General features: G+C 39.7%; 113 protein-coding genes, 6 tRNA genes and 3 pseudogenes (2 of these 122 running past the window's edge). 57 read left to right on the top strand and 65 right to left on the bottom strand.

Annotated elements, in window-relative coordinates; translation table 11 throughout:
• The 5 genes from OXIME_RS02985 to tes form a co-directional block, all read right to left on the bottom strand.
• Nucleotides 1–151: the 5' end (the start) of a bifunctional aldolase/short-chain dehydrogenase gene (locus tag OXIME_RS02985; RefSeq protein WP_393971993.1), read on the bottom strand. Its footprint begins 1,823 nt before the window's first position; 151 of the gene's 1,974 nt are visible here — the first part of the coding sequence; it begins with the start codon at nt 149–151; the stop codon falls past the left edge of the window.
• A 40-nt stretch (nt 152–191) separates the two neighbouring features.
• Nucleotides 192–2,924 (bottom strand): leucine--tRNA ligase, encoded by a 2,733-nt coding sequence (leuS, locus tag OXIME_RS02980; protein WP_393971992.1) that lies wholly within the window; start codon nt 2,922–2,924, stop codon nt 192–194.
• Nucleotides 2,925–2,934: 10 nt separating this feature from the next.
• A complete protein-coding gene (locus OXIME_RS02975) occupies nt 2,935–3,480 on the bottom strand; it encodes a pyruvoyl-dependent arginine decarboxylase (protein ID WP_393971991.1) in 546 nt (181 codons plus the stop codon).
• An 835-nt stretch (nt 3,481–4,315) separates the two neighbouring features.
• On the bottom strand, nt 4,316–4,738 hold the full coding sequence (locus OXIME_RS02970; protein WP_393971990.1) for an archease: 423 nt from the start codon (nt 4,736–4,738) through the stop codon (nt 4,316–4,318).
• Nucleotides 4,739–5,482: 744 nt separating this feature from the next.
• On the bottom strand, nt 5,483–7,303 hold the full coding sequence (gene tes, locus OXIME_RS02965) for a tetraether lipid synthase Tes (protein WP_393971666.1): 1,821 nt from the start codon (nt 7,301–7,303) through the stop codon (nt 5,483–5,485).
• Nucleotides 7,304–7,776: 473 nt separating this feature from the next.
• On the opposite strand from tes, the gene OXIME_RS02960 reads away from it, so the two are divergent.
• Nucleotides 7,777–7,849: transfer RNA gene (locus tag OXIME_RS02960), tRNA-Gly, on the top strand.
• 5 nt (nt 7,850–7,854) lie between these two features.
• Here the strand turns inward: OXIME_RS02960 and OXIME_RS02955 are convergent.
• On the bottom strand, nt 7,855–8,136 hold the full coding sequence (locus tag OXIME_RS02955; RefSeq protein ID WP_393971989.1) for a hypothetical protein: 282 nt from the start codon (nt 8,134–8,136) through the stop codon (nt 7,855–7,857).
• Between the two features lie 104 nt (nt 8,137–8,240).
• Here OXIME_RS02955 and OXIME_RS02950 point away from each other — a divergent pair, with 104 nt between their 5' ends.
• Entirely contained in the window at nt 8,241–8,963 is a 723-nt protein-coding gene (locus OXIME_RS02950) for a stage II sporulation protein M (RefSeq protein ID WP_393971988.1), read from the top strand.
• A 96-nt stretch (nt 8,964–9,059) separates the two neighbouring features.
• Nucleotides 9,060–9,647: a hypothetical protein gene (locus OXIME_RS02945; RefSeq protein WP_393971987.1), complete on the top strand. Its 588-nt coding sequence runs from the start codon at nt 9,060–9,062 to the stop codon at nt 9,645–9,647.
• Nucleotides 9,648–9,662: 15 nt separating this feature from the next.
• Here the strand turns inward: OXIME_RS02945 and OXIME_RS02940 are convergent, their stop codons facing one another.
• From OXIME_RS02940 to OXIME_RS02925, 4 genes are all read right to left on the bottom strand, one after another.
• Nucleotides 9,663–12,803: a S41 family peptidase gene (locus OXIME_RS02940; protein ID WP_393971986.1), complete on the bottom strand. Its 3,141-nt coding sequence runs from the start codon at nt 12,801–12,803 to the stop codon at nt 9,663–9,665.
• A gap of 139 nt (nt 12,804–12,942) precedes the next feature.
• Entirely contained in the window at nt 12,943–14,484 is a 1,542-nt protein-coding gene (locus OXIME_RS02935) for a sodium:solute symporter (RefSeq protein WP_393971985.1), read from the bottom strand.
• Nucleotides 14,485–14,486: 2 nt separating this feature from the next.
• On the bottom strand, nt 14,487–14,696 hold the full coding sequence (locus OXIME_RS02930; protein ID WP_393971984.1) for a DUF3311 domain-containing protein: 210 nt from the start codon (nt 14,694–14,696) through the stop codon (nt 14,487–14,489).
• Nucleotides 14,697–14,832: 136 nt separating this feature from the next.
• Nucleotides 14,833–16,107 carry an MFS transporter gene (locus OXIME_RS02925; protein ID WP_393972238.1) on the bottom strand — a complete coding sequence of 425 codons (1,275 nt, stop codon included), beginning with the start codon at nt 16,105–16,107 and terminating at the stop codon, nt 14,833–14,835.
• 402 nt (nt 16,108–16,509) lie between these two features.
• On the opposite strand from OXIME_RS02925, the gene OXIME_RS02920 reads away from it, so the two are divergent.
• Both OXIME_RS02920 and OXIME_RS02915 read left to right on the top strand, forming a co-directional pair.
• Complete coding sequence (locus OXIME_RS02920; protein ID WP_393971983.1) at nt 16,510–17,355, top strand: VWA domain-containing protein; 846 nt, start codon at nt 16,510–16,512, stop codon at nt 17,353–17,355.
• 8 nt (nt 17,356–17,363) lie between these two features.
• Nucleotides 17,364–18,098 (top strand): hypothetical protein, encoded by a 735-nt coding sequence (locus OXIME_RS02915; RefSeq protein WP_393971982.1) that lies wholly within the window; start codon nt 17,364–17,366, stop codon nt 18,096–18,098.
• Here the strand turns inward: OXIME_RS02915 and OXIME_RS02910 are convergent.
• The 4 genes from OXIME_RS02910 to OXIME_RS02895 form a co-directional block, all read right to left on the bottom strand.
• Nucleotides 18,088–19,512, bottom strand: a complete 1,425-nt coding sequence (locus tag OXIME_RS02910) for a protein kinase domain-containing protein (RefSeq protein ID WP_393971981.1) — start codon at nt 19,510–19,512, stop codon at nt 18,088–18,090. The two genes, OXIME_RS02915 and OXIME_RS02910, sit on opposite strands and share 11 nt — an antisense overlap.
• A gap of 173 nt (nt 19,513–19,685) precedes the next feature.
• Complete coding sequence (locus OXIME_RS02905) at nt 19,686–20,570, bottom strand: ABC transporter ATP-binding protein (RefSeq protein WP_393971980.1); 885 nt, start codon at nt 20,568–20,570, stop codon at nt 19,686–19,688.
• Nucleotides 20,571–21,401: an ABC transporter permease gene (locus OXIME_RS02900; protein WP_393971979.1), complete on the bottom strand. Its 831-nt coding sequence runs from the start codon at nt 21,399–21,401 to the stop codon at nt 20,571–20,573.
• Nucleotides 21,402–21,445: 44 nt separating this feature from the next.
• Entirely contained in the window at nt 21,446–22,330 is an 885-nt protein-coding gene (locus OXIME_RS02895) for a hypothetical protein (protein WP_393971978.1), read from the bottom strand.
• A gap of 163 nt (nt 22,331–22,493) precedes the next feature.
• On the opposite strand from OXIME_RS02895, the pseudogene OXIME_RS02890 reads away from it, so the two are divergent.
• Nucleotides 22,494–23,090, top strand: a pseudogene (locus tag OXIME_RS02890) (aldo/keto reductase).
• 135 nt (nt 23,091–23,225) lie between these two features.
• On the opposite strand, the gene OXIME_RS02885 reads toward OXIME_RS02890, so the two are convergent.
• The 5 genes from OXIME_RS02885 to OXIME_RS02865 all read right to left on the bottom strand — a co-directional run bounded on the left by OXIME_RS02885 (nt 23,226) and on the right by OXIME_RS02865 (nt 30,172).
• Nucleotides 23,226–24,182, bottom strand: a complete 957-nt coding sequence (locus OXIME_RS02885; protein WP_393971977.1) for an MBL fold metallo-hydrolase — start codon at nt 24,180–24,182, stop codon at nt 23,226–23,228.
• A 118-nt stretch (nt 24,183–24,300) separates the two neighbouring features.
• The gene (locus tag OXIME_RS02880; protein ID WP_393971976.1) at nt 24,301–25,299 is read right to left on the bottom strand and encodes a homoserine dehydrogenase; all 999 of its coding nucleotides are present in this window, start codon (nt 25,297–25,299) and stop codon (nt 24,301–24,303) included.
• Between the two features lie 2 nt (nt 25,300–25,301).
• Nucleotides 25,302–27,719: a DNA gyrase subunit A gene (gene gyrA, locus OXIME_RS02875; RefSeq protein ID WP_393971975.1), complete on the bottom strand. Its 2,418-nt coding sequence runs from the start codon at nt 27,717–27,719 to the stop codon at nt 25,302–25,304.
• Nucleotides 27,720–27,728: 9 nt separating this feature from the next.
• Nucleotides 27,729–29,669, bottom strand: coding sequence for a DNA topoisomerase (ATP-hydrolyzing) subunit B (gene gyrB, locus OXIME_RS02870; RefSeq protein ID WP_393971974.1), 1,941 nt, complete (start codon nt 29,667–29,669; stop codon nt 27,729–27,731).
• A gap of 257 nt (nt 29,670–29,926) precedes the next feature.
• Nucleotides 29,927–30,172, bottom strand: coding sequence for a hypothetical protein (locus OXIME_RS02865; RefSeq protein WP_393971973.1), 246 nt, complete (start codon nt 30,170–30,172; stop codon nt 29,927–29,929).
• A 129-nt stretch (nt 30,173–30,301) separates the two neighbouring features.
• Between OXIME_RS02865 and OXIME_RS02860 the strand changes: the two genes are divergently transcribed.
• The 3 genes from OXIME_RS02860 to OXIME_RS02850 are packed head-to-tail and all read left to right on the top strand — an operon-like array spanning nt 30,302 to nt 33,119.
• Nucleotides 30,302–30,481 carry a DUF1059 domain-containing protein gene (locus tag OXIME_RS02860; RefSeq protein ID WP_393971972.1) on the top strand — a complete coding sequence of 60 codons (180 nt, stop codon included), beginning with the start codon at nt 30,302–30,304 and terminating at the stop codon, nt 30,479–30,481.
• Between the two features lie 24 nt (nt 30,482–30,505).
• Entirely contained in the window at nt 30,506–31,471 is a 966-nt protein-coding gene (locus OXIME_RS02855; RefSeq protein WP_393971971.1) for an NOG1 family protein, read from the top strand.
• The gene (locus OXIME_RS02850; protein ID WP_393971970.1) at nt 31,461–33,119 is read left to right on the top strand and encodes a glutamate--tRNA ligase; all 1,659 of its coding nucleotides are present in this window, start codon (nt 31,461–31,463) and stop codon (nt 33,117–33,119) included. The genes OXIME_RS02855 and OXIME_RS02850 overlap by 11 nt, the downstream gene beginning before the upstream one ends.
• Before the next feature lie 118 nt (nt 33,120–33,237).
• On the opposite strand, the gene OXIME_RS02845 is transcribed toward OXIME_RS02850, so the two are convergent.
• Genes OXIME_RS02845 through OXIME_RS02835 form a run of 3 tightly spaced genes read right to left on the bottom strand, consistent with a single transcriptional unit; the run spans nt 33,238 to nt 35,057 of the window.
• Nucleotides 33,238–33,510, bottom strand: a complete 273-nt coding sequence (locus OXIME_RS02845; protein WP_393971969.1) for a PRC-barrel domain-containing protein — start codon at nt 33,508–33,510, stop codon at nt 33,238–33,240.
• Nucleotides 33,511–33,558: 48 nt separating this feature from the next.
• Entirely contained in the window at nt 33,559–34,125 is a 567-nt protein-coding gene (locus OXIME_RS02840) for a GMP synthase subunit A (RefSeq protein ID WP_393971968.1), read from the bottom strand.
• Nucleotides 34,126–34,127: 2 nt separating this feature from the next.
• On the bottom strand, nt 34,128–35,057 hold the full coding sequence (locus tag OXIME_RS02835; RefSeq protein ID WP_393971967.1) for a transcription initiation factor IIB: 930 nt from the start codon (nt 35,055–35,057) through the stop codon (nt 34,128–34,130).
• A gap of 260 nt (nt 35,058–35,317) precedes the next feature.
• On the opposite strand from OXIME_RS02835, the gene OXIME_RS02830 reads away from it, so the two are divergent.
• Entirely contained in the window at nt 35,318–35,530 is a 213-nt protein-coding gene (locus tag OXIME_RS02830; protein WP_393971966.1) for a hypothetical protein, read from the top strand.
• Between the two features lie 12 nt (nt 35,531–35,542).
• A complete protein-coding gene (locus tag OXIME_RS02825) occupies nt 35,543–36,493 on the top strand; it encodes a transcription initiation factor IIB (protein WP_393971965.1) in 951 nt (316 codons plus the stop codon).
• Between the two features lie 83 nt (nt 36,494–36,576).
• On the opposite strand, the pseudogene OXIME_RS02820 reads toward OXIME_RS02825, so the two are convergent.
• Nucleotides 36,577–37,059 (bottom strand): annotated as a pseudogene (locus tag OXIME_RS02820) (transposase).
• Nucleotides 37,060–37,478: 419 nt separating this feature from the next.
• Here OXIME_RS02820 and OXIME_RS02815 point away from each other — a divergent pair.
• From OXIME_RS02815 to OXIME_RS02790, 6 genes are all read left to right on the top strand, one after another.
• Nucleotides 37,479–37,563, top strand: a tRNA-Leu gene (locus OXIME_RS02815).
• 887 nt (nt 37,564–38,450) lie between these two features.
• Nucleotides 38,451–38,975 (top strand): hypothetical protein, encoded by a 525-nt coding sequence (locus OXIME_RS02810; protein ID WP_393971964.1) that lies wholly within the window; start codon nt 38,451–38,453, stop codon nt 38,973–38,975.
• A gap of 340 nt (nt 38,976–39,315) precedes the next feature.
• The gene (locus OXIME_RS02805) at nt 39,316–39,450 is read left to right on the top strand and encodes a hypothetical protein (RefSeq protein WP_393971963.1); all 135 of its coding nucleotides are present in this window, start codon (nt 39,316–39,318) and stop codon (nt 39,448–39,450) included.
• Nucleotides 39,451–39,538: 88 nt separating this feature from the next.
• Nucleotides 39,539–39,913: a hypothetical protein gene (locus tag OXIME_RS02800; protein ID WP_393971962.1), complete on the top strand. Its 375-nt coding sequence runs from the start codon at nt 39,539–39,541 to the stop codon at nt 39,911–39,913.
• A 17-nt stretch (nt 39,914–39,930) separates the two neighbouring features.
• Nucleotides 39,931–40,077 (top strand): hypothetical protein, encoded by a 147-nt coding sequence (locus tag OXIME_RS02795; protein ID WP_393971961.1) that lies wholly within the window; start codon nt 39,931–39,933, stop codon nt 40,075–40,077.
• An 873-nt stretch (nt 40,078–40,950) separates the two neighbouring features.
• Nucleotides 40,951–41,556: an FMN-binding negative transcriptional regulator gene (locus OXIME_RS02790; RefSeq protein ID WP_393971960.1), complete on the top strand. Its 606-nt coding sequence runs from the start codon at nt 40,951–40,953 to the stop codon at nt 41,554–41,556.
• Between the two features lie 6 nt (nt 41,557–41,562).
• Here OXIME_RS02790 and OXIME_RS02785 read toward each other — a convergent pair whose 3' ends face one another.
• The 3 genes from OXIME_RS02785 to OXIME_RS02775 are packed head-to-tail and all read right to left on the bottom strand — an operon-like array spanning nt 41,563 to nt 45,664.
• The gene (locus tag OXIME_RS02785) at nt 41,563–42,933 is read right to left on the bottom strand and encodes an aspartate aminotransferase family protein (protein WP_393971959.1); all 1,371 of its coding nucleotides are present in this window, start codon (nt 42,931–42,933) and stop codon (nt 41,563–41,565) included.
• The gene (hisD, locus tag OXIME_RS02780) at nt 42,933–44,240 is read right to left on the bottom strand and encodes a histidinol dehydrogenase (RefSeq protein WP_393971958.1); all 1,308 of its coding nucleotides are present in this window, start codon (nt 44,238–44,240) and stop codon (nt 42,933–42,935) included. Before hisD ends, OXIME_RS02785 begins: the two co-directional genes overlap by 1 nt.
• Nucleotides 44,240–45,664 (bottom strand): APC family permease, encoded by a 1,425-nt coding sequence (locus OXIME_RS02775; RefSeq protein WP_393971957.1) that lies wholly within the window; start codon nt 45,662–45,664, stop codon nt 44,240–44,242. Before OXIME_RS02775 ends, hisD begins: the two co-directional genes overlap by 1 nt.
• Before the next feature lie 158 nt (nt 45,665–45,822).
• Here OXIME_RS02775 and OXIME_RS02770 point away from each other — a divergent pair, with 158 nt between their 5' ends.
• Together OXIME_RS02770 and OXIME_RS02765 are read left to right on the top strand one after the other, a co-directional pair.
• Complete coding sequence (locus OXIME_RS02770; RefSeq protein ID WP_393971956.1) at nt 45,823–46,311, top strand: Lrp/AsnC family transcriptional regulator; 489 nt, start codon at nt 45,823–45,825, stop codon at nt 46,309–46,311.
• A gap of 272 nt (nt 46,312–46,583) precedes the next feature.
• On the top strand, nt 46,584–46,973 hold the full coding sequence (locus OXIME_RS02765; protein ID WP_393971955.1) for a helix-turn-helix domain-containing protein: 390 nt from the start codon (nt 46,584–46,586) through the stop codon (nt 46,971–46,973).
• Nucleotides 46,974–47,315: 342 nt separating this feature from the next.
• Here OXIME_RS02765 and OXIME_RS02760 read toward each other — a convergent pair whose 3' ends face one another.
• From OXIME_RS02760 to OXIME_RS02725, 8 genes are all read right to left on the bottom strand, one after another.
• Nucleotides 47,316–47,774: a hypothetical protein gene (locus OXIME_RS02760; protein WP_393971954.1), complete on the bottom strand. Its 459-nt coding sequence runs from the start codon at nt 47,772–47,774 to the stop codon at nt 47,316–47,318.
• On the bottom strand, nt 47,771–48,070 hold the full coding sequence (locus OXIME_RS02755; protein ID WP_393971953.1) for a hypothetical protein: 300 nt from the start codon (nt 48,068–48,070) through the stop codon (nt 47,771–47,773). Before OXIME_RS02755 ends, OXIME_RS02760 begins: the two co-directional genes overlap by 4 nt.
• Nucleotides 48,027–48,314, bottom strand: a complete 288-nt coding sequence (locus OXIME_RS02750; RefSeq protein WP_393971952.1) for a hypothetical protein — start codon at nt 48,312–48,314, stop codon at nt 48,027–48,029. Before OXIME_RS02750 ends, OXIME_RS02755 begins: the two co-directional genes overlap by 44 nt.
• Nucleotides 48,308–48,478: a hypothetical protein gene (locus OXIME_RS02745; protein WP_393971951.1), complete on the bottom strand. Its 171-nt coding sequence runs from the start codon at nt 48,476–48,478 to the stop codon at nt 48,308–48,310. The genes OXIME_RS02750 and OXIME_RS02745 overlap by 7 nt, the downstream gene beginning before the upstream one ends.
• A gap of 216 nt (nt 48,479–48,694) precedes the next feature.
• Nucleotides 48,695–49,120, bottom strand: coding sequence for a hypothetical protein (locus tag OXIME_RS02740; RefSeq protein ID WP_393971950.1), 426 nt, complete (start codon nt 49,118–49,120; stop codon nt 48,695–48,697).
• A gap of 658 nt (nt 49,121–49,778) precedes the next feature.
• Complete coding sequence (locus OXIME_RS02735; protein ID WP_393972237.1) at nt 49,779–50,042, bottom strand: UbiD family decarboxylase domain-containing protein; 264 nt, start codon at nt 50,040–50,042, stop codon at nt 49,779–49,781.
• A gap of 42 nt (nt 50,043–50,084) precedes the next feature.
• Nucleotides 50,085–50,267 carry a hypothetical protein gene (locus OXIME_RS02730; protein ID WP_393972236.1) on the bottom strand — a complete coding sequence of 61 codons (183 nt, stop codon included), beginning with the start codon at nt 50,265–50,267 and terminating at the stop codon, nt 50,085–50,087.
• A 358-nt stretch (nt 50,268–50,625) separates the two neighbouring features.
• Entirely contained in the window at nt 50,626–51,693 is a 1,068-nt protein-coding gene (locus OXIME_RS02725; protein ID WP_393971949.1) for an SIS domain-containing protein, read from the bottom strand.
• A gap of 158 nt (nt 51,694–51,851) precedes the next feature.
• On the opposite strand from OXIME_RS02725, the gene OXIME_RS02720 reads away from it, so the two are divergent.
• Nucleotides 51,852–52,823, top strand: coding sequence for a Gfo/Idh/MocA family protein (locus OXIME_RS02720; RefSeq protein WP_393971948.1), 972 nt, complete (start codon nt 51,852–51,854; stop codon nt 52,821–52,823).
• Nucleotide 52,824: 1 nt separating this feature from the next.
• Here the strand turns inward: OXIME_RS02720 and OXIME_RS02715 are convergent, their stop codons facing one another.
• Complete coding sequence (locus OXIME_RS02715) at nt 52,825–53,520, bottom strand: aspartate/glutamate racemase family protein (protein ID WP_393971947.1); 696 nt, start codon at nt 53,518–53,520, stop codon at nt 52,825–52,827.
• A 295-nt stretch (nt 53,521–53,815) separates the two neighbouring features.
• Here OXIME_RS02715 and OXIME_RS02710 point away from each other — a divergent pair, with 295 nt between their 5' ends.
• Nucleotides 53,816–55,246, top strand: coding sequence for a pyridoxal phosphate-dependent decarboxylase family protein (locus tag OXIME_RS02710; RefSeq protein WP_393971946.1), 1,431 nt, complete (start codon nt 53,816–53,818; stop codon nt 55,244–55,246).
• Between the two features lie 860 nt (nt 55,247–56,106).
• On the opposite strand, the gene OXIME_RS02705 is transcribed toward OXIME_RS02710, so the two are convergent.
• The 12 genes from OXIME_RS02705 to OXIME_RS02650 all read right to left on the bottom strand — a co-directional run bounded on the left by OXIME_RS02705 (nt 56,107) and on the right by OXIME_RS02650 (nt 66,812).
• Nucleotides 56,107–56,178, bottom strand: a tRNA-His gene (locus OXIME_RS02705).
• Between the two features lie 34 nt (nt 56,179–56,212).
• Entirely contained in the window at nt 56,213–56,839 is a 627-nt protein-coding gene (locus OXIME_RS02700) for an METTL5 family protein (RefSeq protein ID WP_393971945.1), read from the bottom strand.
• Nucleotide 56,840: 1 nt separating this feature from the next.
• On the bottom strand, nt 56,841–57,161 hold the full coding sequence (locus tag OXIME_RS02695; protein ID WP_393971944.1) for a hypothetical protein: 321 nt from the start codon (nt 57,159–57,161) through the stop codon (nt 56,841–56,843).
• Nucleotides 57,162–57,245: 84 nt separating this feature from the next.
• Nucleotides 57,246–58,154: an ornithine carbamoyltransferase gene (argF, locus tag OXIME_RS02690; RefSeq protein ID WP_393971943.1), complete on the bottom strand. Its 909-nt coding sequence runs from the start codon at nt 58,152–58,154 to the stop codon at nt 57,246–57,248.
• Between the two features lie 6 nt (nt 58,155–58,160).
• Nucleotides 58,161–59,018 (bottom strand): succinate--CoA ligase subunit alpha, encoded by an 858-nt coding sequence (sucD, locus tag OXIME_RS02685; RefSeq protein ID WP_393971942.1) that lies wholly within the window; start codon nt 59,016–59,018, stop codon nt 58,161–58,163.
• Nucleotides 59,019–60,125, bottom strand: a complete 1,107-nt coding sequence (gene sucC / locus OXIME_RS02680) for an ADP-forming succinate--CoA ligase subunit beta (RefSeq protein ID WP_393971941.1) — start codon at nt 60,123–60,125, stop codon at nt 59,019–59,021.
• Nucleotides 60,126–60,667: 542 nt separating this feature from the next.
• Complete coding sequence (thsB, locus tag OXIME_RS02675; RefSeq protein WP_393971940.1) at nt 60,668–62,320, bottom strand: thermosome subunit beta; 1,653 nt, start codon at nt 62,318–62,320, stop codon at nt 60,668–60,670.
• Between the two features lie 191 nt (nt 62,321–62,511).
• Entirely contained in the window at nt 62,512–64,101 is a 1,590-nt protein-coding gene (locus OXIME_RS02670; RefSeq protein ID WP_393971939.1) for an FAD-dependent thymidylate synthase, read from the bottom strand.
• A gap of 515 nt (nt 64,102–64,616) precedes the next feature.
• Nucleotides 64,617–64,689, bottom strand: a tRNA-Asn gene (locus tag OXIME_RS02665).
• Between the two features lie 30 nt (nt 64,690–64,719).
• Nucleotides 64,720–65,778: a tRNA (cytidine(56)-2'-O)-methyltransferase gene (locus OXIME_RS02660; protein ID WP_393971938.1), complete on the bottom strand. Its 1,059-nt coding sequence runs from the start codon at nt 65,776–65,778 to the stop codon at nt 64,720–64,722.
• 7 nt (nt 65,779–65,785) lie between these two features.
• On the bottom strand, nt 65,786–66,295 hold the full coding sequence (locus OXIME_RS02655; protein WP_393971937.1) for an ArsR family transcriptional regulator: 510 nt from the start codon (nt 66,293–66,295) through the stop codon (nt 65,786–65,788).
• Between the two features lie 130 nt (nt 66,296–66,425).
• Nucleotides 66,426–66,812 (bottom strand): hypothetical protein, encoded by a 387-nt coding sequence (locus OXIME_RS02650; RefSeq protein WP_393971936.1) that lies wholly within the window; start codon nt 66,810–66,812, stop codon nt 66,426–66,428.
• A 117-nt stretch (nt 66,813–66,929) separates the two neighbouring features.
• Here OXIME_RS02650 and OXIME_RS02645 point away from each other — a divergent pair.
• Nucleotides 66,930–67,002, top strand: a tRNA-Gln gene (locus OXIME_RS02645).
• Between the two features lie 95 nt (nt 67,003–67,097).
• On the top strand, nt 67,098–67,577 hold the full coding sequence (locus OXIME_RS02640; protein ID WP_393971935.1) for a DUF1940 domain-containing protein: 480 nt from the start codon (nt 67,098–67,100) through the stop codon (nt 67,575–67,577).
• Nucleotides 67,578–67,590: 13 nt separating this feature from the next.
• Here OXIME_RS02640 and OXIME_RS02635 read toward each other — a convergent pair whose 3' ends face one another.
• Nucleotides 67,591–68,433, bottom strand: a complete 843-nt coding sequence (locus tag OXIME_RS02635; RefSeq protein WP_393971934.1) for an NAD-dependent epimerase/dehydratase family protein — start codon at nt 68,431–68,433, stop codon at nt 67,591–67,593.
• Between the two features lie 102 nt (nt 68,434–68,535).
• On the opposite strand from OXIME_RS02635, the gene OXIME_RS02630 reads away from it, so the two are divergent.
• The 4 genes from OXIME_RS02630 (at nt 68,536) to OXIME_RS02615 (ending at nt 71,602) form a co-directional block, all read left to right on the top strand.
• Nucleotides 68,536–69,798 carry a thiolase domain-containing protein gene (locus OXIME_RS02630; protein WP_393971933.1) on the top strand — a complete coding sequence of 421 codons (1,263 nt, stop codon included), beginning with the start codon at nt 68,536–68,538 and terminating at the stop codon, nt 69,796–69,798.
• On the top strand, nt 69,795–70,295 hold the full coding sequence (locus OXIME_RS02625) for a Zn-ribbon domain-containing OB-fold protein (protein ID WP_393971932.1): 501 nt from the start codon (nt 69,795–69,797) through the stop codon (nt 70,293–70,295). The genes OXIME_RS02630 and OXIME_RS02625 overlap by 4 nt, the downstream gene beginning before the upstream one ends.
• Nucleotides 70,296–70,448: 153 nt before the next feature.
• Entirely contained in the window at nt 70,449–71,387 is a 939-nt protein-coding gene (locus OXIME_RS02620; protein WP_393971931.1) for a membrane dipeptidase, read from the top strand.
• Between the two features lie 141 nt (nt 71,388–71,528).
• A tRNA-Met gene (locus tag OXIME_RS02615) sits at nt 71,529–71,602 on the top strand.
• 112 nt (nt 71,603–71,714) lie between these two features.
• On the opposite strand, the gene OXIME_RS02610 is transcribed toward OXIME_RS02615, so the two are convergent.
• On the bottom strand, nt 71,715–72,146 hold the full coding sequence (locus tag OXIME_RS02610; protein WP_393971930.1) for an Lrp/AsnC family transcriptional regulator: 432 nt from the start codon (nt 72,144–72,146) through the stop codon (nt 71,715–71,717).
• 131 nt (nt 72,147–72,277) lie between these two features.
• Between OXIME_RS02610 and OXIME_RS02605 the strand changes: the two genes are divergently transcribed.
• The 4 genes from OXIME_RS02605 (at nt 72,278) to OXIME_RS02590 (ending at nt 78,397) form a co-directional block, all read left to right on the top strand.
• Complete coding sequence (locus OXIME_RS02605) at nt 72,278–73,213, top strand: asparagine synthetase A (protein ID WP_393971929.1); 936 nt, start codon at nt 72,278–72,280, stop codon at nt 73,211–73,213.
• 85 nt (nt 73,214–73,298) lie between these two features.
• Nucleotides 73,299–75,494, top strand: a complete 2,196-nt coding sequence (gene katG, locus OXIME_RS02600) for a catalase/peroxidase HPI (protein ID WP_393971928.1) — start codon at nt 73,299–73,301, stop codon at nt 75,492–75,494.
• A 556-nt stretch (nt 75,495–76,050) separates the two neighbouring features.
• On the top strand, nt 76,051–76,776 hold the full coding sequence (locus tag OXIME_RS02595) for an SDR family NAD(P)-dependent oxidoreductase (protein ID WP_393971927.1): 726 nt from the start codon (nt 76,051–76,053) through the stop codon (nt 76,774–76,776).
• A gap of 70 nt (nt 76,777–76,846) precedes the next feature.
• Nucleotides 76,847–78,397, top strand: coding sequence for an aldehyde dehydrogenase family protein (locus OXIME_RS02590; RefSeq protein ID WP_393971926.1), 1,551 nt, complete (start codon nt 76,847–76,849; stop codon nt 78,395–78,397).
• On the opposite strand, the gene lipB is transcribed toward OXIME_RS02590, so the two are convergent.
• A complete protein-coding gene (gene lipB, locus OXIME_RS02585) occupies nt 78,366–79,034 on the bottom strand; it encodes a lipoyl(octanoyl) transferase LipB (protein WP_393971925.1) in 669 nt (222 codons plus the stop codon). The two genes, OXIME_RS02590 and lipB, sit on opposite strands and share 32 nt — an antisense overlap.
• A gap of 207 nt (nt 79,035–79,241) precedes the next feature.
• Between lipB and OXIME_RS02580 the strand changes: the two genes are divergently transcribed.
• Complete coding sequence (locus tag OXIME_RS02580; protein WP_393971924.1) at nt 79,242–79,979, top strand: hypothetical protein; 738 nt, start codon at nt 79,242–79,244, stop codon at nt 79,977–79,979.
• A 186-nt stretch (nt 79,980–80,165) separates the two neighbouring features.
• Nucleotides 80,166–80,564: an adenosylmethionine decarboxylase gene (gene speD / locus OXIME_RS02575; RefSeq protein WP_393971923.1), complete on the top strand. Its 399-nt coding sequence runs from the start codon at nt 80,166–80,168 to the stop codon at nt 80,562–80,564.
• Nucleotides 80,565–80,614: 50 nt separating this feature from the next.
• Here the strand turns inward: speD and OXIME_RS02570 are convergent, their stop codons facing one another.
• On the bottom strand, nt 80,615–81,838 hold the full coding sequence (locus OXIME_RS02570) for a DNA recombination protein RmuC (RefSeq protein WP_393971922.1): 1,224 nt from the start codon (nt 81,836–81,838) through the stop codon (nt 80,615–80,617).
• Between the two features lie 278 nt (nt 81,839–82,116).
• Between OXIME_RS02570 and OXIME_RS02565 the strand changes: the two genes are divergently transcribed.
• The 3 genes from OXIME_RS02565 to OXIME_RS02555 all read left to right on the top strand — a co-directional run bounded on the left by OXIME_RS02565 (nt 82,117) and on the right by OXIME_RS02555 (nt 84,215).
• Nucleotides 82,117–82,464, top strand: a complete 348-nt coding sequence (locus OXIME_RS02565) for a cobalamin-dependent protein (RefSeq protein ID WP_393971921.1) — start codon at nt 82,117–82,119, stop codon at nt 82,462–82,464.
• Nucleotides 82,422–83,720 (top strand): B12-binding domain-containing radical SAM protein, encoded by a 1,299-nt coding sequence (locus OXIME_RS02560; protein WP_393971920.1) that lies wholly within the window; start codon nt 82,422–82,424, stop codon nt 83,718–83,720. Before OXIME_RS02565 ends, OXIME_RS02560 begins: the two co-directional genes overlap by 43 nt.
• A gap of 126 nt (nt 83,721–83,846) precedes the next feature.
• Nucleotides 83,847–84,215, top strand: coding sequence for a thiol-disulfide oxidoreductase DCC family protein (locus tag OXIME_RS02555; protein WP_393971919.1), 369 nt, complete (start codon nt 83,847–83,849; stop codon nt 84,213–84,215).
• Here the strand turns inward: OXIME_RS02555 and infB are convergent, their stop codons facing one another.
• The 7 genes from infB to OXIME_RS02520 all read right to left on the bottom strand — a co-directional run bounded on the left by infB (nt 84,216) and on the right by OXIME_RS02520 (nt 88,896).
• Complete coding sequence (gene infB / locus OXIME_RS02550; RefSeq protein WP_393971918.1) at nt 84,216–85,955, bottom strand: translation initiation factor IF-2; 1,740 nt, start codon at nt 85,953–85,955, stop codon at nt 84,216–84,218. It abuts the gene before it with no gap.
• 7 nt (nt 85,956–85,962) lie between these two features.
• A complete protein-coding gene (gene ndk, locus OXIME_RS02545; protein ID WP_393971917.1) occupies nt 85,963–86,409 on the bottom strand; it encodes a nucleoside-diphosphate kinase in 447 nt (148 codons plus the stop codon).
• Nucleotides 86,410–86,418: 9 nt separating this feature from the next.
• Nucleotides 86,419–86,628, bottom strand: a complete 210-nt coding sequence (locus OXIME_RS02540; protein ID WP_393971916.1) for a 50S ribosomal protein L24e — start codon at nt 86,626–86,628, stop codon at nt 86,419–86,421.
• A 5-nt stretch (nt 86,629–86,633) separates the two neighbouring features.
• On the bottom strand, nt 86,634–86,843 hold the full coding sequence (locus OXIME_RS02535; RefSeq protein ID WP_393971915.1) for a 30S ribosomal protein S28e: 210 nt from the start codon (nt 86,841–86,843) through the stop codon (nt 86,634–86,636).
• 9 nt (nt 86,844–86,852) lie between these two features.
• Nucleotides 86,853–87,221, bottom strand: coding sequence for a 50S ribosomal protein L7Ae (gene rpl7ae, locus OXIME_RS02530; protein WP_393971914.1), 369 nt, complete (start codon nt 87,219–87,221; stop codon nt 86,853–86,855).
• A 113-nt stretch (nt 87,222–87,334) separates the two neighbouring features.
• The gene (locus OXIME_RS02525) at nt 87,335–88,210 is read right to left on the bottom strand and encodes a dihydrodipicolinate synthase family protein (RefSeq protein ID WP_393971913.1); all 876 of its coding nucleotides are present in this window, start codon (nt 88,208–88,210) and stop codon (nt 87,335–87,337) included.
• Between the two features lie 83 nt (nt 88,211–88,293).
• On the bottom strand, nt 88,294–88,896 hold the full coding sequence (locus OXIME_RS02520; RefSeq protein ID WP_393971912.1) for a hypothetical protein: 603 nt from the start codon (nt 88,894–88,896) through the stop codon (nt 88,294–88,296).
• Between the two features lie 194 nt (nt 88,897–89,090).
• Between OXIME_RS02520 and OXIME_RS02515 the strand changes: the two genes are divergently transcribed.
• The 3 genes from OXIME_RS02515 (at nt 89,091) to OXIME_RS02505 (ending at nt 92,842) form a co-directional block, all read left to right on the top strand.
• Nucleotides 89,091–90,062 (top strand): hypothetical protein, encoded by a 972-nt coding sequence (locus OXIME_RS02515; RefSeq protein WP_393971911.1) that lies wholly within the window; start codon nt 89,091–89,093, stop codon nt 90,060–90,062.
• Nucleotides 90,063–90,166: 104 nt separating this feature from the next.
• Nucleotides 90,167–91,588, top strand: a complete 1,422-nt coding sequence (locus OXIME_RS02510) for an MFS transporter (RefSeq protein ID WP_393971910.1) — start codon at nt 90,167–90,169, stop codon at nt 91,586–91,588.
• Between the two features lie 24 nt (nt 91,589–91,612).
• Nucleotides 91,613–92,842: an MDR family MFS transporter gene (locus OXIME_RS02505; RefSeq protein WP_393972235.1), complete on the top strand. Its 1,230-nt coding sequence runs from the start codon at nt 91,613–91,615 to the stop codon at nt 92,840–92,842.
• On the opposite strand, the gene OXIME_RS02500 is transcribed toward OXIME_RS02505, so the two are convergent.
• Nucleotides 92,837–93,763, bottom strand: coding sequence for a hypothetical protein (locus tag OXIME_RS02500; protein WP_393971909.1), 927 nt, complete (start codon nt 93,761–93,763; stop codon nt 92,837–92,839). The genes OXIME_RS02505 and OXIME_RS02500 overlap by 6 nt on opposite strands.
• An 874-nt stretch (nt 93,764–94,637) precedes the next feature.
• Nucleotides 94,638–95,297, bottom strand: a complete 660-nt coding sequence (locus OXIME_RS02495; RefSeq protein WP_393971908.1) for a DUF998 domain-containing protein — start codon at nt 95,295–95,297, stop codon at nt 94,638–94,640.
• Nucleotides 95,298–95,484: 187 nt separating this feature from the next.
• Between OXIME_RS02495 and OXIME_RS02490 the strand changes: the two genes are divergently transcribed.
• From OXIME_RS02490 to OXIME_RS02440, 11 genes are all read left to right on the top strand, one after another.
• Nucleotides 95,485–95,790: a DNA-directed RNA polymerase subunit L gene (locus OXIME_RS02490; protein WP_393971907.1), complete on the top strand. Its 306-nt coding sequence runs from the start codon at nt 95,485–95,487 to the stop codon at nt 95,788–95,790.
• Complete coding sequence (locus OXIME_RS02485) at nt 95,791–96,765, top strand: methyltransferase (RefSeq protein WP_393971906.1); 975 nt, start codon at nt 95,791–95,793, stop codon at nt 96,763–96,765.
• A gap of 43 nt (nt 96,766–96,808) precedes the next feature.
• Complete coding sequence (locus tag OXIME_RS02480) at nt 96,809–97,345, top strand: nucleotide exchange factor GrpE (protein ID WP_393971905.1); 537 nt, start codon at nt 96,809–96,811, stop codon at nt 97,343–97,345.
• A 5-nt stretch (nt 97,346–97,350) separates the two neighbouring features.
• Entirely contained in the window at nt 97,351–99,213 is a 1,863-nt protein-coding gene (gene dnaK, locus OXIME_RS02475) for a molecular chaperone DnaK (protein ID WP_393971904.1), read from the top strand.
• 23 nt (nt 99,214–99,236) lie between these two features.
• On the top strand, nt 99,237–100,349 hold the full coding sequence (gene dnaJ / locus OXIME_RS02470) for a molecular chaperone DnaJ (RefSeq protein ID WP_393971903.1): 1,113 nt from the start codon (nt 99,237–99,239) through the stop codon (nt 100,347–100,349).
• A gap of 58 nt (nt 100,350–100,407) precedes the next feature.
• Nucleotides 100,408–100,929, top strand: a complete 522-nt coding sequence (locus tag OXIME_RS02465) for a hypothetical protein (protein WP_393971902.1) — start codon at nt 100,408–100,410, stop codon at nt 100,927–100,929.
• 234 nt (nt 100,930–101,163) lie between these two features.
• Nucleotides 101,164–101,601 carry a universal stress protein gene (locus OXIME_RS02460; RefSeq protein WP_393971901.1) on the top strand — a complete coding sequence of 146 codons (438 nt, stop codon included), beginning with the start codon at nt 101,164–101,166 and terminating at the stop codon, nt 101,599–101,601.
• A 273-nt stretch (nt 101,602–101,874) separates the two neighbouring features.
• Nucleotides 101,875–102,105, top strand: a complete 231-nt coding sequence (locus OXIME_RS02455; RefSeq protein ID WP_393971900.1) for a 30S ribosomal protein S17e — start codon at nt 101,875–101,877, stop codon at nt 102,103–102,105.
• Nucleotides 102,106–102,322: 217 nt separating this feature from the next.
• Nucleotides 102,323–103,489 carry an acetyl-CoA C-acetyltransferase gene (locus tag OXIME_RS02450; protein ID WP_393971899.1) on the top strand — a complete coding sequence of 389 codons (1,167 nt, stop codon included), beginning with the start codon at nt 102,323–102,325 and terminating at the stop codon, nt 103,487–103,489.
• Entirely contained in the window at nt 103,486–104,322 is an 837-nt protein-coding gene (locus OXIME_RS02445) for a 3-hydroxyacyl-CoA dehydrogenase family protein (protein ID WP_393971898.1), read from the top strand. Before OXIME_RS02450 ends, OXIME_RS02445 begins: the two co-directional genes overlap by 4 nt.
• Nucleotides 104,273–105,082 (top strand): enoyl-CoA hydratase/isomerase family protein, encoded by an 810-nt coding sequence (locus OXIME_RS02440; RefSeq protein WP_393971897.1) that lies wholly within the window; start codon nt 104,273–104,275, stop codon nt 105,080–105,082. The genes OXIME_RS02445 and OXIME_RS02440 overlap by 50 nt, the downstream gene beginning before the upstream one ends.
• A 130-nt stretch (nt 105,083–105,212) precedes the next feature.
• On the opposite strand, the gene OXIME_RS02435 is transcribed toward OXIME_RS02440, so the two are convergent.
• The 4 genes and pseudogenes from OXIME_RS02435 to OXIME_RS02420 all read right to left on the bottom strand — a co-directional run bounded on the left by OXIME_RS02435 (nt 105,213) and on the right by OXIME_RS02420 (nt 106,586).
• Nucleotides 105,213–105,422, bottom strand: coding sequence for a hypothetical protein (locus tag OXIME_RS02435; protein WP_393971896.1), 210 nt, complete (start codon nt 105,420–105,422; stop codon nt 105,213–105,215).
• A gap of 132 nt (nt 105,423–105,554) precedes the next feature.
• Nucleotides 105,555–105,746, bottom strand: a pseudogene (locus tag OXIME_RS02430) (transposase); the annotation flags it as partial.
• A 239-nt stretch (nt 105,747–105,985) separates the two neighbouring features.
• Entirely contained in the window at nt 105,986–106,093 is a 108-nt protein-coding gene (locus OXIME_RS02425) for a transposase (RefSeq protein WP_393971895.1), read from the bottom strand.
• A 112-nt stretch (nt 106,094–106,205) separates the two neighbouring features.
• Nucleotides 106,206–106,586: a transposase gene (locus tag OXIME_RS02420; RefSeq protein WP_393971894.1), complete on the bottom strand. Its 381-nt coding sequence runs from the start codon at nt 106,584–106,586 to the stop codon at nt 106,206–106,208.
• 431 nt (nt 106,587–107,017) lie between these two features.
• Between OXIME_RS02420 and OXIME_RS02415 the strand changes: the two genes are divergently transcribed.
• The 7 genes from OXIME_RS02415 (at nt 107,018) to OXIME_RS02385 (ending at nt 114,974) form a co-directional block, all read left to right on the top strand.
• Nucleotides 107,018–107,446: a glycosyltransferase family 2 protein gene (locus OXIME_RS02415; RefSeq protein ID WP_393971893.1), complete on the top strand. Its 429-nt coding sequence runs from the start codon at nt 107,018–107,020 to the stop codon at nt 107,444–107,446.
• A gap of 99 nt (nt 107,447–107,545) precedes the next feature.
• Entirely contained in the window at nt 107,546–107,797 is a 252-nt protein-coding gene (locus OXIME_RS02410) for a hypothetical protein (protein WP_393971892.1), read from the top strand.
• Nucleotides 107,798–107,906: 109 nt separating this feature from the next.
• The gene (locus tag OXIME_RS02405; RefSeq protein WP_393971891.1) at nt 107,907–109,082 is read left to right on the top strand and encodes a M20 family metallopeptidase; all 1,176 of its coding nucleotides are present in this window, start codon (nt 107,907–107,909) and stop codon (nt 109,080–109,082) included.
• A gap of 134 nt (nt 109,083–109,216) precedes the next feature.
• The gene (smc, locus tag OXIME_RS02400) at nt 109,217–112,756 is read left to right on the top strand and encodes a chromosome segregation protein SMC (protein WP_393971890.1); all 3,540 of its coding nucleotides are present in this window, start codon (nt 109,217–109,219) and stop codon (nt 112,754–112,756) included.
• A complete protein-coding gene (locus OXIME_RS02395; protein WP_393971889.1) occupies nt 112,756–113,583 on the top strand; it encodes a hypothetical protein in 828 nt (275 codons plus the stop codon). The genes smc and OXIME_RS02395 overlap by 1 nt, the downstream gene beginning before the upstream one ends.
• Nucleotides 113,570–113,812, top strand: a complete 243-nt coding sequence (locus tag OXIME_RS02390) for a hypothetical protein (RefSeq protein ID WP_393971888.1) — start codon at nt 113,570–113,572, stop codon at nt 113,810–113,812. Before OXIME_RS02395 ends, OXIME_RS02390 begins: the two co-directional genes overlap by 14 nt.
• 130 nt (nt 113,813–113,942) lie before the next feature.
• A complete protein-coding gene (locus tag OXIME_RS02385; RefSeq protein WP_393971887.1) occupies nt 113,943–114,974 on the top strand; it encodes a tyrosine--tRNA ligase in 1,032 nt (343 codons plus the stop codon).
• A 108-nt stretch (nt 114,975–115,082) separates the two neighbouring features.
• On the opposite strand, the gene OXIME_RS02380 is transcribed toward OXIME_RS02385, so the two are convergent.
• Nucleotides 115,083–115,343: the 3' portion of a hypothetical protein gene (locus tag OXIME_RS02380; protein ID WP_393971886.1), read on the bottom strand. The gene runs 30 nt beyond the window's last position; only the last 261 of its 291 coding nucleotides appear in the window; its start codon lies beyond the right edge, outside the window — the gene reads right to left on this strand; it ends in the stop codon at nt 115,083–115,085.

Raw genomic sequence — 115,343 nt, 5'->3', positions numbered from 1 at the left:
TTTTACCTGTATGCAGAATCTCCTCTCTCTTAATCGATGTGTTTCCTCCCCCATGAAGTACCAGATCAGGAACTGAACCCAGCAAATGTGATGAATACACCCTCTCATCAAGATCATCTTTGAAGGTTTGGTTTTCCCATTTAGATTGCATGATCCCCCTATTGGGGGGATTTATAAATTATTTCTCAGGGTCACTGCAGTACTATTGAAGGCCTTCCTGGCCAGGCAGTCTTTTTTGATTTTCCTGGTTCATCAAAAATAATTTCAACATTGCATCCCAGTGTGGCTGAAATATACTGCCTGCTTTCCTGAAGAAGAGAGAATTCGTCCCTGACCCTCTGGGAAATACGCTTCCTGTTTTTCATGAATTCCGGAACAAACTGTTTTTCCCAGGAATTCAGGTTTTTTGTGCCCTCCTTATTTATCTTACTTACCATTTCCATAATTTTTTTTCCGGCAACACTTATGATTACACTGGATGGATCTATGCCTGTTGCTTTTCCAATCTCCCTTATGTCTCCTATTATCTCCTGCAAGTATTCCTCCTCGGAAATTATTTCATCCTCCCATCCCTGGAACCAAGGCCTTTCCAGGCTGGCAATGCTTACAAAACTATCCTGGATATATCTGTGCCAATATTCTTCCGAAGTATGTGGAATAAAAATTGACATTGAAATGATCCATTCCTTAATGATTATACTGAGGAGGGAACTTCTGCTGGCGCCTCTTGACTCTGCATACTTCAAATCATTCATGACGTCATAGAATATTGTTATGGCAGCATTGCGAATGTTGTAGCTTTCCATACTGTCCATGAAAGTCGAGAGATTTTTTTTGAAACGTGCTTCAAACCATTTTTCAGGCCTCGTTCCTGTTGGTTTTACAGGTTTGAAATTCTCCATCATCTCCACGAAATTCTCATATTTCCTTATTACAGATGAGAGATCGTTTTCATTCCAGTCCATTGTGGAACCAATATCGGCTGAAACTGCCACATAAAGCCTGTAAATATCTGCCGAATACTTTCTTGTAATGCTCAGAAGCGAGATCACATTTCCCTTGCTCTTTGATATTTTCGAGCCGTTTGAAACAACCAGGCTGGAAACTACAAGACCTCCAGGCAGATCCTTTCCCTTGAAAAGTGCTGCGTGGTTCATTACATAGAATGCAAGATGATTACTCATATGAGGATATGCAGTAAGCCTCAGGTCCACGCCATACCAGTAATTTCTTGATTCCCTTGCCTCTTGTATTGTTTCCTGGATATTTTCTGGAATGCTTTCAGGGATGCTGTCGGAATAACCATAGATATATTCCATGACAGATGTATCCAGATTCCCCAGTTCTTCTTTTATCTTCTTCAGCTGCATTATATTGGTGTAAACCTCTGGATATATGGTGGAATCCGACAGGGACTCTATCACCCACTTTGGATCCATTGGAAGCTTTGTTCCGAGCCCTCTCCGTCTTGCACATGGCCTTTCCCTCAGCCAGTCTATGGCATCAAGCATGTTTTTCCTGTAGAATTCAGGATAGAACATCATGTTTTCTACAAGTTTTCGTGAAGATTCTTTCCACCACCCAACCCCATAGTCAATAAACCACTGATCACGAAGAACAGCAACTATAACCTTTGATCCAGACCTTGTCTCTGCTTTCCTGGAGGTTTCGTAAAAGATGAATGCGTTTTTTTCTGCAATGAGATCATTTTTAATCAATTCTCTTGCTTCTTTTACACTCTTTCCTGAATATTTTCCGTTATTTCCGGACATCTTGCCCTTGTAAAACTCTTCTCTGTACAGAAACTGTGTTGCATCCTTTATCTTCTCGTTATCCTTAAGGTCTTGAATCCTGTATGACGAAATAATAGCCTTCATGTCAGTTTTCTTTGAATCTATTTCAATGATGACAGGTACATTCAGATCTTCCCCCATGTCCATTCTTGCAACGTAGTCCCAGACTGAATGACCCGGCACTGAATATACCACTCCAGTTCCATTGTCTGGATCAACAAATGATGTTTCAAAGACTGGGATATTTAATTCACTGAGAGGAGACTGGAATTTCTGTGAGGTGATCTCCTTATGTTGAAGATTTCTAATAAATTTTATATTTTCTGCCTGGAAACTCATCTTCTTATAAGCTTCCTCAGTAACTGCTATCTTTTCACCATTGAGGCTGCAGAGCACATAGTTTCCATCTTTCGCAATCCAGAGGTTAGTTATGCCGAATACTGTCTCCGGTCTCAATGAAGCAGCTACAAGTGCGAACTCTTTTCCTCTGAAGAATATTGCAGTAAATTCTTCCCATGAAACTTTATCTAAATCCCCATCTTTGATATCGTCCTCCCCCACTGCATTATCATCATCCATACTGTAGAGGACTGGATAGGATCCCTGCCTGATGAGTCCAAGTGAATCGAGTTTCAGAAACTGCCACCTGACAAATTCCTGATACTCAGGGTCGGCAGAGGTGAATACCCTTGTCCAGTCAATGCTATAGCCAAGATCCCTGAAATCTTCTATAATCTTGCTGGAGAAATAGGATGCTATTGCCTTAGGGTCCTTGAATTCAGCTATCTTGAGCGGGATATCTTCAGCTTTTTCATATTCGCTCAGATAATCCTGGTACTGCTTTATTGTCACAGGATCCCCCCTGCTGATCCTTTCGGAAAATGCAAGTATTGGAGTTCCACTCTGATGGAATGCCATTGGAAATAGAACATTGAAACCCTGTGTTCTTTTGAATCTGGCGATTATGTCTGCCAGTGTGTATGTTCTTCCATGTCCAACGTGAAGTGATCCGTTGGTATAGGGCCATGGCACAGTAATCAGAAATTTTGGTTTTTTACTGTCGATTTTTGGAACAAACACGCCATATCTGTCCCAATTTTCCTGCCATTTTTTTTCAATATTTTCAGACATAATTAATCATTTAAACGATGAGCACCGCGGCTGCTATGGTAGTTGTCCATTCTCCCGATTTCATAACAACCGCGCTTGAGCATATGTTTTTTGTTGTCAGTATTTTATCATTAAGGACGTATTCTTCACGTTCCCTGTCCCATACCAGATCCCTGGTCTGCCCCATTGTACTTGCAAGCATTTCTGCAGCAAGTTTTTCAGCATAATAACCCGCAGTTTTCTCAGTTTCTCCGAAACTGTGATGTTCACTGAGATACCCCCATTTGCTCCTGTCTGTAGGAAGAGCGTAACCTATTGCAGCAGAAATCATCCTGTTCAGCTCCTCAGATGAATTTCTAGCAAGAACTGTAAACAGTATCTGACCGGGGGTAAGAAGTTTCATGCCTTCCTCCCTTGAAACAACTTCTGCATATGGTGGAAAAATTGAGCTTATGCTTACCAGGTTAAAAGGTGCTATTCCTCCGTCTCTCAGAGCCTCTTCAAAAGATTGAAGCATGCTTTCACCTCTACCTACTCCTCTGGTGAAGAAGAGTTTTGATGCCATTAAGGAAGACATTGATGCTGATCTCAACTCATCTTAAAATTTTTTGTACTTCACCATTGATTCTTTATGGTGCATTACTACCCTTTAGGTTAATTAATTTTGAATATTGTGTTTTATATATAGTAACATGCAAATGCTTTGTTGTAGTATTGATGTGAGGGAAGAGAGGGAGAAGATGTGAATATACTCTCCTGTCACAGAGGCTGGAGATCTTTACTTCATGATTGTGAATGTCATGAATTATGATTGCATCATAAAGTTCCTTGGCCAGATCCTATCTGAGATCCATGGTAACAAGAGGTATTCCAGCACACTCCCCAGAACTTAATCATAATGATGATCATGATGAATAAGCATGGAATGCCCTGAAGTATCAGGAACTTTTAAATTTCTGCCCTATGATCTATGAGGATCTCTAAGACAGAGCAGAGGAGACATTACTGAAGATGAAAAATAATCTGGAAAGGATAAAGAAAATAATAAGAAGAAAAAACTTCCAATGCCTTAAGAGGTGAGAATTCATTAAGGCAAAGTAGAATAGATTAGAAAAATGAAATTTAATCTTAATTATCCATAATTTATTAACTTGCCCTGAGTCATATTAAAACTGCTATCACTGCTGTGGAGATTATAAGTACCAAGACTGATAAATAAATAATCTGACCTCTTGCGCTTAATAAATGATTCCTTAGCATGATTTTCTTTTAACTGATTGATTTATTGATCAATGGTCAGCTTGAATGTTCTTTACCATGTGCATTATAAAAAATATGAATTTATGATATAAAATTTCAAAATAATCTCTAGCCAATCTCTAAGGAAAAATCTTATCTGATTTTGCCAATAATCAAACATCGAATACTACAATTGCATATCCATTTTCTACATCATATGTGAGATTATGGTATGTTACCCCTTTAATTACATTCAAATATTTGTGAGGTTCTTTTACCTCAATATAATTTAATCGTACGAATATTGAATTATTACCTATGGATATTTCATTAATACTTGTATGAATTATCTCATTAACATCAAGTTCGAATATAAACCGTGATAGGAAATCGACAAATATATTCTCAATATTGGAAGATCTTATTATGAACTGATTTTCGCCAGAAATACCATCAAACTCGTCAACAGTTATTTTATTAAATGCGTAAAGTGCGTTGGAGAATATTTCTTCGTCTGATTTTCCATATATTTTAACCGACAGATCAGCAGTATGATCCAGTAATTCAAACCTCCTTTCTTTTGCTTTCAACGCCATTCTTAGCAGTCTATTTCACACTTGAATATATAGTCAACTTTGCTGATAACTGCGCTAAAGTATCCATACCTATATCATAACCATTATTTTTCAAGTTGATTCTGCGTATGCTTTTATGCATAAATGCAATTTTCCAAGAATAATTGAATAAATCCATTTGAAATGAGGCATGGATACCGACCTGCCATTAAGATCATGCGAAACAGATCAGGTCTGAAATGCAATCCCAAAGCCGAATGGTGACTAGATAGAGTGTACTAGCAGCACCCATGAAATTTAGAAAGAATCAAGGAGATGGTAACTTTCAAAGAATTCTGTTAACATTGCTAATGAATTTCGTTATCTTAACTTCCAATGCTAAATAATGGGATTTCAACAATGGTCAAACATTCATTCTTTCGATTTTCAGATTCAGTTAAATTTAATTCTATAAAAGTATAAATTATATATTATGCCTATTTCCTGTTTAACACAGTTTATCTACTGCAACTAACAAAAGATGCAAAGGAGCTAACAGAAACAGCAGATGCTTTTTTTGATAAAAATGGTTATTCGCCGGTTTATTGCATTTCAATAAAAAGGATATTATGGACGCACCTGTCGAATCTTCATCTCATAGTCTCTGACCATATAGTAGAAAATCAGCCTATAAATCTATCAAAATCTAAAAATTATATTGAAGAACTAAGTATGGGAATATTCTGAATTTATAAATTTATGAGATTAAAAATATATCTAAAAGCCTTATTCAGGCTTTTCTGATGATATCACTGGTATTGGTTCGTCCAGGTTCAGGCCGATCTCATCTTCCCTGAGCTTTCTTCCTATGCTTCTCTCATAGAAGGCGATGATGTTCTTCTTGTCCTCCTTGCTGTAGTCCCTGAAGTACTTGTCCTTCTTTAGGACCTTTCCTGTCCTCTCTTCATATGTTCTTGCAGGGATTGAATACTTCCTCTGTGTTGCATCCCTGTAGAGTTCAGGTATGACGTTGAATGCACAGAATGGTACAACCCTTCCGTCAGGCATTGCATAGTGTATATCGCATCTCTCAACCCTGTCCACATCGTATGTGTATGGGTCCATGAAGTGCATGAAGCCTATGAACATGCTCTTGTAGTGGAATGCCTTGAGGCCATGGTAATCTCCGTCCGTGAATGCGTTGTACACCATGTCCTTGAGCTTGAAGTCTGTTGGTGCCTTTTCGTAGTCGACAAACTTCCTCAGGTTCATGAGAAGACGTGATGTTGTGGATACCTTCTTTATGGACCTGAAGTTTGATCCCCTCATCTCATCTGCAAGTTCCCCTATGTATTCGAACATGCCCCTGACGTCGATGAACCTTGTTATTGGCGTGACCTTGTCTCCGTCCTTGAATATGTATGTACCCATTCCGCAGGCGAAGTGTATTGAGAGTTTGTACATCTCCTTGCCCTTAAGCTGCTCTATGAAGTCTGAGACCTTTGCTGTTGAAGGAACTGTGAAGAAGTCCTCCCTTCCTATCATTCCATCAGTCTGCTGCTCTATCTTCTTTATTGCACCGGGTATGGTGATCCTCTGCTTCTCCCTCATGCGGTCTGGCATCCTTCCCACAAGGCTGACAGGCTGGAAGTTGACAGCCCTGACAACATCTATGTTGGAAAGGCCGAACCTGATCATGTCGCCGAGATAGGCATCGTTGACGCCTCCAATCACTGTTGGAACAAGGACAACGCCAAGTGGTGCATTCTTGTAGTTCTCCAGTGCTGCAGGGATCTCCCAGAAGTTCTTGGGGTTGGATCTGGGTGTTGGACCGTCGAAGCTTGTGTATATGACATTTGATCCTGCACCTCTTATCTTCTTTGGGAAATCAGGATCGAATGCAGATCTGATTGAGTTGGTGTTGAGCTGTATGTGTTCGTAGCCCTCCTCCCTTGCTATCTTGATTATGTCTATGATATCGTCACGTATTGCAGGCTCTCCACCTGTGATCTGTACTGCGTTTGCACCCACAGGCTTCTCGTTTCTCATCCTTCTCAGCATCATCCTGACCTGGTCCTGTGAGGGCTCGTATATTGGCTCGTTCTCCTTTGCATAGAAGAAGCAGTACCAGCATGAGAGATCGCAGCGGTTTGTAACCACAACATTGCCCAGACCGGTATGTGACTTGTGCTTTATGCAGAGTCCGCAGTGTGTGGGGCAGACTATCTTTGATTCCAGGTATGCAACATGCGGGTTGAGTATCTTGACGCCGGGATCCTGCCACTTCTTTGCCTCCTGGTACATCTCGTAGTCCTCCCAATACTTCTCCCTTGTTATTCCATGCTCATGGCATTCCTTTATGAGTTTCACTTCCCCTGCATTCTCATATACTATTGCAGGTATCCTCATCTGGTCGAACTTCTCGTCATCAACGCATATTGGGCAGAGACTCTCCGTTACCCTGAGAACCATCATGTCCTGTGTGATGAGATGACCAACTGCATTTACGAATTCATCCACCGTCTTGAATGGAGCATTCTTACTGATTTCGAAATCGCTTGAAAATCTTATTTCGGGAAACTTTTCCCTCTCTTCTGTCATTATCATTATGGATTCACCTTACTATAGGGCTAAATGGAAAGATATTAAAATTGTTTTGTAGTGTATACAGCTAAAATAAGGTATGAAGAGTTAGTTCATTGTGTGACAAATATGCCGGTAGTGCATATCTGTGTTTTTATGCTTTTACTCAATGTATTGAGAGGATTGAACATGATGCATGGATGGAAATGTTGTTAAGGCAACAACATGTAAAATCATGTTGCTTGATAAGCTACTAAATAATTGCGGAAATGCTGAAATACTGTGCTGGATGATTCAATGTATAAAAAGATGCATGGATTCTATGCTGTAATTACGAAATGGAAATTGGTGTTGCATGGAGGGAAATATTTCATTTTCATCAGGCCATTCAATGATAGGTATCAGATAATTAGAAACAACACGATGAAATGCAAATGATGCAATGAAAACTACTGAAAGTAAAAAAATAAATACCCTTTAGCTGATCTGGGGCTCAGGCGGGTGTGGTGTAGCCTGGTAACACGCGAGCTTGCCAAGCTCGTGCCTCGGGTCCAAATCCCGGCACCCGCATCTTTTCAGTGTTTTCTCCTTTCCTCTGCTATCTTGATCATATATTGATTCACATTATTGAGAATTTCTGCAATCTGGACTGTATCCATTGGTAAAGTTAACTTGATTCTTGTATCCCCAATGTCAGCATATATGTCATCCTGGTGAGTATGAAAATGGATTACATTTTTACCTTTGAAATAGAAATGGCCTATCTGATTTTCCCTTATTCCGTCAATATTCCTCAGTTCTTTCAAAATGATTTGTATCCTTTCCACTTCATCCACACTGGCATGGCGCATGTTCATGTATTCAAGGAGAGTTTTAAAGCTTACGCAAACCTGAACAGGAATTTAGCTGATGATTATGAGTACGGGAAAACTATTAATTAATTGATTTACTTTAGTGTTTATTGAAGGATGATAGTTTTCTTTTCAGTAATGGTTCCCTGAGATTTGGCAGGATCTTCCTCATACTGTTCATAATAGAGCTGGCTATATATGTTGCAATATCATCCTTGAGTCTCCACGATGCAGCCCTTTATAACAATTTCAAGGCCGAGCAGAGTTCAATTACAAGAGAGTCCTTTATCCCAATGTTTCTTTCCATCTTCCCTCACAATCTTCTCATAGCCAGTATAGAATTTGTCCCTATAGTGGGAATATTCTTCTATTTTTTTTCAGTTATTGAGACATCCATCATCATATCAGTTGAAGGGACACAACTTCACACTGCTGGGCTTGCTGTATTCTTCTCCCTTGCCTTATTCCCTCACACATGGCTAGAGCTGCCATCTTATGCCATTGCAACTGGTGCCAGCATTTACATTATATATACTTTGGTAAAAAGGGGAGATGAATTCAATTCCAGGATGAAGAGGATAGGCTTTCTATATCTATTTGTGGTACTGGAGCTAATGGTTGCGGGACTGTTTGAAACAAGTGAGATAGTCTTTGAAACTACATACAAAGCACCATATAACTTAATCTATCCTTTAATATTGTGGATCCCAGCAGTACCTGTAATAATTGGTCTCATAATGCTCTTCAGGAGGATTGCAACAGATGGATTTGCCTCAAAAAAAAGAAAAAACGATTCCAATGACCCCATTGAAGCGACTTTTGGAAAGATGTGAACTTCTGGAGGGCCTGATTAAATACACTTGAATATGCATTACTGATTTCGCTCATGATTTTTCTTGTGGTGCATAAATATTATAATAGAAATCTGATTGAAAATTACGCTAGATCACAACGCCCTTAAAAATGACATTACAGTTTCTGGAAGCTACAAGAAACTTCTTGAGATGAGACGAACTGTACAGGCACTTAAAGGTTCTTTTCCTTTTTCTGTTTACTCTGATCTTCAGGGTAGGGTTGAGGAACGAATAAAGACTTTCGAATATCCAGTTTGTGCTGATAATGGCATAAAGGTTGTTTTCTCAAATGGGCTATCCGTTCCAACAGAGGAAAAAGACTGCCATGAGGCCAGAGATAAGGATCTGAAGTTTACTGACTTTATCTTCTCAAAATATGTTTCAGCCAAAGATCTTGCTATGGATCCTGGTAAACTTAATAAAACATATGACAAAGATTATTTTAGGAGAGTTTCCAGAAATATTTTAGCTGGAAATGTTCCAAAGGAAAAGCTTTCAGAGAGTCTACAGAATAAAGTAGACCTTCTTATGTCCAAAATAGATAATCTCGAAAAAATCTATAATGAACACATCCCTAAAATAATGGAGAATCTTGACACGTTGAATAAAAAAATGGATTATGTTTATAAAAAAATGGTTGGCAGAGATGAGCAGGACCTTTAGGATATATTTATCCCATCATTTTCTGTCTGGAAGTTCTGGTATTATTTTCCCTTTTTCCTTTATTATTCTGTTAATTTCATCTATTGTCCTGTCAAGTTGCATATCCCTGTGTTTAATATAATCTGTAGGACTGTTTTCAATCTCAATGTCTGGATCAGTGCCATAGTTTTCAACACCCCATCCCACATCCTTGAACCAGAATGCAAATTGTGGTTGAGTTACGGTGGTACCATCCACAAGAGTTATCTTGGGGTTAATTCCAACTACGCCTCCCCACGTTCTTGTGCCCAGAAGCGGACCCAGTTTCATGAGTTTGAAGCTGTGTGAAAAAATATCGCCGTCAGAACCTGCCATTTCGTTTGTAAGTGCAACAATAGGTCCATTGACTGAATAAGCCGGATAATGTTCCGGTTCCCCTCTTCTGGGGAAATCATATCCCAGTATTTCTCTCCTCAACTTCTCAAGTATCAGTTGTGAAACATGTCCACCTCCATTCCACCTGACATCAACAATCAGTCCGTTCTTCCTGTACTCCTGTATGAAAAGCCTGTGGAATTCTCCAAATCCCATTGGTCCCATATCAGGAATGTGTACATACCCCACTTTTCCATCCGTCTTACTGTGTACATAGGAACGGTTTGCCTCAACCCAGTCTCGATAAAGTGTTCTCTTATCATCTTCCAAAGCTTTTACCGTGACGATCTGGCTTTTCCCCTTGACTAAAAAATTCATATTCACAAAGTATCCGCCCTTTCCAAGCAGATACTTACCCAGCGGTTCCCTGGAACTGATCATTTCATTGTCTATGCCGGTGATTGTTGATCCTTCCAGATCCAAGCCAAAAAACAGCAGTGGATTCCTCTCTTCAGGGTTTGACTGGTCTGCCTTGAAAATTTTAACCAGATGGAAACCATTTTCACCGGATTTTACCCGGATTCCAAGCTTCCCGGATCTGGGAATTCTCATCTCAGTTATGTCCCCGCCCATCTCATAGGCATGGGAAGTGCCCAACTCTCCGTTTGCTTCTTTAATAAGGTCTGATAGCTCCGATCTGGTTGAAATACCTTCAAGCAGGGGTTGGTACATGTCGTATACCTTTTTCCATTCTTTTTTGACTTTTTCAGGATTCCAGTAGTTTTCGTTCATAAGTTTCCATGCTTCTCTGAACATTTCGCTCCATTCTGATTTAAGATCTACCTGGAAACGTATTCTTTGAATATCTATGTTGATATCCTCAGGAGTTCCTGGCATTCCCGGGGAAAGAGGAAACCCCATTGATATTGTTGATGAAAGTGTGATCCTGTACTTTCCCCCGCTGTCTATAAGTATTTTCTTCATGTCACCCGAAAAACTGAAATCACTTACCCCTGAAGCAACAACTCTTGTCTTTCCTGTTTTGATGTCATAAGCTTTCAGAGTTCCTGATGATCTTTTACCTGTACTGTAAAGATAATACTTCATTGCCCCTTCCGGCGGAAATTCCAGATAAAACACACTTGATCCGTCACTGAATATTTTTTCATAGTCCGCCATTTCCATGGGCATTGTTTCTATACGATTCCCTATGTTGTCGGCATCAATGTTAAATTTAGTTTTTTCATCCACCTTTCCCGTATAGGATTCCGGAACCATGTTTGCTGGTGAATTCAGGCCAATGCGCAATGAAACCACATTTACTTTTGCAGCAGTTGGATATCCGAGATCGAAAAGAATCTTGTCATATACAGGGTCCAGGCTGCGTCTTGAAATATAGTAAAGATAACCTCCGTTTGGATCAAAAGAGGGACAATAGTCAATACCACCGGAGGATGTTACGTCGAATTTGGTTTTCCCATCGGAAGACGCTATTCGGATATTGGATGTTTCAGAAGAATGTTTGAAACTGTATGCGATCCACCTGCTGTCTGGCGACCAGACTGCGTCTTCTATAAAGCCTTTTTCGCAGGAATCAATGAGAACGTACTTATTATCCTTGAGATCATAGACATGCATTTCGAATCTATTATTCAGAAGAACAAGTTTTGTTCTGTCCGGGGAGAGAGATATGCTATGCACAATACCCCAATCAAATCTCGTTTCGACGGTTTCCGCCGACCTGACATTATATTTTACAACGAATTCATCCAATCCATCTGAAGTTGTAAGTATGAGGTTCTCGTCATCTACAAATTCAAGATTCCTGATTCTCTGATCCGGTTTTTTCTTTATTTCATAAACAGGACCACCTTGGGGATTAATTACAAAACCATGCCCTCTTGAAACTATCCCTGTAAGGGTAGAATCTTTGTTAATTACTGCAGAAGTAAGATAATCCTCAGGATTCACAAATTTCTTGGATTCCTCGGGCCCGGGGGATTTAACATTTATGCTTACCTTCTCTGATTTTCCGTTTGAAAGATCCAGAATAAAGATTTTTCCCCCGGCCTGATATGCTATTTTTTCTCCATCAATGCTGGTATTTCTGACATAAAAATCCCTAGAATCAGATATCTTTTTTATGTTCTTGCCATCAAAATCTATGGAGTACAGGTTGGCAATCCCATCTTTATCTGAAACGAATAAAACTCTATCCCCGTGAATCATGGGGCAGGTGATCCTTCCATAGTTTTTTAGCAGGAGTTTAAAATTTCCTGTGTTTTCCGGATCGATCCACAGGCTACCGCTGGTGCCTCCACCATACCTTTTCCAAAAAGGAACATCGTTTGTATTCCTTCCCAGAAGAGTCGTTTTGCCTGAATATACTACATGATTTGCAGGACCGTAGCCTAGATTTACTGGTTCTCCGCCATCAGATGGGACCTCAAAAAGTTCAATCCATCTTCCCATAGGCGTATTGTAGTCGGATGATACAATTATATTCCCTTTGGGATTCCAACCTACAACATTTGTAGCAGGGCTCCCAATAAATGTCACCCTTTTAAGATTGTCCCCGTTGATACCAACAGTATAGACTTCAGCACAGGAGTCCTTGCTGCTCATGGATCTGAATGCAATTTTCTTTCCATTTGGAGAAGTTTTTGGATTTGATATTGCCCCAGCGTTACCAATTATTGCTAATGATTCACCACTTTTAAGGTTATGCCTCCATAGCTGGTCATTGTGCACAAAAAACAGATTTTCGCCCTTAATTTCAGGCCACATAAGATAACTATTCATATTAAAACCATGAACACGAAATTCATATAATTAATTTTGTACCTGTACATAATACCTGGAAATACCACCTAGAAAAAATTGTAATATAAAATAATATTAAATTTTTGAAAATATTTGAATGTGATCAAAGTTACAGGATCTATTTTACCTGGGCATTTGCAGATGCTTCTTTTTTAGGTGCAATTTGAGAACCCTTTGACATATACCTGTAGACCAGAGTGCCAACTCCAACTACGATGAGATTTGCTATTAAAGCAAACAGACCTATGAAGAATGGCCCAAGTTCCGAATTGGTTGCGATGAGAGTGGTCTTCCATGTGCTGAAGTGATTGGCAACCTCCATAAAGTATATGGCGAAACCGAGCCCGACAAGAAGACCTGCAGTGAGAGAATGCTTGTATAGTTTGGTTGTCACAAGACCCAAGAATAGAGATGGGAGCGTCTGGAGTATTATTATTCCGCCCAGGAGCTGAAGTTGAACTGAGAATGTAAGTGGGAAGATGAAGATGAATCCAACTGCAATGAAAATGAAAACTACTGAGGCTATCTTTGCTATGACTGTCTCACGTGCTGGGTTAAGGTCCGGTTTGAACTCTTTAACTATGTTGCTGGTGAAAAGATTGGCCTGAGATATCGCCATTATGGATGCCGGTACAAGACCGCCTATGAATATTCCCAGGAAAGCGAACCCTGTAAGCCAGCTTGGAAGGGTATAAAATATAAGAGCAGGAACCACATATGTACCTCTGGACGCAGTGGCAAAAGTAGCTAAAAAAGACATAGCAGATGAATTTGAGTATACCATTATTCCAAAGAGTGCAAGAAATGCAAGTCCGACTCCGTAAAGTGGAAGAAGGGACTGGCTTGTTCTCAATACTTTCCTGCTCTTGGCGCTGAGTGATCCGGTTATTGCATGAGGGTACAGATATAGAGCAAGCGCACTCATAAGGAACAGAGACCAGTATGCATTGAAGTCAATGGGCAAAAGATGGAAGTATGCCGTTTTTGTGCCTAACGAAGTGAATGCTGCAGAGAGGTCACCATGGGCCACCACGATTATTACGACAACCATAACGCTCAGCAATATAATGGCATCCTTGAATATGGCTGTGAATGTAGATCCTCTGAGTCCATTCATGAAGGTAAAAGCAGCCAGTATCACGAAAGAGATAATAAGTGCCAGATATGTAACTATTGTAATATCTGAGATACCGTGGAACATCACAGTGAGGACTGAAAGCATTCCAACTATCTGCAGTGCAATATAAGGAAGCTCAGCAACGATGCCCACAATGGCAACAAGAACGGAAAGCAGGGTGCTTTTGGAATACCCCTTTATGAAATCAGCACCGGTCACGTAGCCCTTCTCTTTTGAGATCTTCCACAATTTAGGCATTGCCCACATAGCAATTCCAAAGGTAAGCGCAACATATGGAACTGCATAGAAGTAGATTGAACCAACTGCAAAAACTGACGAAGGTATTGCAATGAAAGTATAAGCGGTATATAGATCAGCACCGACGAGGAACCATACCACCCATACACTAAAATGCCTTCCTCCCACAGACCATTCATCCATTTTCTTAAGGTCTCCTCTTTTGTAGTTTCTTCCGTAAACTCCCAGGAATACAAACACCGCGAACAGAACCAAGAAAACGCCGATTCCGAGATAGCTCAGCATTTTTAATCACCCTCCTCCGTCCTGTTCCAGATTAAGGAGGCGGAAACAAACAAAATAGCTGCAAGAAATAGCCATAATATCTGATACCAGTAGAAAAATGGCAATCCACCAATTTCAGGGTATGTCTTGCTGTAACTCGGCACAATCAGTAGACCCACAAATGGAAGCAGGGTCAACACTGAAACCAGGATAACCAATGAAGTTTTCTTCATATCTATCTTGTCAGAATACACGTATTAAGAATATAATAATTTTTGCCTGGGAAAAAAATTTCAATTTTATATAATATTTTAAACAGCGAATAGCTTAAAATAAATTGTAATTTAACTCAGAGTGTATTACAATTTTTTACAGGCTTATCTTATCATCGCTCTTTTTTGAGTATTTTGAGGACCATGTTTCACTTGAAAAGATTATACCCGCCACCATCAGTAGAGATGCCCCAATGACAATGAAACTCCACACATTGATGAGACTGAAGTGAAAAGCAACGAAAATAAGGATAATGGTTGTTGAAAAACTGGCTGCAATACCCCCTGCGTTGTATGCAAAGCCAACTGCAGTTGACCTGTAACGTTTACTGAACTTTTCGGCAAGGAAAGCAGGCAAAGTTGCAAAAATCGTTGCTTCAATGAATGCCTGTACTGAGAATGCCGCCACCACTGTGAAAAGATTGCTGCTTAAGCCGAAATATATCAATGGGTAAGTGGTTATAAGGAAAGCAAGTGAGTATATGGCCATGGATATTCTCCTACCACCCAGCCGGTTTGAAAGCATTCCACCCATCCATACTCCAAACAGAGATATGAGATTTATAAGTGCTATGGCTAGCCCTACTGTTGAATATGGTATTGATTCGAATTTTTCCATTACTATGGGATAAAATGAAAGGGTGGCACCGTTTACGAAGAGCAACCCTGCTGTTATCATTATTACGAATGTGAGGGTTAATGGAACCTCCTTTATCATATTCTTTACAGGGATTTTTTCAACTTTCTTCTCCTTTTGCATTTCGGTAAAGATTCTGGATTCTTTTGTGAATAATCTCAGGACCAGAGCCAATGCGCCTGGTACTATGGAGGTTGCAAATAAAACTCTCCAACCGAAATCCTGAAAACCAGCCTGACCGTAAAATGAACTTAGTGCAAAGAATACCAGGGAGACTATAAAATATCCCACACCGAAACCGCTCTGTACAAAAGCCCCAACAAAACCTCTTCTCTCTGGTGGGACTGATTCTGTAGCCAGTGCTGTCCCCCCGCCATACTCTGCTCCTGCAAAAAACCCTACAAGAAAAAGGGCAAGATAAAGAATTGCGGGGGCAATGACACCTATCTGTGTAAAAGATGGAATCAATGCTATGGATGCACTGAATATTGAGAAGAAGAATACTGTGACTGTCAGCATTGTCTTTCTGCCTAATTTATCCCCGAAAAAATTTCCAAGAATAACGGATCCTAAAAGCCTGGCAATGGCGCTGACAATAAAACCAAGGACTGTCGCAATCAGTGCAAGATATATGGGTGGGAATAATACTTTGGAAATAGTTACAGCAACGAGGGCATAAGTTATAGAGACATACCCATCCATTACCCATCCAGACCAGGACGACAGAACCTGCATCCATTCAGATTTCTTTAAACCGTATACTTCCACGAAAACCTGATCTTATAGATATATTAAACGTTAACTAAGGTCTTACGTACAGGTAAAGCTATCTCTCAGCAATTTTAAATGAATATTGATTCAGACTGCCACTGTTTCTGGAAGTCATCTTACTGACAAATCTTGTCAGTATTTTTGCCATTTATTTTACTCTGGGAATCCCTGAATGTTGTTTAGGATGTTCAGCATACAGCTGAGAGAAACATTTGAAATTATCCATTATTCGTAAATAGTCAGTATAAAAAGCATAAGATTGTATTAGTTTTTGGAAATTCATTTTAAACCCTCTCTAATAATGGGAAAATTATGGATGCTAATGCAAATGCAAAACATTCTATAGGTGAAAATGTATCACAATGTATGACATATTCGGCAGAGATCAGCAGAAGGAAACCAGGAATGTTTCTGTTCTTACTTGACCAGTCAAGGTCAATGAGCCACAAGCTGGCTGGACAGGAGACGTCAAAGGCCAAAGAAGCAACCGATGCAATCAACAGGCAGATATACGAAATAATTTACAGATGTACTAAAACTGAAGGTGTAAGAGATTATTTTGAAATAGGGATCATAGGTTATGGATCGAAAACTGACACCGCTGAATCATTGCTTCCAAATGCAACAATAGTTCCAATTTCAAAGATGGCTGAGAATCCAATAAGGATAGAAAAAACAAGCAAAAGAATCACGGATTCTGAGGGAGAAGAAGTTGAAACGGAAATGGAATTTCCAGTATGGTTCGAGCCGGTTGCAAATTTTAATACACCAATGGTGAAGGCCCTAAAACTGGCAAAGGAATGGTCCAAGGAATGGCTGCATGAACACTCTGATTCATATCCACCAGTTGTGATTAACATTTCAGATGGAGCAGCGACAGATGGAGATCCAATTCCCGCGGCGGATGATCTCAAATCATTGTCAACTTCAGATGGGAATCTTCTCCTCTGGAACTGCCATCTTTCAGAATCTAAACAGGAAGATGCAGTAATATTTCCAAATGATGAGAACCAGCTGCCCAAATCAGATAAGTTTTCCAGAGATCTATTCAGGATGTCCAGTTTACTCCCTGAACCTTTTCAGGATGTTGCGGCGGAGCGTGGACTGGAAATAAAGAATGGCGCAAGAGGCTACGTGTTTAATGCCGGCCTGGACGAATTGCTGGAACTGCTTGATATTGGAACCAGAGCACCAACTGAGAACCTTCATTAGAGAACCCTGTGAAAATTAAAAATTTTCATATCAGCAAGCTGGGGAATCCATCCAGAGAGTACGAGGATTCCCTTAACTTCGACCTGGAGAAGGGGAGGTTTGCAATAGCCGACGGTGCCAGCGGTTCGACATTTTCTGATATATGGGCAGAATCACTTACACAAACTTTTGTCAATTCCAGAATAGACCTTTTTGAAAATACAAATGAAATTATGGAAGATATGATATCAACCTCCAGAGAATATTGGTACGATAATATAAACTGGAAGGCATTGCCATGGTTCCTTAAGAACAAGTCAATATCAGGTTCATACTCCACTTTTCTTGGGCTTCAGATTAAAAAGACAACTGGAAAGCTGATGTTTAAATCTATTTCCGTTGGCGACTCCTGCATGTTCATAATAGATGGGGTGAAAATTAAGGTTTCTTTTCCAATTAAGTTTCCTGACCAGTTCGGAAATAACCCTAAACTTATATGGAGCGGCCAGGGATTTCCAGTAAAGAAGAAATTGAAGGTCCCGGAACCGGAACTGTCAGAGTTTTCAGGAAGCTTTGAAAATAATCAGGCTGTTGTTCTTGCCACAGACGCAGCAGCAAAGTGGGTCATGGAGAATACTGAGTATGCCATGGATATTTTCCTCAACGACTTTCAATCATTGGATTCGAGGATTCCAAAGCTAATAGATGAGGGAAAGATAAGAAATGATGATTTTACTGTTGCAATTCTGGAGTTTACAGACTGATCAGTTTCATGGGTTCAGTCCCTTCCCATAAAGGATCTTTACTTATGGACTGAATCAACAGTTTTGTAAGTTTTTTAACCTTCCTTCCTCCACCAGTGGACAATGCCCTTATGACTTTGGAATGATCAGGATCATTGAAATCCTCTTTTCTCATGATGAGGCAATCAGGATCCTCATCGTTGTATTCCTTCCACATATCTGGTTTTTCAGCTAGTGCAAGCAGAGAAAGAAAAATAACAATGGAGGAGAAATTGTCTAGGTTGGGCCCATAATGGTCAACCTTTCTGGCGGGGTGCTGGAAACCTGAATGGCCAAGTTCCGGAGCCTTCTGACCCTCCATAAGGGGTACATACATACCATCATAATCCACAAATATCATCTTCCCTTTTTTATCTATTATTATGTTATCACCTGAAAGATCTCCATGTGCTATTCCAAAACTGTGCATTTGTGCTACAGAATTGATGAAATCTTTTGCCAACTTTTTCATCATCTTATGGTCCTTGAGATTTGCATTTATAAAAGTGTTGAGAGGGGTTCCATCGATCCACTCCATTGTCAAAAGTGGATAATAGACAGAGGGATTCTTCATTGCCATTATCCCTTTGGTATAAAAATCAAATTTGATCAATGGATAGGCAGCGTAATTTATCCCTTTCAGGTATGAAGACAACTCCAGATATCTCATATTGAGATGTGATGTTCTCTTTGTGAAACATTTCAGCGCCAGTAACTGGCCGGATACGGTCCTGACCTTGTATATTGAACCGTAATTACCGGTTGCATGAACATACAGGTTAACTGAGGCTGGATTCTTAATAGGGGTTGCAGTCTGCAATTCTGTCAGATCTTTGTAAATGGAATGCTGGAGAGACTGAAAACTCTGCTCATAATCACGTCCGGAGGGCCATGAACCCTGCGGATCCTCGAGAGCAGTCAGTTTCTTTTTTTTAAGTTCATTCAAAACATTTTCCATTATCTTCCTGTTTGCTTCATACCATGAGGGATTGGATTTGTCTTTAGACAGGGATTGACTGGAGCCCCCAGGTGGATCTTCAGTTTTTTTCTTCTGTTTTCCTGTCTGCTGAGAAATCTTTGACTGGGAAAAGTGAGAGAGGATTTTTTTGGTGATCTCTATGTGTGTTTTCCATGATTCCATGTCGGTGACCTTTACAAGAACAGTTTTAGGAGAGATCCCCTTCACTATTAAGCACAACCGTTTCATCATTTTTCCTTCTATTGTGATATTGATGATGTCCTCAATTTTAATTTCAAAGCTGTCCTGCCTCTTCCCGTTTTCAGGATCCGGTTTAAAGATTACCTTAAAAGGGGTTAGAATAAGAATCCCACGACTTTTGCTGAAACTGGCAGGTTCAGTAAGAATGTAATGGGAATCATCGTTATTGGAAGCCATCTTCTGAACAATGATTTACAAGATCATAAATGTATGCTCCCTGACTGACAAACTTGCAGGTGAATTTTTATATTTTCTCTCACTGAAGCTAAATTCTCCATATGGAGAATGATTTGTTGCATTTCGAAATTATGTTCGTTCCGTCAAAATAACAGTGTCTTGACTGTTGGAGCTTACTGGACAAGAGATAAATAGACCTCTTCCATCCTGTCCATTCCTTCAACTGTATCTATTTCAACTCCGCCTTCCATCAGTTCCTTGAGGATTGAATTTCTAGTTGCGCCAGGATTCATCTCCACTGTTATCTCATTTCCCCTGGTGGTTATTTCCTTTGCTCCATCTATCTTTGCCAAATGCTTGAAATTCCCCTTCACCCTGATTTTGTTTCCCCTCAAATCTGAGATTTCCTCGTTGAATTTTATTTCACCCTTATCGACGATTATCACCCTGTCACAAACTTCCCTGGCCTCAGATATGAGGTGAGTACTGAACAGAATTATCCTCCTTTTCTCTTCATTAAGTGAAATAAGGATGTCCCGCATCTCCTTCATACCTCTGGGATCAAGACCGAATGTGGGTTCATCCAGTACTATGATCTCAGGATCGCCGATCATGGAGACGGCAAGTTCGAGCCTCTGTTTCATGCCTCTGGAATATTCGCCGGTTCTTCTCTCAAGATATTCTGTTATGCCGGTAATCTTGGCAAGTTTTTCTATCTCCTCATAGCTTCTGGATAATGACATTCCTTTGATCCTCGCGACAAATTTCATGGTCTCCCTTCCCGTGAGGTAGGGATAGAATTCAGGCTGCTCCACCAGAGCCCCCATCTTCTCCAATGCCCTTGTGGGATTCTGATTGACATTTATTCCATTCACCAATATCTTTCCTTCAGATGGCTTGAGTATATTTGTAATGATTTTGAGCAGTGTGGTCTTTCCTGCACCGTTTGGACCAAGTATTCCAATGCACTGCGGCGTGTCCACATTGAGAGTTATATCCTTCAATGCGTGAATGGATCCGAAATTCTTCCCTACGCCCATTATATCAAGGCTGGGCATTTATTTCACCTCCTTGTTCTCAAAGATCAGCAAAGCTATGACCAGAGACACTACTAGGTAGAGAACCATTACAAGAAGTGCAACCATGATGGATGAGATTGAAGCTCCTTGAATACTGTTGTTAACTGCGAATGTGGATGTACTTACATTTACAAATACTCTCTCCACAATTGAAGCTGCATTGTCCAGCAGGAAGAATGGGTTGTAGCTGTAAATCAACTCAAAAACAATATTCATTGCCGAGAAGATAATGAAGTATATGAGAAATACAGTTATGTAAGCGTAAAGATTCTTCTTGAATATGCTGCTTACAAGAAAAGTAAAGGCTGATATGGAGAATATAAACACAGCAAGCAGGCCTATTGATTGCAGAAAAGTTACCGGCAGTTGCCCTGGAAAGACAATTAAGTAAGTCACGACCTCCACCAGTATATAAATGGCTGTTATTACCAGTGTGACTGATACTGAAGCAAGATATTTACCCATAAGGAGAACACTTCTCCCAATGGGAAGTGGAAATATCTGGAATGCAGTTCTGTTTTCTATTTCACTGGAAATAGCAGGAGACCCGAAGAATACTGCTGCAAAGACAGGCAAGTCTGAAAGGACAAATGCCCATATATATAGGAATAGATCCTCCTTCAGGCTGGTGGATATTGCCTTACCCTTGAGTTGAGGTATGAAGTCTGGAAGTTTATTGAGATACCTGAAGGAAAGGTATACCATCAATCCGGATACCAGGAGAACAAGAAGTAGCATTAAATAGAAACTTCTTGAACGGTAGTAATTCCTGAAATAGTAGCTATAAGTTATTGAGAAACGGTTTGTCATAATTATTAACACTCTCCGGAAATCATTTCAGCACCTGGTTTTATTCAGTTATCCTGATATGTTGCAAAATAGCTCTGGTTCATGCCTGTAAGGTTAAACAGCTGTAATATGTTCCCCTTGCTCCCCATACCAATTCCCAGTTTTATCTCAAGCTGCAGTGGAGTATTCCATACCGCACTGAAGTTGGTGAGATTGACCCACTGCCTGGAAATGTTGTATATATCATGAAGGCCTTTTGATTCCGATGCCATATTGAAGTAAACCTGTGTGGAATTCATGGTTACATTCCCTGTCACTGATCGGAAAAGGGTATGGTTGCTGCCAGAAATGTAAAAGGAAAGGTTTGATAAACTGCTTAAATATGCACTCCGCGAAACAAAATTTTCGCCTCCGGCATAGGCATTTATGGAATTATTCAATGAATTGAGTGATCCCACTACGAAGGAAAACCCGTATGGATTATAGGCATAGAGATTTAGGGAAAGATTGGATTCAAGATCTTTCAGATACCCTTCCATGAATGATGGAAATTTTGAGTTTATTGCCCCGAATCTGGTTTCATTGATCTTTATCCTGTATATCTGGAACCCATGAACGATACCCCATGTAGAGAAACCTATTCCAAGACCTGAGGTCAGAGATGACGTGTTTGATGAATTTGAAACACCGGCTATTGATGATGTATTCAGGTCTAGAAGAGATTGGGCATTCTCAATCATAATAGAGGGGGTTCCTGATTCATAGAAAGCGTACATCTTAGTTCCATTATAGTTTATTCCGGCAACCAGTGTTGAATTTGAGGGGATATATGCTAACGGGTCTGATGCCTGATCAGAAACTGACATGTAATGGTAAAGAACAAATGCTGTGGGAGCCACCACAGCTGCAGAAACAATAATAATCAATACTTTCTTGAATAAAATATCCATGTTCATGTATTCCCGGTTCATATATAAATTTGAATCAAAAACAATTGTATAAGGTTGAAAGAGGTGGACAAAAAATATTCATTGGCCCTTATGCTATGCAATTTCCATGATAACTGAGATAAATGGAAAGAAAGTATCACCCATTGGGCTTGGAACATGAAAAATGGGTGGCACCGGAAATTCCAATAATGCTGATGCTGTTAAGAATATAGAGGCCATGAAATATAATATAGAAAACGGAATCAATCTCATAAACACAGCAGAGATGTATGGTATTGGCCACTCCGAGGAGATGGTGGGAGGGGCAATAGCTGATTTTCCCAGAGACCATCTGTTCATCGTTACAAAATTCTGGAATGACCACCTGAAGCATGACGATCTCATAAGATTTGCAAAGAACAGCCTTCTGAGACTTAAATCCAGATATATTGATCTTTACCTGATCCATTGACCAAGCCAAACCATTCCAATGGGTGAAACAATATGGGCAATGGAGGAACTTGTGGATCAGGGGATAATCAGAAACTTAGGGGTGGGCAACTTCACTAACATGCTTCTCCAGGACTTGATTAACTCCATAAAGAAATATGAAATAGTTGTAAACCAGCTGGAAAACAACATGTCAAACAGATCAGTGGAAATGGAAAATATTGATTTCTGCAGAAAAAATTCTGTAAAGATCATGGGGTATTCTCCTCTGAATCAGGCCATATCAAAAGGGACAAAAATCTGGAAAAGATTGCTGAAAAAACAGGAATAAGCAAGGTTCAGGTAATATTGCTCTGCTCGACGAGGAATAGCATTCAAACCCCAAAGTAATTATCGACTGAACAGGAGTTTTTTGGTGGAATGAAAGAGGACCTTCAGGATGAATTTGCCAGGGAACTCTGACCCATCAGGATGATCTGTACTCAAGTGTTCCGTTAACTTCCCTTTCATCAAGTTCCCCTGAATTTTTCATATATCTTATATGAGCAATTGCCTCTCCAATTGCAAAATTCTGTTCCATGGAGTTCATTGTGATCATCCTGCGACCTTTGCTCCATGTCATTCTTCCTGCTATTTCATAGGCATTTATCCATAGATCTTTCGCTATTCCTCTTATCTCCTGCACCCTTCCCAGGTGATGATCTATGATACTTTCGGATCGTTCCTTTAGTCCTGAAAATGGTTTGCCATGCCCTGGAAATACCCTATCCACCTGAAACTTCATGGTTTCCCTCAGACTCTTAATGTAAAGGGATAGCATATCTGTAGTCCTGTCATAGAAGCTTATGTTTGGAGTAATACGTTCCAGTATGTGATCACCAGTAAACATAAATTTTTCATTTTTCATGTAGAAGCAGGTTGATCCAGGAGAATGCCCAGGTGTGTTTACAAACTTTATTCCTCCGTATGTGCCCCCTGGAATTGTGGCAATGTCTTCTATATCTAGGTTTTTGTAATTTTCAAGTTCCATAATAACAGGATGATTTTCGCCGAATTCCTGCAGGTAAGATTCCGGTACGCCATTCATCCTTAAAAAGTCCAAAAGTTCACTGAGAAATCCTGAAGGATTCTCCTGTATGGCTTTTACGCGGACCAGATCTTCATATCCCATATAAACGGGGATTGAGTAATCCTGATGCATTTTTTCCGCCCCTCCAAGATGGTCGATATGTAGATGTGAAAGGAATATTGCATCCAGATCCTCAACCCTGACACGCTTTTGAAGGAGAAAATTTTCCGTGCCAGGATCCATGCCAGTATCTATGAGAATATTCTTTCCATCAGTGCTCACATAATATATTGTTGATGTCTTTAATGCCCTTATGTTAATGGGTATTTCTATGCCTTCCAATATTTCTGCCACTGTTTTCACCTAATCTGGGATGCGGGTTAATTTCAAAATCAAATATAATACGATCTCAATTGATATTAACAATGGTTACCTATTCACGGAAATGAAAAATCACTGAGACAGGTTTTGTTCAGATACGCCTGAAGCCGGAAAGCAGAAGAATATCGTTAACAACGCCTGATGCAGTTTCTATTGGGCCGTCTCTTAAACCGGCAACGAATATATCACCACTGAAACCAGTCTTCATAACATACCCCAGGGACTGGTGTTTAAGTGTTGCCAGGGGATCTTCTTCACCAAGGTTTTCCAGCATGGATCCGGCTCTTACCTTTCCTTCAGATATTCCCACACTTGCAATTATTCTCTGATCTCCAGCTGCATCTTCAAAATTTGTGTTCTCATCTACGCCCTGATACTTTATATCATTAAGTGTCAGCGATGACCCAAATAGAGAGTTGGCAAGTATTACTGTTTTCCTTGCTGAATCAATTCCGTCTGTATCGTCCCTGAAGTTGGCCTCGACTATGCCAAGTTTTAAAGCCTCTTCCAGGGCATGATTGAAATCCATTCCCGATCTCATCTTCCGCAAAATGTAATTCACAGTGGAGCTTACTATCCCACGAAAATCCACCACGGCCGATGGGAGAAGGCAGTAGTCCCTGAGATTGAAAAGAGGGACGCCTCCAGCAACTGTGGATTCATACCTGATTTCCAGTCCCGATGATGCAGCTTTATTCATGATCTCCTTCCAGAAAAATGACAATGGTGCCTTATTTGCTGTAACAACCTGTTTGCCCTGGGAAAATGATTCCATGTAGAGGTCCCTCCCCAACTTTCCGTCTCTGGTGGCAGGTGATACATCCACAATGATATCAGATTTAAGAGAAAGGACATCCTCTGTATCCATTTTTGAATAACCTGAAAGGAAGATATTTCCATGCTCTTTCGCTTCAAGAATTTTTTTAGGATTGATACCCCCATCATCAAAAACCGTCCCCCTGGAATCCGAGACGCTTATGACCCTGAAATCTTCATTTAGCTGGCCTTCTTCCTTCATTCTCTGAATAATGGAAAGAATTCCTTTGCCAACATTCCCTACCCCCATTATTGAAATACTGGTCTCCTTCATTTTCAATTCGCCTGTTCTTCGCCTTCCAGGTTTTCTCCCTCCATTACACGGGATACCACTGCAACTCTATCGTCATCATCAAGCCCTATGAGCTTTACTCCTGATGTTACCCGGGACAGTACCTTAATATCCTTAACTTTAAGCCTTATGGTTTTCTCGTTCTTTGTTATGATTATTATGTCATCCCCTTCTGCCACAGGCAGTGCCTTTATTATGTTTCCCGTCCTGTCAGTTTTCTTGAAGATCAGTACACCTCCTGTCCCTCTGTGGTGAACAGGGAAACTGGTTGTGTCGGTTCTCTTTCCAAGTCCAAGCTCAGAAATGCTGAGTATCATCTCATTTTCCTTGATTGCAAAGCTGGAAATAATAGTCTCATTTTCTTTGAGTCTCATTGCCCTTACGCCTCTGGAACCTCTACCTGTTACTCTGACCTCCCTTGTATTGAAAAGCGCAACTTTTCCTGAGTTGGATACCACTACAATATTAGAATCGCCGTCAAGATGCTCGACAGAAAGGACTTCGTCGTCTTCTTCCAGATTTATTATCTTCAGGCCATTGGATCTCATGCTGAGAAGCTGTTTTCCTGGAGTCCTCTTAACATAGCCCTGCCTTGTCACTATTGCCAATATTGAATTGCTGTTATCGGTACCCTTGACCATCTGCTTTATCTTCTCCCCTTCATTGAGAGGCAGAAGGGCTTCAGCTGCTGTGCCTACTGACTTCCGGGATTTCTTTTCGATTTCATAGGCCTTTGTCTTGATCACCCGGCCAGTGTTTGTAAAGAAGTAGATCTCATCGTGTGAACTGCAGTTAAGTATGCTCTTTATACTGTCTTCCTTCCGTGAAGGCGTAATGATACCTTTACCGCCCCTTTTCTGGGCTTTGTATTCCTCAAGGGATACTCTCTTGAGAAGACTGTTCTCGCTGAGTATTATCACAGAATCCTCTTCTGGTATTAGATCTTCTATGGACCTTCCTTTAAGTTCTTTGTATATGATTTTTGTTCTTCTTTTGTCGCCGTATTTCTTCTCTACTTCATCCAGTTCTTTCTTTATTATTGATCTTCTTACCGATTCATCGGCTATTATGGTCTCAAGTTCCTTAATTCTCGCCATTACATCCTTTAGATCAGAAATGACTTTATCTACTTCCATGGAGGTCAATCTCTGCAGCCTCAGGTCAAGTATTGCATTTGCCTGCTTTTCCGTCAGTTCAAGGCTTTTGCATAGTTTTTCCCTTGCTTCCGCTGGTTCCTTTGACTTTCTGATCATGTCTATGACCATGTCAATCTTATCCAGGGCTTTTGCCAGGCCCTCAAGGATGTGTGCCCTGTCCTTCTGTTTTGTAAGATCAAAATTGGATCTTTTTACAATAACATCCAGACGATTTTCTATGTAATACTGGATCATGCCTGCCAGATTGAGTATTTTTGGTTCATTTTCAACAAGTACCAGATTTATTATCCCTATTGAAGTTTCAAGTTCAGAGTGTTCGTAAAGCTGGTTCAGTACGAGATTCCTCATATCGTTGTCTCTTACCTTTACCACAATACGCATTCCCTTTCTATCGCTTTCGTCCCGAATGTCAGTGATTCCCTTTATAATCTCATTCTTTACCTGGTCAGCAATATTCTGTACAAATAAGGATTTGTTAACCCCGTATGGAAGGCTCTTTATGATGATGCGCTTCTCTTCGTTTAGATCAACCTCTCCCTGACATATTACCTTTCCTCTTCCCGTGGAATAGGCATCTGCAAGTTCGCTGGTGTAATATGCAATTCCTCCACCGGGAAAATCCGGCCCTTTGATGAACTTCAGGAGTTCAGAAACTGTGCTGTCTGGGTTGTCAACCTTATGCTTTATGGCCCTTGCAACCTCAACGAGATTATGAGGGACCATATTTGTAGCCATTCCAACAGCTATACCTGATGCCCCGTTTATGAGAAGATTTGGAATTTTACCCGGAAGGTTGACCGGTTCCATGAGAGAACCATCAAAATTCTGCCTAAATTCTACCGTCTCCTTGTCCAGATCCTCTGTTATCTCTTCCGATATGCGGGCCATTCTTGCCTCAGTGTATCTCATTGCAGCGGGTGAATCCCCATCTATGGAACCAAAGTTTCCCTGGCCATCTATTAAAGGGTACCTGAGAGAAAAGTCCTGTGCCATTCTTGCAAGCGCTTCGTATATGGATGAATCACCATGTGGGTGGTACTTACCCATTGTTTCTCCTATAATTCTTGCACATTTCTTGTATGGTTTATCGTGGGTAAATCCAAGTTCGTTCATTGCATAGAGTATTCTCCTCTGAACCGGCTTCAACCCGTCCTTGATATCAGGTATGGCTCTGCTGACGATTACACTCATTGCATATTCCAGGTATGATTTCTTGATTTCGTTCTCTATGGATCTTTTTTCCATCTATTCACCTTATAAATCTATATTTTCAACTGTTCTGGCATTCTCTTCTATGAATCTTTTTCTGGGTTCCACTTTTTCACCCATCAATATTGAGAAAAGACGATCTGCATATGCAGCATCCTCAATCGAGACCTGCACAAGCTTTCTTGTCTCCGGATTCATTGTCGTGTCCCATAACTGTGTTGTGTTCATCTCTCCCAGACCCTTAAACCTCTGGATGAGAACATTGCCACCAAATGATTTTGATACCTTTTCCAGCTCTTTTTCAGTATAGACATATGCAACCTTTTCACCCTTCTGAACTCTGAAAAGAGGTGGCTGTGCAAAGTAGATGTTTCCGTTTGTAACCAGCTCCCTTGCATATCTGTAGAAGAATGTCAGAAGTAGCGTTCTTATGTGCGCTCCATCAACGTCAGCATCAGTCATGATCACAATCTTTCCGTATCTTAGTTTTGTGACGTCTATATCTTCCTTTATCCCTGTGCCCACTGCAGTTATTAGGTCTCTAATAACCTGGTTGCTCAGCGTTTTTATATCCGATGATTTTTCAACATTCAATATTTTTCCCCTTAAGGGCAATACCGCCTGAAATTCCCTATCTCTCGCCTGTTTCGCTGAACCTCCTGCAGAATCACCCTCAACCAGATACAGTTCCGATCTCTCAGTGTCATTTGTAGAGCAGTCCGCCAGTTTACCGGGGAGGCCTCCGCCTTCAAGCGCTGACTTCCTCCTGACAAGTTCCCTTGCCCGCCTGGATGCTTCACGGGCTGCTGCAGCTGCTATAGCCCTTTTCACTATCTGTTCTGATATATGGGGATTTGATTCCAGATAAATCTTCATGAAACTTTCCACAGATGACTGCACAACTCCCCTTACATCACTGTTGCCAAGTTTCGACTTGGTTTGGCCTTCAAACTGCGGTTCCGGTATTTTTACATGTATAACTGCAACTAGACCCTCCCTTACATCCTCACCCGAGAGCCCTTCAATTCCCTTAAGAAGATTTTTTGTCTTTGCATAATCCTGTATTGCCCTGGATAGACCTCCCCTAAAACCCGCAACGTGAGTTCCACCTTCCAGTGTACTTATATTATTCACAAAACTCTGCATAATTTCAGAAATGCTTGTATTGTACTGCAGGGCGTATTCTATAACGTAATCTCCCTGTTTCTCCATGTTGTATATTGGTTCTTTGTGAACGGGGTTGTATCCCTCACCGAGATATTTTACAAATTCTGATAAACCGCCTTTAAAGCTTAAGACTTCCTTTTTCCCATTCCTCTTGTCTTCTATGGTGATTGAGACCTGAGAATTAAGAAAAGCCAAGTCTCTCATTCTTTCGAGAAGAGTATTGTAGGATACGTCAACAGTTTCGAAAATTTCAGTGTCTGGCAGGAATGTAATAACTGTTCCATGATCCGTGTTAAGATGGAATTCCAAATGGGAGAGGTTTTCAGGACGATTCTTCTGGAATTCTGACAGTGAAATCTCCTTGATTCCCGATTCCGGTACACCCTTCAAAAACTCTTCGTAATATACCTTTCCTGATTTCTTAACAACTGCTATGAGAATGCTGGATAACGCGTTTACAACATGAACTCCAACGCCGTGAAGCCCTCCGGTGATCTTATATACCTTCTTATCAAATTTAGCTCCACTGTGGAGTTCCGTCAGAACAATTTCCAGACCAGGTCTCTTGTACTTTGGATGGATATCCACCGGAATCCCTCTCCCGTCATCTTCAACTGTTATCCAACCATTTTCGTGTATTGTCAGATATATGTTGGAGCAGAAACCTGCGACAGACTCGTCTATACTGTTATCAATCACTTCATAGACAAGATGGTGCAGGCCTCTCTCGTCAGTTGATCCAATGTACATTCCCGGTACTTTACGTACCGCTTTCAGACCTTCCAGAATTTGAATTTGTGATGAGTTATAATCTTCCATAATGTTACCATTTCCCCAATAATTTGCTTAACCTCCCTTTATCTTAAGTTGTATAATAATTATTGCTCTCAGTTTGGTTTTTTCGCATCATTGCAGCATATACGGTTTTGGAGTTTTGTTTAAATGTTTGAGTATGGGACCAACCAATCGAAAAGATTCTTAAATTAATAATTTCAATGTCTCTCTTATTTGAGGACTTTGTCATACAAGTGGTCATTCTTATTCTTCCCCATTTACTGATGAAAGTTATCTTACTCCTAGAAATCTCTCCTTACAACGATATGCAGTTCTTTGTCCTTTTCCTCAAAACTTACTACCTTTAATTTTGAATGGCTTGCCAGGCTCTCGAAAACATTCCTTTCATATGGAAATTTCTCTCTTAGTACCATAATTTTTGCATCCTGGCCTGGATCCAGCTGAAAATATAGACCCTTGATCACGCTTTTTATGTAGTTAAAAGGGTCTCCACCACATGTTATATTTCTATGATCTTCCTCTATCATAATTTCACAGTACAGTATATTTAACTGGTATTTTAGTATATAACAGATTAATCTGATCCTTTTAATAAAATGTGAATAAAAGGTAGTATAAGTACAATAGATTTTTAAGTCAGGCACACATTGTCTATTATGTCAAGATTTTACTTTAAATGCTCAGATATAGGTTACCAGTGCAGTTTCGAAACAAACGCAGCAACCGAGAAGGACATTCTGCCCAAGATAAAGATGCACCATAAATATGCGCATGGATTCAAAGAGATACCCGATGATGTTATGACTAAAATTATGGGCGCAATCCATGAGCAATAATTTGAAAAAACAGGCTGAATAACAATGTTTAACAGAATACCAACTGTACTTATGAGTCAAGAAATTATTGACAAATGTTTTTCCAGAGCCGCTAAGATAGAGGAGCCTTATCAGTTGAAAGTTGAGGATAAGATTCGAAAAGAGATAATAGATCGAATTTCAACTATTGAAAGTATATCCTGCGGGCACCTTGACAAACTTGTAAAGAAATTTCCAAAAATAGAGGAAGTCCACCCATTTTACCGCGATCTGCTGGATCTGCTTTTTGACATCGATCATTATAAAATAAGCCTGTATAAAATGAGCGAAACATCCATAAATATAGTTAAATTTTCAACAATTTATATCAGAAAGGCTAAAGGGGCGCAGAAATCAGAAGATCTTAATAAAATTATGAGATCTTACTATGGGAGATTCGCCTCACTGATCAATGATCTCAAGAAAGATCTTGAGTTCCTGAGAGAATGCAGAGACTACATGTCCAGAATACCCACAATTGATACACGTGTTCTCACCTTTATTATCTCAGGGATGCCAAATGTTGGAAAAAGCTCCCTGATCAGATCAATAACCAACACAAATCCAAAGATTGCCCAGTACCCTTTCACCACCCAGTCCATACATGTAGGTGTTCTGGATATTGATGACGAAAGGTTTCAGCTTGTTGATACTCCAGGAATTCTTGATCGCCCAATGGAGGAAAGAAATGAGATGGAAATCAAGGCAATAATGGCATTGAAGCACATTGACGGCATAATCATGTTTCTGTTTGACTACTCGGAGAGTTCCGGATATTCAGTCCAGGACCAGGAGAGGCTTTATGATGAGATTGTAAGGACTTTCAGAAAACCCATCATAAGGGTGCAGACAAAGAGTGATCTGGGACCTGAAATAAGAGAAAAAATTGCTGTATCCACCATGACCGGAGATGGACTTGAAGACTTGAAAAGGAAAATGTTTGAGTTCAGGGTGATACACAGTGCTTACTGATGCTGATATAAGAAAGATTGTTTTAAAAAATGCATATGAACATGAAGGAAAGGCAGAAGTTGGATCTGTGATGAGCAGAGTACTTGGGTCTTTCCCTGAGGCCAGAAAGGATGTTTCCTCCATTTCCAAACGGGTCTCCATTATTGTGAACGGGATAAATTCTATGAGTTGGGATGAGATCGTTTCCATTGTATCAAAGGAATACCCAGAATTCATAGTTAAAGTTGTGAGAAAACAGGAACACAGGCTTCCTGATCTGAGAAGTGTGGGAAAAAGTGTTGTTATGAGACTGGCGCCCTCTCCCTCTGGTCCTCTCCACATTGGACATTCAAGGATGGCCATACTTAATGACGAATATGTGAAGAGATATGGCGGGGAACTTGTTTTAAGAATTGAGGATACTAATCCCGAGAATATTGATACAATAGCTTATGATCAGATTCCCACGGACCTTCAATGGCTTGGTGTAAATGTTTCTCGGGTTGTAATACAGTCTGACCGCATGGAGATTTATTATGACCAGGCAAGATCACTGATCAACTCCGGTCATGCTTACATATGTTTCTGTAAACAGGAAGAATTCAGAAAATTAAAGCTTAAGTCTGAAGCCTGCCCGCACAGGAATTCAAAACCCCAAGAGAATATGGAATCATTTGAAAAAATTATTCACGGAGAATATAGCAGAGGATCGGCAACTCTTGTTGTAAAAACCGATCTTAATCATCCAAATCCATCAATCAGAGACTGGATAGCCTTTAGAATAGTAGATGCACCACACCCAAGGACAGGAAGAAGATACCGGTTCTACCCCATGATGAATTTCAGCGTTGCAGTAGATGATCATTTACTCGGTCTGACTCATGTCATTAGAGGGAAGGATCACCTGAACAATACTGAGAAACAGAAATACATATTCGCCTATAACGATTGGAAACTGCCTGAATACTACCATTACGGACTTATAAACATACCAGATACTGTGCTCAAGACCTCAATAATCAAGAAAGGGATAGTAAACGGAGACTATTCCGGATGGGATGACATAAGGCTTGGAACACTTATGGCACTGAAGAAAAGAGGCTATTCGCCTGAAACTTTCAGACGTTACTGGATCGAGTCTGGGATGCGGGAGATAGATGCTGAATTTTCATGGGACATATTCAACTCCATTAACAAAGAGAATGTGGATAAGATAGCAAAGAGATTCTTTTTTGTAAAAAACCCAGTGGAAATTAAACTTGACAATAAATCAGCCCTGTTATCAAAAATTCCCTATCATCCAGGGAATCCCGCTACTGATTTCAGGGAGTATGAACTTGGAAGCATGGCTTCAATTTTTGTTGATCCAGCTGATTGGGACACTCTCGATGACGGAAAACACATAAGGATCAAGGATCTGTGTGATGTCGAAAAGATTGGAAATGAAGGAAAGATTCTGTCCATAATGCCAGGCAAGGAAAAACTAAAAATTATTCACTGGGCGCCTCAAGGATCCTTAAAGTTCAAGATATTTAAGCCCGACGGAACTGTTAATGAAGGCGTTGCAGAGCCACTTATATCATCATACAAGGGAGTGGCACAGCTTGAGAGATATGGCTATGTAAATGTTGACGGTGAGACGGGCATAGGCTATTTTCTCCATAAATAAACTTAATTTTTCTTGAATTTCAATTAACCAGCGCAGGGGATTGCTGAAAATCTGTCCACAACGTACCTGGTTGGATTACCTTTAATTCGCCTGGATAACGTTAGATCAAAGCAAAGTGTCAGATTTCATCCTTAGTCTGCGGTACCTTAACCTTTTGCGGGAACTTCTTGAGAAGTATAATCTCACCTACAGCCTTGATCCACCTGAATGGAATACTTATTGCCGAACCACCCTCAACGAGGTCCTGGTTTGTATTCTCTATGTAAAGCCCATAGATAGATTGTTCATCTGTATCCAGAATGATGTCCTTAACTGCGCCAATGAGAATTCCTTTATCGCTGTAAACTTTGGTGTCGTATAATTCAGTTATCTCTGCAAGCATGGATACCATCATATAATAACGGAAATGCTATTTAAAATATTGGCTTTCCTCGGCATACTATCTTTTGCAGATATCTATGAAATTTTTAAAAATTTCCTTTCCGAACTGTGTATTTTCAACTTCCGGATGAAACTGCACCCCGAATATTCTTTCGTTTTTATGTCCGAAAGCCTGAACCTTGCAGTAACGGGAATAACCATACAAATTGAAATCTTCAGGAAGTTTTTTAATCTCATCATTGTGGTTTTCCCATGCAATAATCTTTGCTGGAATTCCACGGAGTATTCCCTCTGTTTGTGAAAAATTAATCTCTGTTTTGCCGAACTCGGGGTGTTCACCCGGACCTACCTCACCACCGTAATGCAAAGCAATGAACTGTGCTCCCACACATATCCCAAAAATTGGGAAATCATGATGGTTAAAAAAATTGCTAATGTTTCCCAGCTTGCCCAACTCGGAAACTATACTCGGGGCCCCACCTGAAAGAACAAGCCCGTCCAGGCCGTCCAATTCGTGTGTATCGGCAGTGTTCGGAACAATTTTGCTCTCCACACCTAATTCTCTAAGAACCCGCCATTCCCTGTGAGTCCATTGACCGCCGTTATCGATCACGTCTATTTTCATATCTATTCCATTTCAGGAATACCAAGGTGTTTACTTATCTCTTTGTAACGGTTCCTGATTGTTACCTCTGTAACACCTGAAACTCTGGCTATCTCTTTCTGTGTTCTTGGTTTTCCCACCATTACTGATGCTATATATATGGAAGCTGCCGCAACTCCTGTTGGCCCTTTTCCTGAGGAAATTCCCAGTTCAATGGATTTTCTCACAATATCCTCACTGACAACAATTGCCTGTTTGTCCAGTTCCAATTTATTGCAGAACTGCGCAATGTAGGAATATGGAGTTGTAGGTTTAAGGTTCAGGCTCAACTCTTTTGCAAGATGCCTGTATGCCTTTCCTATTTTCTTTTTGTTAACCTCTGAAGCCTTGGATATTTCATCCAGAGTCCTTGGGAGGTTTATCATTCTGCAAGCAGCGTAAATTGAAGCACACACTATGCTTTCAATGCTTCTCCCCCTGATAAGATTCTTTTCCACTGCCCTGCGGTAAATAAGGGCAGCCGTCTCTTTTATATCCTTTGGTATTCCGAGCTTTGCACCGTTATCATTGAGCATCTGGAGGGCAAGGGACAGGTTTCTTTCTGCTGCATTGCTTACTCTGATTCTCTGATGCCATTTTCTTACACGGTATATCTGGGCTCTATTTTTATGCGGAATTCGTTTTCCATAATAGTCCTTGTTGGACCATGAAATTTCCGTTGCCAAACCTTTGTCATGGCTGAGAAAAGTCATTGGCGAACCCGTTCTTGCACGCCTGTCGTCCTGTTCAGAGTCAAAAGCCCTCCATTCAGGTCCCTGGTCAATAATAGAATCCTCCAGTACCATACCGCAATCGTTGCACGTCAGTTCTCCCCTCTCATAATCTTTCACAAGATGCTCAGAATTGCATTCAGGGCATCTCTTTGACACATCATCACTCATTTTAGAAGCCATTTGTACACCTTTATACAGTATATAATGCACTACATTACAGATTGTATTAAACCTTTTTGATAAGCATTTAAATTTTTGTTTCGCAATATTCAGAACATACCTTATTGTAAAATGGCTTAAATTAACCTTTTAATTTGTAAAAAGTCTTCGTTTTACATCATAAATGACTATATCTATGCACTAATACTTTAATACCATAATTAAACATAGTAATAATTTTGCGTAATGTTTATATAATTTCATTGTATTAACAATAGAACATGGAAGAAACATGCAAAGTGATAGGCGGTAAAGGGAGAGAACTGGTAATCAAACCCCAGAAATGCCTTAGAATGAATATTGGTGTATTCAACAGAAACAATTCAAACATTGGTAAAATCACAAAGATCTTTGGACCTGTTAAAGACCCTTACGCTCTTGTAACTATCAAGGAAAATGTTTCCGGGGTTGAAGAAGTAATATTGAGATGTTAGAGGTGAAATAAGATGGTAGAGAACGAAAAAGTCAATAAAAAGATAGAAGAAATTCAGAAATGCCCGGAATGCGGATCCACGCAATTGGTTCGTGACTATGAAAGAGGTGAGTTGATCTGTAACAGCTGTGGAATAGTTATAGACGAAAGTTTCATAGATCAGGGGGCAGAATGGAGAGCATTCGATTCGGAACAGAATGATGCCAGAGCTAGAACTGGATCTCCCATGACCTTTACCATACATGATAAGGGTCTCTCTACGGACATATCCTGGAAAAACAAAGATTCCTATGGGAAGTCTATCCCTACAAGAAACAGGGCTCAGCTGTACAGGCTGAGAAAGTGGCAGAAGAGGATAAAGGTTTCAAACGCAGCAGAGCGGAATCTTTCACAGGCTTTGCAGGAACTTGAGAGAATGGCTTCCAATCTAAGTATACCTAAAGATGTCTGGGAAACAGCCGCTGTTATTTACAGGAAGGCCGTAAAACAGAACATGATAAGAGGAAGGAGTATTGAAGGTGTTGTTGCAGGTTCCATATATGCTGCCTGCAGGATAACCAATGTGCCAAGAACGCTGGACGAGATAGCAACTGTAACGAGAGTAAAGAAGAAAGAGATTGGAAGAACATACAGAATAATGAGCAGATATCTGAAACTGAACATAATGCCATCCAAACCTGAGGACTATATAAACAGATTCTGCAGCAAACTTAAGCTATCCATGGAGGCACGTAAGAAAGGTTCAGAGATACTTAAAAGTGCTGAGGAGAACGACCTTATTTCAGGGAAGGGGCCTACGGGTGTTGCTGCTGCTGCAATCTACATCGCATCACTGATGACCGGTGAAAGAAGAACACAGAGGGCAGTTGCAGAGGTTGCCGGAGTCACTGAAGTAACAATAAGAAACAGATACAAAGAACTTACTGAGAAACTTTCCATAAACGTGGAAGAGTCTGAACAATAATCCATAATTTTTTTATAAATTTTTTCAAATGTGATAGTTTACATGATCTGCTGTAATTTCGAAAAGATTGTGCACAATCCCAATCAACCTCCATGTCCAAATACTTTCTTCCAGTGATCCACTCCTCGTTTATCTATCATTATAGAGACAACCAGTCTCAATAGAGACTGTTCCGATGGAAATGCTTCCATCTTCTCTGTTCTTTTCTTTAATTCAGAATTCATTCCACAATTCATTCTCTTCAGTACATTTGTTGTTTTTATTTTTCTCATTTTTGAATATCCATATGCATGTTAATTGTAAAGATATGGACAGTATATCTAAAACATCTCTGATGCTTTATCAAGATCTTATTCAACATGGATATCATGTGCCCTGGATACAAGAGATTCATTCTCAAGATCCTGTTTCACCATCTGCATCACAGAAGACTGCTTCTTCTTCGGTATGAGTTTCATGAGATACCTCATGAAATGCACATGACAGTACTGCCATGCTGCACCCATGAAGGATCTTGTCAGAGATTCCATTATTCCCTTATGCCCATCAGATATGACAAGTTCCACACCCTTCAGGTCTCTTCTCTTCAGATAATCAGAGAATTATTGCCATTCCACTGCATTTTAAGAATCAGAAAGACTATTTGAAAGTTCTTCAAATCTGAATTGTGCAGGACCTTTTCAATTTTACAGCTCTTTCAGTACACTATCAAATGTATTTAAATTTCTCAGTATATCATCTGTTATGTTGTAAAGACTTGAGATTTTTAAGTCGTTTATAATTATCACAAGTTTCCCACATTCACATCTTGTGTTTATGGTACTGTCGTTATCCTGATTGAAAGTTTTAATAAATTTTTTACACAATTCTTCATCCATAGTGATATTATAAGTAGCTTTCATAGCTCAAGAGTTTCTTGTCAGAATTAAGTTTTGCCATTTCAGAATGAAAAATAAGATAAAGTGCAAATTCATACGAGGTCAGAGCGAAGGTTGCCGAGCTAGGTTAAAGGCGACAGACTCAAGATCTGTTTCCGTAGGGATCCGCCGGTTCGAATCCGGCCCTTCGCATAAGATTTATTTTAAGAATGCTATTTGTGGGGCACGATAATACTTTTGTATGGAATATGGAAGTGTACTTTTTATTAGATATTATGCTTTATCCAGCAATATCTTGGGTAAAATAAAGATACATGTTTTTTCTGCATGCATCAATGACGAAAAACTTTATGAGGATCTGTATTCCATAGAAAAACCATGGATTGTGTCAAATTTCACCTTCTCCCCAAAGAGCTTGAGACTGAATACCTATCTCGATCAAGAGGATAACTGCACATGGCGGCAACTCAAATATAGCAACAATTCAGAATATAGCTTTATTATACACGAAAGGGGAAAACTTGAAACAGCAATATACTTCCATTGTGGAAATCTCGACATTTGGTTTTAATATCCGCATAATAATATACATTTGCAAAAATTTGAAAGGAGCCTTAATCTACAGCATCTGTTAAATTAATGTTCATAAAATCCTCCGTGAAAAATCTTTAAAAATCCGTACAAAAAATAATCAATGGGGTAAAATACATTATTGTGAATTCTAAGGAAAAGATCTGAAAATTTATCCAGTTAAAGTGGATGGTAACAAAATTACAATCTAATCCATAATTTATAAGATAAACGGTACACTGTTATCATTTAATTTAAAAGACTTTTTGGACATGATACTGAATTTTTGTATAATCTCCATATCCAATACCAAAATTGTGAGAAATTTCATAAAAATGAAAGGATGTTCCATGACCTTTTACTGGTGGCATTCTTCTTCCTATCCTAAAGATTTATTGATGAAAGTGCTAGAACTCAAACAAAATTAATGACACCATCATTTCCTTCCGCTAAATATTGAAAGTTTGTCTAAACAAAACTATAACCGTGTTCGTTATCCACTGAGTACAATGAACCAGGAAAAATCCATAAAGTTAAAAGTAGTAGAAGCGAACTCACTGGACCCATTCAAATCAAGGGTGAGGATAGATAAAGAGACTATGAATCTTCTGAATTTAAAGCTTAATGATTGTGTTGCTGTAAAAGGAAATAATTTGGCAATAGGAAGAGTTTACGAAATGAGGGAAGAGGATTCTGGAAAGTCAGAAATAAGGATAGATTCTATTATGAGAGAGAACTGTGGCTCTAAGCTTAACGACCTGGTTGATGTCTTCAGAGTTGATCCAGTTCCTGCAAAAGCAGTAAAATTAATTGCGGCTGGACGAAACTACCCTTCTCTGAATACCGAGCTTCTTGATTTTTTCAAAAGACTTCTTTACCAGACACCTCTTTTTAAGGGAAACGTCATTGCAGTCAATTTACCAGGAGAATTCAAGATAGGAGGAACCGCCAACCCACTTTACAGATCCGTTGAAACCGAACCTGATTCAACTGCAGTTTACATTTCAAATGAGACTGAGCTGGCTATTCTATGATATAATGCCCAAATTTCAATATTCTTGAGTGAGACTGTTAAACATTTAAAATATAGTTGTTTGTACCTTACTGCTTAAATAATGACCGGTATGTATAAAATATGTGTTTACTTTACTAAATGTAAACAGTTATCAAACGAAATACTGGAAATGACAAGTTGGAATTCATGAAATGTCAGATAGACTAAGGGAAAACTCAATAAAACTTAAGGAAAGCATGTTTTAGGATGTTGCAGGTGCGGCTTCAACAGGAGCTTTCATAGCGGCACTTATAGGCCCAGAGGTATATGCCCAGGGTTCTTTGCCGCATGTTGCTCTAATCGCTTTTTTTTGTTTCGTAATGATCAATGCTTTTATAATCAGAATAATATCTGCAAAAGTTGCCGGATCAGGTGGATATTATGGTTGTGCTAAGCGTGGCTATGGAGTGAGACCGGCACTTTTTGCAGGTTTTTCTGCATATTTTACCAGATAATGGCCCTTTGTCTTATAGCACTGAGTGTTGCAGTCTTTGTTCCACCCCTTATAAGTTATGTTTTTGGGGTTAAACTTCCCTCTTATTCGTGGTTTCCACTTTTACTTGTGACCCTTTTGTTTTGCTATTTGTATCCATTTCTGGAATACGTGGATCAACCAGATATACTATGATTATTGCAATAATTGAAATTGCAATAACAAGTGCATTTGGAATATATATCCTGATTTCACATCGTTCAATTAACAAAACCAGTGTTTTCAATACAAAATATTCACTCAACGAACTTCGTGGTATTGGTATAGGAGTTATGCTGATTTATACTGCGTTCTTTGGTTTTGGTGCATCCGCCACATTTGGAGAGGGATCCGTATCTCCCAGGAAGAAAATAGGCAAATCCATGGTATTTACAGTAATAAGTCTCGGACTGTTTTTGTTTTCAGATCATTTTACTTTACCATAGCATGGGGTTTTGTACTAATGGATGAATATGCGGAAAGACTTATTCCAGGAGCCCATATAATCAATATATTTATTGGAAAAAACGCTGCAATCGTGGTAACATTGCTATTCATTAACAGCCTTCTGACAGGAACCGTGGTGGTTACAAACTTGAGTTCCGCCTAGAGTTTTTGAGAAAATGCATGCTGATCCTTTATTCATCTAAACCTGTTGATCATGTTACTGGTTTTCTATCCTTGCACCAACCACCTTCTCAGGATAGTCTATATTCATCTTTATGAGTAGACCTCTTGCTTTATCCGATTCTTATCTTATCATGACGATACCAGATTCTGTTTTTACAGGTGTGACCTTGAGATAAGAGAGTATCCTGGAACTTCTGGATATGGTGATCCCTTTTTTTCTCTATTAGCCTTGATATGATCAGGGAAAGAACACAGACAAACACATGTGCTTTGATCCATTCAAGGCTTATTTGAAAGAGAACGAATGCAATAATGTCTCATATTATTAGTACTCTTTCAAAACTGGAAGCAATACCGTTGATAATTCCAGTTGGAAAACTGATACTCAGACGGGGATGGGAAAATGCAAATCAGATACTATCACTTCTTATTTTACCTATCCAAAAAAAGTTATAGGTGACACACTAACAAAATAACAGTAAGATCGCTATCAAATTCTCTGAGATAAAGTGTCTTCTGACAATTTTCATCAAAACATCATGAGAAACTCAAGTTTATATTAAAGATTTGACATCATTCCTTTTCGAAACAGCGTGAAATTGAGGATATAAGAGGATTAATATGTACTGTATAGACAGGAAACATGTCGCATTAACCAACTAACAAAAACAATCCAATTGCACTATCATGTAAAAATACATTGTAAAAAGAGTTTTTTCATAATATACTAAACTTAGGTTAAATTGTAATGATTATTATCACTCTTATCTAATTACTGATTATTGCAGTTAACACCCTTTTACTGCCCTAGGCAACTCCATTAACTTTAATAACGTCATGCAAATTTATGAGAATGTATGTTCCAAAAAATTTTGAGATAAATGATGACGAAAAAATCATCTCTTTTATTAAAAAATACAATTTTGGGGTTATGATCACATATTATGATGATGAATTCCGCACTACCCATCTTCCAATGGTGTATAAAAAGGAAGAGGATGGGGAATACTTATATGGACATATGGCAATTGCTAATGATCATTGGAAAATAGCCAAAAACAGAAAAACATTATGTGTTTTTGATGGTCCACATCATTATATTTCTCCGAAATGGTATAATATTTCAGAATCAGTTCCAACCTGGGATTACTCTACGGTCCATGTTCAAGGAATTTTCGAACTGCTTGACTTAGGAGAAAACGTTACTATTTTGAAAGAGATGTTACATTTCTATCTTATTGATAATGATATGCAAGAAAGAATGGAAGAGGGCTATTTCAAGAATATGAGCAATGGCGTGAAAGCATTTAGAATTAAGATAGAACAAAAAATCTGCAAATTCAAAATGAGTCAAAATAGGAGTGTTGCTGATAGGATAAAAATCATAGAAAATCTCAGAAAGATCAGAAGTCAGGATGCAAATAACGTTGCAGATATGATTGAGAAAGAAATGGAATAAATTTTTTCAGGATGATTCCTGATAAAGAGATTTTTCAAATATTTCCATGCTTTTTTCCAGTAACTTCATCTCAATGGTAAGGGGAGGCATGAATCTTATCACATTGGCAAAATGACCACATGTATGTATAAGTACACCATTGTTAAACATCCGATTTTTTATTTTCATTGCCAATTCTGAATTTGGTTCCCTAGACTTCTTATCCCTGACAAATTCAACCCCGATCATAAGTCCTTTACCCCTTACATCACCTATGAATTTGGATTTTTCCTGAAGGGAGATTAATTTTTCCATGATGAATTTACCCTTACGTTTTACCTCATTAAGAAACTCCTCGTTCTTGAGTTTATTCAATATTACATTGCCTGCCGCAAGTCCTACTGGATTTGCTCTGAATGTGCCTAAATGGAATGCCTTAGGGATTTCCACATCATATTCCTTGTGGTATGCAATCATGGAGATCGGAATGCCTCCTCCCACGCTTTTGGAAATACACATAATATCCGGGGTAATTCGGGAATGCTCAGACGCCCATATCTTTCCAGTTCTTCCCATACCAGTTTGTATCTCATCAACTATGAGAGGAACCCCGAGTTTCTTAGTGGACTCCGCTAGCATAGGCATAAAATTATCAGGGGGTACCACATATCCTCCTTCCCCTTGAATTGGTTCTACCATCACACCCGCAACAGACCCGATTCCTGAATATGGGTCCTTTATTAAATATTCAAGATAATCTATTACAGTTTTTGAAATATCCTCATTTTCCGATTTTATCGGAAATCTGTATGGGTATGGGAACGGTATATGGTAAGTGTTAGTGTATGAATTGAATGAGTTGTCGCGGTAATGAAAGTTTGCTGTTGTCGAAACAATGTTTCCTGCGATTCCATGATATGAGCCTCCGAAGGCGATAATAACCTTTTTCTTTGTTATCAATCTGGAGAGTTGAATCGCAAGTTCACAGGCATCACCACCAGTTACAGTTGTAAACACCTTTGAGTTATCCCTCATTTTCCCTGGAAGTGTTGAATTAAGTGTCTTTAGAAAAGCTATTCTGGCCTCTGTTGGTACCTCCGTAATATGCGTTATTCTTGACGCCTGCTCAGTTATAGCTTTTAATACATCTGGATTTGCATGCCCCATATTCAGAACACTCACCCCGCTAAACAGATCAATAAATACGTTTCCATCCACATCCACTATGGTTGCGTTTTTTCCATAATTAACACCTATTTTGAATGTGTCGGTATATGTTCTTGAACTAGTTTCATAAAGTTCCTGTTCTTTAAGCATTAGTTTTGATTTCTCTCCAGGAATTTCTCCCTTTATTACGGGAGCATCCATCATACTTTTCCACTCATTCTCTTTTTGCATCATTCCTCACCACTATTTATCCGAATATCTTTAAATAATTTTGCCCTTAATTCAGCAGATTTAGCATGACCAGAGAGTCCTTCTAGTTTGCTCTGTTCAAAAGCCCTTCTAGATAGTTCTTTTAATGCAACTTCACCCAAAACCTCCTGAAAAGTTAAGACTTTGAGGAATGCTCCAACATTCAATCCTCCGGTATATCTTGAAGCACGATTAGTAGGGAGGGTATGATTTGTTCCTATTAATTTGTCAGAGAAAACAACTGGAGTGTTTTGATTCATGAACAGGCTCCCAAAATTGTCGAGTTTTTCAAATGCTTCTTCCCTGTGCTTAATTGAGACATGTAATTCAAGATGCTCTGGGGCATAATTATTTGCGTATTCAAGAGCTTCATCAAAATTGTTGCAATAAATAATGCTTCCTTTCTCTTTCCATGAAACTCGTAATATTTCTCTCGTAGCAAGTGTCTCAATGTATTTTGGCATCTCATTTTTCAATTTCAAGGCCATTTCCCTAGAAGTAGTAACGAGACAACTCCTTGCAGCGATATCGTGCTCAGCCTGTGCAAGCAAATCATATGCAACCAAATCGATATTGGCAGTTTCGTCGGCAATTATTAAGACTTCGCTAGGTCCAGCCAGAAGATCAATACCAACCTCGCCAAAAACCTGTCTCTTTGCCTCATTAACATACTTGTTTCCTGGACCAAATATTTTATCTACCGGCTTTATCGTCTCGGTTCCGTATGCCAATGCTCCTATTGCCTGAATACCCCCAATTGTGTAAACCTCCGTTGCTCCGGCTTTATATATTCCATACAAAACACCAATATCCGGCCTATTTTCTCCTGGTGGAGTCATTGCAACTATCCTCTTTACACCTGCCACTTTGGCCGGGATTATACCCATGAGGGCGGATGATAAAAGTGGGAACCTTCCTGCAGGAACGTAAATGCCTGCGGAACTTATAGGAACTATTTTTTGACCCAATACAGTTTCATTGCCATCAACTTCGATCTGCATATCTCTATACATTGAAAGTTGAAATCTGGCAAATTTTGTTATTCTCGTAATATTCTCATCTATCAAATCCTTTGTTTTTGGATTCAAGTTTTTAATCTTATTTTCGATCTCATCCTTCGATAAAAGGAATTTTTCAAGTTGCAACTTATCAAATTTGAGAGTGTATTTTGAAACAGCCCTATCTCCTTCTTTTTTTATATCCTTCAACACATCAGATACTGTGGAATATAAGGATGAGAGGTCATCCTCAGTTCTTTCTGGTTCGAGTTTTAATATTTCTGTTGTCATTATTCATCACTGTGCTCCTGAATAGTTTCTGCGCTTCCGATTTTTCTGATCTCTTCTGGAGTTTTCTTGACCATAAGATAGACAACAAAAACAATCCCGACTAAGATCATAAAGATAAACAGATAAAATGCGTAATTATAGGGGTATGCAGGCGGGAATGGAGCAAAGGTCCCATAAATTGCGAACAGATAAATTACAGTTGCCGGCAGGGGGAGTGCTAAAAAAGGCACCCATTTTCTTGCACCAAATTTAAGTTTATTCTTACCGTAAACGGGCAAAGAGAAATTCGAAAGGATATGAACTACATAGAGAATCGACCCGTTTAAGGCTGTAACTATGGTTGCCCCAATAAAAGGACCAAAAATCAATCCAGCCACTATGCTAGAGATTGATACAAAAAGAGCCTCAAATAGTACAATCTTCCTAGGCGAGCCGGTTTTTTTGTCTGTAACTGCCATACTTTTTGGGAATACCAAATTATCTCTTGCCATTCCATAGCCAATTCTGCTGAATGCATTTCCCTCGGCAATTCCATTTGAAATGAAACTGTTTAAGGTGATTAATACAAATACCAGTAAACCTATTGGTCCAAGATAATTAGATATGACTGTAAAGCCTGGGTTCGTTGAAGTTGAGAATGTTGCGATATTCGTTATACCCCAGCCAACTACAAGAGCATAAGAGCTTATTACATATGTAATTGCCCCAATGATTAGCCCATAAACTATTGCTTTTGGTACTACCTTCTTTGGCGTTTCCAATTCTTCTGATATGGTAATAATGGAGCCGAGTCCAACGAAACCAAGTATGGCAAATAATGTTCCAAAACCTAGATTATTTGCTGAAATTCCGTTCAATGAGAAAGGCGCAAATGAATTATGGGTTGCTGGGCTTAATATTATGAACAATGAGAAGGCAATCAATATGCCAACCTCAATAACCCCGCCTATGAGCGTGTAATACAAAGATGGTCTTAACCCGAAATATAGCAATGTAAATATCAGTACCAGAGGGATAAAAGCCAAAGGTAACCAGCCATAAGGATTTGATGCCAACTGCGGTATTAATGGCCATGCAACACCAGCAAAGAAAAGTGTTGAAAAACCAACCAAAGCTCCCATAACATTAGTATAATAAAGAATGGAGGCAAATCCGCCAAATCGACCTCCCAATCCCGCTGAGATGTAAGAATAATACCCCCCTGCATGCGAAATTCTTTTTGAGAATTCATAGTTCATGTACATAGCGCTCGCGACGCCCAATGTTGCAAGGAGGAAGGTCAATGGAACCGATGCCCCCACATAACCAGCTTCGACTACAAAGAATGATGCTGCAGTGGCAGCAGGAGCTATATAAGCCAACCCCTGAAAGACCCCTGTCCATAATCCTCCAGTGTTCTTTTTTAATCCTTTTACGAAGGCCATACCGAAGATACTACCAAATCATATTTAGTCTTTTAACAGAAACGGTTACAACTATAAAATTAAGATTAATTTATTCCGAAAATTGTGATTATAGGAATTTTTATTCCTCAATTAACCCATTTAGAGAAGTTTATATATTCATTAAGATTGTTATGGAATTGGATATAATAGATTTAAAAATACTGAAACTTCTCTCTGTGGATGCTGAGATGCCCATGAAAGAAATAGGAGATAAATGCGGGATAAATTCTCCTTCTGCCATAAGCAAGAGAATAAAAAAATTAAAGGAGCAGAATGTAATCAAATCAATCAGAGCAGAGGTGGATTATTCCAAATTCGGACTAAATTTTCTGGCAGTAACCTTTATAAAAGCAAAATATAAAAAGAACTACACAGATCTTCTTTCAGGTAAATTGTTGAAAATCAGCGGGATCATCACACTTTTAGAAATCCTAGGCGAGATCGATTTTGTCATTATCACATTAAATAAAGATCAGGAAGCGTATAAAGAAAATATGCGTTATCTTATGTCTCTTGATGAAATAGATCGGACGGATACGAGAGTAGTTATTGAAAATTTCATGCTGTGTGATTTTAGCAAAATCGACATTTCTGAAGAGTTTAATATTAAGATTTCCAAGTTGTGATCCAACCAGGGGCAATTCTTTTTATAGCACCTAAAAAACTTTTTTCACACAATTTTTAAAAACCCCACTTGTTTTCTTGGATTCCATAACCAATTCAGAACTCTCATTTTTTTAGGAATCCTTAGAACAGATGATAAATTGTATAATTAATGACCGAAGGCTATATTCATGGTGGTCTGGCCCCTTAAATAAATGGACAACATTTACTTATGCGGGCACGGGGGAGTATATTAAAGGAGTATTAGAAAGACATGGCTTGAAAACATTGGATTGTGGATGAGAAGGTTGCACTAATAGACGAGATCAGGCAAATTGGATATGTTTTGGAAACCTGCAGAAAATATTCTATCGATCCATCCATGCTTTATCGCTGGAAGGAATCATTTGATGATCTTGGCATTGAAGGCCTCAGAACCAGATCGGGAAAGATAGAACCAGGCATCAGGAAGTTGAAAAAAGAGAATGAACGCCTCAAGGGGATAGTTGCAGAGGAGGATCTTGAGAATGCAATGCTCCAGGATGCTTTTAAATTTGAGTTCCGCCTAGAGTTTTTGAGAAAATGCATGCTGATCCTTTATTCATCTAAACCTGTTGTTCATGTTACTGGTTTTCTATCCTTGCACCAACCACCTTCTCAGGATAGTCTATATTCATCTTTATGAGTAGACCTCTTGCTTTATCCGATTCTTATCTTATCATGACGATACCGGATTCTGTTTTTACAGGTGTGACCTTGAGATAAGAGAGTATCCTGGAACTTCTGGATATGGTGATCCCTTTTTTTCTCTATTAGCCTTGATATGATCAGGGAAAGAACACAGACAAACACATGTGCTTTGATCCATTCCGGCTTTCTGTGATTTATCAAACATATCTTTAGGAATGACTTTTGCTGTTGGAAAGGATCTTTCTATCATCCACTGTTCTTTATAAGACTTCACCACATCTTCCATGGAGAGACGGGTATTTGTCATTGTCATGAATTTTCCTGCGAGTCCTTTCAGTTAGGATATTTTTTCATTCATTGTAATGGCATGATCCCAGAATTTCACAAGTGATCTCAGATTTCCAAGGGATTTCTTCATCTTATTTGGATCTGATATTTCGGTCATTCTCTCCTTCACAATGGCCATCTTCTTCTCAAGATGGGCGAGATCTGTCTTCTCCCTTTCCATGTTCAATACAGCCATGTATCGCCTCTTTTCAGCAAGCCTTTTATCGTCTTCTGTGGTATCATCCTCAATGACATCTGTGACATTCACATCCACAGATCTGATGTATAGATGACCATACAGGTCTTTTTCATCAAATTTTGTATCCATGAGGATATTGCAATATGGAAGATCATGCCTGTATACTGCTGTTATATACATATTCTTATCAAGAATCTTCAGTGACTGATATCTCTTAAATGTCAGATCCACTATTATGATGACATTTTTTATGTGGAATCTTTCCTTCATAATAGATCTGGTCTTTTCCAGTGTTTTGGACCCACAGTATTACTAGGCCAGACCTCATGGTATATTGGGATGCAATCAGCCATGACGAGACCTATGACCATCTGTTCTTTACCACGTTTCTTGTCCCTAAAATATCCCAATAAGACAAGATCGTTATCCTCTCTGCTTTCGAAGTATGACGATGTAAGTTGGTAATGCACAACTGATACATGGGGTTTCAGGGCATGAAATAACTCATTTTCTATTGGAATCTTATTCTGATTCAATCCTGTGAAGTGCCCTGTATATATTGTCATCGCTAAGGTGCAGATAATTCCATGGATAATATACGCTGTCAATGAGATCTACAAGTCCAAGATCAGAGCAGTTTTCAAGCAGTCTTGATATCACCATGAAGTTCAATATATGGGAATAGCCACCTGAATTCATTTTGATCACCCGGGGGATTCCACTCTTCTCCATTAAGGACATGGATGCATATATTATGCCATATTCCAGAGAAGGGAGAAGCGAGAATTCCTTCGGATCCTTTCTCACCATCGCCTCATTTTCCTGTATCTTTCCATGTCAGATGTTTTCCTCACTGGACCAAGGTATTCAAGAACCTTTGTTTTCTGTTTTCCATTCTCCCCGTAACGTTCAGCTATCTGAGCGTACTCATAAACATTCTTTCTTCTTCTATTGGGTGATATTTGGAGGAACATGATACAATATACAAAACAAGTATAGTAATTCGTGCATACATGATGCACGGACAACAATCGACATGAATTCTCATGTAGAAGCCATGAAATATTCAATGAGCAATAAAATTAATTAAAAATTATTTGCGGAACTCAAGTATAATTGCATCACTCCCTCTGCTGGATCTTAAATTTAGCGGAAAAAACAGTTATACTAACATTGCAATGACATCAGCCTCAATCATAATAATAGCACTGGAAGCAATTGACTGAATAATAAGAGAATAATGTAGTGCATTTTTTTCTAACTTTATCCATTATTTCAGGTGAAATTGCTGGAATTTCTGGATGACTTTTGATGACTTTCATGCATATTTTATTATTTCTCACTTCCATGTCATATTGCGGATTAATCCTGGTGGCCAATGCCCAACCAACCTTTTCCAAGTCAGTGAGATCTATGTCTTCGCCGATCTGCAGATTTAACTTTCCATCTTCGTACATCTCATGAGATATTACAACTTTTGAATCGCCAAAAACAATCTCCATCTTTTCCCTATTGGAATCTTTTACAATTTTTCTTTGTTTTCCAGATGTGGGAAATAGTAATTTGCCTGCAGTTCTATCCGGATCTGACGTAATATCGGAACTTATTATGTACATGTTCCTGAAAATTAGAATGTCTTATCCATCTTCAATATCAGTTTCTGCAAGATTAACTAAGGATCTTTTAAAGCTAGGTTCTGTCTTTCAATCGTTGATAAAAACAATCTTTCCCCATAGAGAATCGTTTCCAACAATTACTGAACCAGACTGTTTGGCAATGCTTATATTTCCATTCTCCACAAAGGCCAGGCTGAGAAATCGCGATCCATAGTGTGATCATGAAACATTATACAACGGGCCTTTTGGCATAAACTTCTTTATTTCATCTGTTACGGCTGCGGTTCTGGATAAGGAAAAAAAGATTGATATGTTCTGAGGAATTGGACGGCTGTATATCATAAAATATTGTTTTTTTCTTAGACATTATTGTTTTGATGTGCGCCACGTTTTTTGTGGAATCCTGCCCCTTATAAACTGTATGCTCAGCAAAGGGACCTTCTTAAAACCTTTCGTCAGGAAGGCATTCAGCTTCTATAAAAATTTTAGAATCTGAAGATACAGGGAGCTTGTTTCAAATTCTAGAAGTATAGCCGACTTTTATAACCTCTCCTCCTTTTGAATATTCGTTTCTTGTGAATAAAGGACTAAGAATGTAAAATACGGGATGTGCGCCTATTAAGACAGATATGTCCAACTTTAAGCCCTTTTTCCTGCATTAGTCAAGGTACCCCCACACATTTCCATGGCTTTCTGCATCAAATGCATACCTGCCCCTTGCAAAAGGCTGAATCTTTGTGAAGCTAAAATTTAAAATTTCTTCATACCTGTGGTCCCTGGTGGGTACCAAACCGAAAGTAATGTATCTTCCATAACCTGATCTTGAACCGTCGGATACATAATGTATGGCTATAGGTAGTGAGAAAATATCAACTCCATCCCCATTCTTGATTGTCTCTTTTACAGGAGGTTGTGATTCCAGTGATTCAGTGGAAAAAAGATCATCAACGGTAAGAACAGAATTTCATTTTCTGAGAAATTCCGATATATCGCTATAACCTATGGCCTTTGTGACACTATCCTCTAAACCTAAAAGATTTGAGACTATTCTGAAATCGAGATAATTTTTGATATTTTTGAAAAAAAGTGAAGGATTTTTTGCAGCAGTCAAAAGAGAATACTCTGTAATCTCATATTCCGTGTCAATTTCGCCTTATACTATTCTTAATGAATTGCTTTTAGAAACTTGATCAAGAAAGGATCTCAAGGATTGTCTTCCTTCGATTTTAGGCATGTCACTAAATCATGAAGTTACCCATAAATATTGGCTCTTTCCCCACGGAATCTAGATTTCACTGGGTATTACCAAGCTTCAGATTGATTCAGCATGTAATCCTCAAGGACTGCAAACTGTCCAATAGATCTGCTTTTAACCCCCATTCATTACTTTTATTGCCAGATCTTTCCTGATTATCATAACGCCATTGTCGAACAATATTTTCATAATCATTCCCGGTGATTCACTTTTATGCGTTCATTAGACTTTTAAACTTAATGAACAACAATTACAGTTTGATCATTTCGTCTAATCTGGCAAAGGCAGAATTATCTGACCTGAAATTATCAGGATTCTTTCCCCTTGCAACGGCAACAGATAGCGAAAGCAGCTGAAGCACAATGAGGTTTATCAGGGGGGAAAACTCTTCCTCAGTTCTTTGTACAGATACTAAATTTTTTTCTTGAGAATCATTCCGGTCAGTGATTTCAATGACGCTTACATTCAATGATCTCAAAGCTTTTGCAAAATTTTGGATTCGTTCATACGATTTACCCCATGTGGAAATGCATATGAAAATGTCATGTGACAGATCAGCAGCCCTTACTGGACCGTGGATAAGCTGTTCAATTTCGTATCCATAAGCTGTTACATAGCTGGTCTCTTGCATTTTTAATGCTGCTTCCATAGCGGTTACTGAGTTGGGACCTCCTCCAAATATCCATACTCTTTGGGAAAAATCCATTTTCTTCGACATATCCTTTAGTTCTTTTTCCAGTTTAAGCGCTTTTTCCATTCCCGGTACAATTGATTCTGCAAGTTTCTCCAGCGATTCTTTCTCCTGTGTTGCTTCCAGCTTTGAAGACGCAGCAAGTTTCAAAAGCACAGCTACAGCACTGGTAAGGCTTATTGTATGGGCTGAGGATTTCTCCTGTTCAACGGTGGTGAATATAAAATCAGCATCTCCTTTCTTAATGCTGCTTGAAACCCCAGTTATGGCTACAGTTTTACACCCTGCATTTCTGGCCTTTTTAAGGGAATCATAACTGTACATTTTATAGCCTCTGTGGCTTATAACAATGACTGTATCATCTCTTGATAGATCCGGTGTATAATTGGAGAACTCAAATGATGAGTATACCATTATGTTCTTATTTTCAACATATTTTTCAAGAATGAACCTGCCAAACATAGCAGCATGAAGGGAAGATCCTGTACCAATCAGGAATATATTTTTTGAATTTCCTAAAATGTGCGATGCTTCAGAAAATTCTTTGTTGTGTGATGTGAGTATACTTTTAAAAGCGGTTGGCTGTTCCATGATTGACCTGTGCATGAAATAATCTGTCTGGTTCATAAGTAACATTCAAATATACTTAAGGCGGTAAATAACCTTTCCAAAATTAGCTCAATTTGGAGTGAAGGCCAGTTTTAGTCAAAGGAAATGGAGATAGAGGTTAAAAATACCTTTCTTCCATAGGAATCTTAATAATAATCAAAACACATTGCATATCCATGAAAGTCACGCTGATTGGTGGAAACGGTTTTGGGAAGCTTCATGGAGAATCATATAAACAGTTGGGAATAGAATTTTCAGTTTATGACAGGAATCCTGAAGTTCTTGAGTACTACAGGAAAAATTACGGCGTTAAGGAGGTCTTCGATAACATTGATGATGCCATACATTCTAATTCTGATATAGCGGATATTGTCCTTCCCCACAAAATGCACAGAGATATATCAATAAGATGCATGGAACTTGGTAAACATGTCATAATGGAAAAACCCATAGCAACCACAATTGAAGAGGCAACAGAAATTATAGAGGCTTCAGTGAAGAACAATGTAAAGTTTATGGTTGCAGAACAGTATAATTTTGACCCCTCCCTGAACATGGCAATAAAACTAGTAAATGAGAACATGATAGGGAAGGTTCATACCATACTTGTAAGGGACCAGAGAGAGTATAAAAAAACCGGCTGGAGATCAAAGAAGGAAGAGATGGGTGGAGGGGCACTTATAGATGGCGGCATTCATTACATCGAAACTATCCTGGATATAGGGGGAGATTACAGCAGGATTGATTCCTATTCCTATCATGGAGGATCTTCACTGGAAGGGGAAGACACCACTGTTGCGCTATTTCATTTTACTAGTGGGTCACATGGGATGTTCTTCTATTCATGGGCATACAGATCTTTTCCAAGACTTCCTTCTTATGAGATTATAGGTAGTGAAGGAAGCATATATGAGGATATCAAGTCCAGGCCGCTGGAGGAGTTTAAAAGTATGACTGGACTTAGATATGTATACGGAAATCCTGTATTAAATGGAGAAAAAGTGGAGATACATCAAGAGGATGTGTTTAATCTGGAAATAAAGGGATTTGTCGATTCGGTTAAAAACAACACCGAAGTTCCCTACAGCCATAACAAAGCCATCAGGAACCTCAGATCAATTCTTGATATATACAGGAAAGGTGACTGAACTATATTTTTTTAAAACGCCTTGCACACTCTGCTGCAAGTGATTCCATTGGATCCACAAGGAATTGCATTGGATCTGACTTTCCAAGGGCTACAGAAACCTCACTGCACCCTGCAATTATTCTCTCACACCCTTCTCTCCTCAACGAATCTACCTGTTCCATAAAAATTTGCTCTGCCTTGTGCATTTTTCCGGACTTAACCATATATATTGCCTCCATGACGGCATCCTGGCTTTCCGGATAGAACAGTTCGACATCTCTTTCAAGGAGGGAATCCCTGTACAGACCGGAGAGTTTTACAGGAGTGGTACATATAATCCCTGCTCTGCTCCCTCTAGACAGTTTCTTCGAAACAATTCCTGGAGCATTCAGGACTTCCATAGTTGTACTATTAGCTATCTCATCAAACCATATATGGGCTGTGTTGCAGGGAATTGCCATGATGTCGCATCCGGATTTTTCCAGTATTTTAGCGCTTTTTATAAGTTCAGGCAACGGAGATTCCCCACCCCTGAGAAAAGCTTCATTCCTGTCTGGAATCTGGGTGTTGTTGTATACCAATGCCGGTATCTGATCCTGATCTTTTTTCGCTGCTGTAACTTTAACCAACTTATCCATAAAATCTATTGTAGCGGCAGGTCCCATGCCTCCGAGAATGCCCAGCAATTTTGGGCTTTCCTCCCCCTCATTTCTCATTCTTCTCCGTCTCCATAAATCCTTGCACTTTCCTGGTCAGATGAACCTAATTTAGCTTTGAACATTTATGAACATTTCCTCATTGCATAAATCTATAACTTTCTATTCTGTTATTACAACATAAGTATGACAAATTCGTTGATTAAAATCCGTAATATTTAACTAATATGCCTTAATTTTAATTCCTGGTAATTCTATAAAGAATTCAGTAAAATCTGAATTTTGAAGTAGTAAAGTAGATGTCAACCAGTGATTTGGAATTCATTTAAAACGAGGTGATCGTATTATAAAAAAAATGCCTGAGAAGTCAAGTTCAATGGATATTGTCAGAGAAGAACTTTATAAATATACCGAAAGTGACATAGATGTTAAAGAGGGGAGGCTATTCACCTATCTTTATGATCCAGACATGAAGAGTTTAAAGGAGGCAAATGATATTTTTGTGGAATTCCTTAACAGGAACGGTATGGATTACCATGCATTTCCCAGTACCTTGAGGATTGAGAACGATATTGTGGCAATGGTAGGTTCTCTGCTGCATGGAGATTCAAATATAGCTGGAAACTTTACAACAGGAGGGACTGAAAGTATACTTCTTGCGGTTAAATCTGCTAGAGACATGTTCTTTTCAGAGAAAGGAAACAATAGAACTCCAGAGATGATTGTTCCTGTAACAGCACATCCTGCATTCAGAAAAGCGGCTGAATATCTTGGAATAAAAGTGATCAGGGTACATGTTGATGAGGATTCATTCAGATCCATCCCGGATAAAATCGAGAAGGCAATAACTGAAAATACAGCCATAATTGTGACTTCTGCACCCAATTTTCCCTTTGGAGTAATAGATCCCATAGATGAGATTGGGGCGATTGCGGAAAAGCATAAAATTTGGCTGCATGTAGACGCATGTGTTGGTGGCATGATACTCCCATTCCTTTCCATGGCTGGAGTTGAAGTCAGAAAATGGGACTTCATGGTTCCAGGAGTGACCTCCATATCACTCGATCTTCACAAATATGGTTTCACTCCAAAAGGTTCATCAGTCATTCTTTACAGGAATCATGATTTTAGGAGATACCAGCTTTATGTGAATGCAAACTGGCCAGGATACCCCATGTCCAACGTTGGAATTCAGTCGACAAAATCGGCCGCTCCAATGGCAGCGTCGTGGGCTGTGATGAATTCGCTTGGGATTACTGGATATTTAGAACTGGCGCGTAAAACACTTGCGGCAAAGGAAAAAATAGTGAATGGCCTGTTAAAACTCGGCTATCATATTGTTGGTTCTCCTGAGACTACAGTTTTTGCCTTTTCTTCCTCCGAGACTGACATATTCAGAATAGGCACAGAATTAAAGAAAAAAGGATGGTTCCTGCAGGTTCAACCCGGGTCTGAAGCTGATCATATGCCGTCAAGTCTTCACCTGAATATATCGCCAATCCATGCCAGAGTGGCAGATGAATTTCTTGATGATCTCAAAGAAATAACTCCGCGTGTAAAATTTGAGAAAGACAGTGGTCGGTCAAACTATGATCTGTTAAATATAATTCAATCCGCAAAGAATGGACATATTGACATTGAAGATGTCCTGAAGGAAGCAGACAAATACGGAAAGAACAGGCAGGAGTTACTCTATGAGATCATCAGGCATGTACCTCCTGAGATTGTGGAAACCGCTTTCATGGATATGGTAAATAATGATTTTAGACCCTCCGACGGATCCTGAACTTTAGTCACCATAATTTTTGAGTCTTTTTACCTCAATGAAGATCTTCTGATCTCACCGGATTATTGGCACATAATTTTCCAAAAGTAACATAATATGTCCTGGTCAGATATCATGAAGCATTGCTTTTTTGAGTACAAAAAATATTGCCAATCAGTCTTCAATGGTCACCTTTTGCCCTGATGTCTGTATAATCAGTTTTTTTAACCATTTAATGTTTCGCGTTCGAGATATTGCTTTATCCCATAACTGCTGTGCATAAGATTATACTTTAATTTACCAATGGGGGTGGCAATAAATAATTTTGACACGGGAAGATCTTTTCCATGTTTTAAGATGATTCCTTAGATTCCGTAATTTTCAATTTTATCATATTCAGAGTGCTGTTTGAAAATCTCTTGGTCAATTTTCCTGTCTATCGTGTTACCGGTAAATATTGTCTGTTCTGAGATTTCTTTAAAATCTTGTCTACCCTCAACCATATGGGCATGTTTTTGGTTAAGGACGGGTATAAAGTAATAGAATCTGATATGAGAAACTGTCTTGTTTCATATCTCACATACTTTTTACTGAAAAGATCAAAGATAAGAATTGAATCATCAGTGGAGTCTAAATAATGAACTGATGTCAATTTATTTTTCCATGAATTGACTATGGACCCCTATACAGTAACCATAATATAATAATACAAAAAATATCTGCATATATTTTGATATGCATAATTCCAGGTAAATCATTTGAAGCAAACACTATTAATTCACGGGCTGAACTTCCAGGATGCATCAATATTCATGGATTTTAACTCATCAATAAATTATCATAAAGTAGCAACTTGCGGTGGAATTTAAATAATTACAAGAGGCCGGGACCGGGAATTGAACCCGGGTCCGGGGATCCACAGTCCCCAAGGATGCCCACTACCCCACCCCGGCCATTTACTGTCGGAAATTAGAAGGACCTTAATTATTATTTCGTGGTTAATTGTGAACTGATCCTGCTCTTCAATTCAAAAAACACTGAGGGTATAACAGAATAGTCCGATGTGTGGTGAGCGTAGATTCTGGGAACCCGTATTCCCAACCTCTCTATCCGCAGAACGGTTGCATTTTTGCCGTAAAACTTTGAAACAAACTCAATTCCTTTCAAGTTGTGTATTGCGTAAATCTTGTTACCAATTTCCAGGGCCTTCTCCATGAAAGGTCTATCTGCCCCCTTTACAACTGAACCAAATGGAGGATTCATAATGACAGTATCAAAATGGCCTGTAACTTCCGAAACATCCATTTGCAGAAATTTTATTCCCGTCCCTTCTCCATTTTTTCTGGCTATCCTGACCTGTTCCGAATCTACATCTATTCCAACTACAGTTTCTGCACCAAGAACATGTGCCCCTATGGCAAATAGCCCATTTCCTGTTCCAAGATCAACCACGCTTTTCCCTGCAATATCCCCGGACATAAATGCATTAAAGATTACAGTGGCTGCGGTTTCAGCGTCTGTGGGATACTGTTCCAGATCATTCCTGTAGATGACAGAATGATCCAAATTCTGCAAAAAAATGGCAAGGTCCTTTCTTCCCTTTATTACCTTCATCTTATTGTTGTGAGCTACTTCCTACAGCAAGATTGACCACATCATTGGCCATTCTTCTTGAATCTTCAGGTGACTCTCCCCTGTTCAGGAAAATTTTTTCAATTTTTCTGATGGCTCTCTGTTTTTTCCATGTGCCTTTTTCATGTGCTGCCAGTACAATATATTCTGCTATTTCTCTGTCAACGCTAATGCCAAACCTTTCGCGAATCTTGATCTGCCACACCGGAACAAGAACAAAGGGAATATCTCCAAGGACACTTTCATGCCTCCTTTCCCTTATATATCTGTTTAGATCGTCTTTCCTCTTTGATGGCAATGGCATAGATTTCGATGAATAAGTACAATATAAATTTTTTGAACTTCAAAATAATCCAATTTAATAAGAGAAATGTAATTTGTAAAGTATTTAAAGTAAAGTAAGAAGGATCCCCTTTGCAGTATGCAAGCGGTTCTCAGCTTCGTCAAATACCACACTGTGCAAACTGCCCATTACAGATTCAGAAACTTCAAGCCCCCTATGAGCAGGGAGACAGTGCATGAAAAGGTAATCCTTGTTTGCATGAGATACCAGATCATCATTGACCTGAAACGGTTTAAATATCTTCTCCTTCTCAGATTTCTGGGATTCCTCACCCATTGACACCCATACATCAGTATAGATTATATCTGCAGATTCAACTGCTTTTGCTGGATGGTGAACTATTTCAATTCTTGATCCGGTAGATTCGCCTATCTCTTTGGCCATATTGAAAATCTCAGCATTGGGCTTGTACTTTTCCGGGCAGCCTATACTTGCGTCCATTCCAGTAATAGCGCATCCAAGCATCAGTGAATTAGCCATGTTGTTCCCATCTCCAGAATATGCAAGTTTAAGGCCTGCAAGTTTTCCTTTCTTTTCCTTGATTGTCATAAGATCCGCGACAATCTGGACAGGGTGTTCAAGATCATCTAGTGCATTGATAACCGGAACTGATGCGTTTTTTGCTAGTTCCACAACGTTGGAATGCTTGAAGGCACGGTATGAAATAACATCAACCATTCTGGACAGAACTCTTGCTGTATCTGCCACAGTTTCTCCTCTTCCAACCTGCATATCATTTGGGTTCAGGTAAATGGCATGTCCTCCTATCTGGGTCATACCTGTCTCAAGGGACACCCTGGTCCTTGTACTGGGTTTCTCGAATATCATCCCAAGAATTCTGTTTCTGGCCACATCATAGGAACTGTATCTTTCCTTTTTCAATTTAATGGAGAGATCCACTATGTCTTCCAGATCCTCCATCATATCTGTGACTGATATAATATCTCTTTTCATCCATTATCATCTCAGCAGTTTTGGGACGTCTACAGGATAGTCCGCAACCTTCACGCTGGCTTCATTGAATGCCTTTATTTTGGATTCTGCAGTTCCTACGCCCTTCTCGATTATAGCTCCTGCGTGACCCATTCTCTTTCCAGGGGGTGCACTCCTTCCTGTTATATATGCAACAACCTGTTTCTTTATGTTTGCCTTTATGTAAGCCGCTGCAAGTTCCTCGTTGTTTCCTCCGATTTCTCCAACAAGAACAATTTTATTTGTCTTTGGATCATCGTTGAATTTCTTCAGTACATCTATAAATGTCAGGCCTACAACAGGATCTCCCCCAAGGCCGATGACAGCACTCTCCCCCATTCCACTTCTTGTAATGGCCTCTACAATTTCATAGGTAAGTGTACCGCTTCTGGAGGCAACTGCAACATCTCCATCTTTAAAGATCTGGTTTGGCATTATTCCTATTTTGCACTTTCCAGGGACAGTTATTCCAGGTCCATTGGGTCCCATTACCGTTATGCCCTTTCTTTTTGCCTGGTGAACAATTTCCATTGTGTCATGGAAAGGAACATGCTCTGTGAGAATGTACACAATCCCGATACCTGCATCAATTGCCTCATAGGCTGCATCCTTCACAAATGGCGCTGCCACTGAGATCATTGTTGCATCAGGGGAGAAACTCATTGCGTCAGCGACACTGTTAACGATGGGAACCTTGTCCTGGAATTTGGTTCCTCCTTTACCCGGCGAAATTCCAGCCACGACTTTAGTGCCGAATTTTATCATTTCTCCAGCGTGGAATGATCCCTGATGTCCTGTAATACCCTGAACTATAACCTTTGTGTTTTCATCTACATATACTGCCATTTACTGCACCTCCGATACTTTTACCACTCTTTCAATTGCTTCCATCATTGTGGGATATGATTCTATTCCGTTTTCTTTCAAAATCTGCCTTCCCTCTTCTTCATGAACCCCGCTAAGTCTTACCACCATAGGCTTCTTAATGGAAAATTTGTTCTTTGCTGCCACAATGCCATTTGCCACAGTGTCACATTTAGTAACTCCGCCGAATATATTTACCAGAATGGCCTTAGGATTAGCCTTCAGAACCAGATCAAATGCTTCCACTACTATATCAACATTGTCCGTTCCACCCAGGTCCAGGAAATTTCTGGGTTTCCCATTATGAAGTGTCAGTGCATCAAGTGTGGCCATTGTAAGTCCTGCACCGTTTGCAATAACACCAATCTTTCCATCAAGTTCTACAAACGCATATCCTTTTCCCTGCGCTTCCAGTTCCAGGGGAGTCTTCTCAGGGTCTGTTATAACTATATCTTTATGCCTGAAGAAAGAGTCGGAGTCCATAATGACCTTTGCATCTGCGGCTATAAGATTTCCTTCGGCAGTGACTACAAGTGGATTTATCTCAACTAGCTCGCAGTCTTCACTTACAAAGACGTTATAGAGATTCACCAGAAGTGATCTGAACTGCTTTCCAATCTCTGGGTCCAGCTTCATAAAGGCTGAGGCTTCCCTGCCTATAAAGTCGGAATAACCGAGAAGTGGGTCTATTTTTTTTGTAAATATTTCACCCTGTGGAACTGACTCTATCTCCACACCTCCGGAATTGCTGGCGATAAGAACGGGCTCCCTGTCCGATCTGCTCAGGGCAATACTTACATATAGTTCTTTCTTAATGTTCAGCATATCTTCGATTAAAACCTTAGTTACAGTAAGGTTCCTTATTTTGGACCCAAGCAGTTCGGTAGCTGCTGCTTTCAGATCAGCGTCGCTTTTGGCGAATTTGATACCACCTGATTTGCCTCTCCCTCCAAGGAGTATCTGTGATTTTACAACTGAAGGTTTCTTGAACGGTTTTAGTTGGCTTGCACTTTCAACTACGTACCCATCTGGTACTGGTATCCCATTTTTCCTGAAAATCTCTTTACCCATGTATTCGTATAGATTCAAAATTTCACCGGCCAGCAATCACTTGAAAATAGATAAATCTGTTCTATCATTTTTGATTTTACAGGTAAGTAATAAATTATACCGCGTTTCTCCTTTAGTTACAAGCGGAAGATGGCTTTTTAACAATCTCAATATACAAATGACAACTGTTTTTGCATCTTCTCCATTCTGAAGGATTTAATGTTCATGATTCATAGAAGGATAAATGTTTCCTTCACCATCTTTCCCTTTTCGTCTCTTTCACAAACTACTTCCTTACGTTTATGTAAATAGATTCCTATTACCACCCTGTCACCACCGTGACTTTTGGGAAATGTGGGGGGGAAACACTCTAATATTGACCCTTTGCGGGACACAGTATCGTTCATTAAAATGCCAACTGCATTGACGGGTTCGAAACTAAGAGATGGGATGGGCGGTCTTTCCCAGACCTTTACTCTTCAGGTTATGGAATACCATGGAAAAAATTCTTTCATAGTAGATAGAGGAAAATTACTAAACTAAAATTTTAAAAAATTAGGATGCCAAAAATTAATTTTGGATCAGTATGGTGGCATTCCGCCGCCCATACCGCCCATTCCACCCATGCCGCCTGGCATCTGTCCAGGTCCTTCTCCACCGGAACTCTTCTTGCTGGCGATCACGTCATCAATTCTGAGTATCATGGAGGACACCTCAACAGCACTTTCCAGAGCATGTTTCTTAACACGGAGGGGATCGAAAACTCCCGCTTTGTTCATGTCCCCTGTCTTGTTGATGGAGAAGTCTATTCCGTTGTTCTTCTGACCTTTCTCATGTTCTGCCTTAAGCTGTATGAGTGTGTTAATTGGATCCATTCCAGCGTTCTCAGCAAGTGTTCTGGGAATAACCTCAAGTGCCTTTGAGAAAGCTTCTATGGCCAACTGCTCCCTTCCACCTACACTGTTTGCGTAGTTTCTGATTTTTAGAGAGAGTTCAGCTTCAACTGCTCCTCCGCCTGGCAGGTATCTGCCGTCTTCTTTGGTAATCCCTACAACCCTTATTGCATCGTTAAGTGCTCTCTCTATTTCTGAAACTACGTGGTCTGTTCCACCGCGGATCAGTATACTGACGGCCTTGGGGTTTGCGCATCCTGTAACAAATGTCATCCTGTCATCACTGATCCTCTTCTCTTCCACTCTTTCAGCAACTCCAAGAGATGCTTTTGACAGATCATCCAGATTTGTGACAATCTTGGCACCTGTGGCCTTAGCAAGCTTTTCCATGTCGCTTTTCTTTACCCTTCTTACCGCATATATGCCTTCCTTAGCGAGGTAGTGCTGTGCAATGTCATCTATTCCCTTCTGGCAGAATATAACATTTGCTCCGCTCTTGTGGACCTTCTCAACCATTAGTTTGAGTGTATCAGATTCCTGGTTAAGGAAATCCTGGATCTTTGTTGGATCTGTAATCTGAACTTTAGCCTCGATTTCGGTCTTCTTTATTTCAAGGGCAGAATCTACCAGTGCTATTTTTGCATCCTTGACTATTGAAGGCATTTTTGCGTGTACCTTCTCCTTATCTATTAGCAATCCTGAGATATACTGGGTATCGTTGACGCTTCCGCCATTTTTTTTGTCCACTTTTATGTTTGCGGTATCCACAACTATCTTTCCATTTCTCTCTTCTGCGACTGCGTCTATTGCTTTTACCACAAGATCAGAGAGCAGTTCACTTGACAACCCTGTGTTCTTTCCTGAAAGTGCGGTCATTGCTATGAGTTTGAGAGTCTTGTCGTCTTTAGCCTTAAGTGCCATCTCTTCAAGGTACTTCTTTGCCTCATTCACAGCAAGCCTGTATCCATTAGCAATAACAGTGGCGTGAACACCCTGTTCAAGAAGCCCCTCAGCCTGCTTAAGTAATTCTCCGGCCATAATTACAGCTGATGTTGTTCCGTCGCCCACTGCTGTGTCCTGAGATTTTGCAACTTCAACAATCATCTTTGCTGTAGGATGATCTACATCCATTTCCTTCAGAATGGTTGCACCATCATTGGAAATAATTATGTCACCGATAGAATCAACCAGCATTTTGTCCATGCCTTTCGGGCCAAGTGTGGTCCTGATAGCATCAGCAATTGCTTTGGCGGCTTCTATATTATTCTTCTGAGCATTTTTACCCTGTTCTCTGGAGGTACCCTCCTTGAGAACTAAAATCGGCATTTGTCCACCTAACATTTATCATTTCACCTCGAGTTACCGGATAAATATGTTCTTCAATATAAACTTTTTTAGATCATCCCGCTTTAGAAATCAATAAAATTAAGCCTTCTTGATCAATAAATATCAAGAAGACCGGTATACTCTAGGAAGGGTGTAGGTATACATGCGACGCTTATCCGTTTCCTTATTCGTTTTCCGTATTCAGTTTAGATTGCATTCTGTTGGCCCTGGTTCTGAAATCCCTTAAGCCTGGTCTCCTTCTTCATTTCTGATTTAAGTCTTCCAAGAACATAGCTGTTGCCGTCTACAAACTTGATAATTTTTGAAAGCTCTGGATGAGTCCTCCTGACCTCACTGTACATCAGATTCGCTATTCTACGGAGATCCAGATGAGCCTGCTGAGTTGATCTGAGTTCTGTAAAATATGTTATCTCTCGTAAATTGGCATTTACGACTACCGGGTACATGAAAGCATATGGAACACAATACTGGGCAGTTTCCGGGTTGTCCTTTGCCAAACTCCTGTAAACTTCTATGCTTCTCTGCATGGCATTTACAAACCTCTCTCGCAGGTCTGGTGATGAATTTATAATTTCAGGGATTTCATAACCGAATTCTGCTGTGAGTGGTTTCCTTATAATACCAAGAAATCTGTGTCTTTGAAGGTCTCTGAATGCACCAAAATTTGTAATGACCTCAAAGGAGAAGTTAACTGCTTCAAAAGCCCTTCCTGGCTTGAATCGCCTGTTTTTGCGGATCTCTGCATACATTGATATCACTTTCTCCTTCTCAGATCTTGACATTTTTGCCACAGTTCTCTCTATGTCGTCATAAAGTCCAGACTGGTTATAGAGAATCATCGATATAACTCGGTCGAGGGATTGATCTCTGCTATCGCAGCTTATAAGTGTTAAATTAGTAACTCCATGTGAAGTGGATCTTTTCTCTGGAGTATAGTGCCCATTAATCTGCATCATATAATCCACTAATTTATCTGACCTTTCTGACTTTGCTGAATCGATGAGTTCGGGTAGTTCTCTGTGAAGTTCTTCATAAATATCATCTGCAAGTTTTAAGCATTCCTTGATTCCTGTTGCTTTTAGCCTCTGTATAAGCGAAATAAATGACCTTCCGTTTCCAGATATTCCAAGGTTAGTAAGAGTTGAAGCGGGGAGAAGTGATCTTATCTCGTCGAGAGCAGCTGACCTTACTGAACTTTCATATGATTTGAGGGCAGCCTTTTTTTCTGATTCGTCCAACCCGTCAAAATCAACCTCCCTTCCGTCATGGGCAGAAAATCTAAAACTGCTGATTGGATTCTTTTCTTTTATGAGATCAGAAAGAACGGAGTAGAAATCTGAATATGTCTTGAATAGGAACTCACAGTGATCTTCATATATCTCTGCATTTTTACCGTTAATTCCTATCTTTTCAGCAGATGCAAACAGGTACTTTCCATTGACCTTTATATCGTACCTTACATATCGTGAGGATTTTTCAAGATAGGATAAACCTACTCTTGACTCTTCAATGAATTTCGTGGCTATGTTGGAAATATTCTGAACAGCCAGCTGTGCAGTTGTTAGCTCCGCCACGGATTCGTCTCCGTACTCAAGGAAAATCTTTTTGTAGAAATCCTTTCCTCTTTCGGGGTTGTTCAGAAATTCTTTTTTATACACATCCCTTATGTCCAAGCTTGCTGTCCTGCTGTATCTTGACATAAGTGCCCCCCGGTCAATCATCCTGTCGACTTTTATAAGAAACACATCTCCATGTTCGTTAGAAAAATTTTCCACCTCTGCTAATGATTTAAGCCTAAATATTTTTTTTCTAGATTCGATATTGTCAAGGTCCAGGTGTCCGATTCTGTGACACCCTAGTATTAGATTGGCGGGTTAATTCAAGGGGGCTTCCCATCTAGCCGTTTCTGTTAATGATATTTCAGCTTGCCATTGAAACTGATCCCTTTTTCTCTTTTGTCATGGACCTTTGCTAAAGTGCTTATCCCTGCCTAGGGAAGTGCTGTTATACTTGGTCAGTGATTGTATTTATTCCAGGATTCTTATGATGCAAAGATTGTTGCATTCCATTTTTTTATGAAGATATTGAAATCCCCCTCATACCGTTTTTATACTAAAGGTATCAGAGAATAGAGAGAAACATCTAAATTTTTTAATATCCCGTTATGTTCGCTTGAAAAATACAGCGGAACCTTAAACAAAAACCTGAAATTTTTTCCGACAAAAGAGTGACGAAAGAAATAAAATTTCGAATGATCGCACCATTCTATTGTGTCTAGGTGCGATTAATACGCCGCTGGTAGGATTTGAACCTACGACCGCTCGGTTAACAGCCGAGTGCTCTACCAACTAAGCTACGGCGGCAGATGCAAAGTGGGAAGGTTTTAGCTATTTTTAACCTTTTCGCAGGTTTTCCAGATTTTTAATTATTGCATCTATATCGATTCCGCATCTGCTATTAAGTTCATTCTGCAGATCGATTATCCTCTGGGCAGCTTTAAAAAGTCCTTTTTTCCTGTAATTTTCCACGGTCTGATCAAGTGTTATAGTTTCATTCCCAGATACCAGGTTGTCTGCCTGGGCCACTATCTTCTCCTCAAGTGTCAGAGGCATTAAGTCCCTGTCCGGAAGGCCAAGTTCCATTGCCTCATCCTTTGTTATACCTGCCCCTGTGTGCCTTTCCACAATATTTACGATTATTTGGGAAACATTCTTCTTTCTCAGTATCTCCGCCCCTTCTACCGCATGCCTTATTCCGTTTGTCTTCGTTCTTCCTATATCGTGCAATAAAGAACCTGCTTCAATAATCCCAAGATCGGCATTGCACAATTTTCCAATCATAAGGGCCAGTTCTGAAACCTTTTCAACATGTGTAAGGATTCTTTCATTAGATCCTTCTTCTTTAAGCAATGCTGTGCACTCTTCCCTGTCCGGAATCCAATCAACTTTCTTTCCTCTCTGTGTTGGCACTATTCTCAACCTCCCGGAAAAACTTTCCTCAAGTTCACTTCCATCAAATAACCTGTCCAGAAAAATAGCCAGAGCTGAAACCTCACTTATAGGCTGGTTAGTTACTGAAACATTGTAATGGCTTTTCTCAAAGAATGCAGGTGGAACCTTGCTTGCCCCTACCACAACCAGCATGTCATTTTCCTGAAATGACATTTTCAGTTCAGGGACAATTTTATTAAGCGATTCTCCGTACATCGTTAGATGAACTACGGTTCCCCTGTAATTGGAAACGTATTTCTTTGCTTCAATTCCAGTTTCTATGATGAAAGATCCTCCAAAATTTTTGTTAACTTTTTTAACAGTATTTTCAAGTTCCTCATCTTTCTGGTCTATCAATATTGATGAGGCGCCAAAAGCTCTTGCTGTAAGAGCTACATGCGTTGTGATCCTTTTATCTCTAAATGGCCTGTGGTTTATCCTCAATACATGGATCTTTTGCATGGTCTGTCTATTGAATTACTCCATTTACTGTTACTATCTTATACCCCTTAATCTGGAGAATGCTGGACCTTCTAACAATGCCACGCAAAAGGGTCTGGGAAATATCAAGCTTCTCAGCAGCATCTCCCATGAAAACTCCTTCGTCGTTGATTATCATTTTCTGAATTCTATCCTCGTATTCCAGAAGTTTTGTTTCACTGAGTGTGGTAGCGTATATTATATCTGCCAGTTCATTCATAGACCCCATAAGGTTGATCTGGACACTTGTGTAGTAAGTATGGTATGCCTTTTCCGGCCCATTTGCACCGGTGATCCACTGACTTTCTATTAGTTTTATCTTGTCGAGATAAAGAAGTGCTCTTTTACCTTCTATACCGTATTTCTGTTCGATTGTTGGCATTGTAATCCAACTTGTGGAAAGGTCAATAAGCAATTTTCTTTTTGTATCGGCATCGGCTGCATGAAAAATTGAAACCAATTCTCCAACATCATTAACAACTTTTATTCTACTGACCATCAAACCATGATTACAAGTTCAGATATAAGAATTGTTTAATCAATTTTAATTTTATAATATTAAACAAAACACGGGTTGCTTTGTGCCGCGAGAAATAGGCACATAAAGCCTTATGGAAAGTCAGATTATATTATTTCTTACGTTTTTTAATCTCATATAGAAGCATCTTATCATATTCGACAGTTGACTTGACTTTCTTGTTTTTGAGAATCTTTACTATGGATTCTGTAACCTCTTTTATGTCCTCTGATAAAATCCCCCTGAAAATTATAATTTCTTTTCTATCCATTGGAAAGACCATTTTATATTTTGCACCATCTTTAAGGTAACCTATGGGTTTTTTGTTTTTCCTGATCTCTTCCATATTGAGCTCAAGGGTAAGTTGATCATACTGCACCTCCTCCTGGTTCTGTTTTGTCTCTTTAACAATAGTTTCCCACATCTCTGGGAATGGTTTCTCAAGATCCTTCCACTGCATACCGCTATCAAAGTAGATGTGTCCACTCCAATTTTTCACCTTTCTCCATAGCCTTGAAACTATTAATATTTTCTCAACACTGGACATTGTCAGCTAATAATTGCCAATCTTTCTAAAGAGAAAGTGTTAAAAGTCTCCTTGCTATCACAACCTCACAGCCCTGTGGTGTAGCGGCCAAGCATAATGGGCTCTGGACCCGTCGACGGCAGTTCGAATCTGCCCGGGGCTATTCTTTTGAACTTGAACACGATTGTGTGAAAAAGAATTGTAAAGCCCGGGGAACGTCAAAGGTTCCTAGGATAATGCAACTGGGGGAGTATAAAAATGGAAAGTGATGAAGAAGAAAACCCGGAGATGGCATACTGCGAAATAATAGACACAGAGATTCCGAGGGATCATCCGTATTTTATGTATGATGCTGAGATTAAATTGGCTGAAGCTGAAATGGGTCTGTCAATCGGAGAAGGAGTCAGGCTGCAGGCCACAAGAGAATTGCTTGATATGCTTGATACCCTCTATAATTTGATAAAGGATCCGGACTCAAAACTTCCTGATGTTCAGAGAAAAGCCCTGAATCATGCGGATGAAGTTTGGCTTGATCTGAAGGAGAAAATGTCACAAGGTGATAAAAGATCTGCTCACCTTTTGAGCAGTCACGCCCATATTACACTGGCAATAAGTTATCTGATTACCATGCGGAAAGATGAAAAGTTCTCAAAATTTATCCCCGATTATTTAATAAAATATCTGGGAAAATTGAGCACCTTTGTTTACAGGGAAGCAATAGGGCACGTAATGCTCTGAAATGACCTTAGACCTATTTCCCTAATTTTACTGCTTCCTGTGCATAATCCTTGAATCTATGGGGTTCCTTGACAAATCTATTTATCCAGGTTGTCTCCCTGTAATAATTCATGAGGTATCTTTCTATATCCTCTTCGTCAAAAATGCCTTTCTCAGCCAAGGCAGAGACTGATCTTTTGGAAAAGAATCCACTCTCTGTAACGCTCTTTTCTCCCTTGCCCATTATGCTTCTCACAATATTGATCATATCCGCAAATCTCAGTTTCTCTGTTCCGCATAGGTCTATTGCCCCCATTGTTCCTTCGGAAGCTTCGATGACCTTAATGGCATCAAGTATATGGATAGGAGCCAGATTCCCTCCATCCGGAAGATTCGGGAGGTTCTGGGAAGCAAGATCAACAAGTTTTTTAGTAAATGTGTCACCTTCACCGTAAACTGGGGACATTCTCACGTTAAGGTGATTCTTTATAGTTGCCGCATTATCTTCCTCAATACTCTTTATTCGGAAAAGTTCAAGCTTTCCATAATGTACGTTTATGAACGAGAGATTGATTATTCTCTGGTTTGTGTCATATTTTTTCACTGCTGCAGCAACATTTTTCATTCCGTTGACATGGGCATCGAAAAGTTTTTCTCTCTCCCCTTTCCAGACTCCAACTGCATAGTATATTTTATCAAAATCTTTGATTGCTTCCATCACCTTTTCTGAATCAAGTATATCCCCTTCAATCCATCTGATATTTCGTTCTTTGAGTTCAGGCACTTCGTGTCTTGAAAAGTAGGCTACAGAATCGGCATTTATGTTCATGGCTACGTTTTTGCCCATATAACCAGAACCCAACACTATTGCTTTCACACACATTAAACGTTATTTTCGATATTAAATTTCGTGTATGATAGTTATTCCCACGGTTTTGCAAAATCTATTAATTCTTCCAGTCATTATAGATTGATTTATATGAAACACAAAGGCAGAGACGTCTACATGGTTTCAGGCGGAGTCACAAAGTTCGCCAAGGCCACGCCGGATATGGATTTTAGGTTGCGTGTAAAAAAGGCATTCGACTATTCACTGAATGACGCAAACCTCACACTGAATGACATAGATGGGTCAGTCGCATCATATTTTGCTGATCATTTCCAAAGACAGCTAATGTCTGGTATTATGGCACAGGATTATTTGGGATTAACTCCAAAGCCCAGCAAACGTGTGGAAGGAGGAGGAGCAACCGGTGGTCTGGCATTCCAGACAGGGTTTGAGGAGATTGCATCGGGAAGAATGGACGTTTGTGCAGTATACGGCTTTGAGACCATGTCCCATGTAAATACATGGAAGGGAAACGAATTCATTGCACTCGCCAGTGATACAAACTTTGACTATCCTGTCGGGGGATTCTACACGGGTTATTATGCAATGATGGCCAACAGGCATATTCACGAGTTCGGCACAACTGTGGAACAGCTTGCAAAAGTTTCTGTAAAGAATCACGGTAATGCTCTGCATAATCCATATTCTCAGAGTCCAATGAAAATAACAGTTGAGGATGTGAGAAATTCACCAATGGTGGCAACACCCCTGACAAGGCTTGATGTCTGTACCATGTCAGATGGAGCTGCAGTTGCAATCCTTGCGTCCGAAGAGAAAGCTTTTGAAATTTCAGATCACCCAGTAAAGGTTGCTTCCATAGGGACAGGAACAGACACAATGAGACTTTCAGACAGGCCTTTTGGTAAAGTACCACTTCTTGGAAATGAAAAGGAATCTGATTACAAGAATCTGAAATATCCTGGAATACATTCATTCAGGGCTGGAAGAATGGCTGCAAAAGAGGCTTATGAAGGAGCTGGGATTACAGATCCACTGGAGGAGATAGACCTGGTTGAGCTGCATGATGCTTATACGTCATCAGAAATTCAGACTTACGAAGATCTGGGACTTTGTAAATATGGAGAGGGAGGCAGCTTTATAGAGGAGGGGAAATCAGACCTTCATGGTAAAGTGCCAGTGAATCCATCAGGCGGACTTCTGGCATCAGGTCACCCGGTTGGGGCTACTGGCATAATGCAGGCAGTTTTCATGTTCTGGCAACTGCAGAATTCAGTGAAGAAGCATTTCCACGATGATGCATTGCAGATTAAGAATGCTAAGCGTGGTTTGATTCACAGCCATGCAGGTACGGGAACATATGTTACAGTTTCAATCATGGAGGCGGTAAAATGACACTGAATCCAAATGCTAAAATGGAAGAGACTCAGAAAGGAACAGAAGTATACAACGTGGACCCGCTCATAGTGAAGTCACACTATGAGATTGATTACATTCACAGCTATGCCCAGGATTCTGAATTTTTCAGGGCAATGGGAAAGAAGAAAATAATGGGAAGTAAATGTAAGAACAGGGATTGCGGATATGTTTACGCAACTCCCAGAGGACACTGCATGATGTGCGGTTCTGAAACAGAGTGGCACGAACTTCCAAATCATGGAAAGATACATGCTTTCACCACCTGTTACTTAGGGAGTGAAGAGTTCCTGCCTGAAACCCCATTCCACCTTATAATGGTTGAATTTGATGGAGTAAATTCCCTGTTCATGGCACGCTTGATAGGGGCGGATGAGGAAGATCTGCATATCGGAATGCCGGTAAGGGCAAAATTCAGGAGAAATCTCAGATTCAGCCCCACCGATGTCTATTTTGTACCTGACGTCCCCAAATAGATTATATGGGGATAACATAATTTATATTTATTTTTATATTTTTTATTTCATATTTTAAAAATAGAGTATCTTTATTTTGGAATCAACACCAATGGTTCAATTTTGTGGCATTAAGAAAGCATTATCTATGTTGAATGGTATTTCTATTTACTTATGAACATAGCGGACCTTCACCAGGATTTGGCTTTTTCATCCATGAGAAGTGATGTTATAAATGGACTGGGGCAGTCAAGCATAAATGAATTGAAGAAGTTTGATTCCAGCACTGTTTTCTCAGTTGTTTTCCCTCATATCAACACATGGAATGAAACTGCGGAAACACTTACTAAAAAATACCATACGCCGTCACAATCCACATCTCCATTGATGCAACTCCTGATAGAACAGGTAAAGTTCTATTATTACGTGTCAAGATCTGAGAATGTTCCATTTATCAGTAAGTCATCAGATCTTTCTCTTAAAGGATTAAAGTTGCTAATGGCACTGGAGGGCACAGATGTATTAACTGATCCTTTCGATGTATTTCTTCTCAAAAGACTTGGTTTCAGATCAATAGGTCTTACATGGAATTACGACACAAAATTTGCAGCTTCCTGCATGTCAGTAAAGGACTATGGACTGACCGGTGCTGGAGTAGAGATGGTAAAGCTGTGCAATAACAACGGAATGGTTGTTGACCTTGGACATTCCAGCAGAAACACCATACTTGACGCATGTGAAATATCAACATCTCCAGTTGTTTTTTCCCACGGAAATGTGAAGGGTGTTTTTGATCATATAAGGAATATAGATGACAAATGCATAGAGGCGATATCTGACACTGGCGGAATAATTGGCATCACGGCAATACCTCAAACCCTTGGTGCTGAACCAGCAATAGAAGACATGGTAAAGCACATGGATTATGTCGGTGAGAGATTCGGATGGGAACACGTTGCGTTAGGGACTGATTTTCTTGGTATATCTACAACACCCAAAGGTTTTGAAAGTGTGGATAAAATCGCCGATCTTGCCGATCTTCTTGGAAATCGTTCAGATCAGGTTCTCTGGAAAAATGCCCAAAGGGTTCTTGAACAGATACTGGACAAATAATATCCATAAGAGACAACACTGATTAAGTCTAGTAGTAGGTGGTAAAGATACAAAAAAATCTGATGTTATGATGCAAATATGTCTGATCCAACGATATCTTTATGAACTTTCGAACTATTTCACACATCCCAGTGCCAGAATGGGGCAGTAGCTTAGCTCGGTAGAGCGCCTGGCTCATAACCAGGTGGTCGTCGGTTCAAACCCGATCTGCCCCACTAAAATTATGACTTAAATGTTTTGATTAGGTTTATGGCTTTGTTATTACCATAAGTATAATAAAATCATAGGTATAATAAAAAATGATATAAGGAGAGGACAAAACCCCCATCATTTAACAGTTGAAAATATTGTAACAGTCTCTGTTTTGTCTATCCCATCGATAGACCTTAATTTGTCAAGAACAAAATTTCCAATGTCTTCCATAGACCTTGCCCGGACTTTTATCAATATATCCCAGACCCCAGCTACAATGTGGACTTCCTCAACCTCAGGTATTTTGGAAATCCTCTTTGCCAGTTCCCTCTGACTCAACCCCTTGCTAGAATCAAACAGAATGAAAATATATGCAATCACTGGAATTCCAAGCTCAGAATAATCAGGAACAATGGTGAATTTTTTTATAAGGCCTGATTTGATCATTGCCTGTATTCTTTCATAAACTGTAATTCTTGGTATGTTCAACTCCCTTGAAATATCAGATATTTTAGCACGCCCATCCTCCTTGAGGTATTCCATAATAAGGTGATCTTTCTGGTCCATCGTCCTGTAAGTTTATTATGATATTTAAAAGTAGACATTATGTCCATACTTTAGCAATTTCTACTATATAATGAACAAATTGTCTAAAAATACATGTCATTTTTAATATACAATAAATAGATAATAAATCTATGGAAATAGAAAAAGTACTAGATGCAAAGATGGATCATGTGAAAAGCGACAAGGTTATTGCCGCTGTAAAAATAGGGAGCGATTTAAGGTACTATCTTGGAAAGTTCATGCGAGAACAGGGCTATGTTGAAGTACCTCCGGTCATTATTTCTCCACTCACAGACCCTCTGAACCATCCTGTGTTTGATCCAGTCATTAATTACTATGGTGAAAAATACTCACTTACCAAGAGCATGATATTTCATAAGCAGATAATGGTCCAGAGCTTCGGGTCAATTTTCACGTTCTCGCCAAACATAAGGATTGAAGAAGCTGAAAGATCCTCCACCGGAAGGCACCTGTCTGAATTTACCCAGCTTGATGTTGAAAAGCGTGGGGCCACAAGGGATGAGATAATGTCAATGGTGGAAGAGATGATAACGGGTCTTTTCAGATATATCAGGGAAAAGGATTCAGAATTACTTTCCAAACTGGGTAGAAATCTCCAAGTACCTTCTAAACCATTTGAGAGAATCAAGTTTTTGGACGCTGAAAAACAGTATGGAAAAGACTTTGAAACAGTTTTATCGAAAAAGAAAACTGAACCTTTCTGGATTGTAGATATACCACTTCAACAGCGTGAGTTCTATGACAGAGAGAGTGATACTGACCCGGAAATACTTGTTGACATGGATCTTGTTTATCCTGAAGGATTTGGAGAGGCGATATCAGGGGGAGAGAGAGAATTTAAGCTTGACAAGATAAAAGAGAGAATAAGCAAAAAGGGGCAGACTGAAGAACAGTTCAAATGGTTTGTCGAATTTGCAAGAAGGGGTCTTGAACCATCTGCCGGATTCGGAATAGGCATAGAAAGACTTACCAGGTTTATCTGTGGGTTCAAGCGTATTGAAGATACTCATCCATTCCCAAAGGTACCTGGTGAATTTTCACTCTAAAAAACTTTATTAACATATAATTACTATCTATTAATAACAAATATGATTTAGATTATTTTGTTGTGATTGGGTGAGTGGTGAAAATATGGAAGAAAGAAAAGATAAAGAATCTCATGTCAACCTCGGAATCAGGGAAATGATGAGCATTCAAGAATGGTGGCCTGGCAGGCTTGAACTGAGCGTTCTCAGGCTAAATTCAGAGAAAACAAATCCTATGGATAAAGATTTTGACTACCGGAAAGCATTCATGATCCTTGATTTTAAGGCTTTGAAGAGAGATTTGAATGATCTTCTCACAAACTCACAGGAATGGTGGCCAGCTGACTTTGGAAACTATGGGCCATTACTGATCAGAATGGCATGGCATGCAGCTGGAACCTACAGAATTGGAGACGGTAGAGGAGGAGCAGGTTCAGCCCAGCAGCGTTTTGCACCAATAAACAGCTGGCCAGACAACATTCTCCTTGATCGTGCAAGGAGGCTCCTCTGGCCTATTAAGAAGAAGTATGGTAGAAATATCTCATGGGGTGACCTGATGATCCTCGCAGGAAATGTTGCACTGGAAAACATGGGCTTCAAGACTTTAGGGTTCGGAGGAGGAAGGGCGGACGTTTACGAGCCGGACATTTCTGCTTACTGGGGAAAAGAGAATTTATGGCTGGACGATAAACGCTATAAGGGTGACAGACAACTTGAAAAGCCTCTTGCAGCAGTCCAGATGGGACTTATTTACGTGAACCCTGAGGGGCCTAATGGAATACCAGACCCGGCAAAGGCTGCCATAGATATACGTGAGACCTTTGCCCGCATGGCGATGAATGATGAGGAAACTGTGGCGCTTATAGCCGGTGGGCATACATTTGGGAAAACACACGGCGCAGGTCCTGCAACTAACGTAGGACCAGAACCAGAAGCCGCACCACTTGAGAATCAGGGCATAGGCTGGAAGAGTACGTACAGGTCAGGGAAGGGAGATGATACAATTGGTGGTGGACCTGAGGTAACCTGGACGACAACCCCTACAAAATGGAGCAATGGTTTTCTAGAGACACTTTTCAAATATCAGTGGGAATTGACTAAGAGCCCTGCTGGAGCATACCAGTTTGTGGCTAAGGATGGACCCGTGGCAAATACAGTGCCATATGCCCACGATCCCAGCAAGAAACGTCCCCCAACAATGCTGGTAACAGATCTGGCCCTTCGTGTTGATCCTGTATATGAAAAGATATCAAGACGCTTCCTTGATCATCCTGAACAGTTTGCAGACACATTCGCCAGGGCATGGTTTAAACTTACCCATAGGGACATGGGCCCAAAGATAAGATATCTTGGCCCAGAGGTACCTGATGAAGACCTGATCTGGCAGGACCCTATACCTCCCCTTGACCATAAATTGCCGGGAAATAAAGATATATCCAATCTGAAGACGGAAATCATGAATTCAGGGTTGACAATACAGGATCTTGTTTATACCGCATGGTCTTCGGCTTCCACGTTCAGGGGAAGTGATAAGAGAGGCGGAGCAAACGGATCCAGAATACGTCTTGATCCGCAGAAAAACTGGATGGTAAATGAACCAGATCGGCTGAAAAAAGTCCTTAATGCACTTGAGAGAATTAAGGATCAGTTCAATTCAAAAAAAACAGACGGGACTGCAATTTCCCTTGCGGATCTCATAGTACTTGGAGGAAATGCAGCTATTGAAAAAGCTGCAAAGGATGCCGGTTTAAGTATTAATGTCCCATTTTCTCCAGGGCGTATGGATGCCTTCGCTGAGCAGACCGATATCCCATCATTTGCAAACCTTGAACCAGTGGCAGATGGATTTCGAAATTACTCATCCAAAGACAGCAGTGTAAAAGATGAGTTCCTACTTGTGGACAAAGCTCAGCTACTTACACTTACAGTACCGGAAATGACAGTCCTGGTTGGAGGAATGCGAGTTTTGGATGCCAATTATGGACATTCCGGAGATGGCGTTCTGACCAATTTTCCAGGTCATCTTACAAACGACTTTTTCGTCAACCTGCTTGATATGCAAACAACATGGAAACCAATTGATGAGTTGGATGAATTGCACACCAGGTACAATGGAATAGACAAGAAAACCGGACGGGTAAAGTGGACAGCAAGCCGAGTTGATCTGGTATTTGGTGCCCATTCTGAGCTGCGTGCAGTTGCGGAAGTCTATGCAAGCGACGATGGAAGGGAGAAGTTTGTCAGGGACTTTGTTTCTGCCTGGGCAAAGGTTATGGATCTGGACAGGTTTGACCTGAGATGAATACGCCTGCAGTTAAAACATTAAATATTTTATTTCACCATGTTCTGGCATCAACTGGCATCCCCACCTTATCCTATAGGTTAAAAAGCTGTGGTTTCTAAAGGTTTTAACAAATACCCTATCACTCTGGTATCTATCAGTAGCAATTTTCACAGGTGTAAATTCGGTAATGCCTTTTCCAACCTGTTTTAATATACAAGAAGGTTTGTTAAATCTTTATACTGTCCTTCCCACTTTAAAAACGTCCAGAGACTAGGATATATGGGAAAGAAATTATTGTTAACTAAGCGGCATTTCATTTATAACGCCATCATCTGATGGGTCAATATCCCTGTAGGTTCTAGTTAACATTTGAAAATATTTTTTAATCCTTTTTTTATATAAGAGGTTTTATCGATGTTTGACAGGCGATTCAATTCTGAAAAACATCTTCTCTTCCTGACTTTGGATTCGAAGTTTATATATTAGATAAATGGAGTTTGATGCATTAACAAAATGCGTCCCTTTAACTTATTTTGAAGAATCATTTAAATAGTCTACTGTCGCTTTAGTATTTATGGTAGATTTGATCAGAGACAGTCTGGCAGGGAAAGTTGCAGTGATCATTGGAGTTGGTCCAGGACAGGGCATTTCCACTGTAAGAATGTTTATAAATTTTGGTGCAAAAGTCGCAGTCGTATCAAGGAGCGGAAATACATTCGGTCTTGTGGAATCGTCCACAATAAAGGCATACAAAGCTGACGCGACAAATGCCGAAGAACTGCAGAAGTTGAGAGATAAAATAATTGCTGATTATGGGAGCGTAGACGTAGTCTGCAACAATGTAGGAGTATGGAGACAACCTAAGGGTGAATTTGAAGACCCTGCTCAAATGGAGGAGATGTTCAGGATTAATGTTATGTCCATGTATAATTCAATCAGAATATTTTCAGAAGCTATGAAGAAAAAAGGTGGATCTATTGTTAACATTGGCGCTTCCAGGAATTTATTCAAGGGGAATTCAATCGCATATACCGTATCAAAGAGTGCAATAGAGGAACTTACGAGAAAGACCGCAGAGACATTGAGAAAATACAACATAAGAGTCAACGCAGTACTACCCGGTGGGGTGAACAAGGATGATAATTATTACAAAGTTTTCCCATTTAACTACACCAAGATATCCGAAACTTTTCAGCTTGAGCCAATAGAAATTGCAATGGTGACATCATTTCTTGGAAGTGAGATGTCCACAGGGATTAATGGGCAGTCAATTACAGTGGACAGGGGCATGAGTGCCTGATGCCATATTTACCAACAATATTAACAACTATTTTTAGCAACCCTTAATTATTTTTAAAAGATACAGAATTATGCCATTCGAAAACGAAGTTACTTTTGTGAAGATGCAGAAAGCTGGAAAAGAGAGGGAATTTGATGAAAAATACGAGGCTGCACTGAAAAAATGCCAGTCATACTTCGGGAAGGAGTATCCCAATATTATTCTGTCAGATGTTGTGGAAGAAAAGAAAATCAGCGACATATCCCCTATAGATGGAAAAGAGATTGCAAAATTTCAGAACTCTTCGAAGGAAAGTGTAGAAAAAGCAATTGATATGCTTCATGACAATTATAAAAAGTGGTTCAACCTGGGATATGTGGAAAGATCAAGGATAATGCTTAAAGTTGCCGACAGGGTGGCCGAGGAAAAGTACCTCTTATCAGCAATTCTTGCATATGAAAATGGAAAAAACCGTTATGAAGCCATGGCTGACGTGGATGAAGGAATAGACTTTCTGAGATACTATGCCCTGAATTTGATAGAAAACCAGGGCTTCATCAGATTCACAGGCAAAGGATATGAGAATGAGGAAAGCCTTAGCGTTATGAAGCCTTACGGTGTTTTTGCAGTAATTGCACCTTTTAATTTTTATGCAATAACAGTTGGAATGATGGCTGGACCACTTACTGTGGGAAATGCAGTTGCTTTAAAGCCTTCCAGTGATATCCCCCTTTCATCGTATCTGACTGTAAGGTTTATGCATGAGGCGGGTGTACCAAAGGAAGTGCTGGCATTCATTTCCGGTTCCGGAGGAATTGTTGGAAAGACCCTGGTGGAAAACCCGAAGATAGGGGGAGTGGTATTCACAGGTTCACGGGATGTTGGTATGGACATCTATCACAGGGCAACACAGAAAATGCCCAAACCTGTTATTACAGAAATGGGGGGAAAGGATGCCATAATTGTAACTGACAGATGCAATATGAACAAGGCGGTAGAAGGTGTTGTCAGAGCAGCCTTTGGGTTTGCCGGACAAAAATGCAGCGCATGTTCAGTTGTTTATGTTCATGAAGGCATTTACCAGGAGTTTCTTAAGAAACTTAAGGAAAGGACTGAAAAAATAAAACCTGATGATCCCAGGAAGAAGGAGACATTCCTGAATCCAGTGGTAAACAGAGATGCTTTTGAGAAATTTAAACAGATGAAAGATAAATTTACAAAGGAAGGGAAAGTCCTGACTGGTGGAAATGCTCTAGACAGGGACGGATATTACGTTGAGCCAACAGTTGTTGTCGACCTTGAAAGTGAAGCTTACATAGTCAGGAACGAACTTTTCCTCCCAGTTCTTGCGGTAAGAAAAGTGAAAGATCTCAGGCAGGCAGTAGAAGAGATAAATAGATCGGAATACGGGTTGACCGGCGGCATATTCACAGAAGACCCTGAAGAGATAAAGTACTATTTTGAAAACGCCGATGTTGGGGTTGTTTATGCCAATAGGGAGAGAGGAGGATCCACCGGAGCTATGGTGGGATCACAACCATTCGTGGGATGGAAGAGTAGCGGAAGCTCAGGAAAAGGGACCGGATCCTTCTATTATCTGCAACAGTTCCTCAGAGAACAGTCCCAGACAATAGCTCATTGAGATTTTCAAATCCCCCCTTATTTTTTATAATCTCACCCATACCAAGTTTTTCCTGGGAAATATCCATATACTGCTTCTTTACTTTATCAAGATCAACTGGCTTTTTCAGTATTCGTTCCATGGAGGTCATAACTTCAGGATGGAAATCACATGGCTGAATTCTGTAAAAATTTGAAAGATCAGTTGAAACATTCAGTGCACAGCCATGAAGAGTGGAAAAGCCTTTTACCGCAAGTCCTATTGATGCGATCTTTTTTTCCCCTGCCCATATGCCAGTCTCTTTTCCAAGACGTGGATCAGCACCTATACCCCACATCCCTAGTAGTTTAATGCTGCATTCCTGGATTTTATTTATAAGATTAAGAACATTGATGTTGCGTTCCTTAAGATTTACAATATAATAAGTAATAAGCTGTCCTGGTCCATGGTAAGTAATGGATCCTCCCCTTTCAACCTTTACAACATCCAGCCCATCTGCCTCAGCTCCGGGAACCCAATGAATTCCAGCAGTGTAAACTTCAGGATGTTCTACAACAATCATGCTATCTTCTATTCTTCCTTCGTTGCGCAGCTGGTTGAGTTTTCTCTGAACAGATAGAGATTCAACATAATTTAATTTCCCCAAGTTGAGAATCATTAGAGAAGATCATGGAAGACTATTAAAAATAGATTGCGTGGATTCTATGAAAAAAGTGGATGTTATGGGAAGATGAAAAATCTCATTGTTTTAGAGATTGGGATTCCAAATAAAATTTGAAAATTCGCTTAAGTGGTTTTATAAATATGAAAATGCTATCATATAACTGTAGTTCAAATGCTAGATCAGACAAGTCTCACGCAAATAATGATTCTGACAGAAATATTTGATGGAAACGAAAAGCCTTCTGAGATATCAAGAAAAATAGGCATAACCATTCAGGGTGTACAGTACCATACAAAGATAATGCGCGAGAAAGGGCTTATTGATGTCAATGGAAAGATCACGGAAATCGGATTTGATTTTCTCTACTCCGGTTTAAGTGGTTTCAGAGATTTTGTAGCGGAAAGTATGGCCAAACTTGATAACGTTCTTGTATGGGAAGCAATCGCAATGGAGAACCTGAGAAAAGGTGACATTGTGTGGCTGAAGATGAGTAATGGATACCTCTACGCGACTCTGGATAAATCGGGGGAAGCATCAGGCACAGTTATGAAAGACACCCCGGAAGGCGAGATTGCTGGCGTATCGCAGGTGAAGGGGATAATAAATATGCAGCTGGGAACAATCAGCATAATTGTTATTCCAGACATTGAAAAAATAAAGGATATGGATGACATAACAGAGAAAGTTAGAGATTTTTTGGGAACTCGCCCCCCTGGAATATTTGGAGTCCTTGGAGAAGAGGCAATGATAGTTGCAAAAAAAATGAACATTAAACCTAGACTTGAATTTGCACCTTTGGAATCAGCCTTTGAGGCTTCAAATCGCGGTATTTCCTCGCATATAATAATATCCAGCAGGAGATTTCATTTTATCCTTCAGACTTTGAGAGAACTACAGAGAAAAAGTCCTAAAAATGAGTTAAAAATCAATTATATGTGAATACTAAGGTTATTAAATATATAAGTTGTTGTATATTGATGTAAATATTTATATTGTACTTTAGGACTTTCATATATTATGGATGTGCCTATATATTATTAATAAGGGACCATATTGTCAAATATTTAAATATAACATTTTAATACCATCTTTAGCAAAACATAGAGGTGTAAAAGATGGAGGACGATGAAAGTGGCCGTGGGAGTACAAATCTTGGCAGATCTTTATGGCGTGGATCCGGATGCAATATCCGAAGCTGAGAGACTATTCCCCATAATAGAAGGAGCAGTAAAAGAAGGAAAGCTGACGAAGATATCTTCGGACTATTACCAGTTTCAGCCTAAGGGTGCAAGCGGGATTGTACTTTTAGCTGAGTCGCATCTGTCTTTTCACACATGGCCTGAGCATGGACTGGTGACCCTTGATATCTATACGTGTGGCGATCCTAAAAGCGCTGAAGTAGCATTTGCGTACATCCTTGACAGGCTTAAGCCTACAGCAGTTGACACAAAAAGGCTGAAAAGGGGAGTTTCCATAAAGGAAGAGGTTAAGGCAATTAAACCTCAGCATTTGCTTGTTCCTTGAGTGTAAAAACTCAATTTTTTATATTCAACTATCAATTATTTTACATAAACTTAGCTGTGGTTTTCCTGATTCAATCCCTGGCTATCACTTTTCCCATCGTTCTCTGCAATTGTTATAGGTTGGCTTGCAGTAAGATCTATGTTATCTGGAGGTTCCAGGTATTTCCCATCTCCAACGCCAAGATCTGACATCTTCCTAGCCGTGACCAGGACTCTTGATTCAAGTGTTGAAACCAAGGAATTGTAATCTTTTACTGATTTGTTCAGACTCTTTCCAAGCGTGGAAAAGACCTCCAGTAGCTTTCCAATCCTTTTGTATAGTTCCCTACCAAGCAATACAATTTCCTCCCTGTTCCTGTCTATTCTGTATTCCTGCCAGCCAATAGCTGCACTTTTCAATAGGGATATTAGAATTAACGGCGAGGCAAGTATGACTTTCTTGGACACTGAATATTCTATAAGATCCTTGTCTGCTTCAATTGCCGCAGAAAAGAATGCTTCTCCAGGAATGAACATTACCACAAATTCAAAACTGTCCGGAAACTTTTCATGATATGATTTTCCCGACAGTGATCGGACAGTATCTCTGATCTGGGAGGCGTATTTTTTCATCAGTTCCTTCCTTTCGTCTTCCGTTGAGGCTTCCAGTGCTTTTATATACTGGGATACAGGAGTTTTGGCATCAACAATTATACTTCGACTTCCAGGCAGTTTTACAATCATGTCCGGCCTCACTCTTTCATCACCTTCTATCATGGATTCCTGCATACTGAAATCACAGTGGTCTGACATTCCAGAAATCTCTACGATTCTCCTCAGCTGAATTTCCCCCCACCTCCCTCTCTCCTGATTATTTTTTAGGGCAGAATTTAGATCTGATGCGGCTAATATCATCTCCTTCTGCGCATTCATAAGTTGATCAATCGATTCCTTGAGTGTTCCATAATCAGTTTTTACTGACCCGGTCATGGTATTGACCTGTTCCCAGTACTGTGCTAGCTTATCGTTAAGGGGCTTTATTATGCCTTCAATTTCAGCCTTCTTTGTTTCCAGTTTCAGTTCAGTGGAATTAGCGATTGACTCAAGCTGCATTTTAGATTGATCTGTCAGTGTGGAAAAAGTACTCTGAATCACGTCAGCGGCAATTGATTTGATTGCATCTCTGCTTCTTTCTGAATTGTGGGAAAATAATTTTCCGAATATCAGGAATGCAATAATAAATCCAATGATGATGCCTGCAATCATACCAATGGCCAGATATTCAATATCCACCATATAATACGGCCATGTTTTGCCTGATATAAAGGTTTTATGTTACTTTTTTTCAGTTAAAAACTAATCTTTCAAGGGAGTATTTAATATTTTATCTAAATTGCTAAATCTAACTTGAACCATGCAATTTCATGGCATCTGGATAATGTCAGTCGAGGTGTGTTACCTGCAATAGCTAATTAAATCAAACAAATTAACTTGGTAGTTTTCATTACCTATTAATAATTTATGTATAAATTATTCGCACATTAAGTATATTTATAAAAATTTTATTTGAATATATGGCAGTCAAGGCTTTATTTATAAGACCCAGCAACAAAACTGGAAGTGCCTATCTTTCAAAATGGGGTTTTCTTCCGGCCCCTTTAGGTTTACTTGCCCTTGCAGGGGAGATACTGAGGATACATGGCAGTACAGTCAAAATTATAGATATGGAGGGAGAGAGATTATCCCTTGATGATGTCATCCAACAGGCTGTGGATTTCAAACCCCATCTTGTGGGAATAACTCTTCATGCGACTGCAGCTCACAACAATGCATCTTACATAGCAAGAGAGATAAAAAAAGAACCCCAGAAACTTTACTGTTGGCAGGAGGGCACCATGCAACTTTTCTTCCCAATGAACTAATAAGATCTGGCTTTGATATTTCTGTACTGGGAGAGGGAGATGAAACTATATTTGAAATAGGCAAGGCTATAGATGAGAGCAGGAGTTTTCAGGATATCAGTGGAATAGTTTACAAAGACGGAAATGAGATCAGAAGGACAAAACCCAGGAAGCTAATAAGCGATCTGGACACCCTCCCCATGCCGCCACTTGATCTTCTAGACAGCGAAAAGTATACATTCAAGGTATTCGGCGAAAAAGAAAAGGTTATGTGTCTTGAAACTTCCAGAGGCTGCCCTTATGCATGCGATTTCTGTTCAGTAACACCAACATGGGGAAACAAATGGAGAAACAAGTCCAACGAGAGGATTATTATTGAAATGAAGGAGGCAAAGAAACATGGTTATAACTGGATTTTCTTTACTGACGACATTTTCGTTGTATATCCAAATGTAGAACAGAGAAGGGACTTATTCAGAAGGATAATAGAGGAAAGGATAGAGAGCAAATGGATAGTACAGATGCGCGCCGATGTGACTTCAAAGAACAGTGATCTTATCAGGGAGGCTTCAAAAGCCGGGATGAGTATAGCGTTTCTCGGAGTGGAATCAGGAAGCCCGGAAGTGCTGAAGAAAATGCATAAGGGAGAATTCACGCCGCAGTCTGTAGATGCAGTGCGCATACTGTCAGAAAATGGGATAATAGTCCTAGTTGGAATGATGGTTGGAGCACCATATGAAAAATTCAGAGACCTCCTTTCTACAATAAAATTCTCCCGTGAGCTTGCAAGATCTGGCGCAGATGCCCTTCAGTTCTCAATATATACGCCCCTTCCTGGAACCAGAGTTTTCGATGATGCCCTCAGAACCGGTTCATTGTTCACGATGGACTGGGACAGATACGATGTTCTGACCCCTGTTATGAAAACCAGGATAGGGCCAGTTCTCGATCAGCTTGCACAATTCTATGCATCCTACAGCTTTTATATTTATAAGTTCATGAGAGGAAAAATACTTGGAATACGATCCACAGACACCAAACAGAAGCTTCTTGATACAGGTACAAGATTCATAATGAAGATGATGCCTTCCTACCTGAGAGACTTTTTCAGTTTCCCCCGGTTTATCCTTAAAACCTACGATCTTTACTGGAATTCAAAGAAGAATACTTTATCTGACAGTACCAGTGTGGAAGAGGCACTGGAGACTTCAAACAAGATAATCTATGATGTTGGCACAAACAGAAATCCATACTACATGATAAAGCAGAACCGCTGATAATCTTTAACCTAAACTCTTGTTGAGAGAGACTAAATTGTCAGAAAATGCACTTGGGCATACATCCTAAGTATTACAACAGGTGGCAACAAAACATAAATATTTTACCTCAATCTTATTTTACATATGGAACAGAATGTTATTATTTACGATGATAAATGCTATTTCTGCTCCTTGAGTGTTAAATTTCTGAAAAAGATGGACTTCCTTCATATTTTAAAACCTGTTCCAATGTCAAGCACAGATCCTGTAAGTTTTAACCTTTCTGCTGAAAGGCTTAATGAGGCTGTTTTGGTAATAATTGGCCATGGAGGGAAAAGGCTGAAGGGTTTTAAAGCCATATCTTACTGTGCGTTAACTTCACCACCACTCTTCCCTCTATTTTTACTTATGCTGATTCTCCGCCTTTCAGGCAATGGTGACAGGGTGTACAACAAAATTGCTTCAAACCGCTACCTGATCTCAGGCATTATTAGAAAAAGGATTGATCTGTGATTATGCTCGCGTGCCCCAGAAAATATTTTCCTTGCGTTTAATTTTAATTATCTCTTCCAGGGTTTCCATTGTACCCGTGTCCATATTGTTTTCCCTGAGAGTTTTTACAACCGATTCTGGAACATCAACATAGAGTGTCTCTGAAGGGAATATATGCCGGTGAAGTATAACACCTTCAATTGAAACAGCAACCTCCTGCCCAGCTTCGGCAAATTTCTTTGAAGTCTCCCCCTCCCTGATACTTTTTATGATGCCAGCATATCTGCCATCCGACTTTATAAGGCTGTCACCCACCTTCAGCCTTCCGGTTAAAACTTTCACACCCACTATAACCGGTTTGTTTGATCTGAAAATGTATTCAGGCATGATTGTGAACTTTGATGGAATTGGTGTATCCTGCTTTCTTCCCTCTTCAATCTCTTCCTTCTTTCCCTGTATCCACTTCTCTGTGGCCTCAATTAAAGAGTATATAACTGATCCTGTTTCAACCGCTGTGTCGCTTGTAAGCGCTGCTTCCCTAGCCTCTGGTAGCATCTCCACATTGAATCCTATAATGATCTTGCTCAAAATATCGTTGAGGGTTGACACATCGGTTATGTCCCTTCTGGTGATATCGCCAATGCTTGCCGACCTGATGGGAATGTCCTTTTTGGAAAGTTCATAGGATATTGCCTCAAGAGATCCAAGAGCCTCTGCCTTTACAGTAACACCATTGAGGGATAAAGGTATATTTATCTGCGATTCCTTCATAATCTCATCGAAAGCTTCGCGTGTGTCGTTAACAATTGCTATTGCCGGTGACCCAGGGATCACTTCTAATTTGTCTGCCAGAACCACCCTTATCCCCTGAGCAGAAAAGACTTCTGATTTCTCCAGCAGTTTCTTTCCTTTTCCACTCACAAATATGGCCTTTACTTTAGATACTGCAGGTCCATTTCTTGTACTTACTGCCAACCTGTCACCTTTCTTCAGTGAACCCTGATAAAGAACAGTGTCCAGAGTCAATCCCAGCGATTCCTCTTTTTTAACCTCGATGACTGTACCCTTCCCAAGGCCGCCTACATACTCAATATTTCTTTCAAGGAATCTCTGTGCCAGTCCAGCTAGCATCAACAGAGCGTCAGAAATCCCAATTGCCATTTTGGCACTTACAGGGACTATGGCTATTGTTTTAGAGAAGTCAGTTATCCTGTCATACCTATCTGTTGAAAGCCCGAACTCATAAAATTTATTAACCAGATTGTAAAGCCGTTTGTCCAGCTCTTCATTATATTCATTTCTCTGGGTTTTCTGTAAATCCCGGAAAGATATATTTTTTATATTTGTGAAAAACGGAATCAGATCTATCTTGTTAGCTGCAACTATAAATGGGGTTTTAAATCGTTTCAGTATCTCGATTGATTCGACTGTTTGCGGCTTAAACCCTTCATTAATATCTACGACAAGTATGGCAATGTCTGCAAGAGCACCACCTCTTGCCCTCATATTTGAAAATGCAACATGTCCCGGTGTATCTATAAAGAGAAGACCTGGAATCTTCAACTTATTCATTCCGATTTCTGTTCTGGATGCCCGGTAGAATGATTCCATATCTACCTCAAATGCTCCAATTTTCTGGGTTATGCCTCCAACTTCTTTTTTAGCTACAGAGGTACCTCTGATGACGTCAAGAATCGATGTCTTCCCATGATCTACATGGCCAAGGACACAAACAATTGGTTGCCTGAGGGATTTATACATAACCACCTCAAAAGATGAGTTCTTCGTCCCCTGACGAATATTCTATAATCTCTTCCCGAGAAAAGTAAATGGGCCACTCGTATTGGAATGATTCTACCGAATCGGATGCGTGTATAATGTTTTTCTCTATGCCCATGGAGAAATCACCTCTTATGGTTCCAGGCTGAGCTTTTGAACCGTCTGTTGATCCACACAGTGTTCTTGTGATTGAAATGCAGTTAGTTCCTTCCAGTATTGCCGCGACTATTGGACCAGAGATAATGTATGAAACCAGGCCGTTAAAAAATGGCTTGTCTTTGTGTACTGCGTAATGCTTTTCCGCCTCTTTTTTTGATAGAATCAGCATTTTCATTGCCACTACTTTCATTCCTTTATCTTCAAATCTTGAAAGAATTTTACCAGACAGTTTTCGTTTAACGCCGTCCGGTTTAATTAAAATAAGAGTTTGTTCCAATCTGATCCCTCACTGGTTCTTTGAGGATTCTTTCTTCATGTTCTTTATGGTGTGGAACTCATTTGTCCATCTGGTCTTTCTGGAAACCCTTCCAAGGTCTATCATATTAACTTTGCACTTTCTGCTGCAAAAGTTAATTGTGACCCCGTCTTTTCGGACATGTATGAATCCAGATCCAGGTTCAATTGCTTTCCCACAGAAGTAACAATTTCTTGCCATTCATATCACCTGATTGAGAGTCTCTTTGCCTCTCTTGCAGTCTCTCTGAGCATGAGTATGTCTCCGACCTTGACGGGACCCATAACATTTCTTGCTATGATCCTACCCTGATCCCTACCGGACAGGACTCTCACTTTTACCGTAGTGGCTTCCCCCGTCATTCCCGTTCTTCCTAATAGTTCAACAACTTCAGCCGGAGTGGCTTCATCTGCCATTCATATCACCTATTTTTTGATCTCAGCCAGTTGAGACACTATCTGTTTGTAGGTTTCGTCATTCTTTCCATAGTCAACTATTGAAAGGGAGGCAGCTGCCCCTATTCCAACCTTTGATCCCAGGTCTGATCTCTTCTTGACATAGGCGTACTGAACCTTTCTCTCTTCGCACAGAGTTGGAAGGTAATATACAACCTCTGGGGGAGTTACGTCTTCCGCTATTACAACAAGCTTACTCTCTCCTCGTTCAATGGATTTTATAACTTCATTTGTTCCTTTCTTTATCTTACCTGTTCTATAAGAGTTTTCAACTAAATCGAGAATTTTCTTTTCTAATGTCTCGGGAGTTTCAAACTTTACATATGTCTGTTCTGCCATATTTTATTCCTCCTTCACTAAGGTATCCGTAAAGGTCAAATCTGTATTTATATTTTATCGCATGGAAAATGTGAATTATGCAATAAAAATAATTGCTGTAAGTTGAAAAAAAATTAGTCTTTGAGTTTCGAGAGGAACTCTTCAGAATGTTTTTTAGAATCATCGTCCGGTTCCATCATGGGTGATCTGTAACCCCCATCTATCCTGTTCCTTGTGTAAAAGGCATGATAATACCCTGAGGGGAACCTATCTGCATTTAAAACCTTCATAATTGAATTTATCTCACTGAATTGAATCCTTCTGGCTTCAGCCATGTCTCCATTCCTGTAAGCCTTATAGCATCGAATCACAGGGTTTGAGAAATTCGTTAGGCCGCATACGCCCCCATCAGCACCAAGTGCAAGCGAAGCCAGGAGAAGATCGTCCTGACCCTGGAAGATGGAGAAATCTGGACCTGAGAATTCCAATAATTTTGAGAAATACCTCATATCACCAGAACTCTCCTTAAGACCGGTTATCTGGGAATAATTCTCCTTGAGTTTTAACACCGTATCTGGTTGGATGAATGTGCCAGAAAGTTGAGGAATATTATAGATAAAGAGTTCTTTTTTGACGTTCTTCAGTACCTCATCGAAATGTTTCAATATCTCTTTCTGCCCTGGCTGGATATAATATGGCGGCATGAGAACCATAACATCAACTGGAAGATCATTGCAATGCTTTGCCAGATCAGATGATATCTGGGTTGACGCTGAACCGATTCCAGCATAAATTTTCATTCCACTTGCATGATTGGCCACAAATTGCAAATATTTCTTTCTCTCTTCCTCCCTGAGAAACGGAAAAAGGCCGGTTGAACCAAGTGGAAAAAGTCCAGATACCCCTATTTTTTTTAGATATGTAATTAATGTCTCAGTTGCAGCGTAATCAATCTCACCTTTCTTGTTGAAAGGTGTTATCATTGGTGTGATAATTCCATTGTGTTTCATGGTTTATTATGGCTTTATGGCATATAATCTGTTCGTAGATGATGAATAATCTTACAACGGTGAAATTGTTCTTTCCATGCAAATCAGAGCTTTGAACCCAGATTTGCGGCCCTGATTGAATCAACCATTTCCCTTGGGAGTCCCATTTTTACAAGGTAGTCCCAGTCCGGTATGAGTCTTCTGCTAATTGCAAGAGTTACCATTTCACTGAGTGGCAGATAAAGAGTTCCTGGTGCATGTGCAGTCCCCATAACCCATGGTGGTATGTCGAAATAATTCTTCACTCTTCCAGGCACAGCGTCTGCAAGGACAGAATTGAGTATTGATGCTATGGACGGGTTGTAATACCACCTCTGTACAGGAGAATTTTCAAAGCTTGCCTTGGGGGAATAAACTTTCCATTGAAGACCGTATAGATTGGCAGTTTCTATAAAATCGGAGGTTTCTCCAAAGTTATCTATCATTGTCTGGGGGGGAAACTCCTCTTCTCCTGTCTGTCTGTTTACAACTTTCAGATTGTACCGGTTGTAGACACTCAAATATCTCTTTATAAGCCTTTCAAGCTCTTCGGCCTCATCCTGCGATATTGAACTGTCATTCTCTAACTGCTCAGATAAAAGGGCGTATTCATCAAGGCCAGAATTCAATATCATTTTCAAGTAATAATTAAATCTATCACCAGACATTTAGACACCATTAGCTGTTTACCTGAATAGAATGAATATTGGTATTTAACTATAACGCAGTTACCGCAGACTTTTTTCGCCATAATTTCTTTTCATGTGAATCGGCTAAGGAAGAATTATTAATTATAAGTTACAAGAAGCGAATTAAGAATTCTGTTCCGTTAACTAATAATGCTATCTTCTGTTAAGGGCTTATGGAAATCATAGAGAGAGACGAAAAGATAGATACGTACCTGAAATCTAGCATAAAATGGAAAGATGTCCTCCGGAAATTACAGGTCTCAATACTTAATGGTGAAAATATCAAAACCCGATCTGTAGCCGTTTCCCCATGGTCTATAGATCAACTATCCATAAGCTTAAAATGCTCAAGTGATGAACTTTTAAAATTTATTTCGAAAAGAAAAACGGTGAAAATAACCAATAAAAGTCTGGAAAACCAAACTTTTAAGGTACTTGAAGCAGGTAACGGATTTGATCTGGATGTTGCGGCGCAATCTATCACTAAGTTTTTTGAGGACATGGATATTCACCTATTAATTAGGCTGCTGGTCTGGATGAATACCAAAAGGATCTGCAATCAGACTGGTGAAATTCCTTCGCTTTCTGATTCAATTTTAACTGTCAAAAATGAACTGATGGTTCCCGATGACTTCATTCCGGGATACATGATGAAGCTAGTGGAGAACGGAACTACCCCGGTGACTGCTGAAATGTTGGATGATATCCAGGGAAAGGATCATCTGTTCTTCTTAATTTGCGGATTCGATCAGGAAAGAAGCCCCTATCCAGTATCAATAATACCCTCTGCAGGTTTTTTCTTAGAAAACCAATTGGAACTTTATGAAAAGTTGATGAGCAAAACCAAAGAACTCTTTTCAGAAATATCAAAGACCCAGGAATTCAAGAATCTTACAATAAGCAGAACTCTAAGGGCGCTTATTTATCAGCTTGAGAAAAACAAAAAAGATCTATCCGGATATCTGTGGAAAGGGGAAAAGATGGCCATACTGAAATCTTTGGGACTGGTTGATGAATCAGGTGATAAACCGAAATTGAGATCTGATATAGATCTCCTGAAACTTGCCCCACTTGTGGGCAGATATCGTATAGAGGCTGAAAAATTAAGTATAAATTGGCTTCAGACAAAAGTATCATTCCCATAGTCAGAGTTTTCAACATCGTAAAAAGAAACGTGTAATTTCAATTGAACAGCGTGCCCAAACACCGATTAAATTAAGTATTGTTTTGTAATGGCAATGATTACTAAATGCAATACAAATGGACTGTTCTGACTAACACAACCCTAGGGGTTCTTATGTCATCTTTGGACACTAACATTGTCCTTATTGCCCTTCCCACTATAGCCAGACAACTTCCAGGAACATCGCTTCTCGATCTTATATGGATACTGATCGGATATCAACTTATAACTGCGGCAATCCTGGTAAGCTTTGGAAGACTCGCTGATATGTTCGGCAGAGTGAAACTTTACAACCTTGGTTTTATAATTTTTACAGTGGGATCTGCCCTATGCAGCATATCATTCACGTCATTTGAATTGATATTCTTCAGGATGATTCAGGGCGTAGGTGCTGCATTCCTTTTCTCCAATAGTGCTGCGATTATAACAGATGCTTTTCCTATAAGCGAAAGAGGAAAAGCACTTGGGATAAACCAGATAGCCATAGTTTTTGGTGCTGCAATGGGACTGGTATTTGGAGGATTCCTTGTATCTCTGCTGGGCTGGAGATCAATCTTCTGGGTCAATATACCAATAGGTATCTTTGCAGCTATCTGGTCACATTTTAAACTAAAGGAGCTGGCTACAATTGAAAAAGGGCAGCGGGTAGATCTTACAGGGAATTTTACATTTGCAGGGGGACTTGCCCTGATACTGGTTGCAATCACAGTATATTCACTTGGATCCCTCAGCAGACTTGAAGCCCTTATCATGATACTCTTTGGATTGGCCCTTATAATATTCTTCGTCATAATTGAGGTTAGAACGCGTTACCCCATGTTCAACATGGCGCTTTTTAAAATCAGGGCATTCAGTTTCGGTAGTTTAGCGCTTCTTCTCAATGCACTTGCAAATGGAGCAGTGACCATAGTTCTGGTATTCTATCTGCAGGGACCCACTATGAGGCTCACACCCCTTGTTGCGGGAATATTCCTTGTTCCAATGTCAGCATCACTTGCAGTCATTGGACCAATAAGCGGGATTCTCTCTGACAGATACGGGCAGAGGTTTTTCGCAGTGCTTGGGCTTGTAATTTCAATAATTGGGTTTGCCTTGCTGAGCAGGATAGAAAATACCATAACATTCACACAGCTTCTTATCCCCCTTATATTGGTAGGCGTTGGAATGGGATTCTTTGCCTCCCCCAACAGAAGTAGCATAATGAGCGGGTCACCTCCAAGATACAGGGGTATTGCTTCGGGGATGAGCGCAACCATGAACAATGTTGGGAGGACATTCAGCACCGGAATTGCATTTCTTGTTATAGCAATAGGGACCCCGCTCACCCAGTTGAAGTCTATATTTGTCGGATCAGCTGTACAGAGCAATGCCCCATGGGTTGCGGATTTCATATCATCCATACACTATGTTTACATAATTGGAATTGTAATGCTGGCAGCTGCAATAATCCCATCCGTGATGATTAAAAAAGATGCCGAAAAGGATTAGGTGAAATAAGTTACGAAAAGCAAGCTGGATGATAAAACAATAGACCGGAGAATATGGTTTTTAGCTTTCACCAGATTTATAAGGGCCCTTGGGCGAGTCTCTTCCTTCATATTCCTTCCAATTATACTGCTTGAATTCTACCACCTTTCGTTTATTCTTATCGGCATTATTCAAGGATTCGCAACTCTTATGATGTCTCTTGTCCAGTACAATGCCGGTAAATGGACCGACCGGGTTGGAAGAAGGTTCTTTCTCGTCGTTATTCCATTACCTGCTGCATTTTTTTACCTGATAATGTTTTTTGTGATTCAGGACAGACTTGACCTCTTATACCTCATAGGGGCCTGGTACCTGACAATAATAATAAATGCGCTACAATATCCGGCAATACAGGCCGCTGTAGCAGATCTTACCAGTATTTCAAGGAGGCTTTCCGGGTATACCTACCTCAGGCTGATGGCAAACCTTGGTGCAGCTGCAGGGCCATTAATAGGAGGGTTCCTCGCAGTATTTGGATTCCAGTATATATTTCTTGTAGCCTCTATTTCCACAGTTGTTGAGCTTGTCATACTTTACTACTCTGTCAGCGAGACCTATTTTCCGGAAAAAAATACTGGGAAGCTGGTTAAGGAAAAATTCTCCTTCAGGCTTGACAGGTTCTTCCTACTGTTCACAATAGTTGGGTTATTTCTTGCGTTTTTTACAAGACAGAGAGGTTCCACACTTACATTATACATATTCGACTTTAAGAATCTTCCAATCACATATATTGGATATATCTACGCACTTAATGGGGCACTGGTTGTAATTACGCAGCTACCCATACTTTCATTCATGAACAGTCACCTCACTCCAATGGAGTGGAGAGGAGTTGGATTGATCTATTATGCAGCTGGTTTTGTGATCACTGCATTTTCTGGAGACCTCATCTTCTTCCTCATTGTCATGTCCATAATGACAATAGGCGAGGATTTCCTGGCACCAACCACTCAGACAATAATAACAACACTTTCTCCTGCGGATAAGCGTGGAACCTACATAGGGATGTATAATCTGGTTACAAGTTTCGGGGCATTTCTCGGTGCGATAATTGGACTCTTCCTGCTTTCATATCTCAGCGGTGAACTGTCTGAGTTCTGGTTTATTTTCGCATCCGGCACATTCCTAGTTGCCATGATCTACTTACTTATGGGAAAATCATACAGAAGAAGAACCACCGTGCCTGAAATGACTCCGGGACCTGGCAAATCATAGTGGAGTTATCTGCCCCAGTTCCATCCTCCAATCAGGGAATTTTTTGAATGATTCAAATATCAAGGAATAAAACTCTGAAAGAAGCATTCTGGGAATTACAATATCAAAGGAAAACTGATTGCCTATGAGTCTCTGGGGAAGAGCAAGGGTAGCGATCTGCCTGTTTTCCGCCTCACGCATATAGTATTCTATGAGAGGATTCACAAATGTGGCCTGATATATACCATCCGTAGTGGAAACGTCAATCACATCCCTGCTGTCCTTCTTCAACAGAGAACGGCTGTCATAGTATATTGCCTTTATATTTCCAGCGATGAGGTATTTAACCTCCCTCTCCCATGTGCTTCCGAAGGTAGACATTGCAATGTCTCCTGTTAAATCCATGTCGTTCCCCGCGACTTTGGTTTTAATTTCAACAGAATAGAGTGGTACCTTTTTGCTGATTTCTGAAAAGGATTCAGCAAAGCCTTTGTTTGGTCCCAGGAATTCTATGCTGAAAAGATCATACTGGCTCCAGTCGGATGCAAAAGAACTTGAAAGTTCCTTTGAAACTGAACTGTGAAATCTGAAATATACCTTTGTCAGGCCATCTTCTATGAGAACAGCGTCAACGATCACAGAGGGGATTGTAACAAATCTTGAAAAAGAATCCAGAAATTTTGACTTGGTGATATCAATAGAGGCAACATAGCCATAGTTCGCTTTTGTTGAGTTGAACTTCTTCAGTTTTTCTTCCAGCTCAGTTATTTTCCCATCCGGATATGTAATGTTAAGAACTGCATTAGCAGTGTCCTTATGCCGCCTTATCCTTGCAATTATTTTTATACCAAATTTTCTGCTTATTTCGTTAAGATCATTGTCAAATGAAAATGAAAAAATTCCCTTCATGTCTAGTTTTTTATCAGATTCCTGGAACAACATGGAAATCGTATCTATCATGATTATTTAAATTATTTCAGTTGTAAATTTCACTTGTAGAAACGAAAGAATTTCCAGAATTGAGGGTTTCATGACTAAAGACATTACCGGGGCACACTATAATTCTATAACTTACTCCTTTCTCCTTATAACTTGAGTTTCTCATGATGTTTTGATGAAAATCGTCAGAAGACACTTTATCTTAGAGAATTTGATAGCGATCTTACTGTTATTTTGTTAGTGTGTCACCTATAACTTTTTTTGGGATAGGTAAAATAAGAAGTGATAGTATCTGATTTGCATTTTCTCATCCCCATCTGAGTATCAGTTTTCCAACTGGAATTATCAACGGTATTGCTTTCAGTTCTGAAAGAGTAGCAATAATATGAGATATTGTTGCATTCGTTCTCTTTCAAATAAGCCTTGATATGATCATGACAACAAGAATATCCGTATCTGTCTTTAGGTATTTCTTGTATATCTGAAGAATTCCGAGATCATCCATCAAAACCCTTGATGAATATACTACACCAAATTCCAGTGGCGACAGTACATCCAGATCCTCCAGATTTGCAAATTCTATCTCGATCTTTCTTTTTCTAGGAAAAATGTTCGCCTATAACCATCTATGTCATTATGATCATATACAGAGCCAAGATGTTTCAGTATCTTATTCTCAGGTTTTCCGTTCGCATACATTCTCTCCACTATCTGGGCATATCTGTGTTGGGATTCTCCTCTTCTTACTTTATTAAACGAAAGTGCACAAAAAGATATACCATTTAAGTATGTTAAGAATGCGTGTGTTATGACACACTCACCAAAATATCCAGAAACCTTACAAAACAAACATTTTCGTCAAATTATGTTGCGAAAATCAAGTTAAAACATTTGAGCCATTTTTTTGTATTCCCATCAAAGGAATGACTCGGCCAGAAATCCGTTTTCCAGTATTTCTTCTAAAGGTCAGTATGTGCAGTATCACAAAAACATCTATGACGGCAACTCCAAACATTTCATCCTCAGCCACAGAACCCCATGGAACAACAGCAAAAGCAATCCAGGATAAAACAAGCAGCAGAGATAAAATGATTCCTGTGATCCTGAATTTTCCTATTATGAATGATATAGCGATGGCAACATAGGAGATGGAGCTCAGAATGAAGAACCAGATGGATACAAAATCATGTGGATATGTCCCCTCGTGGTAAATTCCTATCAGTGCGAGAAAAAGTCCGGAAATCATGAAGTAGGATGCCCCTATTATCTCAACTGAATTTCTTGATCTAAGAATAACTGACACTGAAAATAAGGCAATTAGCACCCCTGCGATCATTAGCCCCACATTGTATACAAATGGATCAGTAGGTGCCGGATGACCATTCATGGAGAGGTTGCCTCCTCCGAGATCACTGAGAGCATTCCCTGTAAATCTGAACCATGGATTCAGTGCTGCTGCAAGGAAAATAGTCAGCCATGCGGCGGTCATAGCAGCAATTCCAATGTAAGCAATAGGCAGTTTTCTTACCATGTCCATTGATGCATGCTTTCAGATCTTTATTAATCTATTCAAAAATAGTATATCAAATGCGATTCCTTTTTTATGGGTCAATAACAGAATACATATCCCTTGATAATTATTGGATCATACTTCGGACCTCATCCATTATTTTAAAGAACAGTTCCATAAAAAAATAAATACGCATACCCTATATACCTGTCATATGGATCCCAAATTAAAAATAGTGTCTAAGGAAAAGAATAGCATAACAATGGAAATGATAAATTATGATAACACTATTTTAAGACCTCTTGCTGATGAGCTCTTAAGAGATGAACAGGTTGAGGAGGCAAGATATTACCTCAAACACCCTATAATCGATAACCCAAAGATTTACGTAAAAGTAAAGACAGGAAAACCACAGGCAGCAGTCAAACGATCCATAAAAAAACTGAGCAAGATATACGAGAACTTGGATACTGATCTTGCCAAGGAAATTAAAAAAACTCAAGAAAACAAAAAGAATTAGATGGAAAATAATCTTTTTCTCCTTGAGAAAAGCAGGGAAAATGAATCTGCATTCTTAAATGAACTTGAATCTGTTAAAGGTACCTTTAATGACTTTGATATCATTGAGAACAATCCTTTCTTCTCTCTCATTAAAGGTAATCCTGAGAATATTAAATTGTGTGCCTTTGTGAACAGGATATCCAGAGTGATCATGATAGCTGATGAACCTGGGAAATTTCAAGGGATTGACCTTCCACCTGGGAAATTCTTTGTTCGATTCTGGGATACCGGGAAGTGCCATGACCAGACAATTGAGCCTTTTCTGGGAGATCTGATGAATGGGAAAGGGAGAATTTCATTCAAGAATCCTGATTTCCTTGTAAGGATAATACATTCTTTTAGGTGGTACCTATGTATTGTTCAACATGAAAGACCGGTAAGGGAGTTTGAAATGAGGCGCGCTCCAATGCGGCCATTTTTTTCCCCTGTTTCCCTTCATCCAAAATTTGCTCGCTTTCTGGTTAACCTCACAAGAGTTCCAACAGGAGGACTTATATTGGACCCCTTCTGTGGTACAGGTGGAATTCTTATTGAGGCGTCATTGACGGGAAGAAAATCAGTTGGAAACGACGCATCTCTTAACATGGTCCTGGGATCAAGATTGAATCTGAAATACATGAAAATCAGAGACTCACATATAATTCATGGAGATTTCTTCAAGTTAGGCCCAGATGCGTCTTATGACGGTATTGCAACAGACCTACCATATGGAAGAAGTGCAGAGATAGCAAATTATAGTATTGAAGAACTTTATGAAAAAGCGTTTATTAAATTCCATGGTCTCCTGAAAAATGACAGGTATTGTGCGGTTGTGATATCCGATACCGGCATGCTGAAATATTCGGAAGGGCTGTTTGAAATTGTTAACCGGACCGCTGTTAGGCAGCACAAATCTTTGACCAGACACTTTATTACATTGAAGAAATTGAAATGAAGATATTAGTAACGTTTATATAGAAGAACAAATTTACTTGTAAATGTCTTCTGAAAGAAAAATTAAAGTTAATCACGATAACACCATAACTTACGAAATGGAAAAAAGTAGGATCAGAACCATGATGCAATATTACAGGGAATCCAGAAGACTCGAAAAGGAAAATACAGACCTTATGGATCAGATAAAGACTATAAAAGATAGTTACATTAGACAAAGGGCAGAAATGGAGAATTACCTGAAAGCAAAGGAGAGGGAATTGAACTATGCCATTAAAAGCTCAAACAAGGAAATGATCAAGAGCCTTCTTCCGTTCATTGATTCTCTGGATTCTGCTAATATGAGCGAGGAACAAAGATCATTTCTGGCTCCGCTAAGAGATCAACTCAGAAAGATACTTTCCTCCTACGGGCTCAACCAAATAAACGCAAAAGGGCAGAAATTCGATCCCTATCTCCATGAGGCTCTCGCGGTTACAGATCAAGGCGAAAATGGGATAGTCTATGAAGAGATACAGAAAGGATATAAATTAAATGATGAAGTATTGAGGACATCAAAAGTGATAGTTGGAAAAAGGTGATTTTTATGGCAAAAACAATAGGAATAGACTTAGGAACTAGCAATTCGGCAGCAGCAGTTGTTATTTCAGGGAAACCCACAATAATTCCCAGTGCGGAAGGCGTATCAATAGGGGGAAAATCTTTCCCCAGTTATGTTGCTTTCACTAAAGAAGGCGAACTTCTTGTGGGAGAGCCTGCCAGGAGACAGGCCCTTCTAAACCCAGAGGGCACAATATACGCTGCAAAGAGGAAAATGGGTACTGACTTTAAATTCAAAGCATATGGAAAGGAATACACACCCCAGCAGATATCTGCATTCATTCTGCAAAAAATAAAGAGGGATGCGGAGGCATTTCTGGGTGAACCTGTTCAGGATGCTGTAATAACAGTCCCTGCATATTTTAATGACAATCAGAGACAGGCCACCAAAGACGCGGGAACGATAGCTGGCCTGAACGTTAAAAGAATAATAAACGAACCCACCGCTGCATCTCTGGCTTATGGTATTGACAAGCTGAATGAAAGCCTGAAGATACTTGTGTTTGACCTGGGTGGTGGAACACTGGATGTTACCATCATGGATTTTGGTGAAGGGGTCTTCGAAGTTGTTTCCACATCAGGTGATACAAAACTAGGTGGAACCGACATGGATGAAGCAATCATCAAGTTCCTTTTGGACGACTTCAAGCAGAAGGAAGGTATGGACCTTTCAAAGGATAAATCCGCATATATAAGACTCAAAGATGCTGCAGAGAAAGCAAAAATAGAACTGTCAACAACAATGACGACGGAAATTAACTTGCCCTACATAACTGCAAATCAGACCGGACCCAAGCATCTGCAGTATACACTGACAAGATCAAAATTTGAGGATCTTATAAGGCCCATAGTGGAAAAGTGCAGGCATCCTCTGGAAGAGGCATTATCAGCAGGCAAACTTAAAAAGGATGATGTAGCAAAGATAATCCTTGTTGGAGGACCCACCAGGATTCCAATGGTGAAGAAGTTTGTTGAAGACTTTTTTGGTAGAAAGGCGGAAGGTGGAGTTGACCCAATGGAATGTGTTGCAATAGGTGCAGCAATACAGGGAGCTGTGCTTTCCGGAGATATTAAGGACATTGTACTGCTTGACGTCACACCCCTTACACTAGGTATAGAAACTCTTGGTGGAGTTGCAACTCCGGTTATACCGGCAAATACCACTATTCCTACAAAGAAATCACAGATTTTCACAACTGCTGCGGATATGCAGACGGCTGTTACAATACACATTGTACAGGGAGAGAGATCTATGGCCGCAGACAATGTTTCTCTAGGCATGTTTAACTTGATTGGAATCCCACCTGCCCCAAGAGGAATTCCGCAAATAGAGGTTACATTCGATATTGACGCAAACGGGATACTGAATGTTTCTGCTGTGGACAAGGGATCCGGAAAGAGCCAGAGCATCTCCATATCAGCATCAAATAAGCTTTCCAAAGAGGAAATCGAAAAGATGAAGAAGCAGGCAGAGGAGTTTGCAGAAACAGACAGAAAAAAGAGGGAAGAGATCGAGAAGGTCAATGCTGCAGAAACTTTAGTTTATACTGTTGAGAAAACCCTTTCTGATGCAGGAGACAAGATTGATGAGAAAACCAGAAAAGATATCCAGTCCATTGTAGCAGAAATGAAGAAGGCTGTTTCGGACAAAGATCTGGCAAAGATAGATGAACTCTCCGAGAAACTTTCCAAGCAGATACAGGAGGTGGGATCAAAGATGTACCAGTCGCAGACACCGCCGCCTAATGGAGAACAGCAGCAGTCTGAACAACAGACCAAACAGGAAACTGGCCCAGAACCAGAACAAGGTGACGAAAAGGTTGTTGACGCTGATTTCAAGGACAAATAATCTGAAACTGAGGAACATTCATAATGGCAAAAGATTATTACCGGACCTTGGGCGTAGAGAAAACAGCATCTCAGGATGAGATAAAGAAAGCATTCAGGCAGCTGGCAAGGAAGTATCACCCTGATGCCAACCCTGAAAACAAAGCCCAGGCAGAGGAGAAATTCAAGGAAATTAGCGAGGCATACGAGGTCCTCTCCGATGAAAACAAGAGGAGGATGTATGATCAGACAGGATCGGTGGATTTCGGTTCTGGTAGATCAGATTTCACATGGCAGGACTTTTCCCATCAGGGAGATTTCAGCGACCTGAGAGACATCTTTGACAGAATATTTGGTGGAGGATCAGGTTTTGGAGGTGGAAACGAAAGTTTCTTTGGGGGTTTCGGTAACAATGAACCCAATCTGGATCTTATTACAGAAGTAAAGATTACCTTAAGAGACGCCTTTGAAGGGAACTCTACCACAGTAAAATATCGAAGAAATGCTCCCTGCGAAACTTGCAAAGGGACTGGGGCTGAAGAAGGAAAACTTAAAAGGTGTCCTACGTGCAATGGAACTGGGCAACAGAGAGTTGTACAGGGTCAGGGTTTTTTCAGAATGGTTTCAGTGACAACATGCAAAACATGTAATGGAAGAGGAGTTATCCCAGTAACTCCATGCAAGGTATGCAAAGGTACAGGTTCTATACCAACCACTGAAAATCTTGAAATAAAGATACCAAGAGGGGTAGTCAACAATCTTAGGCTCAGGGTTAGAGGAAAGGGACAATCCTATAACGGTAAAACCGGTGACATGTTTGTTCAACTTGTAATCCTAGATGATCCTCTAGTTAAGAGAATCAACGATGACCTCGAGGTTACACAGGAGATAACCTTCCCAGAAGCCGCCCTTGGTGGAGATAAAACCATTGAGGTATTTGGCAGGCAGCACTCCATAAAGATTCCAGCTGGAACGCAACCTGGAGACGTTATAAAGATTAAAGGAGCGGGGATGCCACATCTGAATGCAAAAGGTTCGGGAGATCTTCTTGTGGTGATTAAAGTTGTAGTTCCGAAGCATCTCAACTCTAAACAGAAAGAGTTGATTTCAGCTTTGATGGAAGAGGGAGAGAAAAAGCATTCCTGGCTGAGGATTTAAAGTTCAATTTCTGAACTTTATCAAATATTTATGTACTAATCGAATATCATGTTCAAGCATGGTATTTCCTTATTCTTCAGTATCTTCGTCACCCTCTCCAAGTTTTTATTCTTATCTCATTCTGCTGGTTATAATCGCTCTTATTGCATTCAGAAGGGTTTCCAGGGGAGTCAATGGGACTCAATTCAGAAAATCCAGGGTTCTAAGGGGGCCAGTGATGTACAGCATCCTTACAGTAATATTCATATTCGTGCTCAGCCCTTTTAATTATGATATATATGCAACAATACTGTTTCTCCCCATAGGGTTACTCTTTGGAATGAGATTCGGTGGTTCAGTTTCGTTTTTCAAGAGAGACAATATAGTATTCTACAAGAGAAATCAGGTTATTCTTGCCTTCTGGCTTCTATCTTTCATGGCAAGAATAGTTTTGGAAATCCTCTATCCAAATATTATCTTTGCAGAGATGATTGTTGATGCGCTTCTTGCTCTGACATCCGGGCTTATAACTGGTGAGGCCGCACACATACTTAACAAGGAAAAGATTTTTGCCACTGAAAATTCTGTTCAGCTAACATAAGAAGATTGTTAAAAAAATTAAAAATATATTTCTGTTTCTTGAGAATCCTTATAAGAAGGAAAGGACAGATGGGAAGAAACTGAACCTCAACACAGTATTGACTCATTGAAGAAGAGGTGCAGGAAAAGAGAGCGGCTATTGAAAACAAGATAGTGATGGCACATGTACCGATAAATCATATCTTGTCAAAGTCTTAAAAGCAAAAATTTAAATTTGCCTAAAACAATCATAATCGTGAAAATACTTGTAGCATTTGACAATTCAACAGCATCCAGAGAGGCGATGAAATTCGCACTGAAACTTAAGCCTGTAGTCGATGAATACCTTATAGTGTATGTCATTCCCACTGTTGTTGGTGCTGGACCAACATTTGATTCCTATGTTCCTCCTTCTGTGTATGTAAAACAGGAGGAATCTTCTGATAAAGTTATAAAAGAAGCAAAAGAGATAGTGGAACCGGAAAACGTAAATGCCAGATTCCTTCAACTGGATGCCTCAGGAGATCAGGTTGCAAATGTTATGATGAGAACCGCGAAAGAAAACAACGTAGACCTAATAATAACTGGTACGAGAAAGCTCTCTGGATTAAGCAAGGTTCTTCTTGGTTCTGTAAGTTCAGAACTTATAAAGATTAGCCATATCCCTGTTCTGGTTGCACCTCCTCCTGAATGATTTTTAGGAATGACAACCTGCATCCGCTATACTCTCTGCCAGATTAATAGAGTAGAGATCTGACGTTGCCCAGACCCCCGTCGTTTAGACGGGCTTGCAGAGTTTCTCCGAATCCGGCTCACAGGCTGCCTTCAAGATGCGGCATACTGTGGTGCCTCTCAGACAGAATACCAAAATGAAGATGATAACTTTCAAAAGAGTTTGATAACATGTTTAATGGATTTCATAACCTGATAGCTTAATATAGGGTTAAAAGATTTACCTCAAGTTACAATGGGAAGTATAAGGTCATCAAATATCAAGCACATTGCGGTTGATTTAGTGGAAAATAACGAGAACCTTTTTGGTGTTGACTTCTACAAAAACAGAGAGATACTGGAAGAGAATTTAAAAGATGTTTCCAAGAAAACCACCAATCTTATCTCCGGCTACGTTACACGATATGTTTTGAAAAAAATGTCCAGGGTAAAAAAAGAAATGGAAGACGTTGTTCCAGAGGAATGAATTTGGAATCATTGTCCATTTGATTGGTACGTATCTTTAATTTTTACAACTTTTTACCATATTGCTTTTCTCTATATTTCAAAAGAAGGTTTTTATTAACTGCATCTGTGGAGTTAAATTGTATTTTTCATGGTTTATTTTCTGATTGGCTATAGATTCATAGAGCCATTTTACCAGAAACAATATTATTTGAAGTGATCATTACTAACAGATTGCTATGAACGACGTTTACATTCTTTCGGCAAAGAGGACTCCAATAGGCAAATTTGGGAAATCATTTGCTGCATTAACTGCACCAGAGTTAGGATCAGAAGCTGTTAAAGGGGCGATTAAAGCGTCAAGGGTAGTACAGTCCGATATTGAAGAAGTAATAATGGGAAATGTACTTCAGGCAGGCGTGGGACAGAATCCGGCAGGCCAGGTTGCCACACTTTCAGGATTGCCCAGCGAGGTAACAAAATATACTGTAAATGTTGTGTGTGCATCTGGAATGCTTGCAGTGGAGCATGCGTTTAGGGAGATAGCACTGGGAGAGAAAAACCTAATAGTAGCAGGTGGAATGGAAAGCATGAGCCATTCCCCCCTTATGGTTCCATCAGAAGTAAGGTGGGGCCCAAAGCAGCTTCTCAATAAGAAACTGGAGTTTATGGATTCCATGCTCACCGACGGTTTGCTGGACGCCTTTTATCATGAGCACATGGGTATTTCTGCTGAGAGATCTGCAAATAAATTCGGAATTACCCGCAAAGAGGCCGACGAATATGCATTTAGAAGCTTTGATCTGGCCCGCAGGAACACCGAAAACAGGTTTTATTCAGATGAGATAATTCCTGTGAACGAGGTAAAAACAGATGAAGGAATCAGGGAAACTTCATTTGAAGACCTTCAAAAACTGAAGCCTGCATTTGGCGGTAATGGAGTCCTGACCGCCGGAAACTCATCACAGCTATCGGATGGTTCATCGGCACTTGTAATTGCCTCTGAGAAATATGTAAATGACAATAACCTGAAACCCCTTGTAAAGATTACAGGATTCGAGTCAACATCTCTTGCACCGAGGGATTTTGTTGAGACACCTGTCCCTTGCACAAAAAAATTACTCTCCAGAACTGGTAAAAAAATAGATTATTATGATGTTATAGAACATAACGAGGCGTTTTCAGTGGCTTCAATTATAGTGCAAAGACAGCTTGGAATAGAGATAGACAGATTCAATATCAGGGGTGGCGCAATTGCAATAGGGCATCCTCTTGGCAACAGTGGGTCCAGAATATTGGTAACTATGATCAACTCCATGATAAAAGATAAACTTAAAACTGGACTTGCAACAATCTGCCATGGAGGAGGAGGGGCACACACAATGACTCTGGAGGCGGTGAGATGAAGGTTACAGTAGTTGGTGCAGGTACTATGGGAAACGGTATTGCTCAGGTCTTTGCAATGGGGAATCATGAGGTAATACTGAACGATGTTTATCCTGAAGCCCTTGAAAAAGCAAAGAAGACAATACTTTCATCGCTCACCCGCATGAATGGAAAGGGACTGCTAAAAGACCCGGAGGATGCAATTCTTTCAAGGATTAAATTTACAGGAGATCTATCAGAAGGAAAAGGTTCAGACCTGTTTATAGAGGCTGTACTAGAGAAAACTGACTTAAAGAAACAGGTTTTAAAGTCAATTAACACGCTGGCAAATGAGAACTCCATAATTGCCAGTAATACATCATCAATATCGATTAATCTTCTTTCCAGGGAAGTTAACGACCCAAGGCGTTTTCTGGGCATACATTTTTTCAATCCGCCGCCCGTAATGAAACTAATTGAGATTGTTAAGTGCAGCAACACATCGGAACGTGTTGTAAAGATGACTTATGAGATGGCTAAATCACTTAGTAAAGAACCAGTAATAGTGGAGGACTTTCCGGGCTTTGTTTCTAACAGGGTTCTAATGCCCCTTATTAGGGAAGCTATTTTGGTTTTTGAAGAAAACGTGGCATCTAAGGGTGATATAGACAAAACCATGAAGATGGGCATGAATCACCCCATGGGTCCACTGGAACTGGCTGATTTTATTGGCCTTGACGTTGTTTATGATATAATGCAGGTCCTTTTTACTGAATTTGGTGATGTAAGATTCAAACCACCTGTAACTTTGAGGAATCTGGTAAATGCAGGTAAACTTGGACGAAAGACTGGAGAAGGGTTTTACAAATACTGAGGTGTGTGGAGTGAATTATAAGAATATAAAGCTGGAAGAAAAGACCAATTATCGAATTGCCTGGATAAACAGAGAGTCTCCTCTCAATCCATTGAACATGGAGACTCTTGAGGAAATTGATAATGTGCTAGGTCTGGAGAAAAAGGAGACTACCATCATAGCAGGCATGAATAAGGCTTTCTCTGCTGGAGCCGATATAAAGAATTTCCTGCAGATGAAAGAATCTGACGCCTTCCAATTCGCCGCCGGGGGACACAGGATTATGAATTCTATAAGCAGTTATCCCTTCCCTGTAATAGCTGCGATACATGGATATGCACTGGGAGGAGGTTTCGAACTTGCTATGGCATGCGATATTAGAATATGCACACCAGATGCACAACTGGGGCTTCCTGAAGTTACTCTCGGGATTGTTCCGGGATTTGGAGGAACACAGAGGCTGAAGGAACTCATTGGAGAGGGAAATGCTTTTTACCTTGCCTCAACAGGTATGAGAATTACCGCTGAAAGGGCACTTCAAATGGGAATTGTAAATGAGATCGCAGACAAAGTTGTGGAAAGATCAGAGGAGATTGCTTCCAGGTATGCAGAACTACCGCCAGTTTCTCTCAGATTGATCAAGAGCTTAATAAGAAAGATCCCGGATGAAGGATTCCAGGATGAAATAGATGCATTTGCAGAGGTATTCGGAACAGAAGATCATGAAACAGGCATAAAGGCGTTCCTTGAGAAGAAAAAACCACAATTCAAGGGGAGATAGTTACATTTCCCAGATAATTGGAAAAATAACATTGTTCAGCCTATTTCATGATGCCTTCCACATTGGTACTTTAATCAGCTTTTAAAAATACCAGTTGGAAAATTCATTCCTCCGGTTTAAAAATATAAAGTCACTGGGTTTTCTTTTTCTTTAACATCCTCGGAATTATTATAGTGAGTATTACAAGCCCTATGACCAGCAGTATTAACCCGGCTTCAAGAGAAGGAGCCTCCTTGGATATCGCCTCAAAAACCTTTCCTATGAAATACCCACCGATAATTACCAGGACAAGCCCCACCACTCCGGTAATCAGTTCAATTTCGTGCCTTTTCGTAACCATTATAACAGTATGTTGGGAAGGAATATATACATATAGTTTACGTGAACATAATGCATGAAAGGAGGATGATTGCGAAAAAAAAATAGTGTACATGAATTGCTGTAATTTCGAAAATATTGTGCACAATCCCAATCAACCTCCATGTTCAAATACTTTCTTCCAGTGATCCACTCCTTGTTTATCTATCATTATAGAGACAACCAGTCTCAATAGAGACTGTTCCGATGGAAATGCTTTCACCTTTTCTTTTATTCTCTTTAATTCAGAATTCATTCCACAATTCATTCTCTTCAGTACATTTGTTGTTTTTATTTTTCTCATGTTTGAATATCCATATGCATGTTAATTGTAAAGATATGGATAGTATATCTAAAACATCTCTGAAGCTTTATCAAGATCTTATTCAACCTGGATATCATGCGCCCTGGATACAAGAGATTGATTCATTCTCAAGATCTTGTTTCAATATCTGCATAACAGAAGACTTCTTCTTTGGTATTAGTTTCATTTAAATTACTCATGAAATAGTCATGCAATCCTCATGAAATGCACATGTACACATGTCAATATTTCCATGATGCATCAATGAAGGATCTTGTCACAGATTCCACTATTCCCTTATGCTTATCAGATATGAACAGTTTTACACACTTCAGGTCTCTTCTCTTCATTCTCTTCAGATAATCGTATAATTATTTTCATTCCACTTCATTTGCACTTCATTTCCACTCCATTTTCGGAATCATGAACTGTTTGAAAGTATTTCTCTTCTACCTTCACTGTTTACACCAATGCATATGGATACAGATCTTTTTTTTCTGTATTCTTTCCCATATTCACATTGAAGTATGTTGCATCTATGTAGATGAATTTCATGTAAGATTCCATGGATCTCTCAGGATCTCTCAAATAAATCAAGATATTTACATCCAGATCAGATGTAAGTGGTGATATGTGTGAAGGTGATACATTCTTTATTCCCAATGCCTTCACAAACTTTGTCACATTGCGTGTCGATACACCGCTGATGTATGATTCCAGCATGACTGAATCCAGTGCTTTCTCAACCCTTGAATATCTTTCGAACACCTCTGTCTGAAATGAAAACTTCCTTATCTGTGATCTCTTAAGAATTATTTTATTATGAACTGTCTTAAGTTTCATTGTTATGGTTCCATATCAGTATCTTTTCTTCTCTTCTAATCTCTCATATGGCATTGAATAGAACTGAATTCTTGCCTCTTCTTATATGAGATCATGGAGAAACTATTCAACAAGATGCTTCTTTCCTTCTTTTCTGTCTTTCAGAAAACTGATTATCATCTCTTTTACTATTTCCAATTGGTCCTGCATATTTTAACCTCTTCAAATCTGAATTGTGCAGGATCTCTTTAATTTTAGAGCACTTTCAGTACACTATCTAAACTATCAATGAAAATATCAATGCTATCGCTATTCTGGATAAAATGGTCAATATACTTAATTTCCATAAATATGATTCCAGAATAATATAATTAAAATCAAAGATATAAAGATTAATATTATCATAATCAAATTAAGGTAAAATTTTATTATCAAAACACAATCAAGTTAAAGTGGATAAACCTATGATGCCTATTTCAATATGCATTACTACTTATCAATCAGGTGAGGTTTTAATTCCAAATATTGAAAGAATTTCTGAATCATATCCAGATATAGAATTTTGCATTACTGATAATTTTTCTAATGATAATACTTATGAGAAAATAAAAAAATTAAATAATGATAAAATAAAAATAAAAAAAATAAAATCAACAAGAGGAAAAGGTAGAAATATTGCCGTTGAAACAGCTACCAGTGAAATCATTTTAATTATTGATGCTGATGTATATATTAATAATATAGAGAAATATCTTGATATTTATATCTCAAAATATTATGGAAAAATTTTAAATATAATAGGAATAAATAAAGGATCTTGGGCTATGTTTATTACAAAAAGTTTATTTTTAAATCTAGAAGGATTTCCTGATTTGAATTAGTCTGAAGACGTTTATTTTGGTAACCTTGCAAAGCATTTTAATTTATATAATGAATTTAAAATTAATAATAATGATATTTATAGTGTTCCTATTAAAAATATGATATCTGGCGATGAAAAAAGGTACTCGAAAAATGTTTTTGACCTTTTAAAAAGGGATATATTAAGAGCAAGAGATAGTATTATATTTAACCATGGCTATATCAAATTTATAAAAAGAAAACGCAATAATAAAGAAAATATACTGATAAATACATTAATTTATGTAATAGCATATCCTTTTTCATTATTTCATAAAAAAGATAAAATTGAAGACAGAATTAAAAGGATTAAAGCTAAAAATATTTTATAATAAAATATATATATAAGATAAATTTAATAATTTTTTATTTCATTTTATATTACTAAATTCAAATGGAAAAAAATCAAAATAATTATAATATGTGAACTGTTTATTAACCATGGAATCTACCAATTTGCAGAACTATAATGCCTGGTCTCTTGCGTTGAAAATCCATGAACTTTCTGAGGTAGGAAGCGCCGAATTCAAATCCTCTGAACTCATAGAAAATATACTTGAGAAAAATGGTTTCAAGGTAGAGAGAGGATACAAAGGAATACCAACATCCTTCAGGGCGGAAATGACGGCAGGCAATGGAAAACCGACTATTGCCTTTCTGGCAGAATATGATGCACTCCTCGGGATAGGGCATGCATGTGGCCACAATCTTATTGCAGCTGCAAATGTCTTTGCGGCGATTGATGCAGCCCAAAAGATCAAGAACGGAAAAATTGTTGTAATAGGAACGCCGGATGAAGAGGGCACCGGAGATTATTCAGGGTCAAAAATACTCCTTGCTGATAGGGGTTCGTTTAATGATATTGATCTGGTGCTTGGAGCCCATCCTGGAAGTGAATGGAACGTGGCAAGCCAAGCACTGGCCGTGCAGGATGTGGAGGTTACTTTTAAGGGACGATCCTCTCATGAAGCAGCAAACCCAGAGCAGGGTAGAAGTGCTCTGGATGCTGCCGTTCTAACCTATACTGCAGTAAACATGCTAAGGCAGCATGTGAGAAGAGATGCAAACGTGGTAATGCACGGAGTTATCAGAGAGGGGGGAGGAGCCTCCAATGTTACCCCTGATAGATCAGTGCTTGTATTTGGGATAAGGTCTTCAGATCTAAACTACCATTCTGTGCTGATGAACAGGTTCGAAAACATAGTAAAAGGCTGCTGCATAGCAACTGAAACAGAATATACCATGAAAAGAATTGGGCCGCTGTTTTCAACAGTAAAGGTCAACAGGACACTTTCAGATCTTCTTAGGGACATAATAGTCAGCAAGGGAATTGATGTACCTGCTGTTGAAGAGAGCCTGAAGAGACTGCCGGGAGGGTCCACGGATTTTGCAAATGTAACGCAAGTTGTACCAGCACTTGAGATTCATTTTCAGATTGCCCCCTCAGGGACGCCATGGCATTCAAGGCAGTCTCTGGAGGCAGCCAGATCTTCGGAAGCAAAGAAGCCTCTTGCAAATGTCATTGAGGTCCTTAGTGAGGCTGCTCAGAGATACATGAATGAACCGGATTTGAGGAAAAAGATCAGGAATGAATTTGATGAACATCCAGTGTCATGAGATCCGATTTTTTCTCATTTAAATAGGCATTTTCTATCTCTTTTACCGATCTGAAAATTTAAAAGACGAAAAATAATAAGACTTAAATACTTATTAAAGCATAAAGTATATGACGATTGTCAGACAGGTTAAACATGATCATTGAATCTCTTGAGCTGGATAATTTTAAATCCTTTGGAAAAAAGACGAAAATTGTATTCAAGAAGGGGTTTACTGTAATCAGTGGGCCAAACGGGAGCGGAAAGAGCAATATAGGGGATTCTCTCCTATTTGTCCTTGGTGTGAGATCATCAAAAACTGTTAGAGCTGACAGGCTTGGGGATCTTGTGCATAATCCTCCATCGGGAAAGAAGAAAAAAGACTACTGCAGCGTAACAATTACGATTAATACCGAAGAGATCGGCAAGCCTGAAGAAGAGAGAATAATCCGAATCACCAGAGAACTTTTGTCTGACTTAGACGGCTACCGTTCAGTTTATTCAATAAACGGAACAAGATGCAAGCTCAGCGATGTTGAAAGGTTGCTTGACGCACTTCACATATACCTTGATTCTTACAGTTTTGTTCTGCAGGGGGACATAAACAACATAATAAAAATGACAGGCGTGGAGAGAAGAAAACTGCTCGAAAGCATAGCCGGTATAGAGGGATACGACATACAGATTGCAAAAGCCAAAGATGACATGGGATCCATTGACGACAACATCACAAGACTTGATATTCTAAAGGAAGAGGCATGGAGAAGATCCCAGGAACTGAAGATTCAAAAGGAGGCAGCAGAAAAGTACAATGTAATCTCCAGAAAGATAAAAGACATGCGAACAACCCTGGTCAGTTATGAAATTGAAGCAATGAAGAGGGAAAAGACCTCCATGGAACAGCAGATAGAGAGAATTAATTCCGAGATTTCCATAATTGAGAACAAGATAAGGGAGCAAGAGACCTCAATAGCAGGTATCAAAGCCCATATGACTGAACTGGAAAGAGAAAGAGACTCCATTGCAGGTTTTGAACTTACAGAGTTGAGAAAAAAAATTGAAAATCGGGTAGTGGAAACTGCAACAAGGAAGATGGGTTGCGAGAATCTCGAAACTGAAATAAGGGAACTTGAACAAAAGATTAAGGAGAACCTCCAGGAAAGGGATGATGTAAGAAAGATACTGGCTGGACTTGAATTGAGTAAGAACGAGAATAATCTAAAGATTGCTGAGAATATCAGGAAAATAGGAGAGAAGGAGTATGAGTTAAGTCTCATAAGGAAAGAAAACGAAAGCGGTTCTAAATTTTTAATAGATGCACAGAAAAAATTGAACAGCATGGAATCTGATCTTTCTGATCTGAGGATAAAAATCTCTGATCTTGACAACAAACGACAGGATATGCTCTCAGAGAGGACAGGTATAAGCAGCAAAATTTCCCATCTTGAGGAAGACCAGAAAACAGTTGAGTTCCAGATAAAGGATGCCCAGTGGAGACTGCGTGAGAGCGGAGATGTGAACAAAGGGCAGAAGGAACAGAGGGAGAAGTTAACAAAGAGATATTACGATCTGAAGGCTTTAATTCAGGACCTTGGAAAACAAAAAGATGACATAAACAGGGAACTTCTGACACTGGGCCGAGAATATGAGAGAATACAGGCTTCCAATGAAAAGAAAAACTCCACCACGGGAAGATCCCTGCATTCCATTATGGCAGCCAGAAATGAAGCAAGGATTTCCGGAATCCATGGCCCTGTAAGAGAGTTGATTTCATTTGATGATGAGTACAGGAGTGCAATTGAATCGTCTGCCGGTTCCAGACTCAATGCAGTTGTGGTGGATGACGATTTAGTGGCAGCAAAGTGTCTTGAAGTGCTTAAGAAAGAGAAGACGGGAAAACTGACCTTTCTTCCACTGAATAAAATGACCATAGGAAGGCCAAGGGGGAAGGCGATAATTGTCAGCAGATCAGAGGGATCCCTTGGATACGTTTTTGAAACTGTAAAATATGACAAAATATATGAAAATGTTATCTGGTATGCTTTCCAGGACACAGTTATTGTGAGAGATGTCGATACGGCAAGGAAATACATGGTAGGTGTACGCCTGGTCACAATGGACGGAGATATATTTGAAGCCAGCGGGGCAATAACCGGTGGATTCAGTGAGAAGAGGTCCGGATTCCAGGACAGTGAAGCAAGAATTTCGGATCTGTCAGCAAAACTAAGAGAACTTAATGAGGAATTAAACGCACTCGGACCAACCATTAATGAAAAAAATATGGAATTGGAAGAGATTACAAGGCAGCTTACAAGCATGTCCAGGAGTGAGGGTTCCAGCGGTTCCGAGGAGCAGCACCTGAAAACAATTGTTGAAGAAGGAAAGGTGAAACTGGAAAAACTCAAGACTGAACTTGAGGATCTTGGAAAGAAACTCAAATTTAAGGAAAAAGAACTTGGTGAACTGGAAAACCAGCGATTTGATCTTGCAAGGAACATTGAATTGCTTGAAAGCGGGAAAAGAAACCTACTTGATAAAATGAGGGAAAACTCACCAGAAACCATGGAAATACAGGAGAAAATAGAGAGGGAACTCAATCAGCTGAAAACAGAAGAGACGGCATTGAATGAACAGATGTACCGCATAGATCGCGATTTTGCCACCCATAAGGAAAGAGAAAAGAATTTTTCAGACAGCATAAGGAAACTGAAGGAAGAAGTTGAGAAGGCCGCAATGGAACAGAAACAGGTAAAGAAAGAATATGCTGAAAGCGACGCAGAGCTGAAGAAGCTTAGAATGTTTGAAAGCCAGCTGGATTCAAAATCAAAGGAGTTTAATGAGAAACTGCAGTCCATGCAGAGGGATATAGACATACATAATGAGAATATAAGAAAACTCGAAGCCGATCTGTCAACACAGAGGGGAATTGTCATAAGCCTCAATGCCAAACTGGATACAAATTCATCAAGAACCCTGGAAAAAGAGAGGGAAATGGCAGAACTTGGCGGGGAGGTTATGGTGGATCGAACAGGCAGCAATGAACTGAAGAGAGGCATTGAAGCATTATCCTCTGAAATTGAGAGTCTTGGTCCAATTAACCAGAAAGCCATAGAAGAATACACTCTTGTTACAGATGAATTCGGAACCCTTGTTGGTGAAATTGATAAACTTAGGGATGAGAAGAAATCCCTTGAGGATCTGATGAAGAGGATCAACGACGAGAAGAAGAAGGCTTTCCTGAAGCTTTATTATTCCCTGAAAACTGATATGAACAGTATTTATTATAATCTCTCTGGAGGCGGGGAAGCCCAGCTTATCCTGAGCAATGAGAATGATCCACTCAACTCGGAAGTCCACATAAGAGCAAGACCAAAGGGGACTAATTTTAGCAGGCTCGATGCACTTTCGGGAGGTGAAAAGAGCCTAACATCTCTTGCATTCATAATGGCTGTTCAACGGACAAAGCCCTCCCCCATCTACTACTTGGATGAGGTTGATATGTTCCTTGATGGTGCAAATGCTGAAAGAACTGGAAGCCTGTTTATGCAGAATTCAAAGACTTCACAGATCCTGGTTGTATCACTGAGGAAGGCCATGCTGAAGTATGCAGATCATGTTATAGGGGTCACAATTTTTGACGATGCGAATTCCGAGGTTTTTGAAAAGACTCTAAACCATGGAACGGAGGCTTTCTGATGGATAACAGCGATATTCTGAATAGCATCATCACACAGGGAACCCTCCTTGATTCTGATGTGGAGATTTATAAGGATATATTGGAGAATTTGGATCATGGAGCTGAATACTCCAACCCTTTTTACAGATCAGTGGCGAGGATATTTGAGATGTGCAAGGAAGGCCTGGTAGATCCATGGTCTGTAAATATAATTGCATTTTCAGCCATATTTGAAAGCCTCATAGATGATAAATTTAGGGATTTCGGCACAGCCGGATATGTTTTGACACTCGCATGGCATGTATTGATGGAAAAAAGCGATATTTCTGTAAAGAAGAGGATGGTTGGGGAAAATGATCTTTTGGAACCTGAGGACCAGGAAGCTTCAGTTCCAACGGAGATAGAAACTGCAGATGCAACTGTATTCAAAAGCTTCAGAGAAGCAATTCTTCCCCTTGATCTGCCGGTGAGATCGGACCATAAGAGCAGGGTACTCCTCGTGGAGCTGCTTGAATATGTTAAAACTGCATACAGGAAGAAAGAATCTGCAGCTAAGAGGGAAAAACCGGAAGAGGCATCCGTCTCAGTTATGGAAGATATAGTGAACGAACTCCATGCAGAAGAACCTGAAAAAGAGATAAATGAACTGTACGAGAAGATTAAAACTATACCCGAGACAGATTTCTATATTGACGCTTATTTCTCAGGGTCAAAACTTGAAAACTTTGTATCCCTGGTTTACTGCCTTTTTCTCTGCAGGGAGAAGAAGATATGGCTGTCACAGGAAGGACCATACATGCCCATAGTGGTACATAAAATTGAAGGGGGAACAGATGGAACACAATAAAAGGAAAACTGGAAAAGTAGTGAATGCTGGATACCGAGTCCGTAAAACATTCTGGTCAATAGCTGGGGATAGAAAACATCAGAGTCCTTACTGGAGTGATAGTAAGCCAAACCTTAATATATACAGATACCCCACAAAAAAAGAATTATTGAAAATAATCCTGTCGTCCATCCTGACAGTTTCAATGGTCCTTCTGTTCGTTTTTGTGATACATATGATTCTATGGTAATCTTAACCTGCATCCGCAAGCCTTATTTTACTATATATACATAAAGTTGGTATTGAACTGCAGCATCTCTTCTGAGTGGTAATTCTTTTTCGAAAATTGTTTAATAGTATGCTAACTATTTCAGTTTATAATGGACGGCATTGAACTGGCAGAAAGGAACATGGTGGAAGTTGTAACTCATGAGGATCTCACTGGGCTTGATCTTTCCCGAAGCAATGGTTATATAGGGTTTGAACCCTCAGGCATACCCCATCTTGGCACTGCCATTATCTGGAAGGAAAAGATCAATGACCTTGTTGCAGCAGGTGTGCATATGAGAATTCTTCTTGCTGACTGGCACGCCATGATAAATGACAAACTGGGCGGAGATATGAGGCTGATAAGACTGAGCGGTGAAATGCTGAAAGGAAGTTTGCTGGCCCTGGGTCTCTCTCCCAAGGTGGAGTTTATATGGGCTTCCCAACTGGTGAAAGATCAGGCATATTGGGAGACTCTTCTGAAGGTTGCAAAGAACACCAGCCTGACCAGGCTAAGAAGATCGCTTCCCATAATGGGAAGGACGGAAGATGAGTCTGACAGGGATTTCAGCAAATACATCTATCCTTTAATGCAGATTACCGATATTATATATATGGGCCTTGACCTGGCGGTTGGAGGCATGGATCAAAGGCATGCCCATATGCTTGCCAGAGATATTCAAGAGAAGATGGGCATTAAAAAAGTTGTATCCCTGCATGGTCCTCTGCTGGGGAGCCTACTGGGTTCAGGAAGAATGGATTCTTTCAAGAAAATGTCAAAAAGTGATCCAAATTCAGCAGTTTTTCTATCTGATTCTCCTGATGATATCAAAAGGAAGCTGAAGAACGCATTCTGCCCCATGGGCGATATTGATGGAAATCCAGTTGCCTCCATAGTAAAGGAGATATTTTTCCCATTTTCTGGAAAACCACTCCAGATTAACAGGCCACAATCAAAGGGTGGCCCGTTCACAATAGGAAACTGGAATGAATTCTCATCCATGTATATGGAGAACAAGATTCACCCAATGGATTTGAAATCTGCAGTATCAGAATATCTTATAGATCTGCTTGAACCTGCCCGTGAATTTTATTCGAAAAATGAGGAAAAATTCCGTGACATACTGGTAATTTATACGAAATGAAATGCGCAGATAAAACATTTTAAGGAACTTTTTCAGAATGTTTCTCTATTTGGAAATATGGGGAGATAGATTTTTACCATGACTGGAAAAGTTTGATCTTAATAAATTTCAAGCTGTTTTTGCTGATGAGGTTTCCTTTTTCATTTCAGCTTTAAACTTTTTCAGCTTTATAATGAACGATACCAGTGCTGCCGCCAGCATTGTAACTAAAATTATGGAAACTATGGTCCAGATATAGGATGTTCTGGAGGCTATGGTTGTAATTAACTCTTTACCGTTCACAGTTGTGTAATTGAAAGTAGTTATAACTGCCATCATGGCTGTGGCGAATTCCAGAGCAACCAGGAAAATAAGAATCATGAGACTTTT

The sequence above is a fragment of the Oxyplasma meridianum genome (assembly GCF_038024865.1).
Taxonomy (GTDB): Archaea; Thermoplasmatota; Thermoplasmata; order Thermoplasmatales; family Thermoplasmataceae; genus Oxyplasma; species Oxyplasma meridianum.
Note: the sequence above shows the minus strand (reverse complement) of the source record. Positions and strands in the feature narration are given on the sequence as shown.

Bases quoted from the DNA above. Each gene is read 5' to 3' on its own strand.
- OXIME_RS02865 (WP_393971973.1), bottom strand. From the start codon at position 30,172: ATGATAGAGGAAGATCATAGAAATATAACATGTGGTGGAGACCCTTTT.
- OXIME_RS02410 (WP_393971892.1), top strand. From the start codon at position 107,546: ATGATATCTGGCGATGAAAAAAGGTACTCGAAAAATGTTTTTGACCTT.
- OXIME_RS02480 (WP_393971905.1), top strand. From the start codon at position 96,809: ATGTCTTCTGAAAGAAAAATTAAAGTTAATCACGATAACACCATAACT.
- OXIME_RS02435 (WP_393971896.1), bottom strand. From the start codon at position 105,422: ATGGTTACGAAAAGGCACGAAATTGAACTGATTACCGGAGTGGTGGGG.
- rpl7ae (WP_393971914.1), bottom strand. From the start codon at position 87,221: ATGGCAGAACAGACATATGTAAAGTTTGAAACTCCCGAGACATTAGAA.
- OXIME_RS02515 (WP_393971911.1), top strand. From the start codon at position 89,091: ATGGAAATCATAGAGAGAGACGAAAAGATAGATACGTACCTGAAATCT.
- OXIME_RS02940 (WP_393971986.1), bottom strand. From the start codon at position 12,803: ATGAATAGTTATCTTATGTGGCCTGAAATTAAGGGCGAAAATCTGTTT.
- OXIME_RS02775 (WP_393971957.1), bottom strand. From the start codon at position 45,664: ATGGCCTTCGTAAAAGGATTAAAAAAGAACACTGGAGGATTATGGACA.
- OXIME_RS02955 (WP_393971989.1), bottom strand. From the start codon at position 8,136: ATGAACATGCGCCATGCCAGTGTGGATGAAGTGGAAAGGATACAAATC.
- OXIME_RS02860 (WP_393971972.1), top strand. From the start codon at position 30,302: ATGTCAAGATTTTACTTTAAATGCTCAGATATAGGTTACCAGTGCAGT.
- OXIME_RS02630 (WP_393971933.1), top strand. From the start codon at position 68,536: ATGAAACACAAAGGCAGAGACGTCTACATGGTTTCAGGCGGAGTCACA.
- sucD (WP_393971942.1), bottom strand. From the start codon at position 59,018: ATGGCAGTATATGTAGATGAAAACACAAAGGTTATAGTTCAGGGTATT.
- OXIME_RS02695 (WP_393971944.1), bottom strand. From the start codon at position 57,161: ATGCCATTGCCATCAAAGAGGAAAGACGATCTAAACAGATATATAAGG.
- OXIME_RS02510 (WP_393971910.1), top strand. From the start codon at position 90,167: ATGCAATACAAATGGACTGTTCTGACTAACACAACCCTAGGGGTTCTT.
- OXIME_RS02790 (WP_393971960.1), top strand. From the start codon at position 40,951: ATGTATGTTCCAAAAAATTTTGAGATAAATGATGACGAAAAAATCATC.
- OXIME_RS02495 (WP_393971908.1), bottom strand. From the start codon at position 95,297: ATGGACATGGTAAGAAAACTGCCTATTGCTTACATTGGAATTGCTGCT.
- OXIME_RS02610 (WP_393971930.1), bottom strand. From the start codon at position 72,146: ATGGACCAGAAAGATCACCTTATTATGGAATACCTCAAGGAGGATGGG.
- OXIME_RS02445 (WP_393971898.1), top strand. From the start codon at position 103,486: ATGAAGGTTACAGTAGTTGGTGCAGGTACTATGGGAAACGGTATTGCT.
- OXIME_RS02710 (WP_393971946.1), top strand. From the start codon at position 53,816: ATGCCTGAGAAGTCAAGTTCAATGGATATTGTCAGAGAAGAACTTTAT.
- OXIME_RS02535 (WP_393971915.1), bottom strand. From the start codon at position 86,843: ATGGCAGATGAAGCCACTCCGGCTGAAGTTGTTGAACTATTAGGAAGA.
- gyrB (WP_393971974.1), bottom strand. From the start codon at position 29,669: ATGGAAGATTATAACTCATCACAAATTCAAATTCTGGAAGGTCTGAAA.
- OXIME_RS02595 (WP_393971927.1), top strand. From the start codon at position 76,051: ATGGTAGATTTGATCAGAGACAGTCTGGCAGGGAAAGTTGCAGTGATC.
- OXIME_RS02720 (WP_393971948.1), top strand. From the start codon at position 51,852: ATGAAAGTCACGCTGATTGGTGGAAACGGTTTTGGGAAGCTTCATGGA.
- OXIME_RS02385 (WP_393971887.1), top strand. From the start codon at position 113,943: ATGGACGGCATTGAACTGGCAGAAAGGAACATGGTGGAAGTTGTAACT.
- OXIME_RS02825 (WP_393971965.1), top strand. From the start codon at position 35,543: ATGGTAGAGAACGAAAAAGTCAATAAAAAGATAGAAGAAATTCAGAAA.
- OXIME_RS02795 (WP_393971961.1), top strand. From the start codon at position 39,931: ATGGATGAATATGCGGAAAGACTTATTCCAGGAGCCCATATAATCAAT.
- OXIME_RS02750 (WP_393971952.1), bottom strand. From the start codon at position 48,314: ATGGTGAGAAAGGATCCGAAGGAATTCTCGCTTCTCCCTTCTCTGGAA.
- OXIME_RS02835 (WP_393971967.1), bottom strand. From the start codon at position 35,057: ATGGCTTCTAAAATGAGTGATGATGTGTCAAAGAGATGCCCTGAATGC.
- gyrA (WP_393971975.1), bottom strand. From the start codon at position 27,719: ATGGAAAAAAGATCCATAGAGAACGAAATCAAGAAATCATACCTGGAA.
- OXIME_RS02760 (WP_393971954.1), bottom strand. From the start codon at position 47,774: ATGAAGGAAAGATTCCACATAAAAAATGTCATCATAATAGTGGATCTG.
- OXIME_RS02490 (WP_393971907.1), top strand. From the start codon at position 95,485: ATGGATCCCAAATTAAAAATAGTGTCTAAGGAAAAGAATAGCATAACA.
- OXIME_RS02625 (WP_393971932.1), top strand. From the start codon at position 69,795: ATGACACTGAATCCAAATGCTAAAATGGAAGAGACTCAGAAAGGAACA.
- OXIME_RS02935 (WP_393971985.1), bottom strand. From the start codon at position 14,484: ATGCTGAGCTATCTCGGAATCGGCGTTTTCTTGGTTCTGTTCGCGGTG.
- OXIME_RS02715 (WP_393971947.1), bottom strand. From the start codon at position 53,520: ATGAGAAATGAGGGGGAGGAAAGCCCAAAATTGCTGGGCATTCTCGGA.
- OXIME_RS02590 (WP_393971926.1), top strand. From the start codon at position 76,847: ATGCCATTCGAAAACGAAGTTACTTTTGTGAAGATGCAGAAAGCTGGA.
- OXIME_RS02920 (WP_393971983.1), top strand. From the start codon at position 16,510: ATGACATATTCGGCAGAGATCAGCAGAAGGAAACCAGGAATGTTTCTG.
- argF (WP_393971943.1), bottom strand. From the start codon at position 58,154: ATGAAAAGAGATATTATATCAGTCACAGATATGATGGAGGATCTGGAA.
- OXIME_RS02465 (WP_393971902.1), top strand. From the start codon at position 100,408: ATGGTATTTCCTTATTCTTCAGTATCTTCGTCACCCTCTCCAAGTTTT.
- katG (WP_393971928.1), top strand. From the start codon at position 73,299: ATGGAAGAAAGAAAAGATAAAGAATCTCATGTCAACCTCGGAATCAGG.
- OXIME_RS02970 (WP_393971990.1), bottom strand. From the start codon at position 4,738: ATGGCGTTGAAAGCAAAAGAAAGGAGGTTTGAATTACTGGATCATACT.
- OXIME_RS02555 (WP_393971919.1), top strand. From the start codon at position 83,847: ATGGAACAGAATGTTATTATTTACGATGATAAATGCTATTTCTGCTCC.
- OXIME_RS02895 (WP_393971978.1), bottom strand. From the start codon at position 22,330: ATGGATATTTTATTCAAGAAAGTATTGATTATTATTGTTTCTGCAGCT.
- OXIME_RS02455 (WP_393971900.1), top strand. From the start codon at position 101,875: ATGGGAAGTATAAGGTCATCAAATATCAAGCACATTGCGGTTGATTTA.
- OXIME_RS02910 (WP_393971981.1), bottom strand. From the start codon at position 19,512: ATGGCTTCCAATAACGATGATTCCCATTACATTCTTACTGAACCTGCC.
- OXIME_RS02740 (WP_393971950.1), bottom strand. From the start codon at position 49,120: ATGTACATAATAAGTTCCGATATTACGTCAGATCCGGATAGAACTGCA.
- OXIME_RS02620 (WP_393971931.1), top strand. From the start codon at position 70,449: ATGAACATAGCGGACCTTCACCAGGATTTGGCTTTTTCATCCATGAGA.
- OXIME_RS02785 (WP_393971959.1), bottom strand. From the start codon at position 42,933: ATGCAAAAAGAGAATGAGTGGAAAAGTATGATGGATGCTCCCGTAATA.
- OXIME_RS02805 (WP_393971963.1), top strand. From the start codon at position 39,316: ATGATCAATGCTTTTATAATCAGAATAATATCTGCAAAAGTTGCCGGA.
- OXIME_RS02570 (WP_393971922.1), bottom strand. From the start codon at position 81,838: ATGGTGGATATTGAATATCTGGCCATTGGTATGATTGCAGGCATCATC.
- OXIME_RS02880 (WP_393971976.1), bottom strand. From the start codon at position 25,299: ATGAAGGAGACCAGTATTTCAATAATGGGGGTAGGGAATGTTGGCAAA.
- OXIME_RS02540 (WP_393971916.1), bottom strand. From the start codon at position 86,628: ATGGCAAGAAATTGTTACTTCTGTGGGAAAGCAATTGAACCTGGATCT.
- OXIME_RS02855 (WP_393971971.1), top strand. From the start codon at position 30,506: ATGTTTAACAGAATACCAACTGTACTTATGAGTCAAGAAATTATTGAC.
- OXIME_RS02640 (WP_393971935.1), top strand. From the start codon at position 67,098: ATGGAAAGTGATGAAGAAGAAAACCCGGAGATGGCATACTGCGAAATA.
- hisD (WP_393971958.1), bottom strand. From the start codon at position 44,240: ATGACAACAGAAATATTAAAACTCGAACCAGAAAGAACTGAGGATGAC.
- tes (WP_393971666.1), bottom strand. From the start codon at position 7,303: ATGATAATGACAGAAGAGAGGGAAAAGTTTCCCGAAATAAGATTTTCA.
- OXIME_RS02845 (WP_393971969.1), bottom strand. From the start codon at position 33,510: ATGGTATCCATGCTTGCAGAGATAACTGAATTATACGACACCAAAGTT.
- OXIME_RS02440 (WP_393971897.1), top strand. From the start codon at position 104,273: ATGCAGGTAAACTTGGACGAAAGACTGGAGAAGGGTTTTACAAATACT.
- OXIME_RS02930 (WP_393971984.1), bottom strand. From the start codon at position 14,696: ATGAAGAAAACTTCATTGGTTATCCTGGTTTCAGTGTTGACCCTGCTT.
- OXIME_RS02450 (WP_393971899.1), top strand. From the start codon at position 102,323: ATGAACGACGTTTACATTCTTTCGGCAAAGAGGACTCCAATAGGCAAA.
- OXIME_RS02830 (WP_393971966.1), top strand. From the start codon at position 35,318: ATGGAAGAAACATGCAAAGTGATAGGCGGTAAAGGGAGAGAACTGGTA.
- OXIME_RS02840 (WP_393971968.1), bottom strand. From the start codon at position 34,125: ATGAAAATAGACGTGATCGATAACGGCGGTCAATGGACTCACAGGGAA.
- thsB (WP_393971940.1), bottom strand. From the start codon at position 62,320: ATGTTAGGTGGACAAATGCCGATTTTAGTTCTCAAGGAGGGTACCTCC.
- OXIME_RS02425 (WP_393971895.1), bottom strand. From the start codon at position 106,093: ATGAAGAGAAGAGACCTGAAGTGTGTAAAACTGTTCATATCTGATAAG.
- OXIME_RS02905 (WP_393971980.1), bottom strand. From the start codon at position 20,570: ATGCCCAGCCTTGATATAATGGGCGTAGGGAAGAATTTCGGATCCATT.
- OXIME_RS02725 (WP_393971949.1), bottom strand. From the start codon at position 51,693: ATGAACCAGACAGATTATTTCATGCACAGGTCAATCATGGAACAGCCA.
- infB (WP_393971918.1), bottom strand. From the start codon at position 85,955: ATGTATAAATCCCTCAGGCAACCAATTGTTTGTGTCCTTGGCCATGTA.
- OXIME_RS02755 (WP_393971953.1), bottom strand. From the start codon at position 48,070: ATGACAATATATACAGGGCACTTCACAGGATTGAATCAGAATAAGATT.
- OXIME_RS02660 (WP_393971938.1), bottom strand. From the start codon at position 65,778: ATGCAAAAGATCCATGTATTGAGGATAAACCACAGGCCATTTAGAGAT.
- dnaJ (WP_393971903.1), top strand. From the start codon at position 99,237: ATGGCAAAAGATTATTACCGGACCTTGGGCGTAGAGAAAACAGCATCT.
- OXIME_RS02580 (WP_393971924.1), top strand. From the start codon at position 79,242: ATGATTCTGACAGAAATATTTGATGGAAACGAAAAGCCTTCTGAGATA.
- OXIME_RS02810 (WP_393971964.1), top strand. From the start codon at position 38,451: ATGAACCAGGAAAAATCCATAAAGTTAAAAGTAGTAGAAGCGAACTCA.
- OXIME_RS02520 (WP_393971912.1), bottom strand. From the start codon at position 88,896: ATGTCTGGTGATAGATTTAATTATTACTTGAAAATGATATTGAATTCT.
- OXIME_RS02525 (WP_393971913.1), bottom strand. From the start codon at position 88,210: ATGAAACACAATGGAATTATCACACCAATGATAACACCTTTCAACAAG.
- dnaK (WP_393971904.1), top strand. From the start codon at position 97,351: ATGGCAAAAACAATAGGAATAGACTTAGGAACTAGCAATTCGGCAGCA.
- smc (WP_393971890.1), top strand. From the start codon at position 109,217: ATGATCATTGAATCTCTTGAGCTGGATAATTTTAAATCCTTTGGAAAA.
- OXIME_RS02420 (WP_393971894.1), bottom strand. From the start codon at position 106,586: ATGAAACTTAAGACAGTTCATAATAAAATAATTCTTAAGAGATCACAG.
- OXIME_RS02975 (WP_393971991.1), bottom strand. From the start codon at position 3,480: ATGTCTTCCTTAATGGCATCAAAACTCTTCTTCACCAGAGGAGTAGGT.
- OXIME_RS02745 (WP_393971951.1), bottom strand. From the start codon at position 48,478: ATGTTCCTCCAAATATCACCCAATAGAAGAAGAAAGAATGTTTATGAG.
- OXIME_RS02485 (WP_393971906.1), top strand. From the start codon at position 95,791: ATGGAAAATAATCTTTTTCTCCTTGAGAAAAGCAGGGAAAATGAATCT.
- speD (WP_393971923.1), top strand. From the start codon at position 80,166: ATGAAAGTGGCCGTGGGAGTACAAATCTTGGCAGATCTTTATGGCGTG.
- OXIME_RS02605 (WP_393971929.1), top strand. From the start codon at position 72,278: ATGGAAATAGAAAAAGTACTAGATGCAAAGATGGATCATGTGAAAAGC.
- lipB (WP_393971925.1), bottom strand. From the start codon at position 79,034: ATGATTCTCAACTTGGGGAAATTAAATTATGTTGAATCTCTATCTGTT.
- OXIME_RS02405 (WP_393971891.1), top strand. From the start codon at position 107,907: ATGGAATCTACCAATTTGCAGAACTATAATGCCTGGTCTCTTGCGTTG.
- OXIME_RS02390 (WP_393971888.1), top strand. From the start codon at position 113,570: ATGGAACACAATAAAAGGAAAACTGGAAAAGTAGTGAATGCTGGATAC.
- OXIME_RS02925 (WP_393972238.1), bottom strand. From the start codon at position 16,107: ATGCAGGTTCTGTCGTCCTGGTCTGGATGGGTAATGGATGGGTATGTC.
- OXIME_RS02565 (WP_393971921.1), top strand. From the start codon at position 82,117: ATGGCAGTCAAGGCTTTATTTATAAGACCCAGCAACAAAACTGGAAGT.
- OXIME_RS02700 (WP_393971945.1), bottom strand. From the start codon at position 56,839: ATGAAGGTAATAAAGGGAAGAAAGGACCTTGCCATTTTTTTGCAGAAT.
- OXIME_RS02900 (WP_393971979.1), bottom strand. From the start codon at position 21,401: ATGACAAACCGTTTCTCAATAACTTATAGCTACTATTTCAGGAATTAC.
- OXIME_RS02655 (WP_393971937.1), bottom strand. From the start codon at position 66,295: ATGGTCAGTAGAATAAAAGTTGTTAATGATGTTGGAGAATTGGTTTCA.
- OXIME_RS02395 (WP_393971889.1), top strand. From the start codon at position 112,756: ATGGATAACAGCGATATTCTGAATAGCATCATCACACAGGGAACCCTC.
- OXIME_RS02500 (WP_393971909.1), bottom strand. From the start codon at position 93,763: ATGTTGTTCCAGGAATCTGATAAAAAACTAGACATGAAGGGAATTTTT.
- leuS (WP_393971992.1), bottom strand. From the start codon at position 2,924: ATGTCTGAAAATATTGAAAAAAAATGGCAGGAAAATTGGGACAGATAT.